General features: G+C 65.2%; 102 protein-coding genes and 2 tRNA genes (1 of these 104 cut by a window edge). 60 read left to right on the plus strand and 44 right to left on the minus strand.

From position 1 onward, the window contains the following. Nucleotides 1–572: 572 nt before the first annotated feature. Together BLQ85_RS20850 and BLQ85_RS20855 are read left to right on the plus strand one after the other, a co-directional pair. Nucleotides 573–3203 carry a two-partner secretion domain-containing protein gene (locus BLQ85_RS20850; RefSeq protein ID WP_074579894.1) on the plus strand — a complete coding sequence of 877 codons (2631 nt, stop codon included), beginning with the start codon at nt 573–575 and terminating at the stop codon, nt 3201–3203. 249 nt (nt 3204–3452) lie between these two features. Then, entirely contained in the window at nt 3453–5132 is a 1680-nt protein-coding gene (locus BLQ85_RS20855) for a ShlB/FhaC/HecB family hemolysin secretion/activation protein (protein WP_074579895.1), read from the plus strand. Nucleotides 5133–5918: 786 nt separating this feature from the next. Here BLQ85_RS20855 and BLQ85_RS20860 read toward each other — a convergent pair. The 5 genes from BLQ85_RS20860 to BLQ85_RS20880 all read right to left on the minus strand — a co-directional run bounded on the left by BLQ85_RS20860 (nt 5919) and on the right by BLQ85_RS20880 (nt 9261). Then, nucleotides 5919–6716 (minus strand): COG1470 family protein, encoded by a 798-nt coding sequence (locus tag BLQ85_RS20860; protein ID WP_074579896.1) that lies wholly within the window; start codon nt 6714–6716, stop codon nt 5919–5921. Continuing rightward, a complete protein-coding gene (locus BLQ85_RS20865) occupies nt 6713–7198 on the minus strand; it encodes a hypothetical protein (RefSeq protein WP_074579897.1) in 486 nt (161 codons plus the stop codon). The genes BLQ85_RS20860 and BLQ85_RS20865 overlap by 4 nt, the downstream gene beginning before the upstream one ends. Continuing rightward, on the minus strand, nt 7195–7863 hold the full coding sequence (locus tag BLQ85_RS20870) for a hypothetical protein (RefSeq protein WP_074579898.1): 669 nt from the start codon (nt 7861–7863) through the stop codon (nt 7195–7197). The genes BLQ85_RS20865 and BLQ85_RS20870 overlap by 4 nt, the downstream gene beginning before the upstream one ends. A gap of 78 nt (nt 7864–7941) precedes the next feature. After that, nucleotides 7942–8592, minus strand: a complete 651-nt coding sequence (locus BLQ85_RS20875) for a hypothetical protein (protein WP_074579899.1) — start codon at nt 8590–8592, stop codon at nt 7942–7944. A gap of 21 nt (nt 8593–8613) precedes the next feature. Further along, nucleotides 8614–9261, minus strand: a complete 648-nt coding sequence (locus BLQ85_RS20880; RefSeq protein WP_074579900.1) for a hypothetical protein — start codon at nt 9259–9261, stop codon at nt 8614–8616. Nucleotides 9262–9486: 225 nt separating this feature from the next. Between BLQ85_RS20880 and BLQ85_RS20885 the strand changes: the two genes are divergently transcribed. Beyond that, nucleotides 9487–10053, plus strand: a complete 567-nt coding sequence (locus BLQ85_RS20885) for a VTT domain-containing protein (protein WP_074579901.1) — start codon at nt 9487–9489, stop codon at nt 10051–10053. Here the strand turns inward: BLQ85_RS20885 and BLQ85_RS20890 are convergent. From BLQ85_RS20890 to BLQ85_RS20910, 5 genes are all read right to left on the minus strand, one after another. Further along, nucleotides 10034–10552 carry an O-acetyl-ADP-ribose deacetylase gene (locus tag BLQ85_RS20890; RefSeq protein ID WP_074579981.1) on the minus strand — a complete coding sequence of 173 codons (519 nt, stop codon included), beginning with the start codon at nt 10550–10552 and terminating at the stop codon, nt 10034–10036. The genes BLQ85_RS20885 and BLQ85_RS20890 overlap by 20 nt on opposite strands. A gap of 62 nt (nt 10553–10614) precedes the next feature. Further along, nucleotides 10615–11337, minus strand: a complete 723-nt coding sequence (locus tag BLQ85_RS20895; RefSeq protein WP_074579982.1) for an amino acid ABC transporter ATP-binding protein — start codon at nt 11335–11337, stop codon at nt 10615–10617. Then, nucleotides 11324–12091, minus strand: a complete 768-nt coding sequence (locus BLQ85_RS20900) for an amino acid ABC transporter permease (RefSeq protein WP_074579902.1) — start codon at nt 12089–12091, stop codon at nt 11324–11326. Before BLQ85_RS20900 ends, BLQ85_RS20895 begins: the two co-directional genes overlap by 14 nt. 20 nt (nt 12092–12111) lie before the next feature. Further along, nucleotides 12112–12879 carry a basic amino acid ABC transporter substrate-binding protein gene (locus tag BLQ85_RS20905; protein WP_074579903.1) on the minus strand — a complete coding sequence of 256 codons (768 nt, stop codon included), beginning with the start codon at nt 12877–12879 and terminating at the stop codon, nt 12112–12114. 188 nt (nt 12880–13067) lie between these two features. After that, nucleotides 13068–13958, minus strand: coding sequence for a dienelactone hydrolase family protein (locus BLQ85_RS20910; RefSeq protein ID WP_074579904.1), 891 nt, complete (start codon nt 13956–13958; stop codon nt 13068–13070). Nucleotides 13959–14282: 324 nt separating this feature from the next. On the opposite strand from BLQ85_RS20910, the gene BLQ85_RS20915 reads away from it, so the two are divergent. From BLQ85_RS20915 to BLQ85_RS20930, 4 genes are all read left to right on the plus strand, one after another. Then, complete coding sequence (locus tag BLQ85_RS20915) at nt 14283–15089, plus strand: DUF2726 domain-containing protein (RefSeq protein ID WP_074579905.1); 807 nt, start codon at nt 14283–14285, stop codon at nt 15087–15089. A gap of 87 nt (nt 15090–15176) precedes the next feature. Next, nucleotides 15177–15458 carry an HNH endonuclease gene (locus BLQ85_RS20920; RefSeq protein WP_074579906.1) on the plus strand — a complete coding sequence of 94 codons (282 nt, stop codon included), beginning with the start codon at nt 15177–15179 and terminating at the stop codon, nt 15456–15458. Beyond that, on the plus strand, nt 15455–18283 hold the full coding sequence (locus BLQ85_RS20925; RefSeq protein ID WP_074579907.1) for a 7TM diverse intracellular signaling domain-containing protein: 2829 nt from the start codon (nt 15455–15457) through the stop codon (nt 18281–18283). The genes BLQ85_RS20920 and BLQ85_RS20925 overlap by 4 nt, the downstream gene beginning before the upstream one ends. A gap of 10 nt (nt 18284–18293) precedes the next feature. Further along, the gene (locus BLQ85_RS20930) at nt 18294–19886 is read left to right on the plus strand and encodes an alkaline phosphatase D family protein (RefSeq protein ID WP_074579908.1); all 1593 of its coding nucleotides are present in this window, start codon (nt 18294–18296) and stop codon (nt 19884–19886) included. 6 nt (nt 19887–19892) lie between these two features. Here BLQ85_RS20930 and BLQ85_RS20935 read toward each other — a convergent pair whose 3' ends face one another. The 5 genes from BLQ85_RS20935 to mfd all read right to left on the minus strand — a co-directional run bounded on the left by BLQ85_RS20935 (nt 19893) and on the right by mfd (nt 28752). After that, nucleotides 19893–21014 carry a 2OG-Fe(II) oxygenase gene (locus tag BLQ85_RS20935; protein WP_074579909.1) on the minus strand — a complete coding sequence of 374 codons (1122 nt, stop codon included), beginning with the start codon at nt 21012–21014 and terminating at the stop codon, nt 19893–19895. A gap of 18 nt (nt 21015–21032) precedes the next feature. Continuing rightward, entirely contained in the window at nt 21033–22451 is a 1419-nt protein-coding gene (locus BLQ85_RS20940; RefSeq protein ID WP_074579910.1) for a TolC family outer membrane protein, read from the minus strand. Between the two features lie 130 nt (nt 22452–22581). Beyond that, on the minus strand, nt 22582–24441 hold the full coding sequence (locus tag BLQ85_RS20945; protein ID WP_074579911.1) for an ABC transporter ATP-binding protein: 1860 nt from the start codon (nt 24439–24441) through the stop codon (nt 22582–22584). Between the two features lie 115 nt (nt 24442–24556). Further along, nucleotides 24557–25267: a phosphoserine phosphatase SerB gene (serB, locus tag BLQ85_RS20950; protein WP_074579912.1), complete on the minus strand. Its 711-nt coding sequence runs from the start codon at nt 25265–25267 to the stop codon at nt 24557–24559. Further along, nucleotides 25264–28752 carry a transcription-repair coupling factor gene (gene mfd / locus BLQ85_RS20955; RefSeq protein WP_074579913.1) on the minus strand — a complete coding sequence of 1163 codons (3489 nt, stop codon included), beginning with the start codon at nt 28750–28752 and terminating at the stop codon, nt 25264–25266. The genes serB and mfd overlap by 4 nt, the downstream gene beginning before the upstream one ends. A 147-nt stretch (nt 28753–28899) precedes the next feature. Here mfd and ispD point away from each other — a divergent pair, with 147 nt between their 5' ends. Both ispD and ispF read left to right on the plus strand, forming a co-directional pair. Next, on the plus strand, nt 28900–29631 hold the full coding sequence (gene ispD / locus BLQ85_RS20960) for a 2-C-methyl-D-erythritol 4-phosphate cytidylyltransferase (RefSeq protein WP_074579914.1): 732 nt from the start codon (nt 28900–28902) through the stop codon (nt 29629–29631). A gap of 56 nt (nt 29632–29687) precedes the next feature. After that, nucleotides 29688–30173, plus strand: a complete 486-nt coding sequence (ispF, locus tag BLQ85_RS20965; RefSeq protein WP_175456166.1) for a 2-C-methyl-D-erythritol 2,4-cyclodiphosphate synthase — start codon at nt 29688–29690, stop codon at nt 30171–30173. 11 nt (nt 30174–30184) lie between these two features. Here ispF and BLQ85_RS20970 read toward each other — a convergent pair whose 3' ends face one another. Continuing rightward, nucleotides 30185–31561: a sensor histidine kinase gene (locus BLQ85_RS20970; RefSeq protein WP_074579915.1), complete on the minus strand. Its 1377-nt coding sequence runs from the start codon at nt 31559–31561 to the stop codon at nt 30185–30187. Nucleotides 31562–31782: 221 nt separating this feature from the next. Next, on the minus strand, nt 31783–32520 hold the full coding sequence (ompR, locus tag BLQ85_RS20975) for an osmolarity response regulator transcription factor OmpR (RefSeq protein WP_007866319.1): 738 nt from the start codon (nt 32518–32520) through the stop codon (nt 31783–31785). Nucleotides 32521–32908: 388 nt separating this feature from the next. Between ompR and BLQ85_RS20980 the strand changes: the two genes are divergently transcribed. Further along, nucleotides 32909–33625, plus strand: a complete 717-nt coding sequence (locus BLQ85_RS20980) for an SIMPL domain-containing protein (protein ID WP_074579916.1) — start codon at nt 32909–32911, stop codon at nt 33623–33625. A gap of 33 nt (nt 33626–33658) precedes the next feature. On the opposite strand, the gene BLQ85_RS20985 is transcribed toward BLQ85_RS20980, so the two are convergent. Continuing rightward, the gene (locus tag BLQ85_RS20985; protein WP_217631837.1) at nt 33659–34123 is read right to left on the minus strand and encodes a multidrug/biocide efflux PACE transporter; all 465 of its coding nucleotides are present in this window, start codon (nt 34121–34123) and stop codon (nt 33659–33661) included. A gap of 128 nt (nt 34124–34251) precedes the next feature. On the opposite strand from BLQ85_RS20985, the gene BLQ85_RS20990 reads away from it, so the two are divergent. Next, nucleotides 34252–35163, plus strand: a complete 912-nt coding sequence (locus BLQ85_RS20990) for a LysR family transcriptional regulator (RefSeq protein WP_074579917.1) — start codon at nt 34252–34254, stop codon at nt 35161–35163. Between the two features lie 73 nt (nt 35164–35236). On the opposite strand, the gene BLQ85_RS20995 is transcribed toward BLQ85_RS20990, so the two are convergent. After that, a complete protein-coding gene (locus tag BLQ85_RS20995) occupies nt 35237–35857 on the minus strand; it encodes an outer membrane beta-barrel protein (protein WP_074579918.1) in 621 nt (206 codons plus the stop codon). 244 nt (nt 35858–36101) lie between these two features. On the opposite strand from BLQ85_RS20995, the gene BLQ85_RS21000 reads away from it, so the two are divergent. Genes BLQ85_RS21000 through BLQ85_RS21010 form a run of 3 tightly spaced genes read left to right on the plus strand, consistent with a single transcriptional unit; the run spans nt 36102 to nt 39124 of the window. Beyond that, nucleotides 36102–36947 (plus strand): N-formylglutamate amidohydrolase, encoded by an 846-nt coding sequence (locus tag BLQ85_RS21000; RefSeq protein WP_074579919.1) that lies wholly within the window; start codon nt 36102–36104, stop codon nt 36945–36947. A gap of 45 nt (nt 36948–36992) precedes the next feature. Beyond that, nucleotides 36993–38030 carry a histone deacetylase family protein gene (locus tag BLQ85_RS21005; RefSeq protein WP_074579920.1) on the plus strand — a complete coding sequence of 346 codons (1038 nt, stop codon included), beginning with the start codon at nt 36993–36995 and terminating at the stop codon, nt 38028–38030. Next, nucleotides 38030–39124 carry an NAD(P)/FAD-dependent oxidoreductase gene (locus BLQ85_RS21010; RefSeq protein WP_175456167.1) on the plus strand — a complete coding sequence of 365 codons (1095 nt, stop codon included), beginning with the start codon at nt 38030–38032 and terminating at the stop codon, nt 39122–39124. Before BLQ85_RS21005 ends, BLQ85_RS21010 begins: the two co-directional genes overlap by 1 nt. Before the next feature lie 6 nt (nt 39125–39130). Here the strand turns inward: BLQ85_RS21010 and BLQ85_RS21015 are convergent, their stop codons facing one another. Next, entirely contained in the window at nt 39131–39913 is a 783-nt protein-coding gene (locus BLQ85_RS21015) for a 3-hydroxybutyrate dehydrogenase (protein ID WP_074579922.1), read from the minus strand. A 118-nt stretch (nt 39914–40031) separates the two neighbouring features. Here BLQ85_RS21015 and BLQ85_RS21020 point away from each other — a divergent pair, with 118 nt between their 5' ends. The 5 genes from BLQ85_RS21020 (at nt 40032) to rimO (ending at nt 45634) form a co-directional block, all read left to right on the plus strand. Continuing rightward, nucleotides 40032–40937: an alpha/beta fold hydrolase gene (locus tag BLQ85_RS21020; RefSeq protein WP_074579985.1), complete on the plus strand. Its 906-nt coding sequence runs from the start codon at nt 40032–40034 to the stop codon at nt 40935–40937. A 28-nt stretch (nt 40938–40965) separates the two neighbouring features. Then, nucleotides 40966–43227: a RelA/SpoT family protein gene (locus tag BLQ85_RS21025; protein ID WP_074579923.1), complete on the plus strand. Its 2262-nt coding sequence runs from the start codon at nt 40966–40968 to the stop codon at nt 43225–43227. Nucleotides 43228–43284: 57 nt separating this feature from the next. Further along, nucleotides 43285–43361, plus strand: a tRNA-Val gene (locus BLQ85_RS21030). A gap of 273 nt (nt 43362–43634) precedes the next feature. After that, entirely contained in the window at nt 43635–44126 is a 492-nt protein-coding gene (phaR, locus tag BLQ85_RS21035; RefSeq protein ID WP_051001938.1) for a polyhydroxyalkanoate synthesis repressor PhaR, read from the plus strand. Nucleotides 44127–44224: 98 nt separating this feature from the next. Then, nucleotides 44225–45634 (plus strand): 30S ribosomal protein S12 methylthiotransferase RimO, encoded by a 1410-nt coding sequence (gene rimO / locus BLQ85_RS21040; protein WP_074579924.1) that lies wholly within the window; start codon nt 44225–44227, stop codon nt 45632–45634. A 132-nt stretch (nt 45635–45766) separates the two neighbouring features. On the opposite strand, the gene BLQ85_RS21045 is transcribed toward rimO, so the two are convergent. Both BLQ85_RS21045 and BLQ85_RS24710 read right to left on the minus strand, forming a co-directional pair. Continuing rightward, nucleotides 45767–45851, minus strand: a tRNA-Leu gene (locus tag BLQ85_RS21045). A 4-nt stretch (nt 45852–45855) separates the two neighbouring features. After that, a complete protein-coding gene (locus tag BLQ85_RS24710; protein WP_217631836.1) occupies nt 45856–46065 on the minus strand; it encodes a hypothetical protein in 210 nt (69 codons plus the stop codon). On the opposite strand from BLQ85_RS24710, the gene rnr reads away from it, so the two are divergent. After that, nucleotides 46018–48330, plus strand: coding sequence for a ribonuclease R (gene rnr / locus BLQ85_RS21050; RefSeq protein WP_074579925.1), 2313 nt, complete (start codon nt 46018–46020; stop codon nt 48328–48330). The genes BLQ85_RS24710 and rnr overlap by 48 nt on opposite strands. A 61-nt stretch (nt 48331–48391) precedes the next feature. Next, complete coding sequence (locus tag BLQ85_RS21055; RefSeq protein ID WP_074579926.1) at nt 48392–48949, plus strand: YggT family protein; 558 nt, start codon at nt 48392–48394, stop codon at nt 48947–48949. A 12-nt stretch (nt 48950–48961) separates the two neighbouring features. Here BLQ85_RS21055 and BLQ85_RS21060 read toward each other — a convergent pair whose 3' ends face one another. From BLQ85_RS21060 to BLQ85_RS21070, 3 genes are all read right to left on the minus strand, one after another. After that, nucleotides 48962–50455: a bifunctional ADP-dependent NAD(P)H-hydrate dehydratase/NAD(P)H-hydrate epimerase gene (locus tag BLQ85_RS21060; protein ID WP_074579927.1), complete on the minus strand. Its 1494-nt coding sequence runs from the start codon at nt 50453–50455 to the stop codon at nt 48962–48964. A 47-nt stretch (nt 50456–50502) separates the two neighbouring features. Next, complete coding sequence (locus BLQ85_RS21065; protein WP_074579928.1) at nt 50503–51762, minus strand: D-amino acid dehydrogenase; 1260 nt, start codon at nt 51760–51762, stop codon at nt 50503–50505. Between the two features lie 119 nt (nt 51763–51881). Further along, nucleotides 51882–53234, minus strand: coding sequence for an amidase (locus BLQ85_RS21070; RefSeq protein WP_074579929.1), 1353 nt, complete (start codon nt 53232–53234; stop codon nt 51882–51884). A gap of 169 nt (nt 53235–53403) precedes the next feature. On the opposite strand from BLQ85_RS21070, the gene rpsB reads away from it, so the two are divergent. The 20 genes from rpsB (at nt 53404) to BLQ85_RS21170 (ending at nt 74358) form a co-directional block, all read left to right on the plus strand. Continuing rightward, nucleotides 53404–54156, plus strand: a complete 753-nt coding sequence (gene rpsB / locus BLQ85_RS21075; RefSeq protein WP_074579930.1) for a 30S ribosomal protein S2 — start codon at nt 53404–53406, stop codon at nt 54154–54156. Nucleotides 54157–54281: 125 nt separating this feature from the next. Next, the gene (gene tsf, locus BLQ85_RS21080) at nt 54282–55196 is read left to right on the plus strand and encodes a translation elongation factor Ts (protein WP_007866399.1); all 915 of its coding nucleotides are present in this window, start codon (nt 54282–54284) and stop codon (nt 55194–55196) included. Nucleotides 55197–55259: 63 nt separating this feature from the next. Next, nucleotides 55260–55970, plus strand: coding sequence for a UMP kinase (pyrH, locus tag BLQ85_RS21085; protein WP_036838012.1), 711 nt, complete (start codon nt 55260–55262; stop codon nt 55968–55970). Between the two features lie 48 nt (nt 55971–56018). Next, on the plus strand, nt 56019–56579 hold the full coding sequence (gene frr / locus BLQ85_RS21090) for a ribosome recycling factor (RefSeq protein ID WP_007866405.1): 561 nt from the start codon (nt 56019–56021) through the stop codon (nt 56577–56579). Between the two features lie 27 nt (nt 56580–56606). Then, nucleotides 56607–57347 (plus strand): polyprenyl diphosphate synthase, encoded by a 741-nt coding sequence (uppS, locus tag BLQ85_RS21095; RefSeq protein WP_074579931.1) that lies wholly within the window; start codon nt 56607–56609, stop codon nt 57345–57347. Continuing rightward, nucleotides 57347–58207 (plus strand): phosphatidate cytidylyltransferase, encoded by an 861-nt coding sequence (locus BLQ85_RS21100; RefSeq protein ID WP_074579932.1) that lies wholly within the window; start codon nt 57347–57349, stop codon nt 58205–58207. Before uppS ends, BLQ85_RS21100 begins: the two co-directional genes overlap by 1 nt. Nucleotides 58208–58214: 7 nt before the next feature. Then, entirely contained in the window at nt 58215–59402 is a 1188-nt protein-coding gene (gene ispC / locus BLQ85_RS21105; protein WP_074579933.1) for a 1-deoxy-D-xylulose-5-phosphate reductoisomerase, read from the plus strand. 1 nt (nt 59403) lies between these two features. Continuing rightward, nucleotides 59404–60780, plus strand: coding sequence for an RIP metalloprotease RseP (rseP, locus tag BLQ85_RS21110; RefSeq protein WP_074579934.1), 1377 nt, complete (start codon nt 59404–59406; stop codon nt 60778–60780). 13 nt (nt 60781–60793) lie between these two features. Continuing rightward, complete coding sequence (bamA, locus tag BLQ85_RS21115; RefSeq protein ID WP_074579935.1) at nt 60794–63091, plus strand: outer membrane protein assembly factor BamA; 2298 nt, start codon at nt 60794–60796, stop codon at nt 63089–63091. Further along, nucleotides 63091–63597, plus strand: a complete 507-nt coding sequence (locus BLQ85_RS21120; protein ID WP_007866425.1) for an OmpH/Skp family outer membrane protein — start codon at nt 63091–63093, stop codon at nt 63595–63597. The genes bamA and BLQ85_RS21120 overlap by 1 nt, the downstream gene beginning before the upstream one ends. Nucleotides 63598–63646: 49 nt before the next feature. Beyond that, nucleotides 63647–64708 (plus strand): UDP-3-O-(3-hydroxymyristoyl)glucosamine N-acyltransferase, encoded by a 1062-nt coding sequence (gene lpxD, locus BLQ85_RS21125; RefSeq protein ID WP_074579936.1) that lies wholly within the window; start codon nt 63647–63649, stop codon nt 64706–64708. Beyond that, a complete protein-coding gene (fabZ, locus tag BLQ85_RS21130) occupies nt 64705–65145 on the plus strand; it encodes a 3-hydroxyacyl-ACP dehydratase FabZ (RefSeq protein ID WP_007866435.1) in 441 nt (146 codons plus the stop codon). The genes lpxD and fabZ overlap by 4 nt, the downstream gene beginning before the upstream one ends. Nucleotides 65146–65176: 31 nt before the next feature. Continuing rightward, nucleotides 65177–65989, plus strand: coding sequence for an acyl-ACP--UDP-N-acetylglucosamine O-acyltransferase (gene lpxA / locus BLQ85_RS21135; RefSeq protein WP_074579937.1), 813 nt, complete (start codon nt 65177–65179; stop codon nt 65987–65989). A 5-nt stretch (nt 65990–65994) separates the two neighbouring features. Continuing rightward, nucleotides 65995–67197, plus strand: a complete 1203-nt coding sequence (gene lpxB, locus BLQ85_RS21140) for a lipid-A-disaccharide synthase (protein ID WP_256375448.1) — start codon at nt 65995–65997, stop codon at nt 67195–67197. After that, entirely contained in the window at nt 67169–67786 is a 618-nt protein-coding gene (gene rnhB, locus BLQ85_RS21145; RefSeq protein WP_074579939.1) for a ribonuclease HII, read from the plus strand. Before lpxB ends, rnhB begins: the two co-directional genes overlap by 29 nt. After that, a complete protein-coding gene (locus BLQ85_RS21150) occupies nt 67783–68592 on the plus strand; it encodes a TrmH family RNA methyltransferase (protein WP_074579940.1) in 810 nt (269 codons plus the stop codon). Before rnhB ends, BLQ85_RS21150 begins: the two co-directional genes overlap by 4 nt. Before the next feature lie 278 nt (nt 68593–68870). Continuing rightward, nucleotides 68871–70052, plus strand: a complete 1182-nt coding sequence (carA, locus tag BLQ85_RS21155; protein WP_074579941.1) for a glutamine-hydrolyzing carbamoyl-phosphate synthase small subunit — start codon at nt 68871–68873, stop codon at nt 70050–70052. Further along, nucleotides 70045–73275 (plus strand): carbamoyl-phosphate synthase large subunit, encoded by a 3231-nt coding sequence (gene carB / locus BLQ85_RS21160; protein ID WP_074579942.1) that lies wholly within the window; start codon nt 70045–70047, stop codon nt 73273–73275. The genes carA and carB overlap by 8 nt, the downstream gene beginning before the upstream one ends. A 147-nt stretch (nt 73276–73422) precedes the next feature. Next, nucleotides 73423–73899 (plus strand): transcription elongation factor GreA, encoded by a 477-nt coding sequence (gene greA, locus BLQ85_RS21165; protein ID WP_074579943.1) that lies wholly within the window; start codon nt 73423–73425, stop codon nt 73897–73899. Nucleotides 73900–73908: 9 nt separating this feature from the next. Next, nucleotides 73909–74358: a DUF4149 domain-containing protein gene (locus BLQ85_RS21170; RefSeq protein WP_074579944.1), complete on the plus strand. Its 450-nt coding sequence runs from the start codon at nt 73909–73911 to the stop codon at nt 74356–74358. 5 nt (nt 74359–74363) lie between these two features. On the opposite strand, the gene folD is transcribed toward BLQ85_RS21170, so the two are convergent. The 3 genes from folD to BLQ85_RS21185 form a co-directional block, all read right to left on the minus strand. After that, nucleotides 74364–75209, minus strand: a complete 846-nt coding sequence (folD, locus tag BLQ85_RS21175) for a bifunctional methylenetetrahydrofolate dehydrogenase/methenyltetrahydrofolate cyclohydrolase FolD (protein ID WP_074579945.1) — start codon at nt 75207–75209, stop codon at nt 74364–74366. 87 nt (nt 75210–75296) lie between these two features. Further along, complete coding sequence (locus BLQ85_RS21180) at nt 75297–75923, minus strand: response regulator transcription factor (protein ID WP_007866460.1); 627 nt, start codon at nt 75921–75923, stop codon at nt 75297–75299. 49 nt (nt 75924–75972) lie between these two features. Continuing rightward, nucleotides 75973–78540, minus strand: a complete 2568-nt coding sequence (locus tag BLQ85_RS21185) for a PAS domain-containing sensor histidine kinase (RefSeq protein WP_139201083.1) — start codon at nt 78538–78540, stop codon at nt 75973–75975. Nucleotides 78541–78876: 336 nt separating this feature from the next. On the opposite strand from BLQ85_RS21185, the gene aceE reads away from it, so the two are divergent. From aceE to lpdA, 4 genes are read left to right on the plus strand one after another with little or no spacing between them, the layout of a single operon-like run. Then, a complete protein-coding gene (aceE, locus tag BLQ85_RS21190; RefSeq protein WP_074579947.1) occupies nt 78877–81600 on the plus strand; it encodes a pyruvate dehydrogenase (acetyl-transferring), homodimeric type in 2724 nt (907 codons plus the stop codon). Nucleotides 81601–81653: 53 nt separating this feature from the next. Further along, nucleotides 81654–83321 carry a dihydrolipoyllysine-residue acetyltransferase gene (gene aceF, locus BLQ85_RS21195; RefSeq protein WP_074579948.1) on the plus strand — a complete coding sequence of 556 codons (1668 nt, stop codon included), beginning with the start codon at nt 81654–81656 and terminating at the stop codon, nt 83319–83321. Between the two features lie 7 nt (nt 83322–83328). Next, the gene (locus BLQ85_RS21200; protein WP_007862769.1) at nt 83329–83919 is read left to right on the plus strand and encodes an Ntn hydrolase family protein; all 591 of its coding nucleotides are present in this window, start codon (nt 83329–83331) and stop codon (nt 83917–83919) included. Further along, entirely contained in the window at nt 83916–85748 is a 1833-nt protein-coding gene (lpdA, locus tag BLQ85_RS21205; RefSeq protein WP_074579949.1) for a dihydrolipoyl dehydrogenase, read from the plus strand. The genes BLQ85_RS21200 and lpdA overlap by 4 nt, the downstream gene beginning before the upstream one ends. A gap of 60 nt (nt 85749–85808) precedes the next feature. Here the strand turns inward: lpdA and soxA are convergent, their stop codons facing one another. The 9 genes from soxA to BLQ85_RS21250 form a co-directional block, all read right to left on the minus strand. Then, nucleotides 85809–86582: a sulfur oxidation c-type cytochrome SoxA gene (gene soxA / locus BLQ85_RS21210; protein WP_074579950.1), complete on the minus strand. Its 774-nt coding sequence runs from the start codon at nt 86580–86582 to the stop codon at nt 85809–85811. After that, nucleotides 86579–86902, minus strand: a complete 324-nt coding sequence (gene soxZ / locus BLQ85_RS21215; RefSeq protein WP_074579951.1) for a thiosulfate oxidation carrier complex protein SoxZ — start codon at nt 86900–86902, stop codon at nt 86579–86581. The genes soxA and soxZ overlap by 4 nt, the downstream gene beginning before the upstream one ends. Beyond that, entirely contained in the window at nt 86902–87378 is a 477-nt protein-coding gene (locus BLQ85_RS21220; RefSeq protein WP_074579952.1) for a SoxY-related AACIE arm protein, read from the minus strand. Before BLQ85_RS21220 ends, soxZ begins: the two co-directional genes overlap by 1 nt. 7 nt (nt 87379–87385) lie before the next feature. After that, on the minus strand, nt 87386–87850 hold the full coding sequence (soxX, locus tag BLQ85_RS21225) for a sulfur oxidation c-type cytochrome SoxX (protein ID WP_074579953.1): 465 nt from the start codon (nt 87848–87850) through the stop codon (nt 87386–87388). Next, nucleotides 87847–90063: a xanthine dehydrogenase family protein molybdopterin-binding subunit gene (locus BLQ85_RS21230; RefSeq protein ID WP_074579954.1), complete on the minus strand. Its 2217-nt coding sequence runs from the start codon at nt 90061–90063 to the stop codon at nt 87847–87849. The genes soxX and BLQ85_RS21230 overlap by 4 nt, the downstream gene beginning before the upstream one ends. After that, nucleotides 90060–90563 carry a (2Fe-2S)-binding protein gene (locus BLQ85_RS21235; RefSeq protein ID WP_074579955.1) on the minus strand — a complete coding sequence of 168 codons (504 nt, stop codon included), beginning with the start codon at nt 90561–90563 and terminating at the stop codon, nt 90060–90062. The genes BLQ85_RS21230 and BLQ85_RS21235 overlap by 4 nt, the downstream gene beginning before the upstream one ends. 161 nt (nt 90564–90724) lie before the next feature. Beyond that, nucleotides 90725–91846, minus strand: a complete 1122-nt coding sequence (locus BLQ85_RS21240) for a winged helix DNA-binding domain-containing protein (protein WP_083336947.1) — start codon at nt 91844–91846, stop codon at nt 90725–90727. Between the two features lie 2 nt (nt 91847–91848). After that, nucleotides 91849–92760 carry a glycosyltransferase family protein gene (locus tag BLQ85_RS21245; protein ID WP_074579956.1) on the minus strand — a complete coding sequence of 304 codons (912 nt, stop codon included), beginning with the start codon at nt 92758–92760 and terminating at the stop codon, nt 91849–91851. Between the two features lie 51 nt (nt 92761–92811). Continuing rightward, on the minus strand, nt 92812–93222 hold the full coding sequence (locus tag BLQ85_RS21250; protein WP_074579957.1) for a VOC family protein: 411 nt from the start codon (nt 93220–93222) through the stop codon (nt 92812–92814). A 469-nt stretch (nt 93223–93691) separates the two neighbouring features. On the opposite strand from BLQ85_RS21250, the gene BLQ85_RS21255 reads away from it, so the two are divergent. Next, complete coding sequence (locus BLQ85_RS21255; RefSeq protein ID WP_074579958.1) at nt 93692–95398, plus strand: ShlB/FhaC/HecB family hemolysin secretion/activation protein; 1707 nt, start codon at nt 93692–93694, stop codon at nt 95396–95398. A 61-nt stretch (nt 95399–95459) separates the two neighbouring features. Continuing rightward, nucleotides 95460–99431, plus strand: a complete 3972-nt coding sequence (locus BLQ85_RS21260) for a two-partner secretion domain-containing protein (protein ID WP_074579959.1) — start codon at nt 95460–95462, stop codon at nt 99429–99431. A 47-nt stretch (nt 99432–99478) separates the two neighbouring features. Here the strand turns inward: BLQ85_RS21260 and BLQ85_RS21265 are convergent, their stop codons facing one another. Continuing rightward, entirely contained in the window at nt 99479–100165 is a 687-nt protein-coding gene (locus BLQ85_RS21265; RefSeq protein ID WP_074579960.1) for a C40 family peptidase, read from the minus strand. Nucleotides 100166–100432: 267 nt separating this feature from the next. Here BLQ85_RS21265 and BLQ85_RS21270 point away from each other — a divergent pair, with 267 nt between their 5' ends. After that, nucleotides 100433–101563: a PQQ-dependent sugar dehydrogenase gene (locus tag BLQ85_RS21270; protein ID WP_371327327.1), complete on the plus strand. Its 1131-nt coding sequence runs from the start codon at nt 100433–100435 to the stop codon at nt 101561–101563. On the opposite strand, the gene BLQ85_RS21275 is transcribed toward BLQ85_RS21270, so the two are convergent. Genes BLQ85_RS21275 through BLQ85_RS21285 form a run of 3 tightly spaced genes read right to left on the minus strand, consistent with a single transcriptional unit; the run spans nt 101564 to nt 103159 of the window. Further along, nucleotides 101564–102046: a RidA family protein gene (locus BLQ85_RS21275; RefSeq protein WP_074579961.1), complete on the minus strand. Its 483-nt coding sequence runs from the start codon at nt 102044–102046 to the stop codon at nt 101564–101566. Nucleotides 102047–102103: 57 nt separating this feature from the next. Continuing rightward, the gene (locus tag BLQ85_RS21280; protein ID WP_074579962.1) at nt 102104–102739 is read right to left on the minus strand and encodes a LysE family translocator; all 636 of its coding nucleotides are present in this window, start codon (nt 102737–102739) and stop codon (nt 102104–102106) included. A 51-nt stretch (nt 102740–102790) separates the two neighbouring features. Continuing rightward, nucleotides 102791–103159: a hypothetical protein gene (locus BLQ85_RS21285; RefSeq protein ID WP_074579963.1), complete on the minus strand. Its 369-nt coding sequence runs from the start codon at nt 103157–103159 to the stop codon at nt 102791–102793. 190 nt (nt 103160–103349) lie between these two features. Between BLQ85_RS21285 and BLQ85_RS21290 the strand changes: the two genes are divergently transcribed. Further along, a complete protein-coding gene (locus BLQ85_RS21290) occupies nt 103350–104831 on the plus strand; it encodes an aminotransferase-like domain-containing protein (protein WP_074579964.1) in 1482 nt (493 codons plus the stop codon). Between the two features lie 2 nt (nt 104832–104833). On the opposite strand, the gene BLQ85_RS21295 is transcribed toward BLQ85_RS21290, so the two are convergent. Beyond that, on the minus strand, nt 104834–105484 hold the full coding sequence (locus BLQ85_RS21295) for a LysE family transporter (RefSeq protein WP_074579965.1): 651 nt from the start codon (nt 105482–105484) through the stop codon (nt 104834–104836). 101 nt (nt 105485–105585) lie between these two features. Between BLQ85_RS21295 and BLQ85_RS21300 the strand changes: the two genes are divergently transcribed. From BLQ85_RS21300 to BLQ85_RS21315, 4 genes are read left to right on the plus strand one after another with little or no spacing between them, the layout of a single operon-like run. Further along, the gene (locus tag BLQ85_RS21300; protein WP_074579966.1) at nt 105586–106389 is read left to right on the plus strand and encodes an MlaE family ABC transporter permease; all 804 of its coding nucleotides are present in this window, start codon (nt 105586–105588) and stop codon (nt 106387–106389) included. A 24-nt stretch (nt 106390–106413) separates the two neighbouring features. After that, entirely contained in the window at nt 106414–107442 is a 1029-nt protein-coding gene (locus BLQ85_RS21305; protein WP_074579967.1) for an MlaD family protein, read from the plus strand. Continuing rightward, the gene (locus tag BLQ85_RS21310; protein ID WP_074579968.1) at nt 107439–108113 is read left to right on the plus strand and encodes a hypothetical protein; all 675 of its coding nucleotides are present in this window, start codon (nt 107439–107441) and stop codon (nt 108111–108113) included. Before BLQ85_RS21305 ends, BLQ85_RS21310 begins: the two co-directional genes overlap by 4 nt. Before the next feature lie 10 nt (nt 108114–108123). Continuing rightward, nucleotides 108124–108429 (plus strand): hypothetical protein, encoded by a 306-nt coding sequence (locus BLQ85_RS21315; RefSeq protein ID WP_074579969.1) that lies wholly within the window; start codon nt 108124–108126, stop codon nt 108427–108429. Between the two features lie 5 nt (nt 108430–108434). On the opposite strand, the gene BLQ85_RS21320 is transcribed toward BLQ85_RS21315, so the two are convergent. Further along, nucleotides 108435–108674, minus strand: coding sequence for a hypothetical protein (locus BLQ85_RS21320; RefSeq protein ID WP_074579970.1), 240 nt, complete (start codon nt 108672–108674; stop codon nt 108435–108437). Nucleotides 108675–108807: 133 nt separating this feature from the next. On the opposite strand from BLQ85_RS21320, the gene BLQ85_RS21325 reads away from it, so the two are divergent. Both BLQ85_RS21325 and BLQ85_RS21330 read left to right on the plus strand, forming a co-directional pair. Continuing rightward, nucleotides 108808–109260 carry a nuclear transport factor 2 family protein gene (locus BLQ85_RS21325; RefSeq protein ID WP_074579971.1) on the plus strand — a complete coding sequence of 151 codons (453 nt, stop codon included), beginning with the start codon at nt 108808–108810 and terminating at the stop codon, nt 109258–109260. A 23-nt stretch (nt 109261–109283) separates the two neighbouring features. Beyond that, nucleotides 109284–109739, plus strand: a complete 456-nt coding sequence (locus tag BLQ85_RS21330) for a MerR family transcriptional regulator (protein WP_074579972.1) — start codon at nt 109284–109286, stop codon at nt 109737–109739. On the opposite strand, the gene BLQ85_RS21335 is transcribed toward BLQ85_RS21330, so the two are convergent. Further along, on the minus strand, nt 109736–110296 hold the full coding sequence (locus tag BLQ85_RS21335) for a TetR/AcrR family transcriptional regulator (RefSeq protein WP_074579973.1): 561 nt from the start codon (nt 110294–110296) through the stop codon (nt 109736–109738). The two genes, BLQ85_RS21330 and BLQ85_RS21335, sit on opposite strands and share 4 nt — an antisense overlap. A gap of 100 nt (nt 110297–110396) precedes the next feature. Between BLQ85_RS21335 and BLQ85_RS21340 the strand changes: the two genes are divergently transcribed. The 5 genes from BLQ85_RS21340 to BLQ85_RS21360 all read left to right on the plus strand — a co-directional run. Continuing rightward, on the plus strand, nt 110397–110864 hold the full coding sequence (locus tag BLQ85_RS21340) for a nuclear transport factor 2 family protein (RefSeq protein WP_074579974.1): 468 nt from the start codon (nt 110397–110399) through the stop codon (nt 110862–110864). A 115-nt stretch (nt 110865–110979) separates the two neighbouring features. After that, the gene (locus BLQ85_RS21345) at nt 110980–111504 is read left to right on the plus strand and encodes a hypothetical protein (RefSeq protein ID WP_074579975.1); all 525 of its coding nucleotides are present in this window, start codon (nt 110980–110982) and stop codon (nt 111502–111504) included. Continuing rightward, the gene (locus tag BLQ85_RS21350) at nt 111501–112757 is read left to right on the plus strand and encodes an Hsp70 family protein (protein ID WP_074579976.1); all 1257 of its coding nucleotides are present in this window, start codon (nt 111501–111503) and stop codon (nt 112755–112757) included. The genes BLQ85_RS21345 and BLQ85_RS21350 overlap by 4 nt, the downstream gene beginning before the upstream one ends. Nucleotides 112758–112971: 214 nt before the next feature. Then, complete coding sequence (locus tag BLQ85_RS21355) at nt 112972–113298, plus strand: helix-turn-helix domain-containing protein (protein ID WP_254806497.1); 327 nt, start codon at nt 112972–112974, stop codon at nt 113296–113298. Then, nucleotides 113295–113647, plus strand: the 5' portion of a protein-coding gene (locus BLQ85_RS21360; RefSeq protein ID WP_074579978.1) for a type II toxin-antitoxin system HipA family toxin. It continues 1000 nt past the right edge of the window; 353 of the gene's 1353 nt are visible here — the first part of the coding sequence; its start codon is at nt 113295–113297; the stop codon falls past the right edge of the window. Before BLQ85_RS21355 ends, BLQ85_RS21360 begins: the two co-directional genes overlap by 4 nt.

A 113647-nucleotide genomic window follows, 5' to 3' on the forward strand; every position in this document is an offset into this window, starting at 1 on the left:
ACAACGCCGGCCCTGATCCGCTTGTCTCTGCGCTCCTCGGCCCAGCCAGGACGGGGCAATCGGGAGCGGGAACCGAATACCGAAATACCAAGAAGACAAATACAAACAAGGACACGCCATGGCGTGTCCTTGTTGCTTTAGGTATTCGGGGGGGGCTTCGGCTGTTTGGTATTCCTGTCCCCACCCCTTGTGTATGTGCCGAGGAGCGGAGGGCCAGACGGATCAGGGCTGGCGTTGTCTGAGCGAAGCGCAGCGTAGCGAGTTTAGCCAGACCCCGGCTGGACCGAGCACCGCAGGTTGCCCCGGAGCGAAGCGCAGGGGACGCAGACACCAGGGTCGCCTTTCTTTTGCTTACTTTTCTTTGGCGAAGCAAAGAAAAGTGAGTTGCCGCCGGGCAACCCCCGGCCAACCACCCTCAGCAGAGAGAACAGGAAGACGATGAGTAAAAGGGGGGAGGAGGAGGGGCGCCCCCCCGCCGGAGCAAGACCCGGCCCACAATTTCATTTGTAATGTTCCACCTCTGGGCGAGCAGCACCAAGAGGCATACCATCGCTGGCAGGCAAGGAGGAATCATGAAAGGCCACGCCAGCATCAATCGCATTTACCGCCTGGTCTGGAGCCCGGTTTTCAATAGCTGCGTCGCCGTGGCGGAAAACACCAGCAGTCGGGGCAAGCTCGGCGCTTCCCTGGGGATGGCCGGACTGACGCTTGCCATGGCATGCCTTGCACCGCAGGCCAGGGCCGCCGATGCGGGCAATGCCAGTGTTGTCGCCGGCACGGGCAGTGTCTCGACGCTGGGCAACACCACCACCATCAACCAAGGCAGCCAGCGCCTGGCGATCGACTGGACCAGCCTGTCAACCCGCGCCAATGAGGCGCTGGTTTTTAACCAGCCCAATGCCCAGGCCATCGCGCTGAACCGCATCACTGGCAGCAGCCCGAGTGAGCTGCTCGGCAGCCTGACGGCCAACGGCCAGGTGTTTATCCAGAACCCGAACGGCGTGCTGTTTGGCGCGGGCTCGCAGGTCAATGTCGGCGGGCTGGTGGCTTCGACCCTGAGTATGAGCAATGCCGACTTCATGGCCGGCAGGCATGTGTTCACCGGTTCGGGCGGTACCGTCGTGAATCGGGGAACACTCAACGCGGGGCAGGGCGGTTACCTGGCGCTGCTGGCGCCCGAGGTACGCAATGAAGGCGTGATGACGGCCTCGCTGGGTACGGCATTGCTGGCGGCCGGCAACAAGGTCACGCTCAACCTCGACAACGCAAGCCTGCTGGGCTACAGCATTGACCAGGGTGCGATCAATGCCCTGGCGGAGAACAAGCAACTGATCCAGGCCAACGGCGGCCAGGTCTTGCTGTCGGCCAAGGCCGTGGACAGCCTGACCACAGCGACAGTGAACAACACCGGTGTCATTGAAGCCAAAACGATTCAGAACAAGGCCGGCCGCATTTTGCTGATGGGCGATATGGAGAGCGGTACCGTCAATGTGGGCGGCACGCTGGATGCCAGCGCTCCCAATAGCGGCGATGGTGGTTTTATCGAAACCAGCGCGGCCCACGTGAAAGTGGCCGACGGCGCCGTCATCACCACGCTGGCCGCCAGTGGAAACCACGGCAGCTGGCTGATCGACCCGACAGACTTCACCATCGCGGCGGGCAGCGGCGGCCTGACCGGCAGCGGCATAGGCGCGACGACACTGGGCAACAACCTCAACCTGGGCAATGTGGCGCTGGCCACCAACAATGCGGGCGGCAGCGACGCCGGCGACATCCACGTCAACGCGGCCGTGACCTGGAACGCCGGCACCACGCTGACCCTGAGCGCCTGGCGCAACATCAACATCAACGCCTCCATCACCTCGCAGCACGCCAATGGCAAGCTGGCGCTGGAATACGGGCTGGGCGCGCTCAACGCGGGCAACACTGCGACCTATAACGTGCGCGCCACGGTCAACCTGCGGGCCGGCGACAACTTCAGCATCCGGCTGGGCAGCGACGGCGTCACCGAACCCTACAAGGTCATCACCAGCCTGGGCGCGGCGGGCAGCACCACCGGCACCGACCTGCAAGGCATCAACGGCAACCTCACCGGCAACTATGTGCTGGGCGCCGACATCGATGCGAGCTCCACGGTGAACTGGAACGCCGGCGCGGGCTTCGACCCCCTGGGCGGCGTGAACGCGCCGGGCATTTTCGAGGGACGTTTTGACGGCTTGAACCACAGGATCGGCAACTTGTTCATCAACCGCCCTGGCGACAACTTTGTCGGCCTCTTTGGCCTCACGCAAAGCACCAGCATTCAGAACCTGGGGCTGGTCGGCGGCAGCATTACCGGCGGCGACTTTGTGGGCGCCATCGCGGGGCAGGGCTGCTGCACCACCTTCCGCAATGTCTACAGCACGGCAGCTGTGCAGGGCAGCGACTACGTCGGCGGCCTGGTGGGCGAGCTCAGCGACGGCGGCATCACCGACGCCTATGCCGGCGGCGCCGTGACGGGCAGTGACAGGGTGGGCGGGCTGGTCGGCAGTTCGGTGGACGGCACCATCACACGCGCCTACAGCACCGGCCGCGTCAGCGCCACCGGCATGGTGGGTGGGCTGGTGGGCGAGGAGTTCGGCACGGCGGTGACCAACGACAGCTATTGGGACATCGATAGCTCGGGCCAGTCCACCAGCGCGGGCGGCACGGGCAAGGCCCACGGCCAGATGCTGCAGGCCGCCACCTTCAGCGGCTGGGACATCGCCACGCAGGGGGGCAGCACGGCCACCTGGCGCATTTACGAAGGCCAGACCGGCCCGCTGCTGCGCGGCTTTTTGCAGCCGCTCACGCTGCCCGATACCAGCGTGGCCTTTAACGGCGCGCAGCAGTCGGGCGTGGGCGCTGCGGGCGCCACGGCCGCCAGCGGTATCAACCCCGGCATCTACAGCGCCTGGTCGGGCCAGGAGGGGTTTGACATCACGGGCGGCAGGCTGATCATTCGGGGCGATGAGCCCCGGCTCCTGATCGACGAGGCCTACCGTAGTGCCATGGTTTACCTGGCGGGTGTCGGCCGTCCGGCCAATGCCCAAGCCGGCCAGGACCCCTGCGCCATGGCTGATGCCTTGTCCGCCGCCGGGGTGGAGGCGGGCGACGAGGCCAGCCAAAAGGCCTTGGCCGTGCTGCAAGGGGCTTGCCGTGGTGCAAAGTCTCGAGGCTCCTGATGCGCCTGCGCCAGTGCGCTTTCCACGTCAAAGCCCTGGGCGTTGTCGTCTATGTCGCTAAAAATAGGGACATACAGGCCGGCCGCGCTCTGCGACAGTGCGGGAGCGGCGCATCTGCTGCATTTGCAGTATGGCGCCGCGGTCCGGGGATACAGAAAATCGTGGGATGCCGGGAGGACGCGGCTGGCGGCCCTGGGGTGGCGGCCGTTGCCGTGTGTAGCCGCGTGAGCGTTATATCGAAGTGAAACAATGAAAACCAATTCCTTGCCTCTTTCCACCCTGGCCTCGGCGCTGTTGCTGGCAATCCACGGCGGCGCCTGGGCGCAGACCCCGCCCGACGCCGGCCAGGTGCTGCGCGACCTGCGCCAGGCCCCGGCGCTGCCGCCGCAGCAGGCCGCACCGTTGCAACGTATCGAGGAATCCGCAGACCTGAGCCAGAAGGGCGAGGCCAAGGTGCTGGTCAAGTCCATTGCCATCACCGGCAACCAGGAAATCCCCACGGCGGAGCTGCAAGCCCTGGTGGCCAGCCTGGTCGGCGCCGAGCAGTCGCTGAGCCAGCTCAACGCCGCCGCGCGCCGCATCACTGCCTATTACCGCGGCAAGGGTTTTGCCGTGGCCCGCGCCTTCCTGCCGGCGCAGGACATCACCGACGGTGCGGTCACCATCCGCGTGATCGAAGGACGCATCTCCAGCCACAAGATCAACAACCAGTCGCTGCTCAGCGATGAGCGCGCCCAGGCCTACCTGGGGCAGGTCAAGGACGGCGACGTCATCAAGAGCGACCAGATAGACCGCGGCCTGCTGTTGCTGCAGGACACGCCCGGCGTGAGCACCTCGCGCGCCACGCTGCAGCCTGGTGCGAGCGTGGGCACCTCCGAACTGCTGATTGAAGTGAACCCCGCCAAGCCCTACAACGGCAACGTGGTGCTGGACAACTACGGCAGCCGCTACACCGGTGAGTTCCGCCTGGCCGGCACCTTCAACCTGGTGAGCCCGCTCAGGATAGGCGACCAGCTCACCGCCAGCGTGCTGACCGCCGGCTCCAACCTGAGTTTTGCGCGCCTGGCCTACCAGCTGCCCGTGGGCAGCGACGGCCTCAAGGTGGGCGCGGCTTATTCCGACATCCACTACAAGCTGGGCAAGGAGTTCGAAGCCCTGCAGGCCCACGGCACGGCGACCAGCACCAGCGTGTTCGCGGCCTATCCTTTTATCCGCAGCCAGTTCACGAACCTGAACGGCACGGTCTCTTACGAAGACAAAAGCCTGAAGGACTATGTGGACGGAACGGCCACCTTCACGCCCAAGAAAGTCGGCGTTACCAGCCTGGGCCTTTCGGGCAGCCTGCAGGACGCGCTGGGCGGCGGCGGCATCACCAGCCTGGACCTCGGCATCGTCTTCGGCAAGCTGAGCATCAACTCGCCCACGGCCCTGGCCATAGACGCGGCCTCGGCCCAGTCCAACGGCAGCTACACACGCTTCAGCTATGGCGCCAACCGCCTGCAGCGCTTTACCGACAGCACCTTTTTGGCGCTCTCGGTGGCCGGCCAGACCGCCAGCAAAAACCTGGACTCGTCGGAAAAATTCTCGCTGGGCGGCATCAACGGCGTGCGCGCTTATCCGCAGGGCGAGGCCAGCGGCGACGAAGGCTACCGCGCCACGGTGGAACTGCGCCACAACGTCATGCCCAATGTGCAGGCCACGCTCTTCTATGACGTGGGCAAGGTCACCATCAACCGCAATCCCTTTGGCGCGCCGGCCTCCAACAGCCGCAACCTGGCGGGTGTGGGTGTGGGCGTGAATGCCGCCTTGGGCCCGGTGCAGCTGCGTTCATCGCTGGCCTGGCGCACCGACGGCGGTTTGCCTACGTCCATCCCGGCATCGGCGGCCAAGCGGCCTACCTTGTGGATGCAAGCTTCGGTCGCTTTTTGATTTAGCGACTGCTTCCCCGGTTTCACTTCCTCTCTCCCTGGGAGCGAGTAGGGCTCGCACTCGTCTCGTGTGTAAGCGGCGCTGAAAAATAGCGCGCCGAAGTCTCCAGCACACGCCGCGCATTCACATCGATATCGCCGCAAGGCCGAGGCGCCTGCACATAAAAAGGCCAGGGCGCCGCGAGCGTGCGGCCCGCTGTTGGCGGACGGGCCGGCGGCGTGGCGGCCCGGGGCTGATAAGGGATGTGGGAAAGCTGCATGTCTGTCCTTGAGGGCCCTGGTGCAGGGCGGTTTTGTTGTTCTGTATGAGCCGCCATCGTACTGTATGTGCATACAGTTATCTACCCTGATTTACCCCTGGAAACAATGAGCCGAGGCCCTGCAGGCCGCACCTGCGCGCGCCTATATGCAAAGCCATTCAGGCGCCGCCTCATAAGTCAGTTTTGTGAAAAATTTACAAAAAATCGTTACCTCTTTGTCCATCGGAAGACAAAGCGGCTCCCTGATTTTTAGTCTCCTACCTATTCTCGGCTCCATGTAAGTAGCACTTAAAAGCTACTAACAAATAAAACCTATCGGTTTTTATTAATGGAAAAGGCATCTCAATCTCGTTTGAGTACCACTTAAGGTTGAGATACCCGTCTACAAGGTAGTGAGGAGAGGGGCATGAGTACTTTGATACCAGTCTTCCGGTGGGGCCGCAGCTTTCCCACTCTTCCACCGATGAAGGCCCACAGGGCTTTCACCCGGAGGCCCGGCTGCCCTGGCCGCCGCGGCACCTTTGCCTTTATCTCCGCACCCCCCATTCGAGCTTGCCGCGCACCGTGACGGGATAGCGTATGGCCGCGGCATTGTCCGGGTCGCCGGGGCGCGTGGCGCTCAGGGTTACGCCGCGTGTTTCGCCGGGCAGTATGGGTGTGTTGGCGGGGGAAAATTCGAGCGCGGTGTTGGCGGCGTCGGTGCCGGTAAGGAAGCCGCCAATGCGGCCGTGGGCCGTGCCGCTGTTGCGCACCTGCAGGACGGGCGTGGGCTGGCCGTTCAGGGTCTGGACACCGGCGCCGGCGATGCTCAATTGCGGCGCGGCGCCCGCGATGGCCACATAGACCACGATGCCCAGGCGGGCCGAAAACGGAATGGGCGGGCCCGAGGCCATGCGGGTGAGCTGCTCCTGGCCTTCGAGCAGGATGGCGAAGCGGCACTCGCCGGCTGGGGCGTCGGGAGGCACGCTGACTTCAAAACGGAAACGGTAGGGGCGGCCGCCCGCCATGGTGAGTTCGCGCCGTTCGATGGCGACCCAGGGCCGGCAGCTGCCGGGCTGCAGCTCGTCGAGAAAGGTGGCGGCATTGTCCACGCCCAGGCGCCAGTCGGCGGTTTTGATTCCAAAGGTGGTGGCGATGGGCGATGCATTGGTGATTTCAATGACTTGCCGGCTTCGCTCGCCGGGTTTGAGTTCGAGCTCAAAACGCGGCGGTGACACCGCCAGCGCGAATTCGCCGGCCGCGGCGCAGGGTGCGGCCAACACCATGGCCAGGTAAAAAAGGCCTGCCGCGCAATGCCGGGCAAGCGCCAACCGGGGGCTGCTCATGGGGTATCGACCTCGAAATAAAACTGCAGGGACTGCGGGGACACCAAGGCCCGGCCGTCGGTCCTGAGCGTGAGCTCAATGGTTTCTTCCAGTGATGCCGTGCCGGCCAGGCCTTCAAACACCAGCGTGCGCGCGCCGCTGCGCACGCTGCCCGGCAGCAAACGACCCTGGGTGCGCCAGCTGGCATGGACGGGCTCGCCGGCCACGGGCGCAAGCCCCATATACAGTTTGACCGGCTGGTTCAGCCAGCGCGAGAGATTCAGGCGCAAGGCCACGCGCAGGCTGGCTTCCACCGAGTTGTCGGCTCCGCGGCCCGGCACCAGCTGGCGCCAGCGCATGGGAACGACGCCCTGGCTAACGACGGTGCCGCTGTCGTCCACACGTGCCGTGCCCGCGGCCGCGGGTTGCACGGCGCACAGGCTGGCCGCCAGCAGGCAGCGCGCCAGGACGGCGCCCGCCAGGCGCGGCGGCCGGCTCATCATGGCGCCGTCAGGGTGTAGCTGACCCTGCCGGTGAAGCTGCCCGATCCCACCAGCTGGGTGTTGGCGTAGCTGAACTGCAGGCAGCTTTCAAACCAGGTGTTGCGCGAGATGCCCAGCAGGGTTTGCGATGCGCCGCCGACAAATGTGCCGTTGGCGATCGTGGTCCCCGAGTCGGCGGTGCCGGCGGAGACCCAGGACACCGTGCTGAAAGCAATGGTGTTGCCGCTGGCGTTGGTCAGTGATGCCGGAGCCGTCGCGGTGAGCGCGGCGCTGGTGGCCGCCATGCCCGGCGTGCGGTAGAAACCGCCGACATAGACCTGCGCGGGCACCGTGCAGAACGCGCGCCCGTTGTAGGGGCTGGCCGTTACCGTGCTGTCGGTGCTCATGGCAAGGGAGCCGGCCCCCAGGCTGGCCGCGGGAACGGTGACGCTGACGCTGTTGATGGTGGCGTTGTTGCCGGGCGTGCCGCCGGAACTGAAATTGCCCCCGGTCATGGTTCCCGCGCCCACTTGCAGAAACAGCGAGCGGGTGCCCGGTGTGATGCTGACGGAAAAAGCCTGGGCGCCGGTGCACAGCAGCGCGCTGCTGCATATATATGTGAGTGCGCTCCAGAAGGGCCGGGCGGCGCTGCAAGGGTAATGTGCAAATTCAGCCAGGGCTCGCATACGCATCGCTTTACGCCGGCCTGTCAGCCGGCAAAACAATGGCCTCGTGGTTTGAGGCCATTGCAAGGAAGGAAAAAATCAGAGCTGCGTGGCGGTGTAGGTCACGCGGCCATTTTTGGCGACCGTGCCGCCGTAGGTGCCTGCGGCGGGAATGCCTGTGTTGAGGTAGCTGTAAGTCCACTTGCCCTCGACACGAACCAGGCGGTTGGTGGCAGTCAGGGTGGAGGCCGTGCCTGTACCGCCGGAAGCGCCGGTATTGAAGGCCGGATGGGTGATGGCTGCGTTGGTGAAGCCCGAGGTGGTGGCGGCCAGGGCGCCGCCCGTGACGCCGATCTGGCTCCAGGCAATGGTCTCGCCGGCCGTGCCAGTGGTCAGGGGGCCGCTGGTCGTTGAATTGAGGCTGACGTTGCCGCCGTTGCCGTACACCCGCACCGTCACGGCGCCGGCCGTCAGGTCGCCGCCTACGCCGGCGATGGCGCTGGCGTCGCCCACATTGGCCGCGGGCACCGTGAAGGTCGTTGAGTCAATGGTGCCGTCGGTCGCGGTGTTGCCGGAGCTGGTACCGACGCGCAGGAACAGCACTTGCGGAATGACGATGCTGATATCCACCCGGCCCGTGGCGGTGGAGCCGACGATCGCCGGGGCGGTGTAGGTGGACTCGGCGTGGGCGGGGGCCACCAGCGATGCGGCGAGGCTCAAAGCGCCAAGGGGAAGAAGTATTTTTTTCATGACGGCTCCTGTTATTGATGTTTAGAGTTGGGTGGCGGTGTAGGTCACGCGGCCGTTTTTGGCGACCGAGCCGCCATAAGTACCGGCGGCGGGAATGTTGGCGTTGAGGTAGCTGTAAGTCCACTTTCCCTCGACACGCACCAGGCGGTTGGTGGCGGTCAGTGTGGTGGCCGTACCGTTGCCGCCGGAGGCGCCGGTATTGAAGGCCGGATGGGTGATGGCCGCGTTGGTGAAGCCCGAGGTGGTGGCGGCCAGGGCAGCGCCCGTGACGCCGATCTGGCTCCAGGGAATGGTCTCGGTCGTGACGCCGTTGTTCAGCGGGCCGGTGGTCGCTGAATTGAGGCTGATGTTGCCGCCGTTGCCGTAGACCCGCACCGTCACGGCGCCGGCCGTCAGGTCGCCGCCCACGCCGGCAATGGCGCTGGCGTCGCCCACATTGGCTGCCGGCACCGTGAAGGTGGGGGCGTCTATGGTGGCCGTGGTGGAGGTGTTGCCGGCGCTGGTGCCGACCCGCAGAAACAGGACTTGCGGAATGGTGATGGTGAAATCCAGGCGCGCCGTCGCGGTCGAGCCGGTGGTTGCCGGCGTGGTGAAGGTGGATTCAGCCTGGGCCGGCATGGACGCCAGGCCGGCGAGGCCCAGGCTGGTGAGTGCAATGATTTTTTTCATGAAATTCCTCGGACGCAATGAAAGGCAAACGGGGATGGCGGAACTCGAAAAGCGCTGAATCGAGATTAGCGACATTTGTTGCGAAGTTGTAAGCAATGGTCCGTGCAAAGACAATCCTTGTTTTTTTGAGGCGCAAGTTTTGCGGCTCGGAGAGCCCCGGCCGCGTGGATTGCGGGCGCCTAGAATCGGCTGGAAACTTCCGGCAAACGCCACAAGACCCTCCAGATGCACCGCTTCAAACGCCTCGTCGCCGTGCTGGCTTTTCTGGGCCTGCTGCTGGCGGTGTTCCAGCTCTCGGGCCTGCGGGACAACTTCAGCCTGGCCTTTTTGCACCAGAAGTTTTTGGACAACGAGGCCAGCGGGCTGTTGATCTTTATCGCGCTGTTCGCGCTGGGCAACCTGGTCCAGATCCCGGGCTGGATATTCCTGGCGGCCGCGGTGCTGGCGCTGGGCGAAGCTTGGGGCGGCGTGGCGACCTACGTTGCGGCGGTGATCTCATGCGCCTTTACCTTCTGGCTGATACGCCTGCTGGGCGGTGATGCCTTGCGGCAGATCAAAGGCCGCTGGGTGCAAGGCGTGCTCGTGCAACTCGATGCGCGGCCTGTGGCCGGCATTGTGTTGCTGCGCACCTTGCTGCAGACCGCACCGGCGCTGAACTATGCGCTGGCGATGTCGGGCGTGAAGTTTCGCGACTACTTATTAGGGACCCTGCTGGGATTGCCGTTGCCCATCGCGCTGTACTGCGTGTTTTTTGACTACCTGGCGCGGGTGCTCAAGGTGCCGGGGTATTGAGTATTCGCTCGTAAACCGCGAGGTCCTGCTCCGAGAAGCAGCAGAACACCACCTCGTTGATGGAGGAGGGCTGCTGCAAAGCCAGGCGCACGCTCTCCACCGCGACCTGGGCCGCCAGTTCGATGGGATAGCCGTAAATGCCGGTGCTGATGCTGGGGAAGGCCAGCGAAGCGACCGCTTTGGCTGCTGCGATCTCCATGGAGCGCCTGTAGCAGGAGGCCAGCAGCTCGGGTTCGCCGTTGTTGCCGCCGCGCCAGACCGGGCCTACCGTGTGGATGATGTATTTCGCGGGGAGCTTGTAGCCCTTGGTGGCTTTGGCCTCACCAGTCTTGCAGCCGCCCAGCAGCCGGCACCCGTGGACCAGTTCGGGGCCGGCGGCGCGGTGGATCGCGCCGTCGACACCGCCGCCGCCCAGCAGCGACGAATTGGCGGCATTGACGATGGCGTCAAGCTGCAATTTGGTGATGTCGGCCTGGACGGCCCGGAGTATGGCGGGCATGGCGGATTTCTTGGGATTGGCGGGCGTGGACAAGCAGGAGGCCCGCAAATGCGGGCCACCGCTCACAAGACCTTGCTCAAAAAGCGCTGGGTGCGCTCTTCCCTGGGGTTGTCGAAGATTTCGGCCGGCGAGCCTTCCTCGATCACCAGGCCTTCGTCGATGAACATCACACGGTCGGCCACCTGGCGGGCAAAACCCATTTCGTGGGTGACGACCACCATGGTCATGCCTTCTTCGGCCAGGGCCTGCATGACGGCCAGTACCTCGCCGACCATTTCGGGGTCCAGCGCGGAGGTGGGCTCGTCGAACAGCATGATGCGCGGCTGCATGGCCAGCGCGCGAGCGATCGCCACGCGCTGCTGCTGTCCGCCGGAGAGCTGGTTGGGATAGGCGTCTATCTTGTCGAGCAGCCCGACCTTGATGAGCAGTTCGCTGGCGCGGTTGCGCGCTTCCAGGGCGGTGAGCTTGCGCACCTTGGTGGGGGCCAGCGTGATGTTCTCCAGCACGGTCTTGTGCGGGAACAGGTTAAAGCGCTGGAACACCATGCCGATTTCGGAGCGCAGGGCGTCGACGTCGGTTTTGGGTTCATGCACCGAGACGCCGTGCACCAGCACTTCGCCGCCGCTGGCTTCTTCGAGGCCGTTGAGGCAGCGCAAGAAAGTGCTTTTGCCGGAGCCGGACGGGCCTATGACGCAGACGACTTCGGTGGCCTTGATGGCGCAGTCGATGCCGCGCAGCACCGGGGTGTGACCAAACTGTTTGGTCAGCCGGTTAACGCGAATCACCTCGTCCATAACGAGCCTCCAGTTTCTTGACAAGGTAAGCCAGGCCCAGCGTCAGCACCCAGTACATGACGGAGATGGTGAGGTAGGGTTCCCAATAGCGTGAGTAGGCGCCGGCGACGGTGCGCGCGGCGTAGGCGAGTTCGGCCAGACCAATGGCCGAGATCAGCGACGAGTCTTTCAGCAGCGAGATCGCGTTGTTGCCCAGGGGCGGCAGCATGCGGCGAAAGGCCTGGGGCAGCACCACGTGGTACATGGTGCGAGGGAAGGACATGCCCAGCGAACGCGAGGCCTCGACCTGGCCCTTGTCGATGGACTGGATGCCGGCGCGGAAGATCTCGGAGATGTAGGCGCCGGCATTGAGCGTGAGGGCCACGATGCCGGAGAGGAAAGCGCCGTAGTTCTGCTTGATGTTGCGCGCGGCTTCACCCGAGATGACCAGGCCGTCGGACGGGTTGATGAACAGCGGCAGCACGGCGAAGTGGATCAGCAGGATCTGCACGAACAGCGGGGTGCCGCGGAAAAAACTGACGTAGACGGTGGCCGGCCAGCGCAGCGCGTATTTGCAGATCGCGCGTGCGGGCGAGTGGCGGGATTCCGCCACGCGCGCCATGCCGATGGCCAGGCCCAGCAGCGTGCCCTGCACGATGCAGATCAGCGTGACCATGATGGTCATCTGCAGGCCGCGCCAGAACAGCACGCCGTATTCCGCGATGATGTCGGCCCTGAACCAGCCGAACCAGAGGACTTGCTCCATGACGGGGAAGTCTCAGCGTTTTATTGCGCGGGCAACGCGGGTGCGTCGGCCTGGAACCATTTTTTGTAAATGGTGGCGTAGCTGCCGTCGGCCTTGACGGCGGCCAGGCCCGCGTTGAGCTTGACCAGCAAGTCCTTGTTGCCCTGCTTCACGACGATGCCGAAGTATTCCTTGGGAAAGCTCGCGTCGCTGACGGTCTTGAGCTGCTTGTGTTCCTGGGTGCGGAAGGCGATCACGCCGTTGTCGCCGATGGCGGCATCCAGGCCGTTGTTGGCCAGCTCGGAGATCACCACGGGGGTGCTTTCAAAGCGGCGGATGTCGGGGTTGGTCTTGCCGAACTCGCGGGAAGCCATGTCGTCGCCGGTGCTGCCGGTGACCACGCCGATTTTTTTGCCGGCCAGGTCCTTCAGGCCCTTGGCGGTGCTGTTGCTGTGCACGGCGATCAGCTGGCGCGCTTCGAAGTAGGGGGTGGTGAAGTCGTAGGACTGCTTGCGCTTGTCGTTGATGGTGACGCCGGAGATGACCAGGTCCACGTCGCCGTTGTTCAGGGCCGCGAAGATGCCGGTCCAGGGGGTGTTGACGATCTTGATCTGCAGGCCGGCCTTCTGGGCGATGGCCTTGATCATGTCCACGTCGTAGCCGACGATTTCCTTGGTCGGGCTTTCATAGGCAAAGGGGCGGTAGGTGGCGCTGGAGCCGACGACCAGCTCTTTGTTCTGTGCCTGGGCGGTGCCGCAGGCGAGGATGAGCAGGCCGGCGGTGGCGGCGATCTTGTTCAGGAAATTCATAGTCAGTGTCCAGAAAAGGAAGGGGAAAAGTGCTTGCCGGCCCGTGCGGGGAGGCAAAAAGCGAAAGTAGCCAATGGTAACGCCTGCAAAAGCCGTGCCCGGCGGCCGGCGGGCAGGGTTTTCGCGAGGAGGGGATGGACGGCGGGGAAAAAGCGGCTAAAGGAGGGCCCAAAGCGGGCCCCCGGGGGTCAGGACCTCAGTTGCCGGTTGAAAAATGCGATGGTGCGTTCCCAGGCCAGCTTGGCGGCGGCCGCGTCGTAGCGCGGTGTGGTGTCGTTGTTGAAGCCGTGCTGGGTGCCGGGGTACTGGTAGGCGGTGTAGCTGGCGCCGGCCGCCTTCAGGGCCGCCTCGTAGGTCGGCCACGAGGCGTTGATGCGCTCGTCGACCGCCGCGAAATGGATCAGCAGCGGCGTTTTGACCTTGGCGGCGTCTTCGGCCGGCGGCTGGTTGCCGTAAAAAGGCACGGCGGCGTTGAGTTCGGGCAGGCGGGTGGTCAGGGTATGCGTCATGCCGCCGCCGTAGCAGAAGCCGACCACGCCCAGCTTGCCGCTGCAGTCGTCGCGGCCTTTCAGGTAGGTGACGGCGGCCACGAAGTCCTCGACGCACTTGCGCTGGTCGAGCTTGGCGAACAGTTCGCGCGCCTTGTCCTCGTCGCCGGGGTAGCCGCCCAGCGGCGTCAGGGCATCGGGCGCGAAGGCGATGAAGTTGTCCAGCGCCAGCCGGCGCGTGATGTCTTCTATATGGGGGTTGAGGCCGCGGTTCTCGTGGATGACCAGCACGGCGGGCAGCTTGCCGGCTGCGCTGGCCGGTTTCGCGAGGTAGCCCTTGACGGTGCCGGTTCCGGCGGAAGAGGGGTAGCTGACGCTTTCGGTCTTGATGCGCCGGTCGTCCCTGGCGACTTGCTGCCCTGCGGCAAAGTTGGGGCTCAGGGCGGCCAGCAGGGCCGTGGCCGTCATGCCGGCGGTGGCGAACTTCTGGGCGCGCTCCAGGAAGCCGCGCCGGTCCAGGGTGCCGTGCACATAGGCGTCAAACAGAATCAGCAGTTCCTGGTCAAAGTCCTGGGCAGTCTTCATCGGCATGGCGGCTCCCGCAAAAAGCCCAGCATAGCGATTCAAGCGCCGCCTGGCAAAGGGTGCTGCCCGCGACACGCCAGCAACGTCGGCCACAGCCCCGGCTTGCTATGAAACAGATAGCTGCCGGTGCCCGTGCCGGCTGGGCCGGGGAGTGCTGTTATGCGGCCGGCCGATGGAAAGCCGGAAAAAACCTGCTTTAATAGCGGCTTGGGCCGCCGCGGCTTCAATTGACACGGCGGGCTTTCTGTGACTCACTGGGCCTGCCGGGGCCGTCCAGCCGCGGCTGCCTTCAGGCGGCCGCGCCCCCCAAATCATGAGGAGAACCGCATCTTGAACCTGATTTCATGGCTGATGGCATTGCTGGGCGTGGCCGTGGGCGCGCTGGCCGGCATCCTTCTGTACGCCCGCTGGTTGCGGCAACAGGCGAGTGAAAGGCTGCGTATCCCCAAAAAATGGCCGCTGGCCGCGCGCGGGATCGTGACCGACGACGAACACGAGGTCTGGAAATGGCTGCGCAGCGCTTTCCCCGAGCATGCGGTCATGCTCAAGCTGCCGGTGCTGCGCTTCACGATTCCGACCGAAAAAGACAAGGACAAGGAAAAAAACAAGGAAAAGAAGGAGCGCCTGCTTGAATTGCTCAACGGCGTCTACACAACCTTCACCATCTGCACGCTGGACGGCACGGTGGTGGGCTGCGTCGACCTGCGCGGCAAGCGCGACGTGAGCCGGGCCAGCCGGGAGCTCAAGGAGACCCTGCTGTCCGATTGCGGCGTCGCCTACACCACCATCAAGGCCGGCCGGCCACCCACCGTGAGCGCCATGCGCGCGGCTTTCCTGGGCGAAATCCCCGAGGAGCTGATGGAGGAGCACCAGGAAACGCGCGGCGGCGACAGCAGCTTCCACGCCGACCTGGAGTCTTTCACCCGCGAGCGCAAGCGGGCCGCCAAGGACGCCGCGCTCAAGGAGCTCAACAAGGAAACCAAGCAGGAGGCCGCCCAGGCGGCCGCCAACCGCGACATTGGGTTCAACCCGGACGGCACAGGCGGCCTTCGCATCGACAAGAACAACCGCTTTTCGACCAACTGGGAAGACTCCTTCATCGAGCCCGCGGACGCGCGGCCGGCCAAGCTCGAATAAGGGCGGGTTCATGAGTTCGGCCTTCCAGCGGGCGTCGGCCCCGGCACGCCCCCGGCCCCCGCGGCCCGCCGCCATGAAAACACCATCGTGAGCAGGCTGGGCCATACCCGGGACAAGATCTACAAGACCGTGGCGCGGCAGCTGCACGGCGTGGTGCCCTGCTGGGTCTGCGGCGAACATGTCACGCCCCAGGCCGCGACGCTGGAACACATCAAGCCCTTGAGCGAGGGCGGCAACAGCCACGTGGAAAACCTCGCCATCAGCCATGAAGTCTGCAACGGCCGGCGCCACGCCGCCGGTGTGGTGCCGGCTTCGGCCGCCGCGCCGGGGCGGGTGCTCAGGCGCACTGACCCTGGCGTTTGCGCATGAGGCGGGCCTGGTTGCGGGCTGCGTGGCTGCTGCCGGCCGTGCTGCTGGCCAGCCTGGTGTTTCCGGCCGCCGCGCAGAAGCCGAAAGCGCCGGCAACTTCGGTGGCGCCGGCGACGGCAAAGGTGCAAGCGCCCGCCGCCGTGGCGCAGGTCGACACCCATGCCGGCGATGAACTCGCCATAGGCCGCGAAGGCCGCTATGTGCTGTCGCGTTCTTTCTCCTACCTGGAAGATGCCGGCGGCGAACTGGTGCTGGCCGACCTGCTCAAACCCGAGGCCCAGGCGCGCTTCCAGCCGGTGCCGCAAACCGGCCCGGCCACCAATTTCGGCTTGACCCGCTCGGCCATCTGGCTGCGTGTGACGCTGCGCCCCGAGCGCGATGCCCCGGCCGACTGGATGCTGGAACTGGCCTACCCGCCGCTGGACCGGCTGGAGCTGTATGCGCCTGACGGCAAGGGCGGCTTCAGCCGGCAGGTGGGCGGCGACCTGTCGCCCTTCGCCGAGCGCGCCGTGGTGCACCGCAACCACGTGATGCCGCTGCGCCTGAAACCCGGCGCCGCCAGCACTGTCTATTTGCGGGTGAGTTCGGGCGGCACCGTGTCGGCGCCGGTGAACCTGTGGCAACCCGCGGCGTTGTGGCGGCACGACCAGGCGGAGTACGCCACCATCAGCCTGTACTTCGGCCTGCTGATAGGCCTGCTGCTGTACAACCTGCTGCTGTTTTTCTCGGTGCGCGACCGGGCTTACCTGATTTATGTCGCCTTTGTGGCTTGCATGGCCGTCGCTCAGGCGGCGCTGACCGGTTTCGGCGCGCAGTTTCTGTGGCCTGGCCTGCTCTGGTGGAACAGCGTGTCCCCGCCCACCGGCATGGCCGCGACGGCGGTCTTCGGCCTGCTGTTCGCGCGCAGCTTTTTGTCCAGCGCGCTCAGGATGCCGCGCCTGGACCGGCTGATGCAGGCCCTGGTGGCGGGCTGGCTGCTGACCTTGCTGGCGGCGCTGACACTGCCTTATATCGTGTCGTCGCTGATGGTGACGGTGCTGGCAGTCTTCAGCGTCGTCACCCTGGTGGTGGTGGGTGTGCTGAGCGTGCGTTCCGGCCACCCGGGCGCCAAATACTTCCTGGCGGCCTGGGCTCTGCTGCTGGTGGGCGTGGTGACGCTGGCGCTGCACAACACCGGTGCGCTGCCGTCCCATGCGCTGACGGCCAACTCCCTGCTGATTGGTTCGGCGCTGGAGATGGTGGTGCTGTCTTTCGCGCTGGCCGACCGCATCAATGTCACGCGCCGCGAGAAGGAGCAGGCGCAGGCGCGCATCATGGCCGAGCACGCCATGGTCGAAGCCCTGAGCGTCTCGCAGGAAAATTTCCGCACGCAGCTCAAGGAGCGCGAGATGATCCTGGAAAACTCCATCGTCGGGATTGCCTTCCTGACGCCGGACGGCCGCTTTCGCTGGGCCAACCAGGCCATGCTGGAGGTCTTCGGTGTGGGCAGCGATCAGCTGACCTCGATGGAGCCTTTCTACCTTTCGCGCGAGGAATACCTGCGGGTGGGCGGCGAGGTGGCCGCCTGCGTCGCCCGCGGCGAGAACTACGAGGCCGAGATCCAGGTCAAGCAGTACGACGGCACGCTGATCTGGGTGTCGCTGTCGGGCAAGGCCGTGAGCGAGCGCGACCTGAGCCAGGGCACGGTCTGGGTCATCATCAACATCACGCGGCGAAAGGAGCTGGAGGCGCAGCTGGTGCGCACCTCGTCGGAGCGTGAAGCCATCCTCAACAGCGCGCTGGTGGGCATCGTGCTGTCGGTGAACCGCCGCCATGAATGGGTCAATGAGAAATTCGCGCAGATGATGGGCAGCCCGCGCGAGGCGCTCATGGGCCAGCCCTCGAGCTACATCCATCCCGACCTGGCCACCTGGGAGCAGTTCGGCAAGGAGGCGCGCGAGGCGCTGATCGCCACCGGCAGCTACATCAGCGAGCGCCAGCTGAAGCGCCGCGACGGCCAGCTCTTCTGGGTGCAGATGGCTGGCAGCTGCGTGCAGGCCAGGGAGCCCGAGTCGGGCGTGATCTGGGCTTTCCTGGACATCACCGAACGCAAGCAGTCGGAAGAAGACACACGCGAGGCGCTGGAGCAGCAGCGCGCGCTCAACGAGCTGCGCACCCGTTTCGTGGCCATGACCAGCCATGAGTTCCGCACGCCGCTGTCGGGCATCCTGTCGGCCGAGGAGTTGCTGCGGCACTACGGCAACCGGCTGCCCGAATCCGAGAAACTGGAAATCCTCGACAGCATCGCCGCGGGCGTCAAGCGCATGACGCGCATGCTGGACCGCGTGTTGATGCTGGGCAAGGCCGATGCGCAGATGCTGGAGTTCGAGCCGCATCCGCTGGACTTGCAGGCGCTGTGCCAGCAACTGGTCGAGGAAGCGCGCATGCAGCAGCCCGGCAGCTTGTGCGAGCTGCGCCTGGACTACACGGCCGGAACAGGCCAGGGACTTTACGACGAGAAGCTGCTGCGCCACATATTCAGCAACCTGCTGTCCAACGCGGTCAAGTATTCGCCGCTGGGCGGCCTGGTGCTGTTCCGCGTGCGGACCGAGGAGGACATGGTGGTCCTGGAAGTCGAGGACCAGGGCATAGGCATTCCCGAAGACGAGCTGCCGCACCTGTTCGAGTCCTTCCACCGCGCCAGCAACGTGGGCACCATCCAGGGCACGGGCCTGGGCCTGGCGATCGTGCGCAATGCGGTCGACATCCACGGCGGCACCATAGACGTGCGCAGCAGCGCCGGTTCGGGCACCACCTTCACGGTGCGCCTGCCGGCCAGGCATTAAAAGGATTTGTATGAGCAACCCATTCGTGATCCAGAGGCGCCGGCTGCTCCAGTCGCTGGCGGCGGCGGGCGCCGGCCTGTACCTGCCGGGCAGGGCGGCTGCGCAGGCACGGCTGGTCGGCGACCCCTTCACGCTGGGCGTTGCCAGCGGCTCGCCTACCCACGATTCGGTGGTGCTCTGGACGCGGCTGGCGCTGGACGGCGATGAGGCCTTGCGCCTGCAAGCCGGCCCGGTGGCTGTGCGCTGGGAAGTCGCGCATGACGAGGGCTTTAGCCGCATCGCGCAGGCGGGCCAGGCGCAGGCCGTGGCCGGGCTGGCGCATTCGGTGCATGTGGAGGTTGAGGGCCTGGAGCCCGACCGCTGGTATTTCTATCGCTTTGCCGTCGGCCATGCCGTGAGTGCCACCGGCCGCACGCGCACTTTTCCCGCCCCCGGCGCCGCGGTGGCGCGCCTGCGGCTGGCCTATGCCTCCTGCCAGCGCTGGGAGCACGGCTATTACAGCGCCTACCGGCACATGCGGGCCGAGGACCTCGACCTGGTGATGTTCCTGGGCGACTACATCTATGAATACCCCAACGCCGGCCAGGCCGTGCGCAAGCCCACCGGCGGCTGGGTACTGACCTTGGACGACTACCGCGCGCGTTATGCCCTGCATAAAAGCGATGCCGACCTGCGGGCCATGCACGCGGCCTGCCCCTGGCTGGTGACCTGGGACGACCATGAGGTACAGAACGACTACGCGGGCACGTCACCCGGCTATAGCGGGCCGCCGGTGGCCGATTTCGCGGCCCGGCGCGCCGCGGCCTACCAGGCGTTTTACGAACACATGCCGCTGCGCGCCTCGGTGCTCACCCGGGCCGTGGCGGGCCTGGCCGGTGGCGCCGAGATGCGCATCTACCAGCGCCTGCCCTACGGCCGGCTGGCCTCGCTCTACATGCTGGACGCGCGGCAGTACAAGGACGCGCAGGCCTGCACGCGTGAGGGAAGGGCCGGCTCCAGCACGCTGAACCCGGCCAGTTGCCCCGCCTGGAAGGACCCGGCGCGCAGCATGCTGGGCATGCAGCAGGAAAGCTGGCTGGACGCCGAATGGGGCAGCGCCGCAAGCAAGACGGCGGGCTGGAACCTGGTGGGTCAGCAGTCGCTCTTCGGCCAGCGCGATTTCCGGCCGGGGCCGGGCCAGGTGCTGTGGAACGACGGCTGGGACGGCTATGCGCCGGCGCGCAAGCGCTTCACCGATTCACTGCGCAGGCATGCCGTGGCGAACCCGGTGCTGCTGGGGGGCGACGTGCATGAGAACTGGGTCGGCCACATCAAGGCCGACTACGCCGACGCGGCCAGCGCGGCCGTGGGCACCGAGTTCTGCGGCACCAGCATCAGCTCGCGCTCGGCCGGCAACGCCAAAATCCCCGACACCCTGGCCGAGAATCCGCACTTTGTGTTTGCCGACTCGGAATGCCGGGGCTACGGCGTGGTGGAACTGACGCCGCGCGCGCTGACGGCCACGCTGCGCGTGGTCGACGACGTCACGCGCGCCGACAGCGGGGTGCAGACCCTGGCGAAGTTCGCGGTACAGGCCGGACGGCCGGTACTTGAAAAAGCCTAGGCCTGGCTAGGCCTTGTAGGTCGCCGAAAGGCCTTTTTCGAGGAAGGCATTGTTGGCCTCGCGCACCTTGGCGGCCTCGTCGTCGTAGAGAAAGGGCAGGAAGGCATAACGCCGCCCGCGCGTCACCGTGGACACCGCATGCAGCAGCGAGCAGGAGAACACCAGGGCGCCGCCGGTCGGGGGTTTGAAGGATTTGGGGCCGTATTCCGGGAAGCTGACCTCGCCGCCCTCGAAATCATCGTTGAGGTTGATGGACACGGCAAAGCGCCTGTGGGCCGTCCCGCGCGTGGTGTTGTCGCGGTGGGCGTTGAAGTGCGCCTCCTGGTCGGCGCGGTAGCAGCCGATGATGTAGCGCTCCATGCGGGTGGCCTTGAACTGGTGCACCTTGGCGATCTCGGGAACGATGCGGCGCTGTATCCAGGCGCGCGCCGCCTTCACGGCGGCGAGGTCGGTGATGTCATAGTCTTCACGCCGCTTGTGCCCGTGGTCGTGGGCCAGGACGGTTTTGCCGTTCTCCTCGCGCATGAAGCCCGACTCCTTGCCCCCATGGGTTTCGTAAAGGGCGATAAGCTCCCGGCAGAAGGCCGGCGGGAAGACGTTCGGCAGCATGAGGATGGGGGCCTGCAATTCCATGCCCGCGAAGCGCGAGGGCGGCGGCAGGTCGGCCAGGCAGGACAGCAGCGCCTGCATATCGCCGGCATCCGTGAGGGGCAGCACCTTCAAGACCCTGAGGGTCGGGTCCAGGACAAAACACAGGCGGCGGATGCCGGCTCGCTTTTGCGCCATGTCGGCATCGTGCGGCACCACGCCGTAAAGCTCGCTCACCTGCGCGTCAAAGTCCCAGAGGAAGCGGTAGCCGGGATAGCGGTCGGCGACACGTTTTTCGCTTTCATCGCCGGGGTCCAGGCTGACGCCGAAAAAAGAGCAGTGCGCGTCGTTGAAGATGTCCTGCCGTTGCAGAGCCATTGCTATGGCTGCCTGGCCCAGGGGCTCGGCGGCGCTGGCGAAAAAGCACAGCGCGATATACCGCCCGGCCGCGGCATGTATCGCGTAGCGCGGATTCGCGAAGGATCTTTGCCGGAACCAGGGCGCCGGATCGCCCGCAAGAAGATTGAAGTATTTGCCCATGTGTTGATGGGGAGACTGCTAGGGATTTCCTGTTTCCAGCAGCGCGTTGATGGCGCTCAGGTCCGCCTCGCCCAGCGTGGCGTTCGCGGCCTTCAGGCGCAGGCCCTGGAGCAGGGTTTCGGCGCGCGCCTTGTGCCAGTCGCGCTGGGCTGCGAACAGCTGCTGCTCGGCGTTGAGCACGTCCATGTTGATGCGCGTGCCGACGAGGTAGCCCACCTTGTTGGCGTCCAGCGAACTTTTGCTGGAGGTGATGGCCGAGGCCAGCGCCTGGGTTTGCGCCGCCCCGTTGACGACGCCCGCAAAGGCCTGGCGCGCCTGGGCCACTGCTTGCCGGCGCGCCGCTTCCAGGTCTTCCCCGGCCTTGCCCTTCAATGCCACGGCCTCGCGTACGCGTGCCTGCACGCCGCCGCCGGCATAGAGCGGGATGGTCAGGCTCATGCCGACCTGGGTGGAGCGCGAGCGCACGGAAATATCGGACGGGGAGGTGATACTGCCCGAGGTGAAGTTGTTACCGTAGGCCGCCGTCAGGTCCAGCGTGGGCGAATGCGCCGCCTGGCTTTTGGCGATCTCGCGATCGGCCACTTCCAGCGTCGCCTGGGCGATGCGCACCTGGATGGATTGTTCGCGGGCGCTGTCCAGCCAGGGCTGCAAGCCCTCCGGTTCCATGCGCGGCGGGGAGCCGTCCGCGCGCAAACCCGCCAGGCGGGCATGGGAGACGCCCAGAATACGCGTCAGCTCTGCCAGTTTGTTCTGCAGCTCGTTGCCGGCCACCACCGCCTGGGCGCGTGAGAGGTCCAGCCGCGACTGGGCTTCGTGCACGTCGGTCACGGTGCCGGTGCCGCCTTCGAAGGTGCGGCGGGCCAGGGCGCGCTGCTGCTCCATGGCGCCCGTCTGCAGATGGGCCACACGTTCGGCCTCCTGGGCGACCAGTATGTCGAGGTAGGCCTGCGCGGTGCGCAGGATCAGTTCCTGTTCGGCCAGCCGGAACTGCGCCTCGGCCAGCAATTCCTGTTGTCCGGCCTGGTCCAGCGCCGCCGATGCGGTGGCGCGCCACAGGGGCTGGCTCAGTTGCAAATTCCAGCTGCGGGTATGCACGTCGCGCGTCACGGCAGGCAGCTCGCTGAAGGCGGCTTGCCCGGCTTGCCGGCTGGCGGCGCCCACCAGGTTGACCGCGGGCAGCAGCGCGGCACGCGCCTGTGGAACCCGCTCGCGCGCCGCCTGCAGGGTGTAGACGGCGCCGCGGTAGACGGGGTCGCGTGCCTGCGCCTGGCGGTAGACCTCAAGCAGGTCGGCGGCCGGCGCGCTGAAGGACGCCAGCAGCAGCGGCAGGCCGACCAGCCAGCGCCGGCTGCTTGCGGTGTTCGGCGCGCGCTGCGATTGTGATGTTGGAAACTTGAAGCGCGGTATATGCGCCGGCTTTGGTTCGGGGTCTTGCACCTCGACCTCCCTGCAGTAGTGTTCAGGTTTGAACCATACGGGAGGCGATAGGCGCTTCTGCTGTCAATTGTCCGTAGCCGGACTTTTATTGCGGCAAATACCCCCGCCGAATGTGCCGGTGTGCCGCGGCTCAGGCGGCGAGTTCGGTTTCTTCCTCGAGGTTGTCGCTCAGGAAGCCGCCGCTCTGGTGGGCCCAGAGGCGCGCGTAGAGGCCGCCATTGGCCAGCAGCGTGCGATGGTCGCCTTCCTCGACGATACGGCCCTGGTCCAGCACGATGAGGCGGTCCATGGCGGCGATGGTGGACAGGCGGTGCGCGATGGCGATCACCGTCTTGCCCTGCATCAGGGTGTTGAGGCTGCCCTGGATGGCAACTTCAACCTCGGAGTCCAGCGCGCTGGTGGCTTCGTCCAGCAGCAGGATGGGCGCGTCCTTGAGCATCACGCGAGCGATCGCGATGCGCTGGCGCTGGCCACCCGAGAGCTTCACGCCGCGCTCACCCACATGGGCGTCGTAGCCGTGGCGGCCGTGTGGATCGGTCAGGTCGGTGATGAAGTGATCAGCCTCGGCGCGCCGTGCGGCCAGGCGCATGTCGTCGTCGCTGGCGCCGGGGCGGCTGTAGGTGATGTTGTCGCGCACCGAGCGGTGCAGCAGCGAGGTGTCTTGCGTCACCATGCCGATGTGGCCGCGCAGGCTGTCCTGGGTAACGTGGGCAATGTCCTGGCCGTCGATCAGGATGCGTCCGCCATCGAGGTCGTAAAACCGCAGCAACAGGTTAACCAGTGTCGATTTGCCGGCGCCGGAGCGGCCTATCAGGCCGATTTTCTCGCCTGGCCTGACGGTCAGCGTGAGCTTATCGATCACGGACTTGTTTTTGCCGTAGCTGAAGTCCACGGCCTCAAAGCGCACTTCGCCGCGCGGCACGTCCAGCGCGGCTGCATCAGGCGCGTCCACGATGGTGTGGGGCCGCGACAGCGTGTTGATGCCGTCCTGCACGGTGCCCACGCTTTCAAAGAGGCTGGTGGTCTCCCACATGATCCAGTGCGACATGCCCTGCAGGCGCAGTGCCATGGCGGTGGCCGCGGCCACCGCGCCCGCGCCGACCTGGCCCAGGTGCCAGAGCCACAGCGAGGTGCCGGCCATGCCCAGGATCAGGCCCATGCTGAGCGTGTGGTTGACGATTTCAAACGCGCTGACGAGGCGCATCTGGGTATAGCCGGTCTTCATGAACTCGCCCATCGCGTCGCGCGCGAAGCCGGCCTCGCGCCGGGTGTGCGAGAACAGCTTGACGGTGGTGATGTTGGTGTAGGCGTCGGTGATGCGGCCCGTCATCAGTGAGCGGGCGTCGGCCTGCTGCTTGCCGATACGGCCCAACCGCGGCACGAAGTAAAAGAGGCTCGCGATGTAGAGCGCCAGCCAGACCAGGAAGGGCGCCACCAGCTTCGTGTCGAAGGCCGCGGCCAGCACTGTCATGGTGGCGATGTAGACGCCCATGGCCACCAGCACGTCGGCCAGCACGAAGAGCGTGTCGCGCACCGCCAGCGCGGTCTGCATGACCTTGGTGGTCAGCCGGCCGGCGAACTCGTCCTGGTAGAAGGACATGCTGTGCCCCAGCATGAGGCGGTGAAAATTCCAGCGCAGCCGCATCGGGAAGTTGATGGCCAGCGTCTGGTGCTTCACGGTGGTCTGCAGCGCCACGGCCGCGATGCTGGCCACCACGAGGAGCGCAAGCCAGCCCAGCGCAGTGCCGTGCTCTGCCCACAGGTTGGCGGGTGCCGTCGCGCCCAGCCAGTCGACGATGCGGCCCAGCATCGCGAACAGCAAGGCCTCAAACACCGCCAACACCGCCGAGAGCAGCGCCAGCAGCAGGATGTAGCCGCGCGCGCCTTCGGTGCAGGCCCACAGAAAGGCCATGAAGCCCTTGGGCGGCAAGGCGGGGTCGGCGTCAGGGTAGGCGGGAAGCTGGCTTTCGAATCGTTTGAAAAAACCCATGGATGTCGGTGTCTTTGGTTTCAGGTGTCTGCTTATAAGGTGTTATGGCTGCAGGAGGGTTGATTTATTGGGGAAGGATTGATGCGCATCGCGCGATGCCGGCCACGCGGGCAGGTCAGCTGAAAAGCTCCAGCAAGCGGTCCAGGCCGCCTTCATTGATGGCCACCATGGCCTGCTCGCGCACGCGCGGCTTGGCATGGTAGGCCACTGAGAGGCCGGCCACGCCCATCATGGGCAGGTCGTTGGCACCGTCGCCCATGGCGATGGCCTGCAGCGGGTTGATGCCCAGCTTGCCGCAGGTCTCGAGCAGCATTTTTTTCTTTTCCGCGCCGTCGCAGATGTCGCCCCAGGGCTGGTCCACCATGCGGCCGGTGAGAAAGCCGTCCTCCACCTCCAGCACGTTGGAGCGTGTGTAGTCGATGCCGAGCTCGTCGCGCACGCGGTCGGTGAAGAAAGTGAACCCGCCGCTGACCAGCAGCACCTTCATGCCGGCCTGCTTGCAGGCCTTCACCAGTTCCGCCGCGCCGGGGTTGAGCTGGAGGCGCTCGCGGTAGACCTGCTCCATGCTGGCCACGCTGACACCCTTGAGCAGGGCCACGCGCTGGCGCAGGCTTTCCTTGTAGTCGCTGATCTCGCCGCGCATGGCCGCCTCGGTGATGGCCGCCACCTCGGCCTTGCGGCCGGCGGCGTCGGCGATCTCATCGACGCATTCGATGTTGATCAGCGTGGAGTCCATGTCGAAGGCGATCAGCTTGAAGGCACTGAGCTTGAGGTCGGGCGTGGCGACGTTGACAACGAGGCCGGGGGAGATTTCTGCGGGGGTCATGCGGGAGTGGCTTCCTTGGTGGGTTGTCCGAGTGAACGCAGGACGTCGCGCACCAGCTGGGCGCGGTCCTTGGGATTTTCGAGCTCGCGCTCTATGCGCAGCTTGTCGTTGCCGGCCAGCCGGATGTGCCGGTTTTTCTGGATCAGCTGCATGATGGCCATCGAATCGATGGGCGGGTCTTTCTTGAAGGTGATGCTGATGGCACCGGGCGCGGCATCGACTTTGACCACGCCGTAAGGCCTGGCGATCACGCGCAGGCGGTGCACGTCGATCAGCGTCTGCGCCTGCGCCGGCAGCTTGCCGAAGCGGTCGACGATTTCCTCGAGCAGCGCGTCGATCTGGTCGGTGTTCTTGGCCGTCGCCAGCTTTTTGTAGAAGGACAGGCGCAGGTGCACGTCGCCGCAGTAGTCGTTGGGCAGCAGGGCCGGTGCGTGCAGGTTGATTTCGGTGGTGACGCTCAGCGGTGACAGCAAATCGGGTTCGCGCCCGGCCTTGAGCGAGGCCACGGCCTCGCTGAGCATCTCGTTGTAGAGCTGAAAACCCACTTCCAGCATGTTGCCGCTCTGGTTTTCGCCCAGCACTTCGCCGGTGCCGCGGATTTCCAGGTCGTGCATGGCCAGGTAAAAGCCCGAGCCGAGTTCCTCCATCTGCTGGATGGCTTCCAGCCGCTGGCTGGCCTGCTTGGTCAGCCCCTCGATGTCGGGCACCATCAAATAGGCATAGGCCTGGTGGTGGCTGCGGCCCACGCGGCCGCGCAGCTGGTGCAGCTGCGCCAGGCCGAAGCGGTCGGCGCGGCTCATCACGATGGTGTTGGCGGTCGGCACGTCGATGCCGGTCTCGATGATGGTGGAGCACAGCAGCAGGTTGTGGCGCTGGGCGATGAAGTCCTTCATCACTCGCTCCAGCTCGCGCTCGGGCATCTGGCCGTGGGCCACGGCGATGCGGGCTTCGGGCAGGATTTCTTCGAGCTTTTCGCGCCGGTTCTGGATGGTCTCGACCTCGTTGTGCAGGAAGTAGACCTGGCCGCCGCGCTTGAGTTCGCGCAGCACGGCCTCTCGGATCACACCGTTGTTTTCGCTGCGCACAAAGGTCTTGATGGCCAGTCGGCGCTGCGGCGCGGTGGCGATCACGCTGAGGTCGCGCAGGCCCTCGAGCGCCATGCCCAGCGTGCGCGGAATCGGCGTGGCGGTCAGCGTCAGCACGTCGACTTCGGCGCGCATGGCCTTCATGGCTTCCTTGTGGCGCACGCCGAAACGATGCTCCTCGTCGATGATGAGCAGGCCCAGGCGCTCGAACTTCACGTCCTGGCTCAGCAGCTTGTGCGTGCCGACCACGATGTCGACCGTGCCGTCGCCCAGGCCCTTGATGGCGGCGCTGATTTCCTTGCCGGAGCGGAAGCGGCTCATCTCGGCGATCTTGACCGGCCATTTGGCGAAACGGTCCACCAGCGTCTGGTAGTGCTGCTCGGCCAGCAAGGTGGTGGGGGCCAGCAGGGCCACCTGCTTGCCGCCGGTGACGGCGATAAAGGCGGCGCGCAGCGCGACCTCGGTCTTGCCGAAGCCCACGTCGCCGCAGACCAGCCTGTCCATGGGGCGCGGGCTGATCATGTCCTGGATCACGGCATGGATGGCGGCGCGCTGGTCGGCGGTTTCCTCGAAGCCGAAGTCGTTGGCGAAGGTCTCGTAGTCGCCGGGCGAGTAGCGGAAGGCATGGCCTTCGCGCGCGGCGCGGCGCGCGTAGATGTTGAGCAGCTCGGCGGCCGAGTCGCGTATCTGCTCGGCGGCCTTGCGTTTGGCTTTTTCCCACTGGCCGCTGCCCAGCTTGTGCAGCGGGGCTTCTTCGGCGCTGACGCCGGTGTAGCGGCTGATCAGGTGCAACTGGCTGACGGGCACATACAGCGTGGCCTTGTCGGCGTACTCGAGGTGCAAAAACTCCTGCAGCAGCGGCGTGCCGTCGGCATTCGTGCCCTGGCCCAGGTCCATGTTGATCAGGCCGCGGTAGCGGCCTATGCCGTGGGCGCTGTGCACCACCGGGTCGCCGACGTTGAGCTCCGAAAGGTCCTTGATCAGCGCTTCGACGTCGCTGACCTGCTCCTGCTTTTTGTTGCGGCGGCGCACGGTGGCGCCGGCGGCGAACAGCTCGGTCTCGGTGATGAAATCGATGCCTTCTTCCAGCCAGCTGAAGCCGGTGTTGAGGGCGGCGGTGGCGATGCCCAGCTTTTCGTCGCTGGCCTGGAAGTCTTCGAGCGAGTCAAAGGCCGGCGGGCTGACGCTGCTGGCGCGCAGGAAGTCCAGCAGGCTTTCGCGCCGGCCCTCGCTTTCGGCCAGCACCAGCACGCGGTGGGCGGTGTTGCGCACATGGCCCTTGAATTTGGCCAGCGGGTCTTCGGCGCCGCGCACCACGGCCATTTCGCCGAGTTTCTGGAACTGGGCGTTGTCGGCCACGTCTTCCACCGTGGCGCGTATCGCCAGCTGGGCGTAGTCGTTGGCGCGCGCGTAGAACTGCTCGATGCCCAGGAACAGCGATTCGGGCGGCAGCGCCGGTCGGTCGGGCGCGTCGCGCACCAGCCGGTAGCGGTCCTTGGTGTCCTGCCAGAAGCGCTGGAAGGCCGGTTCGAGGTCACCGTGCAGCACTACCGTGGCGTCGCTGCCCAGGTAGTCGAACACCGTGGCGGTTTCTTCAAAGAAGAGCGGCAGGTAGTACTCGATGCCGGCGGTGGCCACGCCGTTGCCCATGTCCTTGTAGATGCGGCTCTTGGTCGGGTCGCCGTCCAGCAGCTCGCGCCAGCGGCTGCGGAATTTGGCGCGCGCATCGTCGTCCATGGGAAATTCGCGCCCTGGCAGCAAGCGCACTTCGGGTACCGGATAGAGGCTGCGCTGGCTGTCGGGGTCGAAGGTGCGGATGCTGTCGATCTCGTCGTCGAACAGGTCGACGCGGTAAGGCACGGGGCTGCCCATGGGAAACAAATCGATCAGCCCGCCGCGCACCGCGTATTCGCCGGGGCTGACCACCTGCGTGACGTGGCTGTAGCCGGCCAGCGTGAGCTGGGCTTTGAGGCGCGTTTCATCAAGCTTTTGCTTGACCTTGAACTGAAAGGTATAGCCGGCCAGGAAGCTGGGCGGCGCCAGGCGGTACAGCGCCGTGGTGGCGGGCACGATGACCACGTCGGCGCCGGTTTCCTTGTCGCGTTGCTGGATGCGCCACAGCGTGGCCAGCCGTTCGCTGATCAGGTCCTGGTGCGGCGAGAAGGTGTCGTAGGGCAGGGTTTCCCAGTCGGGAAACAGCGCGCAGCGCAGGTCGGGTGCGAAGAAGGTGATCTCGTCCATCAGGCGCTGGGCCGTGGTGGCGTCCGAAGTGACGATGGCGGTGAGCTTGCCGGCGGCTTTTTCGCGTGTGCCCAGGCGTGCCAGCAGCAGGGCATCGGCGGAACCGGCGGGCTGGGGCAGTGTGTAGCGTTTGCCGGAGGCGAGTGGGGGTAGCTGCATGAATCGGTACGACGGTGAGGGCTGGCCAGGTGGGTTCTGTCAATCGGAAATGAAAGAAATGATTCGGCAAAAGCCAGGCACCCCAAACTATGCGGAGTGGGGTGCCCTGTGTATTCAATATGTGATTTTAGAATCTATGATGAAGTTATGACGACAAGCCCTGCCAATACCCGTCCTGAACCCCGTTTTTTTGTGCTGATCCCTTGCGCAGGACAAGGAAGCCGGGCCGGAACGGCCAAAGCCAAGCAATACCAGCTGATTGACGGGCTGCCCATGGTGAGGCATACCGTGGAGGCTTTCCGGGCGCTGCCGGATACTTTTGCAGCCGTCTGGGTGGTGGTTTCGCCGTCTGACGATGACTTTCTCGAGGTGTTCCCGGACTTCAACCAGGGCAATGAAGTCCTGCTGGTGGGCGGGGGCGCCACGCGCGCGGCGACGGTGCTCAACGGCCTCAAAGCCATGGTGGAGCAGCCCGGCGGCGCGGCCCTGGGCGACTGGGTGCTGGTGCACGATGCGGCGCGCTGCCTGGTCACGCCCGAACAGATCAAGGCCCTGATCAGGGAATGCCGCAACGATGCCGTTGGCGGCCTGCTGGCGCAAAAGCTGCCCGATACGCTGAAAACCGAACGTGACGGCCGCGTGGCCTCCACCCTGGACCGCAGCGACAAATGGCTGGCGCAAACGCCGCAGATGTTTCGCATCGGGGCCTTGATCGACGCCTTGCGGCAGGCCGGGGATGCCGTCACCGATGAATCCAGTGCCATGGAGGCGGTGGGCCTTTCGCCCCGGCTGGTGAGCGGCAGCGCGCAGAACTTCAAGGTCACCTATCCGGAAGATTTTGCGCTGGCTGAAGCCATCCTTGAGCGGCGCAGAAAATAGCGCATGGCTGCCCCATCAACCCCATTCAACCCACATCATTCTTGTAAGGCCCCACGATGACCGCCATGAACTTTCGAATCGGTGAAGGCTGGGACACGCATGCCCTGGTGCCCGGGCGCAAGCTCATCATAGGCGGGGTCGACATTCCCCACACCGTGGGCCTGCTCGGCCATTCGGATGCCGATGTGCTGCTGCACGCGATCACCGATGCGCTGCTGGGCGCGGCGGGGCTGGGCGACATCGGCTCGCATTTTCCGGACACCGATGCGCGCTTCAAGGGCGCGGATTCGTCGGTGCTGCTCACGGAGGTGGGGCGGCTGCTGGCCGAGCGCGGCTGGAAGGTCGTCAATATCGACAGCACCGTGGTCGCGCAGGCGCCCAAACTCGCCCCGCATATTGCCGCGATGCGCGGCAACATCGCTGCTGCCCTGGGGCTGGACGCCGGACAGGTCAATGTGAAGGCCAAAACGGCCGAGAAGCTGGGACCGGTCGGTCAGGGCCTGAGCATGGAAGCTCGCGCCGTGGTGCTGCTGCAGGGCTGAACCGGCGGGGCCTAGCTCCGGCGCAGCTTGATGTGCGCGGCCAGGCCGCCCGAACCGGTGTTGGCCAGGCCGAACACGCCGCCCATGCGGTGAATGGTTTTTTCCACGATTGCCAGGCCCAGGCCGGCGCCGGTGGCGGCGGTGCGGGCGGCGTCGCCGCGGAAAAACGGCCGCGTGAGTTTTGACAGGGTTTCGGGCGCCACGCCCATGCCGTGGTCGCGTACCTTGATCAGCACCCACTGGTCGCGGGCCTTGGCGGCGATGTCGACCAGGGCAATGCCGGTCTCCGGCGTTTTGCCGTAGCGCCTGGCGTTTTCCAAGAGGTTGGCGATCACGCGGGACAGCTCGACCTCATCGGCCAGCACCGCCATGTCGTCGGGAATGGCGACGGTCACGCGCATGTCCTCGTAGTCGGCCACCGCATAAACCGCGGCATCGACCACCGCATTGAGCGACACGCGTTCCAGCCGCGGCGGCTCGGGCCGGGCGTAATCGAGGAATTTGTCGATGATGGCGTCCAGCTGGGTGATGTCGGCCGCCATGTGCTCGCGCGCGTCGGCGTCGGTGACACTCATCTCGGTTTCCAGGCGCAGGCGTGCCAGCGGCGTGCGCAGGTCGTGCGAAATGCCGGCCAGCATGATGACCCGGTCCTGTTCGATCTTGGAGAGCTGCTCGGCCATGCGGTTAAAGCCGATGTTGACTTCGCGGATCTCGCTGGTGGCGACCTTCTCGTCAAGCAGGCTGGCGTCGAAATCGCCGTCGCGCATGCGGCTGGCCGCGAAGGACAGCTGCTTGAGCGGTCGGTTGATCAACCGGGCGATAAAGGCCGCCCCCGCCAGCGACAGCACGGCCGCCGTGATCAGCCAGATGACCCAGGTGCTGTTGCGCGACGGGCCTATCTTGGACGGGTCGGTGAGCAGCCAGTAGGAATCGCCGTCGATGGCAAAGCCCACCCACAGGCCCTTCTGGCCGTTGACGCTGCTGGCCACGACGGTGCCGTTGCCCAGCCGGGCCCTGAGCTCTTCAGCGGTGCGCTCGCCGAGCTCGTCGCTCTCGAACAGCTCGAACTTGTCCTTGGGTTCGCGCGGCGTGATGCGCACGCGTTCCTCGTCGGCCAGGGTCTTGATCAGCGAGACGCGGGCGATGGCGTCGGAATAGCGCAGCGCGGCCCGGCTCAGGTTGACGAGGGAAGCCAACTGCTGCGCGCTCTGGATGGCGCGCGGCTCGGACTCAAGCGCCCGGAAGGTCTGCAGCCAGGCCACGATGGAGCCGAACAGCAGCAGGGATAAAAAGAAAAATGTCCGCCAGAACAGGCTGAAGCCGCGCCGCGGGCGCATTTCCAGCGGTGCCGGTGCGGTTTCAAGGGGGACCGGGTTGGTGGCGTCCATAAAAAGTGGGTACGTGCCGGGTGGGCGAGCTGGAAATGGACGTTAGCACGATACGCGCGCACCACGGCAGACAAGCTGTAGCCGCCTGTTGCAGGCGCGCGTCAGTGAATTCTCCAAACCAGCATGAGCCGCGGGACTGGCTTTGCCAGACCGCAGGCGGGCGGCCCCCTCGGGGGGCAGCGCATTACACGAAGCCGAAGGCGCAGTGAAAAGCGTGGGGGCTAGTTAGTGCCGTCCGGCACGAACACGTAGCCTATGCCCCAGACCGTCTGGATGTAGCGGGGCACCGCCGCATCGACTTCGATCAGCTTGCGCAGGCGCGAGACCTGCACGTCCAGGCTGCGGTCGAAGGGCTCGAACTCGCGGCCGCGGGCCAGCTGCGCCAGCTTTTCGCGCGACAGCGGCTGGCGCGGATGTCGCACCAGGGTCTTGAGCATGGCGAACTCGCCGGTGGTCAGGGGCAGTTCCTCGCCGTTCTTGTGCAGGGTCCGCAGGCCCATGTCGAAAGAGAAGGGGCCAAAGGTGATGACCTCCTGGTCGCTGGACGGCGCGCCGGGCACTTCGGCGGTGGGGCGGCGGCGCAGCACGGCGTGGATGCGGGCCAGCAGCTCACGGGGATTGAAGGGCTTGGCAAGGTAGTCATCCGCGCCGACTTCCAGGCCGACGATGCGGTCCACGTCCTCGCCCTTGGCGGTCAGCATGATGATGGGAGTGCGGTCGTTGGCCGCGCGCAGCCGGCGGCAGATGGACAGGCCGTCTTCGCCGGGCATCATCAGGTCCAGGACGATCAGGTCGACGGCGTCCCGCAGCATGATGCGGTTCAGGGCCTTGCTGTCTTCGGCCAGGATGACTTCGAAACCCTCCTGGGCGAGGTAGCGGCGCAACAGGTCGCGGATGCGGGCATCGTCGTCAAGAATCAGGATTTTGTCGGCACGGGCGTTAGGTTGAGCTTGGGTCATAGTCGTCTGGTAATTTGTAACAGAGCCATTTTGAAGGCTGAAAACACGAGATGTCTCGTTTTTCAGTCGGTTTGACACACTGTTACAAAAGTTGCGGCGATGTGCAACTGTGAGCCCGGCCGCAGGCCTTGTTGTCGCAATGCTCCTACAGGGATCGTCAAAATCACATGCAAAAATGGGCGGCCGCTTCTGCGCACCTGTTGCTGCAGTGCGTTACCCGCCGTAAACAAAAAGCGGCCCGGCCGGAAACGGGCATCGGCCGCCGTCACCTTGGGGGCCCGAGTGACTTGCAAAAGCCACAAAAAGCGCGGCAACCCTGAGGACTGTTTATGGCTTCTTTTCTCTTTTTTCGGCCCAGCGCCGGGAACACCCCCGAAAGGTTTTTTTGATGCGAACTCCCACCCTGATTGCCGCATGCGCCCTGTTTGCCGGCGCCGCGCTGGCCTCCAGCGCCATGGCCCAGACCCCGCAGCATGAAACACTGCAGAACGTGGCCCAGCTGTCGGCCAGCGGTTCGGTCGAGGTGCAGCAGGACCTGCTGTCGATTTCCCTGAGTACCACCCGCGACGGCAGCGACGCCGGCGTCGTGCAGGCCCAGCTCAAGCAGGCCCTGGACAGCGCGCTCACGCAGGCCAAGCAGGCCGCCGCCCCGGGCCAGATGGATGTGCGCACCGGCAATTTCAGCCTCTACCCGCGCTACGGCAAGGACGGCAAGATCAACGGCTGGCAGGGTTCGACCGAGCTGGTGCTGGAAGGCAAGGACTTTCCACGCATCACCGGCACGGCGGGCAAGATCCAGACTCTTACCATGAGCAACGTGAGTTTTGCCCTGAGCCGCGAGCAGCGCGCGAAAGTCGAGGGCGAGGCCCAGGCTCAGGCGATAGAGCGCTTCAAGGCCAAGGCCGGCGAAATCGCGCGCGGCTTCGGGTTTTCCAGCTACAGCCTGCGCGAGGTTTCCATCAACGCCAATGACCAGGGCAGCCCGCCGCGCCCTCGCATGATGGCGATGTCGGCCAAGGCTGAAATGGCCGATGCCGGCGTTCCGGTGGAAGCCGGCAAAAGCACGGTGCTGGTCAATGTGTCGGGTTCGGTGCAGATGAAATGATGAAGCGGGGCGGCTAAGGCCGCCCCGGACCGCTCAGGCCGCCGAGGCGCAGGCTTGCTGCTTGCGGCGGTGATGGCGGGCGACAAGCTTGGCGCGCAGGTGGTCGTAAGCCCAGTTAAAGCCGAAGGTATAGGGCAGGAAAAACAGCACGATCGCGATGTCCAGCACAAAGGCTTCCCACAGGCCTATGTCCAGCCACCAGGCGGCCAGCGGTACCACCGCGATGATCAGGCCGATTTCAAACAGCACAGCATGCACGGCACGCGCCACCAGGGTGCGCTCAAAGCCCATGCGGCGCTGCGCCCGGTCGAACAGGGCGTTGAACAGCATATTCCAGCTCATGGCCATCAGCGAGACCATCAGCGTCAGCAGGCCCATGTGCGCCAGCGAATAGCCGAGCAGCCAGGCGCCCAGGGGCGCGCAGATGGCGATGGCCAGAACTTCAAAGCCGAGGGCGTGGAAAAAACGTTCTTTGAGGGATTTCTGCAGACTCACGATGCACTTCACTTTCTGGCTGATTCGGGCCCCCTCAGCAGAGATGCTGGGTGGTCATGAGGGTATTTTCATCGCTATTTCAAATACATTAAAATCAATAACTATCGTAAAAACAGATAAAAGACCGCCGTATGCGCCACTCCCCGGAAGCCTTGACTGCTTTTGCCGAGGCCGCCACCCTGGGCTCGTTTTCGGCCGCGGCACGCAAGCTGGGCAAAAGCCAGTCGACCGTCAGCAGCGCCATCGCCAACCTGGAAATCGACCTGGGCATCACGCTGTTTGACCGCAGCAGCCGCAAGCCGGCCCTGACGGAGCACGGCAAGGTCATGCTGGGCAAGGTGCAGGAAATCCTGGCGGCCAGCGACCGGCTGGACCGCGCCGCCAGCCAGTTGGGCGGCGGCATGGAGCCCAAACTCAGCGTGGTCTGGTCCGACACCTACCAATCCGACCGGTTTGAGGAAATGCTGCTGGCGTTTGAGCAGCGCTTCCCGGACCTTGAATTCGAATGCCTGATTGCTGAGCACGGCGACCTGGTCTCGCTGGTGCAGACCGGACGGGCGCACATAGGCGTGGTGGCGGCGCAAAACGCCTATCCGCCTGACGTAGGCTCGGCCACCATTGCCGAGCAGTCTGAAATCACGCTGTTCGTGGCCACGGCCCACCCGCTGGCCGGCATGAAAGACATCACGCCCGAGTTGTTGGCCGGCTTCAGGGAATTGCGGCTGGATACTTATATAGAGGGAGAGCAGGGCGCCCAGGGCCTGCCCCAGTCGCGCCGCGCCTGGTCGGCACCCAGCTACCTCATGCTGATGGAAATGGCAGTGCTGGGTTTTGGCTGGGCGGCGATTCCACGCTGGATGGTGACGCGTTTTGCCACCGGCAAGCTCAGCGAACTCGACGCGCGCGGCTGGCCGCGGCGCGTGCCGGTCGATGCCGTGTGGTCGCGCCAGCGTTCCCTGGGCCGTGCCGGCACCTGGTTGCTGCAGGAAATGCTGGCGCCTGCCGGAGCTGGAAATCCGGCCGGGATTCCGGGTGAGATGTGAAAAAGCCCGCAGCCCTGGCGGGCATGCGGGCGGGTGGCGACGGGCGCAGCAGGCGCGCCTGCGACGGGGTCGGTCAGAAGCGGTAGCGCAGGCCCAGGCTGGTGGTGCTGACGCGCTCCTTGCCGGTGCCCACGAACTTCAGGTCATGCTCGTCCCATGCCAGCACGGCCGACAGGGCCGGGGTAAACGCCCATTCGGCGCCTATGCCGTAAGACACGCCCCAGTTGCTCTCACTGCCGGAGGCCAGGCCTGAAGCCGGCGAGGCGGACACGCGGGTGTGCCCGTAGGTCGTTCCCAGCTTGCCCAGCAGGTTGAAGGAGTTGCTCAGCGGCAGGCGCCCGACCAGGCTCAGGCTGATGCCTTGCGCTTCTGTCTGCCCACCGCCGCGGTTGGCCTTGCCGAAATCGGTGTAACCCAGTTCCAGGCCGAAGTTGTTGTTGAAGTAGCTGCCGCCGTAGAGGTTGTACGAGGTGTCCTTGTTGTCAGACGGGAAAGCGCCGGCGCCGCTGGGCAGCGAGAAGTCCGACTGGCCCACGTTCAGGCCGAAGTAGCGCGAGCCCGGTGCATAAAAAGAGTAGTTGCTGCTGCTCGACATGCCGGTGCTGGAGCTGCTCTGGGCTTGCGCGCCGGTGGCGGCTGCCAGCGCGGCCGCGGCCAGCAGGGTGGCTGAAAAGGTACGGGTCAATGATGGCATGGTGCTTCCTTCAACGGATTTCAGGGGATGAATGGGCGGCGTTACGCTTGTGGCAAAACGGCCGCATGTTGTTGATTTCCGTCGTGAAATTTAAGGGGAACCTGGGTGTACTTTTGTGGGTGCAAAAGTTAAATCCCTGTAGGACAAGCGGAAGTTTTCCCGCAGAGTTTGCGCACAGCGGGCTGCGCCGGCGCGGTGCCGCGCAGGGCTTCTGAGCCGATTTTTGCGGTGCTAAAGTCAGGGCATGCCGCTCATTACTTACCTGCCCGGAAGCACAGCGCTGGTCCTGGATTCGCCCCACAGCGGAACGGTCTACCCGGCGGATTTCCGGCACGCCTGCGAACTCGCCGTGCTGCGCAGTGCCGAAGACACCCATGTCGAAAAACTCTACGACTTTGCCCCCGCGCTGGGCGTGCATTGGGTTGAGGCGCACTTTCCGCGCAGCTACCTCGACGCCAACCGCAACACCACGGAAATGGACGTGGGCCTGCTGGACGGGCCCTGGCCCGGGCCGGTGGAGACCGATCCCAAGATCCTGTCCAAGGTGCGTCTGGGCAAGGGCCTGATCTGGCGTACCACGGACGAAGGCGTACCGCTGTACGACCGCAAGCTGGGTGTGGCGGAAATCCAGGCCCGCATAGAGCAATGCTGGAAGCCCTACCACGCGGCCGTGGCGCGCGCGATTGACGCCGCCCACAAGGCGCATGGCTACAGCATCCACATCAACTGCCATTCCATGCCGGCGGTGGCCTCCAGCAGCGCCACGGATTTTCCGGGCGAGGCGCATGCCGACTTCGTGGTGGGCGACCGCGAAGGCACGACGGCCAGCAAGGCTTTGTCCAGGATGGTGTGCGAACACTTGAAGGCGCGCGGTTACAGCGTGGCCTACAACCACCCCTACAAGGGCGTGGAACTGGTTCGCCGCTACAGCCGGCCCGCCGAATACCGGCACAGCATCCAGCTCGAAATCAACCGCAAGCTGTACATGGACGAAAGCAGCTTCGCGCTGACACCCGGCGCTGAATCGCTCAAGGCCAGTTTGCGTTCGCTGGTCGAACGGCTGCTCAAAACCGACCCTCGCGCAATGTGAAGCCCGCGGGCCGCCGTCCGCATTTTTTGCCCCAACCCCGCCGCCATGCTTACCTTTTTCAGCGACAGCCACCACGCCCATGCCCCGCAGTACGAATTTTTTCGCGGCGAGCGCGTGCCCTGTTTTGAAACACCTGCGCGCGCCGACTACGTCAAAGCCCGCCTGAGCGAACGCGGCCATGTGCTGCAGACGCCCGATGCCGACAGCCGCGCGGTGCTGGCCAAGGTGCACAGCGCCCGCTACCTGGCGTTTCTGGAACATGCCTGGCGCGACTGGGTGCAGCTGGAGGCCGGCAACGAGCAGCGCCAGCCCTTTCCCTCGGTATGGCCGGTGCGCACGCTGCGCAGCGACGTGGAGCCGCTCAACTTCACCGCGCGGCTGGGCTTGTATTCGATGGACAGCGGCACGCCGCTATCTGCCGGCACCTGGCAGGCCGCCAAGACCGGCGCGGATGCCGCCGCCAGTGCGGCGGCCCTGCTCACGGCAGGGGAACGCGCCGTGTTTTGCTGCAGCCGCCCGCCCGGGCACCATGCGGGGCCCGACTTCATGGGGGGCTATTGTTTTTTGAACAATGCCGCGGTGGCCGCCCAGGCACTGCGGAGTGGCGGCGCGGCGCGTGTGGCGGTGCTGGACGTGGATTACCACCACGGCAACGGCACACAAAGCATTTTTTACGACCGCGCCGACGTGCTGTTTGTGAGCCTGCACGGCGACCCCATGACCGAGTATCCGTTTTACCTGGGCCATGCCGACGAAACCGGCGCGGGTGCGGGCGCGGGCTTCAACCTGAACCTGCCGCTACCGGCGGGCTGCACGGCGGCGCGCTGGTTCGAGGCGCTGGAAGCGGCCTGCCTGCGCATCGCCGGCTTCAAGGCGGACGCGCTGGTGGTGTCGCTGGGCCTGGACACCTTTGCCGGGGACCCGATCTCCAAATTCGCGCTGCAGCCGGATGATTTCATCCGCCTCGGCGAGCGCCTGGGCAAGCTGGGCCTGCCCACGGTGTTTGTGCTCGAAGGCGGCTATGCGGCCGCCGAACTGGGCACCAATGCCGTCAACGTCATTGAAGGTTTTGAAGGCTGCTGATGGACAAAGTCGACTGCGTGGTGATAGGCGCGGGTGTGGTGGGCCTGGCCGTGGCGCGCGCGCTGGCGTTGCGGGGCAGGGAGGTCATGGTGCTGGAGGCCGCCGATGCGATAGGCACGGGCACCAGCTCGCGCAACAGCGAGGTGATACACGCCGGCATTTACTACCCGCAAGGCTCGCTCAAGGCCAGGCTGTGCGTGGAGGGCAAGGAGCTGCTGTATGCCTACTGCGCCGAACGCGGCATAGGCCACAGGCGCTGCGGCAAGCTGATTGTGGCGACCAGCCAGGCGCAAGTTGCGCAGCTGCAGGGCATACGCGACAAGGCCGCGGCCAATGGGGTGAATGACCTGGTGCTGCTGACACGCGAGCAGGCCCGCGCGCTGGAGCCGCAACTCGAATGTGTGGCCGCGCTGCATTCACCCAGCACCGGCATTGTTGACAGCCACGGCCTGATGCTGGCGCTGCAGGGCGACCTCGAGAACGCAGGTGGGCTGGTTGCGCTCAATTCACCGCTGGCACGTGCTGAATGCTCAGCATCGGCGATTTACCTGGCGGCGCAAGACGGCACCGAGCTCGAAGCCACAAGCGTCGTCAACGCCGCAGGGCTGCAGGCCCAGCAGCTGGCCGGGCGCTTTGCCGGCCTGCCTGCGCGGCATGTGCCGCCCAGTCATTACGCCAAGGGCAACTACTTCACGCTGCCGGGACGCTCGCCGTTCAGCCGCCTGATCTATCCCGTGCCCGAGGCCGCGGGCCTGGGCGTGCACCTGACGGTGGACATGGGCGGCCAGGCCAAGTTCGGTCCCGATGTGCAGTGGGTGGATTCGCCCGACGACCTGGTGGTGGACCCGGCGCGCGGCGAGGCTTTTTACGCCGAGGTGCGCAAGTACTGGCCGGCGTTGGCCGACGATGCGCTGGCGCCGGGTTATGCCGGCATACGCCCCAAGATCCAGGCGCCCCATGAGGCCGCCAAGGACTTCCTCATCCAGGGCCCCCGCGATCACGGCGTGGCGGGCCTGGTCAATCTCTTCGGCATTGAATCGCCGGGGCTCACGAGCTCGCTGGCGATTGGCGACTATGTGAGCCGGCTGCTGTAAGGCCGCTTACTGCGCCGCCCAGCCGCCGTCCATGTTCCAGGCCACGCCGCGCACATTGTTGCCGGCCGGCGAGCAGAAAAACACCGCCAGCGCGCCCAGTTCTTCGGGCGTGGTGAATTGCATGGAGGGTTCTTTTTCGCCCAGCAATTGCTTGGTCGCCGCCTCGTTGCTGATGTTGCCGGCGGCGGCCTTGGCATCCACCTGTTTTTGCACCAGGGGCGTGAGCACCCAGCCGGGGCAGATGGCGTTGCAGGTGACACCCGTGGTGGCGTTCTCGAGCGCGGTGACTTTGGTCAGGCCCACGATGCCGTGCTTGGCGGCGACGTAGGCGGATTTTTCGGCCGAGCCGACCAGGCCGTGGACCGAGGCCACGTTGATGATGCGGCCCCAGCCCTTGCCGCCGTTGGCCGCCAGCATGGCGGGCAGGGCCAGGCGGGTGGCGTGGAAGGCGCTGCTCAGGTTGATGGCGATCACGGCGTCCCAGCGCTCGACCGGGAAGTTCTCGACGCGGGCCACGTGCTGGATGCCGGCGTTGTTGACCAGGATGTCGACCTGGCCGAACTGCGCGACGGCATAACGCATCATGTCCTCGATGTCGGCGACCTTGCTCATGTCGGCGCCGTGGTAGGCCACGCGCGCGCCCAGCGCTTCCACCTCGGCCTTGGGGCCGTCCACGTCGCCGAAGCCGTTAATGACAATGTTGGCGCCTTGCGCCGCCAGCGCCTTGGCGATGCCCAGGCCTATCCCGCTGGTCGAGCCGGTGACGAGGGCTGTTTTACCTTTGAGCATATTGTTTCTCCGGATGATTTACGATGGTTGAACTGGGAATCCGAACCTCGCGCCGTGCACCTGGCGCCGGGTTGATTTCTCAAGCAATTATCAAGCCTTTGAATTGAACCGCCGCACCATGACCCAACCTACGCTGAACTACGTAAACTGCCCCGATGCTGGCGGCGGCCACCGCATGGCTTACTGGCAGTGGGGCAGGGCGGACAGCTCGCACCTCGTCGTCTGTGTGCACGGCCTGTCGCGCCAGGGGCGCGATTTTGATGTGCTGGCGCGGGCGCTGTGCGAGCAGGCCGACGTGCGCGTGGTTTGCCCCGATGTGGTGGGCCGCGGCGAAAGCGACTGGCTCAAGGACCCCATGGGCTACCAGCTGCGCACCTATGCGGGCGACATGCTGGCGATGCTGGGCCAGTTGCACGCCCAGGCGCCGGTGGCCTCGCTGGACTGGGTGGGCACCAGCATGGGCGGGCTGATCGGTGTGGCGGTGTGTGGAACGCCCAACTTGCCTTTGCCGGTGCCTGTGCGCAGGCTGGTGCTCAATGATGTCGGCCCGGCCATCCAATGGCAGGCGATTGTGCGTATTGGCGCCTACCTGGGCCAGGCCGGCCACTTCGGCTCGGTGCAGGAGGCGGCCGATGCGATGTGGGCGATCTCCCAGAGCTTCGGCCCGCACACGCCCGAGCAGTGGCTGGCACTGTCGCGCCCCATGCTCAGGCGCGTTTCTGAAGCCGCCGATGCCAAGTGGCGCCTGCACTACGACCCGGCCATCGCCGTGCCTTTCAAGCAGGAAACCGAGGAATCCGCGCGCCAGGGCGAGACCATGCTCTGGCAGCTCTACGACAATATCAAGGCCGACACCCTGGTAATACGGGGCCGGCAATCCGACTTGCTGAGCCCGCAAACGGCTCAGGCCATGACGCAGCGCGGGCCGCGTGCCCGCGTGGTGGAATTCGAAGGCGTGGGACATGCGCCCACGCTGATCGCGCCCGACCAGCTCGCCGCCGTGACAGGCTTTTTGCTGGGCTGAGGCCGCGCAACCATTTGACTGAAGTTTCATGAAAAGCAATGTGGTCGGGCCCGGTGGCCCGACAGCCTCCCAGGGGGCGAATGCCTCCATCGTGACCGCCACGGCCGACAGCCTGCCGGACCAGCCGCATGCGCTGGCCCGCGCCCGCGCGTTCGCCGAGCCCCTGATCGCCAGCGAAACGCATGACACGGGTGAAAACATCCTCGCCCATGCCGACGCGGTGGCGGCCATCCTCAAGACCATAGGCGGCTCCGAAGCCATGCAGGCGGCCAGCTACCTGGTCTATGCCTGCCAGCATTTGAACAAGCCGCAGGAAGTGATCACCAAGGCCTTCGGCGCCAACTACGCCGCGCTGGCGATGGAGACCACCAAGCTGGTCCAGGTGCAGCGCCAGGCGCGTTCGGCGAATGCCAAGGCCCAGCTGCTGGACGACCCGGCCGCGCAGACCGAAAACGTGCGCAAGATGCTGCTGGCCTTCTCGCGCGACCTGCGTGTGGTCATGCTGCGGCTGGCGTCCCGCCTGCAGACTTTGCGCCACTACGCCGCGACGCGGCAGACCGCGCCGCTGCCGCTGGCCTACGAATCGCTGCATGTTTTTGCGCCGCTGGCCAACCGCCTGGGCATCTGGCAGATCAAATGGGAAATGGAGGACCTGGCTTTCCGTTTCCTGGAGCCCGAGACCTACAAGCAGACGGCCCGCCTGCTCGACGAAAAGCGGGTGGAGCGCGAAGGCTTTATGGAAGCCCTGCGCGCGCAGCTGGAGCGCGAACTCAACCAGAACGGCATTGCCGCGCTGGTGCAGGGGCGGCCCAAGCACATCTACAGCATTGTGAAAAAAATGCGCGGCAAGTCGCTGGACTTCGAGCAGGTTTTTGACATACGCGCGCTGCGCGTGATCGCCGCCGACGTGAAAGGCTGCTATGCGGCGCTCGGCTACGTGCATTCGCGCTTCACGCCGGTGGACGGCGAATTCGACGACTACATCGCCAAGCCCAAGAGCAACGGCTACCAGTCGCTGCACACGGTGGTGCGCGATGAGGCGGGCAGGGCGGTGGAAATCCAGGTGCGCACCCAGGCCATGCACGACCACGCCGAGCACGGCGTGGCCGCACACTGGGCCTACAAGGAGGCCGGCACCAAGGGCTACGGCGGTGTCTCGGCCAGCAGCGAATACGACGCCAAGATCGCCGTGCTGCGCCAGTTGCTGGCCTGGGAGCGTGATCTTTCGGGGCCGGCGGCCCAGCGCGCGCGTGACGCCAAGCAAGGCCTGTTCGAGGACCGCATCTACGTGCTGACGCCGGACGCCGCCATCGTGGAGCTGCCGCAGGGCGCGACCACGGTGGACTTTGCCTACAGCGTGCATACCAGCCTGGGCCATCGCTGCCGCGGCGCGCGCATCGACGGCGTCATGGTGCCGCTCAATACACCGCTGCAGAACGGCCAGACCGTGGAGGTGATCACCGTCAAGGAGGGCGGGCCTTCGCGCGACTGGCTCAACCCTGAGCTTGGTTTTCTGAGCAGCCATCGCGCGAAGTCCAAGGTGCGCGCCTGGTTCAACGCGCTGGCCATGGAGCAGACCGTGGCCAGGGGCCGCGAGGCCGTGGAAAAACTGCTGCAGCGCGAAGGCAAGACGGCGATGAAGCTGGACGACCTGGCGGCGCAGCTCGGCTTCAAGGCGGCGGATGATTTGTTTGAGGTTGTGGGCAAAGACGAGTTGTCCCTGCGCACCATAGAGAACATGCTCAGGCCGCCCGAACCGGTCTTGAGCCAGGACGATTACGTGCTGGCAAAAAAAGCCCGAGCACCCAACCCGAACGCCAAGAAGGCGGCGGGCGGTGTGCTGGTGGTCGGCATGGGATCCCTGCTCACGCAGCTGGCCAAGTGCTGCAAACCCGCGCCGCCCGATGAGATTCTCGGTTTTGTCACCAAGGGCAAGGGCGTCAGCATCCACCGCAGCGACTGCAGCAACTTCCGCAACATGGCCGCCGGCAGCCCGGACCGCGTGATCGAGGTGCAATGGAATTCGCCCAAGACACCCGATGGTGCGGTGTATCCGGTGGACGTCGCCGTCGAGGCAGCCGACCGGCAGGGTCTGCTGCGCGATATTTCCGAGGTCTTCGCCAAGGAAAAAATGAACGTGATCGGCGTGCAGACGCAGTCGGTGAAAGACAACCGCGGCGGCACAGCCTGGATGACTTTCACCGTGGAAGTGGCGCAATCAGGCCGCCTCAACCAGGTGCTGGCCGTCGTGGCCGAGGTGCCGGGTGTGCGTTCCGCACGAAGGCGCTGAGCGCACGTGGCGGAACCGCAATTTGTCGTGCTACAATGCTAGCTTCGAACAGTCCTTAGGCGCGTAGCTCAGCTGGTTAGAGCACCACCTTGACATGGTGGGGGTCGTTGGTTCGAGTCCAATCGCGCCTACCAATTCCCTCGAAACGGTTCCTGTCCAGGCTTTTGCATCCATGATGCGGGCCCATCACACAGGGTAAACCAAGGGGATTGTGTACATCAGAATTCCTAGAATGTATTGAACCCCGGCGCTTGATCGCTGGCCGTCATTCAGAGGAGAAATCAGTGCCAAAAAGCAAATCCACCAGCCCGGCATCCGGCCTTCCGCCTTCACAGGGCGATGCGGCTGCCGACGGTAATTCCGGCGCCAGAAGCGGCCGGGCTGCCGGCAAGGCTGCGGCGTCCCGCGTGATCAAGAAGTACCCGAACCGGCGGCTCTACGACACCGAGACCTCGACCTACATCACGCTCACCGAGGTGCGGCAGCTGGTAATGGAGAGCGCCGATTTTGTGGTGCGCGATGCCAAGACCAACGAAGACCTGACGCGCAGCATCCTGCTGCAGATCATTCTCGAGGAAGAGACCGGCGGCGCGCCCATGTTCACCGAGGCCGTGCTGGCCAACATCATCCGTTTTTACGGCAATGCGATGCAGGGCTTCATGGGCGCCTACCTGGAGAAAAATGTCCAAAGCTTCATGGACCTGCAGGTCAAGATGGCCGAGCAGTCCAAGGGGCTGACACCTGAAATGTGGGCGCAGTTCATGAATGCGCAGTCGCCCATGATGCAGGGAATGATGGGCACCTATGTGGAGCAATCCAAGAACGTTTTCACGCAGATGCAAGAGCAGATGCAAAAGCAGAGCGAGCAGATGCTGCAGGCTTTCGGCTTGAAAAAATGAACTGAACGCGGGGCCTTGTGCCCGTGCGCATGCAGGCCGTTGAAGGCCATCCGGGGTTCACGGTTCGCCCTGACGCTTACCCTGAGACAATAGACCCCATGAGCGACGTAATTTCCCCATCCGCCCCTGCTAACGCCAAGGCCGCGCCCCGCGTTGGTTTTGTCAGCCTGGGCTGCCCCAAAGCCCTGACCGACTCCGAGCTGATCCTCACGCAGCTAAGTGCCGAGGGCTACCAGACCTCCAAAACCTTCGAGGGCGCGGACCTGGTCATCGTCAACACCTGCGGCTTTATCGACGACGCGGTCAAGGAAAGCCTGGACACCATTGGCGAGGCGCTGGCCGAAAACGGCCGGGTCATCGTCACCGGCTGCCTGGGCGCCAAGGCCGGCGAGGACGGCGGCAACCTGGTGCGCCAGATGCACCCCAGCGTGCTGGCCGTGACCGGCCCGCATGCCACGCAGGAAGTCATGGACGCGGTGCACCTGAATTTGCCCAAACCGCACGATCCTTTTGTGGACCTGGTTCCCAACGCTTTCGGCGTTGCGGGCATCAAGCTCACGCCCCGGCACTACGCCTACCTGAAAATCAGCGAAGGCTGCAACCACCGCTGCACCTTTTGCATCATCCCTTCGATGCGCGGCGACCTGGTGTCGCGGCCCATAGGCGATGTGCTTAACGAGGCGCGTGCACTGTTTGAGGGCGGCGTCAAGGAACTGCTGGTGATCAGCCAGGACACCTCGGCCTACGGCGTGGACGTGAAGTACCGCACCGGCTTCTGGGACGGCAAGCCCGTCAAGACGCGCATGCTGGAGCTGGTGCAGGCGCTGGGCGAGATCGCCGAGCCCTATGGTGCCTGGGTGCGCTTGCATTACGTCTATCCATATCCAAGCGTGGATGAAGTGTTGCCGCTGATGGCCACCGGCAAGGTGCTGCCTTACCTGGACGTTCCGCTGCAGCACAGCCATCCGGATGTGCTCAAGCGCATGAAGCGGCCGGCCAGCGGCGAGAAAAACCTCGAGCGCATTGCGCGCTGGCGCGAAATCTGCCCCGAGATCGTGATCCGCAGCACTTTTATCGCCGGTTTTCCCGGTGAGACCGAGGCCGAGTTCGAGCACCTGCTCGATTTCATGCGCGAAGCCAGGATCGACCGCGCGGGCTGCTTTGCCTACAGCGCGGTGGAGGGTGCCACTGCCAACGACATCCCGGGCATGCTGCCGATGGAATTGCGTGAAGAGCGGCGCGCCCGTTTCATGGCCGTGGCGGAGGCGGTTTCCAGCCAGAAGCTGCAGCAGCGTATAGGCGCGACCATGCAGGTGCTGGTGGATTCGGCGCCCGCGATGGGCCGCAAGGGCGGTATCGGGCGTTCTTATGCCGATGCGCCCGAGATCGACGGCGTGGTCAAGTTGCTGCCGCCCGAAAAAATCAGCAAGACGCTGAAAGTAGGCGAATTCACCCGGGCCCGCATCGTCGGAACCCAGGGCCACGACCTGGTGGCCGTGCCTGTTTGATCAAGCCGGCGCACGAAAAACCGGGCCGCAAGGCGGGGCCCGGAAACAAAAAAAGCCACTGGGTCACAGTGGCTTTAATCTTGCTTTCTTCCAGAGCTCGTTTCAGAGTCTGGCAAAGCTGTTTGGTGTATCTGGTGCCCGGGAGAGAACTCGAATCTCCACATCTTGCGATACACGGACCTGAACCGTGCGCGTCTACCAATTCCGCCACCCGGGCACAGCTAGCAGTGTACCATTACTTGAACGCATTCTGAGGCCCCGGCCCACAAATTTTCCTGAAATATTTCGGCTGCATACTCAAAACCAGCAGCCCCAACAAAAAGAGACTTTTTATCAAAACAACTCATTCCCATGCGGGCGGATCGTCCGCCCATTCCTCCGGTCTGCTCGCTGAATTCGAAGGCACCGTTTCCGGCCACCGCGACGGCCATGGTTTCGTATTGCGCGACGACGGCGAGGCCGATATTTACCTGCCGCCCAATGAAATGCGCGCGGTGCTGCACAAGGACCGCGTCAAGGCGCGCATCGTGCGGCATGACCGCAAAAACCGGCCCGAAGGCCGGGTGACCGAGATCATCGAGCGCTCTTCCAATCCCATCATCGGCCGCCTGTTGCAGGAAAGCGGCGTCTGGCTGGTCGCGCCCGAAGACAAGCGCTACGGCCAGGACGTGCTGATCCCCAAGGGCGCCACCGGCACGGCCAAGGCCGGCCAGGTGGTGGTGGTGCAGCTCACCGAGCCGCCGGCGCTATTCGGCCAGCCCGTGGGCCGCGTCAAGGAAGTGCTGGGCGAGATCGACGACCCCGGAATGGAAATCGAAATCGCGGTGCGCAAATACGGTGTGCCGCATGAATTCAGCGACGAGGCGCTGGCCCTGGCCCGCGCCTTGCCGGATGCCGTGCGGCCCGCCGACAAAAAGCACCGCATCGACCTGACCGACGTGCCGCTTGTCACCATAGACGGCGAAGACGCCCGCGACTTTGACGATGCCGTGTATTGCGAACCGGCCAAGGTCGGCCGCGGCAAGGGCTGGCGCTTGCTGGTGGCGATTGCCGACGTGAGCCACTATGTGGAAACCGGCAGCGCCATCGACATCGACGCCTATGACCGCGCCACCAGCGTGTACTTTCCGCGCCGCGTGATTCCCATGCTGCCGGAGAAACTCTCCAACGGCCTGTGCTCGCTCAACCCCAACGTCGAGCGCCTGTGCATGGTCTGCGACATGCTGGTCAATGCCAAGGGCGAGGTCCACGCCTACCAGTTCTACCCGGCGGTGATGTTCAGCCATGCGCGCTTCACCTACACCGAGGTCGCCGCCATCCTGGCCAACACGCGCGGCCCCGAAGCCGCGCAGCGCAAGGCACTGGTGCCGCACCTGCTGGATCTGCACGACGTTTACCAGGCCTTGCTCAAGGAGCGCGGTGTACGCGGCGCGGTGGACTTTGAAACCACCGAAACGCAAATCGTCTGCGATGAAGCGGGGCGCATTGAAAAAATCGTGCCCCGTACCCGCAACGTGGCCCACCGCCTGATCGAGGAGGCCATGCTGGCCGCCAACGTCTGCTCGGCCGACTTCATCTCGCAGAGCAAGCATGTGGGCCTGTACCGCGTGCACGAGGGGCCGACGCCCGAGAAGAAGGAGATGCTGCGCAACTACCTGAAGGCCGCCGGCGTCGGCATGACCATCACCGACGACCCGGAGCCCGGCGAGTTCCAGCGCATCGCGCTGGCCACCAAGGACAGGCCGGACGCGCAGCAAATCCACTCCATGCTGCTGCGCTCCATGCAGCAGGCCATCTACACGCCCATGAACAGCGGCCACTTCGGCCTGGCTTACGAGGCCTACACGCACTTCACCAGCCCGATCCGGCGCTATCCCGACCTGCTGGTGCACCGGGTCATCAAGGCGGTGCTCAACAAGGCCAAATACCAGTTGCCGACACTGCCCACGCCGGGCGAGGCCGAGGCCAAGCTGTCCAAGCGGCTGGCCTCGCGCGTCAAGGAACCCACGCAAAAGCCCAAAAAAGCCAGCGCCGACGAACTCGCCTGGCAGGCCGCCGGCCTGCATTGCAGCGCCAACGAGCGCCGCGCCGACGAAGCCAGCCGCGACGTCGAGGCCTGGCTCAAGTGCAAATACATGCGCGAGCACCTGGGCGAGGAGTTCGGCGGTGTCGTCACGGCGGCCACCGGCTTCGGCATCTTCGTCACGCTGGACGCGATGTACGTCGAGGGCTTGGTGCACATCACCGAGCTGGGCGGCGAATACTTCCGTTTCGATGAAGCCCGTCAGGAACTGCGCGGCGAGCGCACCGGCATCCGTTACGCCATCGGCACACGGGTGAGGGTGCAGGTCAGCCGGGTTGACCTGGACGGCCGCAAGATCGACTTCCGGCTGGTGAACGAAGGCCAGGACCTGGTCGGTCGCGCCATGAAGGACAAGACCGGCGGCCATGCCACCGAGCTGCCGGCCCAGGAGCGCGGCGCCGCGCGCCATGTCGCCGAACCCCGCACCGGCAAGGTCGGCAAAAAGACGGCGGGCAAGCGCACGGAGGCCCGCTCGGGCAGCCGTGGCGGCAGTCCGGGCCGCAGCGCCGGCAGCGAGCGCACGCCCAAGTCACCCATCCAGGCGCTGAAGGCCGCCGTCAAGAAGGCCGCCGGCAGCGCCGGGCGCAAGCAGGGCAAGAAGCCCCGCCGCTAGGCGTCCAGGAAAGAGCCATGGATTGTTTTTCCTATCTTCTCTCGCACAGGGCAGGCCGCGCATGCTGATCCGCATCCTGTCGTTTCTTCTGGAAACCATTTTTTTCCTGCTGATTGCCGCGGCGCTGCTGCGCGCCTGGATGAACTGGGTCCGGGTCAACATGAGCGCCCAACCGGGCAGCTTTGTCATGGCCCTGACCGACTGGCTGGTCAAGCCGCTGCGCAGGGCATTGCCCAGGTCGCTGGCGCAGTCGCGGGTGGACTGGGCCAGCGTGATCGCCGCCGCCGTGCTGGCGCTGGCCTATGCCTTGCTGTGGGCGCTGCTGTTCGGCCTGCTGCTGGGCGCGCTTGAGTGGGCGCCCGTCATCCTGCTGACGCTGCTGTCGTTCGCGCTCAAGATGCTGGTGCGCGTGGCGCTGCAAACCCTGTTCATCCTGGTGCTGGGTTTTGCCATTCTTTCGTGGGTGCAGCCCGGCTCACCGGCCTATGCCTTGCTGGGCCGCCTGACCGAGCCTGTGCTGGCGCCGCTGCGCCGGGTGATCCCCGTCGTGGGCGGGGTCGACATCTCGGCGCTGGTGCTGATCGTGCTGCTGCAGATCGCCTTGATGGTCCTGGTTTAGTGGCCTAGCGATCTAGGCATTGGCCAGCCCCGACGCCGTCAGCGCCTGGCCGCCTGCGGGCCATTCGTCCGCTATGCGGCCGTGGGCGAACACGGCGCCGCACGCCGCTTCAAAAGCTTCCAATCCTCCGGCCATACGCGCCCCCAGCATGCCGGCCAGCACATCGCCCGTGCCCGCCGTGGCCAGCAGGGCATTGCCGCTACTGTTGATGGCGCTGGCTTGTCCAGGCGCGGCGATCACGGTTCCCGAACCCTTGAGGACCACGACGCACTGAAAGCGCTCAGCCAACTGGCGGGCGTGAACCAGGCGGCCGGCTTGCACCTCTTGGGCGCTGGTCCCGGCCAGCCGGGCGGCTTCGAGCGGATGGGGCGTGAGCACCGTCGCGTAGCCGCGGTGGCGGCGGGCCGCGAGCTGGGCCTGCAGCTGCGTGTCCCCGGCGATGGCGTTGAGCGCGTCCGCGTCCAGCACCAGCCGGGGCACCGCCGACAGCACCTTGGGCAGCACGGCGCGCACGGCATCGCCGCCGCCGCAGCCGCACACCACCACCTGCCTTGCCAGGTCCAGCGCCTCCGGGGCGCGAAACATCAATTCGGGTTGTTGGGGATCCGTGCTGAGCACCGGGCTGCCGAGCAGCGCCACATACACCCGGCCGGCGCCCGCGTGCAGCGCGGCCCGCGCGGCCAGCAGCGCGGCGCCCGCCATGTGGCTGCGGGCGCTGGATTCCCCGCCCAGCACCGCCACGTCGCCGAAGCTGCCTTTGTGGCTGGCATGCGGATTGGTATGCCTGGGTGTGCGCGACGCGCGGTCGGCGCCCAGCAGCCAGGCATCGGGCGCCGGCGCGCCGGCGGTCGCCGTGCCAAGGTCGTCAAACCATACCTGGCCCGCGCAGTCGCGGCCGTTTGCGGTGAAGAGGCCCGGCTTCAGGGTCAAAAGGCTGAGGGTAAAGACACCTGAGGCTGTGGCAGGCCCGGCGTTGAAAGTTCCTGTGTCTGCATCCAGGCCGGTGGGTACATCCACCGCCAGCCGTGGGGCGGTTCCGGCCTGCATGCGCGCCAGCCAGTCCAGCATCAAGGTCGTGCCCGGCCGGGCCGGATCCAGCGCACTGCCTATGCCCAGCAGGGCGTCTATGCAGAAATCGAAGTCCTCGGGTGGCTGCGCGGCCATGGGCACGCCGGCGGCCAAGGCCCGTTCGCGCGAGGCCTGGGCGTCGGGCGGCTGGCCGGCTTTTCCGGACGGCAGGCCGGTCCAGGTCAGGGTCACGCTTTTCCCCCAGTGGTGCAGGTGCATGGCGGCCTCGAAGCCGTCGCCGCCGTTGTTGCCGGGGCCGCAGGCCACCCAGATGCGCCGCGCGTGCGGCGCCAGGGCCAGCGCCAGGCGCGCGACCGCCAGGCCGGCCCGCTGCATCAGCGCATGCGGCGGGCGGCCGGCTGCGGCCAGCCGTTCAAGTTCGCGGGTGGCCGCCACGCCGTGAAGCGGCTCGCTGTGGGCGCTGGAAATTTTTCGCATGGCCCGATTGTGCGGCCGCGGGCGCAAAAAAGGCCGGCGGGCCGGGCTCAAGCCAGGCGCGCGACGCCCAGGCCCTCCATGTCGATGTCGGTGTTTTTGCCGGCCATGAGGTCGGCCAGCGCCCGCGCGCTGCCGCAGCTGAGCGCCCAGCCGCTGGAGCCATGGCCCAGGTTGAGCCAGAGCCCGGGGATGCCGCTGTCGCCGATGATGGGCGGCCCGTCGGGCAGCATGGGCCTGGCGCCTTTCCATTCCTGCACGCTGGAGCCGGTGTTGGAGAGCTGGGCCGCGCCGGGAAACCAGTCGTGCAGAACCTTGTAAAGGGTTTGCAGCGAGGCTGCGCGCTTGTTGTCCAGCGATCCGCCGATTTCGGCGCTGCCGGCCACACGCACGCGGTTGCCCATGCGCGAAATCGCCACCTTGTAGCGTTCATCCATCAGCGCGCTGCGCGGCGCGTTCAGGGGTTCGCGAATTGGCGCGCTGATGGAATAGCCGTAGACCGCGGCCATCGGAATCTTCAGGCCCAGCGGCCGCAAAAGCTGCGCCGAAGCCAGGCCCGCGCACATGACCACCCGGTCGAAGCCGCGCGGCGTGCTTTCACCGGCGATGGCCAGGCTGGCGGGTTGCGCCTGCTCCAGCCGGGCCACTGTGGTGTTGAACTCAAAATTCACACCCAGGCGCTGGGCCTCGTTCTTCAGCAGCAGCGCAAACTGCCGGCAATTGGCCACCTCGTCGTTGGGCAGGTGCACGGCGCCCAGGAAGGGCGTGTCGGGGTTCAGCGCCGGCTCGATCTTGAGGACCTCCTCGGGGCCGATTTCCTTGAAGGCCACGCCCGCGTCGCGCAGCACCGCCAGGCCGGGCTGCACCAGCTTGCTGTCTTTTTCGGAACGCAGCAGCACCATGTAGCCGGGACTGCCGTCGTATTCGAGCTGCAGTTCGGCCGTCAGGTGGTGCAGCCTTTCGCGGCTGTAAAAAGCCAGGCGCTGCATGCGCGCGCGGTTGGCCAGGTAGGTGTCCAGCTTGCAGGCGCGAAACCATTGCCACATCCACGCGAGTTCGCTGGCCGACAGCGGCAAGCCGAGCTTGACCGGGGCGTGGCGGCTGAACAGGTGGCTGAGGACCTTGCGCGGCATGCCGGGCGCGGCCCAGGGCGTGACGTAGCCGGGCGCGACGAGGCCGGCGTTGGCAAAGCTGGTTTCTTCGGCCGCCGCGCCGCGGCGTTCGAACACCGTGACCTCGTGACCATCCAGTGCCAGTTCGTAGGCGGTGGTGATGCCGATGATGCCGGCGCCAATGACGGCGATCCTCATGCGAAGGCTCCGCGGCGGCGTGGCGTGGGTGCCGGGCGTTTGGGACGGGAAATCTTGTGGTGCATTGTTTTTTTTATGGGTGAGCAGGCCGCGAGCCCGGACAGGAGGGGTTGCGGCGGTTATTGTTGTAGCGACCGTGCCAGGGCAGCTTCCACTTGCAGGGCCAGGTCCAGCACCGCGTCGTCATGCAGGGCCGCGTGCCACAGCATCAGGCCCACGGGCAACTGGCCAGGTGTGTGGCAGGGCAGGGAAATCGCGCAACCGTCGAGCATGTTAACCACGGAGGTATTGCGCAGCAAAAGGCCGTTGACTCTAAAAAATTCGGTGTCGTCGCCCAGCAAACCGGCGATGGGCGGCGCGACCAGGGGCACGGTGGGCGACAGCACGGCGTCAAAGCCGTCCAGGCGTGCTTCCATGCGGGCTATCCAGTCCTTGCGCGCCGCCAGCAGGTCAATGTAGTCGGCCGCGCTCATCGCGGCGCCGCGCAGTATGCGCAGCGCGACACGCGGGTCGTAGCCGGCCTGGTGCTCGGCGATCAGCTTGCGGTGCCAGGCGTAGCTTTCGGCCGCCGACAGGCCGCCGGTGGCGTTGATAGCCGCTAGCTCGGTGATTTCCCCGAGCGGGATCTCCACGATCTTCGCGCCGGCCTCGCGCAAGACCTGCAGGCTGCGTTCAAAGGCCTGGGCCACCGTGCGGCTCAAGGCGTCCTGCATCAGCGTGCCGGCCACGGCCAGGCGGTAGCCGGACAGGGGCTTGCCGGTCAGCCCGACCTGGCGCGCCGCCAGCACCTCGTGCACGGTCACGGCGTCGCGCACCGATCGCGTCAGGGCGCATACGGTGTCCAGGCTGGTGGACAAGGGCAGGGCGCCCGCGGTCGGCACCAGGCGGGCCGTGCTTTTGAAGCCGACGATGCCGCACAGTGCGGCGGGGATGCGGATGGAGCCGCCCGTGTCCGAGCCCAGGCCCACCAGGGCCGCGCCTGTAGCCACTGACACCGCCGCACCTGAGGACGAACCGCCCGGGATGCGCGCCGTGGCCGGATCGGCCGGGTTGGCCGGCGTTCCGTAATGCGGGTTGATTCCCACGCCCGAGAAGGCGAATTCGACCATATTGGTCCGGCCCACCAGTGCCGCGCCGGCGGCCCGGAGCCGGGCCACCGCGGGGCAGTCGGCCTGGGCCGGGGCGGCATGCGCCAGCACTTTGGAGCCGGCGGCGGTGACCTGGCCGGCCACGTCGAACAAGTCCTTGACGGACACCGGAATCCCGGCAAGCGCCTGACCGGCATCGCCGGAGGGCGTGTTTTTCGGCGTTTCAGCCGGGTCTGCCGGCGAACCGGGCATGAAAACATGGCGGCAGGCCTCGCTTTGGGCGGCCAGGGCAGCTTGCGCCAGGATGTCCGGGGCTTGCAGATGGCCGGCCTGGAGTGCCTGGCGGACGGCATGGAGGTCGCCGGGAAGGGAGAGCTGGCTCATGGGATGGGAGGGGGCTCAGGAGAGGAGGGCTGAGGGATGTTATACTCGACAGGCTTTGCAAATGACGATTTTGTTATTTGCAATGCAAATCGCAAATCAGCCACCCAAGGTGTTGTCCCGACAAGGGCGATAAGCGCTGATTTTAGACACAACCTTTTGGAGTATTTTTATGTCGACCACTATGCGCGAAATGCTGGAAGCAGGCGTTCATTTCGGACACCAAACCCGCTTCTGGGACCCCAAGATGGCCCCCTACATCTTTGGCCATCGCAACCGTATTCACATCATCAACCTGGAAAAATCGCTGCCGATGTACCAGGAGGCGATGAAGTTCGCCAAGCAGCTGTCCGCCAACCGCGGCACCATCCTGATGGTGGGCACCAAGCGCCAGGCCCGCGAAATCGTTGCCACCGAAGCCAAGCGCGCTGGCGTTCCTTACGTTGACCAGCGCTGGCTGGGCGGCATGCTGACCAACTTCAAGACGGTCAAGACCTCGATCAAGCGCCTGAAAGAGATGAAGGCCCAGCAGGAAGCCGGCCTCGAATCCATCAGCAAAAAAGAACAACTGACCTTCAAGCGCGAAATCGAAAAGCTCGAGAAGGACATCGGCGGCATTCAGGACATGAACGCCCTGCCGGACGCCATCTTCGTGATCGACGTGGGCTTCCACAAAATTGCGATCCTGGAAGCCAAGAAGCTCGGCATTCCCCTGATCGGCGTGGTTGACTCCAACCACTCGCCCATCGGCATCGATTACGTGATCCCCGGCAACGATGACTCCTCCAAGGCCGTGGCGCTGTATGCCCGCGGCATCGCCGACGCGATCCTGGAAGGCCGTGCCAACGCCGTGAACGACGTTGTCAAGGCAGTTTCCGCCGAGAGCTCGGACGAGTTCGTGGAAGTGGACAACGCAGCCGCCTGATAGTTTTCGGCGCTGCGCCAGACGCGAAAAAGGGGCTCGCGTAGCCCCTTTTTCACAACTCAAGCATCAAGAAGGGATAGGCCCTGTCGGCCCATCCTTGTGAACACGATAAACGGAGAATCAAAATGGCAATTACTGCAAGCATGGTCGCTGAACTGCGCGCCAAGACCGACGCCCCGATGATGGAGTGCAAGAAGGCACTGACCGAGGCGGAAGGTAATTTCGAAAAAGCGGAAGAAATCCTGCGCGTCAAGCTCGGCAGCAAGGCCGGCAAGGCCGCTTCCCGCGTCACCGCCGAAGGTGTGGTGGCTGCGCACCGTGAAGGCGATGTGGGCGCGCTGGTTGAAGTCAACTGCGAAACCGACTTCGTGACCAAGAACGACAGCTTCCTGGCGTTCACCAAAGGCGTGGTCGAAGGCATCGTCAAGAACAACCCGGCCGACGTGGAAGCCGTGGGCGCCATGCCCCTGTCGCTGGACGGTTTCGGCCCCACGGTCGAAGACGTGCGCAAGGGCCTGATCGGCAAGATCGGCGAAAACATGAGCGTGCGCCGCTTCAAGCGTTTTACCGGCAGCAAGCTGGCTTCTTACCTGCACGGCACGCGCATTGGCGTGGTGGTGGAGTTTGAGGGCGACGAAGCCGCCGCCAAGGACGTTGCCATGCACGTGGCCGCGATGAAGCCCGTGTCGCTGTCCAGCGCCGAAGTTCCCGCCGAACTGGTCGCCAAAGAGCGCTCTGTGGCCGCCGCCAAGGCTGCTGAAGATGCCGCCAAGGCCCAGGCCGAAGGCAAGCCCGTGCAGTCCGCTGAAATTGTTGCAAAGCGTATCGAAGGCGGCGTGCAAAAGTACCTGAAGGAAGTCAGCCTGTATAACCAGACTTTCGTCAAGAACGACAAGCAGACCGTTGAGCAAATGCTCAAGGAAAAGGCGACCACGATCAAGTCCTTCACGTTGTACGTGGTGGGCGAAGGCATCGAGAAGAAGGTCGACGATTTCGCCGCCGAAGTCGCCGCCCAGGTTGCAGCCGCCAAGGCCGCTTAAGCACTCAGCCTAGCCGGAAGGCCGCTAAACTCCCCTTCACTTCAACCACAGAAAGCCCCTCACATGCCAGCCTACAAGCGAATCTTGTTAAAACTGTCAGGTGAGGCCTTGATGGGGGACGATGCCTTCGGCATCAACCGCGCCACCATCGTGCGCATGGTGGAGGAAATCGCCGAGGTCACCCGCATGGGCGTCGAAGTGGCGGTGGTGATTGGCGGCGGCAATATTTTCCGCGGCGTGGCGGGCGGCTCGGTCGGCATGGACCGCGCCACCGCCGACTACATGGGCATGCTGGCCACCGTGATGAATGCCCTGGCTTTGGGCGACACCATGGACAAGGCCGGCCTCATCGCCCGCGTGATGTCGGCCATCGGCATCGAGCGCGTGGTCGAACCTTACGTCCGCCCCAAGGCCTTGCAGTACCTCGAAGAGGGCAAGGTGGTTATTTTCGCGGCCGGCACCGGCAATCCTTTTTTCACCACCGACACGGCGGCAGCGCTGCGCGGCGCCGAGATAGGCGCCGAGATCGTGCTCAAGGCCACCAAGGTCGACGGTGTGTACACTGCGGACCCCAAGAAAGACCCGAAGGCCACGCGCTACACCAACATCACGTTTGATGAAGCCATGGGAAAAAACCTCGAGGTCATGGATGCCACCGCCTTCGCGCTGTGCCGCGACCAGAAGCTGCCCATCAAGGTGTTCAGCATCTTCAAGCACGGTGCGCTCAAGCGCGTGGTACAGGGAGAAGACGAAGGAACACTGGTTCACGTCTGAGCTTTCAGGGCTTGCTTTTTTTCGCCATAAAAATCCGGAGATCCGACCATGAGCATTGCTGACGTCAAGCAGCTGGCAGAGCAAAAAATGCTGCAGTCCATCGACTCGTTCAAGAACGGCCTGACCAAGATCCGCACCGGCCGCGCCAACCCCGGCCTGCTCGACACCGTGCATGTCGACTACTACGGCTCGATGGTGCCGATCAGCCAGGTTGCCAATGTGTCGCTGCTCGACGCGCGCACCATCAGCGTCTCGCCCTGGGAAAAGGGCATGGGCGCCAAGATTGAAAAAGCCATCCGCGATTCCGACCTCGGCCTCAACCCCGCGGCGCAGGGAGACCTGATCCGCGTCCCCATGCCGCCGATGACCGAAGAGCGCCGCAAGGAGCTCACCAAGGTCGTGCGTTCCGAGGGCGAGCACGCCAAGGTCGCGATTCGCAACCTGCGCCGCGATGCCAACGACGGCATCAAGAAACTGGTCAAGGAAAAGCTCGCGTCCGAGGATGACGAGCGCCGCGCCCAGGACGACATCCAGAAGTTCACCGACCGTTTCATTGCCGAAGTCGACAAACTGGTCGCCGGCAAGGAACAAGACATCATGGCGGTTTGACGCTTCAGCGTCTGGCCTGAATTGTCCATGGCCACCACCTCCCATCCGGTCCCGCGCCACATTGCCATCGTCATGGACGGCAATGGCCGTTGGGCGACCAAACGGTTTTTGCCCCGCATCGCGGGCCACAAGCAGGGCGTTGATTCGCTGAGCCGCTGCGTGCGTGCCTGCCTGGAGCGCGGCATCGGCGTGCTGACGGTGTTCGCGTTTTCATCGGAAAACTGGAACCGGCCCTCCGAAGAGGTGTCGGGCCTGATGGAGCTGCTGGCCCTGTCACTGGCCAAGGAAGTGCCCAGCCTCAATGAAAACGGCGTGCAACTGCACTTCATCGGAGACCGCGAGCGGCTCTCCGAGAAGGTCAGGGCCGGCCTGGCAAAGGCCGAGCTGGATACTTCGGCCAACAGCCGGCTGGTTTTTAATGTCTGCTTCAACTACGGCGGCCGCTGGGACATCGCGCAAGCTGCGCAGAAGCTGGCCAGCCGCGGCGAGGCCATCACCGAACTGTCGCTGGGCCGGGCCATGGCGATGGCGCACGTGCCCGACCCGGACCTGCTGATACGCACGGGCGGCGAGCTGCGCATCAGCAACTTCCTGCTGTGGCAGGCGGCCTATTCGGAGCTGCATTTTTCCGACAAGCTGTGGCCCGAGTTCGACGAGACAGCGCTCGATGAGGCGATTGCCGTTTTTCGCACCCGCGAACGGCGTTTTGGCCAGACCTCCGCGCAGGTCAGCGGCCAGGGTAACAACCACAATGCAAAGGCGGCTTGATGCTTAAACAGCGTGTCATCACGGCGATTGTCCTGCTGGCCATCCTGCTGCCCGCCCTTTTTTATTCCACCCCCCAACCCTTTTGCGCCGTGGCGCTGCTGCTGATCGCGGCGGGTGCCTGGGAGTGGGGCCGGCTCAACGGCTATGGGCAGGGCGTTTCGCTGGGGCTGGGCCTTGTGAGCGTGGCGGCCTGCGCGCTGTCCTGGTACGCCGGCCTGCTGGATAAGCCCTTGCCCATGCTCTGGGCTGCCGCCGGCGCCGCCTGGGTGCTGGCCGGCGGCTGGTTGCTGCGCAAGGGCGTGGCCGGCTGGCCGCATATTCCCAAGGCGCTGCGGCTCGCGGCGGGGCTGGTCGCGCTGTGGCTGGCCTGGCTGGCCGTCGCCCAGGCGCGTGTCGCCGGTATCAATTTCCTGCTGTCCGTGCTGCTGCTGGTCTGGGTGGCCGATATCTTTGCCTACTTCGCCGGACGCACCTTCGGCGGCCGCTTCAGCAAGGGCAAGTTGGCGCCTTCGATCAGCCCGGGCAAAAGCTGGGAGGGCGTCTGGGGCGGCATGGCTGGTGTGGTCGCGCTGTCGCTCGCATGGGCGTACGCGGGAATCGCCTCAGGCGGCGCCGGTTTTTGGGGCGAGGCCACGCTTTACAGCCGGCTGGTGGCCAGCCACGGCCTGGTGGTCATGCTTTTGGCGGTTATTTTCCTGGCGGCCATGAGTGTGGTGGGCGACCTCGTCGAATCGCTGATCAAGCGCAGCGCGGGGGTCAAGGACTCCAGCGGCCTGCTGCCCGGCCACGGCGGGGTGCTGGACCGCGTTGACGCTCTGTTACCCACGTTGCCCCTGGCGATGATGCTGGTCACCCTTTAAGTCCGCCATGTCCTTCAGCAAGCAGCGCATCACCGTTCTGGGCTCCACCGGGTCCATAGGCGTCAACACGCTGGACGTGATCGCGCGCCATCCCGAGCGTTTTGAAGTGTTCGCGCTCAGCGCGGCGACCCAGGTCGACCTGATGCTGGCTCAGTGCGTCCAGTTCAAGCCGCGCTATGCCGTGATGGCGAGCGAGCCGCATGCCCGCCAGTTGGCCGACAAGGTCAAGGCCCACCAATTGCCCGTGCAGGTGCTGTCGGCGCCCGATGCGCTGGAAATGATCGCTTCGCATGAATCGGTGGACACCGTGATGGCAGCCATCGTGGGTGCGGCGGGCCTGGCGCCTTGCATGGCGGCGGCCCGCACGGGCAAACGCCTGCTGCTGGCCAACAAGGAAGCGCTGGTGGTAGGCGGCGAGGTCTTCATGCAGGCGGTGCGCGCCGGCGGCGCCAAGCTGCTGCCTATAGACAGCGAGCACTCGGCCATCTTCCAGTCCTTGCCTGAAGACGCCGCGACATGGGGCGAGCGCGTCGAAAAAATCATCCTGACCGCCTCCGGCGGGCCCTTCCGTACCCGCGATGCCGCCAGCCTGCGCCATGTCACGCCCGACGAAGCCTGCGCCCACCCGAACTGGGTGATGGGCAGGAAAATCTCGGTCGACTCGGCCACCATGATGAACAAGGCCCTGGAGGTGATCGAAGCGAAGTACCTGTTCGGCCTGGCGCCCGAGCAGATCGAGGTCGTGATCCATCCCCAGAGCATCATCCACTCCATGGTGCAGTACCGCGACACCTCGGTGGTGGCGCAACTGGGAACGCCCGACATGCGCGTTCCCATCGCTTACGGCCTGGCCTGGCCCGACCGGGTGGTGTCGGGGGCCAAGGCCCTGGATTTCAGGTCGCTGGCCACCATGACCTTCGAAGTGCCCGATGACGCGCGCTTCCCGGGGCTGCCGCTGGCCTGGGAGGTGCTGAACGGGCCCGTGGGCAGCACCGCCGTGCTGAATGCGGCCAACGAGGTGGCTGTCGCCGCCTTTCTTGAAAAACGCATACGGTTTGACCATATTCACCATGTAAATCACGCAACTTTGGAGGCCCTGGCACCCTCAGAGGTAAGTGATATTGAAGGCCTGCTCGGTCTGGATGGGCAGGCTCGCCGCCTTGCCCTTCGCATTGCCGGACAACTGGAGCCCTGACATGCTGACCCTGGTTTCTTTCGTTGTGACGCTGGGAATCCTGATTGCCGTGCACGAATACGGACACTACCGGGTGGCTGTGGCCTGCGGCATCAAGGTCCTTAAATTTTCGATCGGATTCGGCAAGCCGATTTACAGCTGGAAGCTTAAGAACAAGTCCACCGAGTTTTCCATCGGCATGCTGCCCCTGGGCGGCTACGTCAAGATGCTGGACGAGCGTGAAGCGCCCGTCGACCCGGGCGAGCGCCACCTGGCCTTCAACACCCAGCCGCTGAAATCGCGTGCCGCCGTGGTGGCGGCAGGTCCGGCGGCCAACCTGTTGCTGGCCGTGCTGCTGTACGCCATCCTCAACTGGAGCGGCTTGCAGGAGCCCAAAGCCGTTCTCGCCAGCCCCGTGGCCGGATCGCTCGCGGAAAAAGCCGGCCTGCGCGGCCAGGAAACAGTGGCGCAGGCGGCTTTTGAAGGTGATGAACTCCAGGACGTCCGCTCTTTTGAGGACCTGCGCTGGCGCCTGACCCAGGGCGCACTTGACGGCCGTGACCTCACGCTGGTGTTAGGCGCAGACACCGCCGGCGCCGGGCAAACGGTGCGTCTGCCGCTCAGTCGCCTGGGCGCTCCCGAAGCTGATGCCCAGCTGTTCCGCAAAATCGGCATCCTGGGGCCCTGGACCCGCCCCGTGATCGGGGATGTCATGCCCGGGGGCGCGGCCGAAAAGTCCGGCCTGCATGCCGGCGATGTGGTGGTACGCATTGGCGATACTGCCATCGTGGACGGCCAGCATTTGCGTGAAACCATACGGACCTCGGTTCCGGCTTCCAGCGCGAGCGGGGCTGCGGTAGCGCCCCAGAACTGGCAGGTCGTTCGCGCCGGCCGGACGCTAGCGCTGCAGGTCACCCCGGAACTCAAGACCGTGAACGGGACGGTGGTGCCCCGTATCGACGCCTATGTGGGGACCGCGCCCGAATTCGTGACGGTGCGCTACGGCTTTGTTGACGGCCTGTGGCAAGGGGTAGTGCGGACCTGGCAGGTGTCCGCGCTCACCCTGCGCATGATGGGGAAAATGCTGACCGGCCAGGCTTCGCTCAAGAACCTCAGCGGGCCGCTCACGATTGCCGACTATGCGGGCAAGTCGGCCGGCCTGGGTTGGAGCTATTACCTGACCTTCCTGGCCCTGATCAGCGTGAGTCTTGGCATCCTGAATTTACTCCCGCTGCCGGTTCTGGATGGGGGGCACCTGATGTATTATCTTTGGGAGGGGATCACTGGCCGAGGCGTGTCTGACGCCTGGATGGACCGGTTGCAACGCGGTGGCGTTGCGATCCTGCTGGGCATGATGTGTGTTGCCCTGTTTAACGATGTCACCCGGCTCTTGGGCTAATTCCATACATTTCATGCAAAAACAAATAAATCGCTTCAAAGTTCGCGCAGTTTGCGCCATAGCCGCCGGTCTTTTTGCAGCCAGCACCGCCTGGGCGGTTGACCCTTTCACGGTGCGAGACATTCGGGTTGAAGGTCTACAGCGCGTGGAGCCCGGAACCATTTTTGCGTCGCTTCCCTTTCGTGTCGGCGAAACTTACAACGACGACAAGGGCTCGACCGCCATCCGCGCGCTGTTCGGCCTGGGGCTGTTCAAGGACGTAAGGCTGGAAGTCAGCGGCGACGTGCTGGTGGTGATTGTTGAAGAGCGTCCCACCGTGGCCGACGTGGACTTCGTCGGAACCAAGGAATTCGACAAGGAAGCGCTGAAAAAAGCGCTGCGCGAAGCCGGCATCGCCGACGGCCAGCCTTTCGACAAGGCGCTGGCCGATAAAGCCGAGCAGGAGCTCAAGCGCCAGTACATCAACAAGAGCCTCTACGGCGTCGAGGTGATCACCACCGTCACGCCGATCGAGCGCAACCGCGTTAACCTGACCTTCAGCGTCGTTGAGGGCGAGGTCGCGAAGATCAAGGAAATTCACGTTACCGGCAACAAGGCGTTCAGCGAATCCACGTTGCTGGGCCTGTTTGACCTGGACACCGGCGGCTGGCTCAGTTGGTACACCAAGTCCGACCGCTACTCGCGCACCAAGCTCAATGCCGATATCGAGACGCTGCGCTCTTACTATCTGTCGCGTGGCTACCTGGAATTCAAGGTCGAGTCCACGCAGGTCGCGATCTCCCCGGACAAACAAAGCATTGCCATCACCGTCAATGTCAGCGAAGGCGAGCGTTTTGTGGTGTCGGGCGTCAAGCTTGAAGGCAACTACCTCAACAAGGAAGAAGAGTTCAAAACCCTGGTGAAGATTGAACCGGGCGAGCCCTATAACGCCGACGAGGTGGCCGAAACCACCAAGGCTTTCACCGACTATTTCGGCACCTTCGGCTTTGCTTTTGCGCGCGTCGAGGCGGTGCCCGAGATAGACCGCAGCAACAACCGCGTCGCTTTCGTGATCCAGGCTGATCCCTCCCGCCGTGCTTATGTGCGACGCGTGAACGTGGCGGGCAACAACCGCACGCGCGACGAAGTGGTGCGCCGCGAGTTCCGCCAGTTCGAGTCGTCCTGGTATGACGGCGACAAAATCCGCCTTTCGCGCGACCGTGTGGACCGCCTGGGTTACTTCACCGACGTCAACGTAGACACGCAGGAAGTCCCCGGCACCCAGGACCAGGTCGACGTGACGATGACCGTGACGGAAAAACCCACCGGCAACCTGCAGCTTGGCGCGGGCTATTCCAGCGCGGACAGCGTGTCCCTGCTGTTCGGCATCAAGCAGGAAAACGTCTTCGGTTCGGGCAACTACCTGGGTATTGAACTCAATACCAGTAAATCCAACCGCCAGATTGTGTTGAGTACCATAGATCCCTATTTCACGGCCGACGGTATTTCGCGCACGATCGATGTTTACGATCGGACCGCCAAGCCGCTTTCCGGCCAGGGTGGCGATTACAGCCTGAAAACCCGCGGTGCCAGCATCCGTTTCGGGGTGCCTTTCACCGAGAACGATACCGTTTATTTCGGCAGCGGTTACGAGCAATTGACCATTGTTCCCGGCACCAACCTGCCGACCAGCTACCAGACCTATGCCAATCAATTTGGTTACAAAAGCGACTCGATTCCCCTGACGATAGGCTGGTCCCGCGACAGCCGGGACAGCTCCCTGGTCCCCACTATGGGCCGCTACCAGCGCGTATACGGCGACTGGGGTGTCGCCGGCGACATCAAGTTCGTGCGGACCAATTACCAGATCCAGCAGTACATTCCGCTGAACAAGCAATTCACTATCGCCCTGAACGGCGAGTTCGGCTGGGGCAAGGGCCTGAACGGCCAGCCCTATCCGCTGTTCAAGAATTACTACTCGGGCGGCCTCGGGTCGGTGCGCGGTTTCGAGCAGGGCTCTCTGGGCCCGCGCGATGCGTCCGATCTGGCTATTGGCGGACCGAAAAAACTGACCCTGAACGCCGAACTGATCGCACCATTCCCGGGCGCCGGCAATGACAGAACCCTGCGTTTGTTCGGTTTTGTCGACGCTGGCAACGTGTTCGGGGAAAAAGAGCAATACAAGCTGAATGACCTGCGCGTCTCAACCGGCGTCGGCATCAGCTGGATTTCCCCATTGGGGCCTTTGCGGCTCGCCATTGCCACGCCCCTGCGTAAAAAGCCAGGCGATAGAATAGAGCGGTTGCAATTCCAAATTGGTACATCTTTCTAATGAAGCATCTTTCACACAAAATTTTCCTCGGCCTTGTTGTCGCGTTGGCGGGCTTCTCCGCGAGTGCGCAGGAGTTCAAGGTCGGTGTCGTCAATCTGGACCGGATTTTCCGCGAAGCCAATTCCGCCAAAGCCGCCCAGACCAAGCTCGAGCAGGAATTCAGCAAGCGTGAAAAAGAACTGAACGACCTGGCGAACCAGCTCAAGACGCTGTCCGACAAGTTTGAGCGCGAGGCGCCCACGCTGGCCGAAAGCCAGCGCAACACGCGGCAAAAACAGCTGGTGGACCAGGACCGGGATTTCCAGCGCAAGCGCCGTGAGTTCCAGGAAGATCTGAACACCCGCAAGAACGAAGAACTCCAACAGGTGATTGAGCGCGCCAACAAGGTCGTGAAAACCCTGGCTGAAACCGAAAAGTACGACCTGATCCTTCAGGAATCGGTGTACGTCAACCCCAAACACGACATCACCGACAAGGTGATCAAGGCGCTGAACGCTGCCCGTTGATGGCGGGGGTGTTCACCACGATCACCATCGCCAAAACGGCAGGCGCAGTGTGACACTCCGTCTTGCCGATATCGCCCAGTTCCTCGCCGGCCTCAATGCCGAATTGATCGGCGACCCAGGCCTGCAGATTGAGCGGCTCTCCACCCTGGAGGCCGCCGGCCCCCAGGACCTGAGCTTCCTCAGTCATCCCAAATACCTGGCCAAGCTGGCGCAGTCCGCTGCGGCCTGCGTCATCGTGGCGCCTGCCGCACGGCAGGCCGCCGTAGCCCGAGGCGCCTGCATCGTGGTGGACGACCCCTACCACGCCTTCGCGCTGGTCACCCAGCTCTGGAAGCAGCGGCATGCCCCGCAGACCGCGCCGCAGATTCACCCCAGTGCCTTTATTGATCCCACCGCTTCGCTGGCCCCCGGCGTGTCGGTGGGGGCGTTTGCCTGCATTGGGGAGGGCGCGGTCATAGGCGAGGGCGCCCGCATCGCCGAGCACTGCGTCGTCGGGCGGGGCGCGCAAGTCGGGGCCGGCAGCCGCCTGTCGGCGCGCGTCACCCTGGCGGACGGTTGCCGCATCGGTGCGCGCTGCATTGTGCACCCGGGCGCGGTGATAGGCGCCGACGGTTTCGGTTTTGCCTTGCACCAGGGGCAATGGGTCAAGATAGAGCAACTGGGCGGCGTGCTGATAGGCGACGACGTGGAGATCGGGGCCAACACCTGCATAGACCGCGGCGCCTTGCAGGACACCGTGCTCGAAGACGGCGTCAAGCTCGACAACCTGGTGCAGATCGGCCACAACGTGCGGGTGGGCAAGCACACCGCCATGGCGGGCTGCGCGGGTGTGGCGGGCAGCGCCACGATAGGCGCTCACTGCACCGTGGGCGGCGGCGCCATTGTGCTGGGCCACCTGAGCCTGGCCGACCATGTGCATGTGTCGGCGGCATCCGTCGTGACGCGGTCCATCCTCAAGCCCGGAAATTACACCGGGCTCTTTCCCATCGACGACAATGCTGTCTGGGAAAAAAATGCCGCGACCCTCAAGCAGCTCCACACATTGCGCGAGCGCCTGCGGCTGGCTGAAAAAGCCATTCTGAACTCAGGACACATTGAAGAAAAATCATGATGGATATCCACCAAATTCTCAAGCAGCTCCCGCACCGCTACCCCATCCTGCTGGTGGACCGCGTACTCGAAATTGAAAAAGGCAAAAGCATCAAGGCGCTCAAGAACGTCACGATCAACGAGCCGTTTTTCATGGGCCATTTCCCGCACCACCCGGTCATGCCCGGTGTGCTGATGCTCGAGGCCATGGCGCAGGCCGCCGCCTTGCTGGCCTTTGAAACCCTGGGCGTGACGCCCGACGACAAGACGGTGTATTACTTCGCGGGCATAGACGGCGCGCGCTTCAAGCGCCCCGTCGAGCCGGGCGACCAGTTGATCATGGATGTCACCCTGGATCGCATGAAGGCCGGTATTTTCAAGTTCAAGGGCGTGACCCGCGTCGGCGACACGGTCGCCTGCGAGGCGGAACTGATGTGCACCATGCGCACCATCGCGTGAGCCGGGCCGTGACCATCCAGGCGAGCGCTACATGACCGCATCCCCTCACGCGCCGGGCATACACGCCACGGCCATCGTAGACCCGCAGGCCCAGCTCCATGAGTCGGTGAGCGTCGGGCCCTACACCATCATCGGGCCGCACGTGAAGATAGGCGCGGGCACTACTGTCGGCGCGCACTGCGTCATTGAAGGCCACACCACCATAGGCCGTGACAACCGCATTTTCCAGTTCAATTCGCTGGGCGCGATTCCTCAGGACAAAAAATACGCCGGCGAGCCCTGCGAACTGGTCATAGGCGACCGCAACACCATCCGCGAGTTCTGCACCTTCAACATCGGCTCGCCGGGCGACACCGGCGTGACGCGTGTGGGCAACGACAACTGGCTCATGGCCTATGTGCACCTGGCGCATGACTGCTCGGTCGGCAACAACACCATTTTTGCCAACAACTCCCAGCTGGCCGGCCATGTGCATGTGGGCGACTGGGTGATCCTGGGCGGCTTCACCGTGGTCCACCAGTTTGTCAGGCTGGGTGCGCACAGCATGACGGCCATGTGCTCGCTGCTGTTCGCCGACCTGCCGCCTTTTGTCATGGTGCAGGGCCAGCCCGCCGAGGCACGCTCCATGAACTTCGAGGGCTTGCGCCGGCGGGGTTTTTCGCCCGACCGTATTTCCGCGGTCAAGGCCATGCACAAGGCCTTGTACCGCGACGACCTCACGCTGGACCAGGCGCGCGTGCGCATTGCCGAGCTGACCGGGAAACACCCGGAGGCTGCGCCCGATGTGCAGATGATGCTCTCCTTCCTGGAGCACACCTCGCCGCAACGCGGCATCGTCCGGTAAGGCCCATGTCTCTCGAGACCAGCCCTCTGCCAGCCCGTGGAGAGGCTGGCGGCTCCACGGCAAGGCCCCAGGTGGCCATGGTCGCCGGGGAAACCTCCGGCGACCTGCTGGCGGGCTTGCTGCTTGACGGCCTCAAGGCCCGCTGGCCGGCGCTGTCTTCCAGCGGCATAGGCGGCCCGCAGATGGCCAGGCGCGGGTTTGAAGCGGCGTGGCCCAGCGAAAAGCTGGCCGTGCGCGGTTATGTCGAGGTGCTGCGCCACTACCGCGAGATCGTCGGCATACGCGAGCAGCTCAAACAGCGCCTGCTGGCGCAGCGTCCCGACGTCTTCGTCGGTGTGGACGCGCCCGACTTCAACCTGGACCTTGAGGCCGCGCTGAAGGCCCAGGGCATCAAGACCGTGCATTTCGTCTGCCCCTCCATCTGGGCCTGGCGCGCCGACCGTGTCGAAAAAATCCGCCGCAGCGTGGACCACGTGCTGTGCATCTTCCCGTTCGAGCCGGCCTTGCTGGCCGCCCACGGCATTGCCGCGACCTATGTCGGGCATCCACTGGCCAATGTCATTCCCCTGCAGCCCGATCGCGTGGCTGCCCGGGGCGCGCTGGGCTTGCGAGCCGAAGACACCGTGATTGCCATCCTGCCGGGCAGCCGGAAGTCGGAAATCCAGTACCTGGCCCACAGGTTTTTCGCGGCTGCCGCCCTGATCCGGCGGGCGCAGCCGGCCGTCCGCTTCGTCGTGCCCGCCATTCCCGCCCTGAAGGCCGCCATCGAACGCATCGCGGGCGAAGCCGGCATGCGAGACCAGCTGCAAATCCTCGAGGGCCAGTCGCACACCGCGCTGGCCGCCTGCGACTTCACGCTGATCGCCAGCGGCACCGCCACGCTGGAGGCGGCGCTTTTTAAACGGCCCATGGTCATCGCCTACAACATGAATTGGCTGTCCTGGCAGATCATGCGGCGAAAAAAACTGCAACCCTGGGTGGGCTTGCCCAATATCCTGTGCCGCGACTTTGTGGTGCCCGAGTTGCTGCAGGACCAGGCCAGCCCAGAAGCGCTGGCTGCGGCGGTCCTGCAGTGGGTGGAGGCAAAATCGTCGGCTCCTGACAAAATAGCGGCTGTCGAGCAAAGATTCGCCGCGCTGCACACCGAACTGCGGCGAGATACTTCAACCTTAGCGACCGATGCGATCCAGCAAATTCTTGAAAGCTGAGCAAACCGCGCTGTCCTGGGACATTCCCGGGCTGGTGGCCGGTGTTGACGAAGCGGGGCGCGGCCCCCTGATGGGGCCGGTGGTGGCCGCCGCCGTCATTCTTGACGAGCTGAACCCGATCAAGGGGCTGGCCGACTCCAAAAAGCTCACGGCCCTGCGCCGCGAAAAACTCTACGACGAAATCCGCGCCAAGGCCCTGTGCTGCTCAATAGCCGAGGCCAGCGTGGAGGAAATCGACAGTCTCAACATCCTGCAGGCCACCATGCTCGCTATGAAGCGCGCGGTGGAGGGCTTGCGCCTGAAGCCCAACAAGGTGCTGGTCGACGGCAATCGCCTGCCCACCTTGGTGATCCTGTCGGAAGCCATCGTCGGTGGCGATGCGCTGGTGCCCGCTATCTCTGCGGCCTCCATCCTGGCCAAGGTGCACCGTGACCGCTGGTGCGCCGAGTTCCACCTGGAATACCCGCAGTACGGCTTTGCCGACCACAAGGGCTACGGCACGGCCGAGCACCTGGCCGCGCTGCGCGAGCACGGCGCCTGCCCGCAGCACCGCAAGTCCTTCGCGCCGGTGGCCGAGGTTCTGCGGTGAGTTCAGGCTTTGCCTCCTCCGGCGGCGCATCCACCGAAGCCACGCACCTCACCTCGCGCGACAACCCGCTGATCAAGGACTTGCGCAAGCTGTCCCAGGACAGCACGGCCTATCGCAAGCAGGGGCGTGTCTGGCTGGAAGGCGACCACCTGTGCCGCGCGGCGCTGGCGCGCGGACTTAAACCTGCGCTGGCCGTTTTCGCCGAGTCCTATTGGCCCGCGGCACCCGCGGAATTTACGCGGGCGGCTGCCAAAAGCATCGTGATCCCCGATGCCTTGCTGCCCGAGATCAGCGGCCTGGAATCGCCCGCGCGCATGGGCTTTGTCATGGAGCTGCCCGCCGCTGCCGGCCTGCGGCCCGATGCGGCCTCGGTGATCCTGGACCGGGTGCAGGATGCCGGCAATGTCGGCTCCATCCTGCGCAGCGCGGCGGCCTTTGGTTTCAGCCAGGTCATCGCCCTCAAGGGCACGGCGGCGCTCTGGTCGCCCAAAGTGCTGCGCGCCGGCATGGGCGCCCACTTTGCCCTGCAACTGGTGGAAAGCCTGGAACCCGAGGCCCTGGCGGCCCTGGCGGTGCCCATCGTCGTCACCAGCTCGCACCATGGCGGCTTTTTGCATCAGCAAAAACTGCCCATGCCCTGCGCCTGGGCCATGGGCCACGAAGGGCAGGGCGTCAGCGACGAGCTGATGGCCAGGGCGGCGCTCAAAGTCCGCATAGACCAGCCGGGCGGCGAAGAATCGCTCAACGTCGCCGCTGCCGCGGCCATTTGTCTCTACGCCAGCTCATTGAACGTCACTGGTCCGTAAATCGACACGCAGTAGGTGAAGTTTTGTCTTCACTAGCATGAGCCGCGGAACCGGCTTTGCCGGGCCGCAGGCGGGCGGCCCCCTCGGGGGGGCAGCGACCCACACGAAGTGGGGGAGCGTGGGGCCTCGTCCCTAGGCTATAATCAGTGGCTTTTCAAAACACAGCTTCGCCCGAGCGCATACAAAGCCACCACCCTCTCAAAAGCAGCCTGCAAGAGTCTTGACCGAGACGTATCTTGTGCACGCTTGGGCGAACCGTAACCAACCCGGAGAACCCAGTGCTTTTGTCTCTACAGGGAAACACCCCTCACGCCATCCTGGCGCTCGCAGACGGCACGGTCTTTATCGGCAATTCGATTGGAGCCGCGGGCTCCACAGTCGGCGAAGTGGTGTTCAACACCGCGATGACCGGCTACCAGGAAATCCTCACGGATCCCAGCTACTGCCAGCAGATCGTCACCCTCACGTACCCGCATATCGGCAACTACGGCGTCAATGCCGAAGACGTCGAGGCTGAAAAAGTCCACGCCGCCGGCCTGATCATCAAGGACTTGCCGCTGCTGGCCTCGAATTTCCGTAAATCCATGACCCTGTCCGAATACCTGGTCAAGGAGAAAACCGTCGCCATCGCCGGCATAGACACCCGCCAGCTGACCCGCCTGCTGCGCACCAAGGGCGCGCAAAACGGCTGCATCCTGGCTCTGCCTGCCGGCGAGGCGGTGAGCCAGCCCGCGATCGAGAAAGCCGTCGCGGCGGCCCGTGGCGCCCCCAGCATGGCCGGCCTGGACCTGGCCAAGGTTGTCTCGGTCAAGCAGACCTACGAATGGACGCAGACCGAGTGGAAACTCGGCGCGGGCTACGGCGTGCAGATCACGCCCCGGTTCCACGTTGTGGCCTTCGACTTCGGCGTGAAGAAAAACATCCTGCGCATGATGGCCGAGCGCGGCGCGCGCATCACCGTGGTGCCGGCGCAAACGCCCGCCGCCGACGTGCTCAAGCTCAAACCGGACGGCATCTTCCTGGCCAACGGCCCGGGCGACCCCGAGCCTTGCGACTACGCGATCACCGCGGTGCGCGAGCTGATTGAAACCGGCATCCCGACCTTCGGCATCTGCCTGGGCCACCAGATCATGGCGCTGGCCAGCGGCGCGAAGACCTTCAAGATGAAGTTCGGCCACCACGGTGCCAACCACCCGGTCAAGGACCTGGACAACGGCCGCGTCAGCATCACCAGCCAGAACCACGGCTTCGCGGTCGACGAGAAGAGCCTGCCGGCCAACCTGCGGCCCACGCACATCAGCCTGTTCGACGGCACACTGCAAGGCCTGGCCCGCACCGACAAGCCGGCGTTCTGCTTCCAGGGCCACCCTGAAGCCTCGCCCGGCCCACACGATATTTCATACTTGTTTGACCGTTTCACCGCGCTGATGGAACAGGCCGGGGAGAAGAAGAATGCCTAAGCGCACAGACATCAAAAGCGTCCTCATCATAGGCGCCGGCCCCATCATCATCGGCCAGGCCTGCGAGTTCGACTACTCCGGCGTGCAGGCCTGCAAGGCGCTGCGCGAAGAGGGCTACAAGGTCATCCTGATCAACAGCAACCCCGCCACGATCATGACCGACCCGGCCACCGCCGACGTCACCTACATCGAGCCCATCACCTGGCAGACGGTCGAAAAAATCATCGCCAAGGAGCGTCCCGACGCCATCCTGCCGACCATGGGCGGGCAGACCGCGCTCAACTGCGCGCTGGACCTCTGGCACAACGGCGTGCTCGACAAGTACAAGGTCGAGCTGATAGGCGCCAAGCCCGAGGCCATCGACAAGGCCGAAGACCGCCTGAAGTTCAAGGACGCGATGACCAAGATCGGGCTGGGCTCGGCCCGCTCCGGCATTGCGCACAGCATGGACGAAGCCTGGGCCGTGCAAAAGAGCGTCGGCTTCCCCACCGTGATCCGCCCCAGCTTCACGCTGGGCGGCACCGGCGGCGGCATCGCCTACAACTCCGAAGAATTCGAAGTCATCTGCAAGCGCGGCCTGGAAGCCTCGCCGACCAACGAGCTGCTGATTGAAGAGTCGCTGCTCGGCTGGAAAGAGTACGAGATGGAAGTCGTGCGCGACACCGCCGACAACTGCATCATCGTCTGCTCCATCGAAAACCTGGACCCCATGGGCGTGCATACCGGCGACTCCATCACGGTCGCACCGGCCCAGACGCTGACCGACAAGGAATACCAGATCCTGCGCAACGCTTCGCTGGCCGTGCTGCGCGAGATCGGCGTGGACACCGGCGGCTCCAACGTGCAGTTCTCCATCAACCCGGTCGACGGCCGCATGGTGGTGATCGAAATGAACCCGCGCGTCTCGCGCTCCTCGGCGCTGGCTTCCAAGGCCACGGGCTTTCCGATCGCCAAGGTCGCGGCCAAGCTGGCCGTGGGCTACACGCTGGACGAGCTGCGCAACGAGATCACGGGCGGCGCCACCCCCGCGAGCTTCGAGCCCAGCATCGATTACGTGGTCACCAAGATTCCGCGTTTCGCGTTCGAAAAATTCCCGGCCGCCGATTCGCGCCTGACCACGCAGATGAAATCCGTGGGCGAAGTCATGGCCATGGGTCGTACCTTCCAGGAGTCCTTCCAGAAAGCGCTGCGCGGCCTGGAAGTCGGCGTGGACGGCATGAACGAGAAAACCCAGGACCGCGAAGTGCTCGAGAAAGAGCTCGGCGCGCCCGGCCCGGACCGCATCTGGTATGTGGGCGACGCCTTCGCCCAGGGCATGAGCGTCGATGAGGTTTTTGCGCTGACCAAGATTGATCCCTGGTTCCTGATCCAGATCGAGCAGATCGTCAAGATCGAGCTGGAGCTCGAAACCACCTCGCTCGACAAGATTGACGCCGTCACGCTGCGCACGCTCAAGCAAAAAGGCTTTTCCGACCGCCGCCTGGCCAAGCAGCTCAAGACCACCGACACGGCCATCCGCGAAAAGCGTCGTGCGCTGGGGGTGCGTCCGGTCTACAAGCGCGTGGACACCTGCGCCGCCGAGTTCGCGACCAATACCGCCTATATGTACTCGACCTACGAGGCCGAAGGCAGCGAGTGCGAAGCCGCGCCCACCGACAAGAAAAAAATCATGGTGCTGGGCGGTGGGCCCAACCGCATCGGGCAGGGCATCGAATTTGACTACTGCTGCGTGCACGCGGCGCTGGCCATGCGCGAAGACGGCTACGAGACCATCATGGTCAACTGCAACCCCGAGACGGTCTCCACCGACTACGACACCAGCGACCGCCTGTATTTCGAGCCGCTGACGCTGGAAGACGTGCTCGAGATCGTCGACAAGGAAAAACCGTTGGGTGTGATCGTCCAATACGGCGGCCAGACGCCCCTGAAGCTGGCGCTGGACCTGGAGGCCAACGGCGTGCCCATCATCGGCACCTCGCCCGACATGATCGACGCGGCCGAAGACCGCGAGCGCTTCCAGAAGCTGCTGCATGAGCTCAAGCTGCGCCAGCCGCCCAACGCCACGGCGCGCACCGAGCCCGAGGCGCTCGAAAAAGCCGCCGCGCTGGGTTACCCCCTGGTCGTGCGCCCCAGCTATGTGCTGGGCGGCCGTGCCATGGAAATCGTGCACGAGCAGCGCGACCTCGAGCGCTATATGCGCGAGGCCGTCAAGGTCAGCCATGACTCACCCGTGCTGCTGGACCGTTTCCTGAACGACGCGATCGAATGCGACGTCGACTGCCTGCGCGACCCCGAAGGCCGGACCTTTATCGGCGGCGTGATGGAGCACATTGAACAGGCCGGCGTACACAGCGGCGACTCGGCCTGCTCGCTGCCGCCGTATTCGCTGAGCGCGGAGACCGTGACCGAAATCAAGCGCCAGACCGCGGCCATGGCCGAGGCGCTGACGGTGGTGGGCCTCATGAACGTGCAGTTCGCGATCCAGAACATCGACGGCAAGGACGTGATCTACGTGCTGGAAGTCAACCCGCGCGCGTCGCGCACCGTGCCCTTCGTCAGCAAGGCCACCGGCATCCAGCTGGCCAAGGTGGCGGCGCGCTGCATGGTCGGCCAGTCGCTGGCCTCGCAAGGCATCAAGGACGAAGTCACGCCGCCTTACTTCAGCGTCAAGGAAGCGGTCTTCCCCTTCGTCAAATTCCCTGGCGTGGACACGATTCTCGGCCCCGAGATGAAATCCACCGGCGAGGTCATGGGCGTGGGCAAGACCTTCGGCGAAGCCTTCGTGAAGTCCCAGCTGGGCGCGGGCACCAAGCTGCCGACCTCGGGCAAGGTTTTCCTGACCGTCAAGAATAACGACAAGCCGCGCGCCGTGGAAGTCGCGCGCGCGCTGGCCGCGCAGAAGTTCGAGCTGGTGGCGACCAAAGGCACGGCGGCCGCCATCCAGGCGGCGGGCATTGCCTGCACCGTGGTCAACAAGGTCACCGAAGGGCGGCCGCACGTGGTGGACATGATCAAGAACAACGAGATTGCCCTGGTCATCAACACCGTCGAAGAGCGGCGCAACGCGATCACCGATTCGCGCCAGATCCGCACCTCGGCGCTGCTGGCCCGTGTGACGACCTACACCACGATTGCCGGCGCCGAAGCGGCCGTGGAGGGCATGAAGTACCTGGACAACCTGCCGGTCTATTCGGTGCAGGAACTGCATGCCCAACTGGCCTGAAAGGGCCTGAAAACCCGAGCCCGGCCACCGGTTTTTCCCGGATTTCGCCGGGCCCGATTTGCATTAAACTTGTTTCATTGAAGTTTTGAATTCAAGCGCCGCCGCCAGGTGACTGGTGGCGGTTTCGCTTTTGCAGGAGCAAAAAACATGGCCACCATCCCCATCACCAAGCGCGGCGCGGAAAGCCTCAAGGCGGAATTGCACCAGCTGAAAACCGTGGACCGCCCCTGGGTCATCAATTCGATTTCCGAAGCGCGCGCCCAGGGTGACCTCAGCGAAAACGCCGAATACGACGCCGCCAAGGACCGCCAGGGCTTTATCGAAGGCCGCATCCAGGAAATCGAAGGCAAGCTGTCGGCCGCCCAGATCATTGACCCGTCCGAACTGGACGCGGGCGGCAAGGTCGTGTTCGGCTCCACCATAGAACTGGAAGACGAAGACACCGGTGACAAGGTGACCTACCAGATCGTCGGCGAAGACGAGGCCGACATCAAGCTGGGCCGTGTCAACATCAGTTCGCCGATCGCGCGCGCATTGATCGGCAAGGACGAGGGCGACACGGCCGAAGTCCAGGCGCCAGGCGGTATCAAGCGCTACGAAATCATCGCGGTGATGTATATCTAGATTTCACCCATGAAGCAGCGCTTCAATGTGATGGTGGCGGCCCTCTGGTGGGGCAGCCTGACCGGTCTGGGTTTTGTCGTCGTCCCTATGCTGTTCGCCAACTTGGGCACGCCCGCCGCGGCCGGTGCCATGGCGGCCAGGCTATTCACCGCGCAGGCCTGGCTCAGCACGGGCTGTGCCATGCTTTTGCTGCTGGTACTCAATAAGAAAGACGACGCGGCCCTTGCGCTGCAGGCACAGGCGGCCATGAAGTTTGTGGTGGCCGGCTTGTTGCTGGCCTTGCTGGTGGAGTTCGGTATCGCGCCGCGCATCGTCAGTGCGCGCGCTGACGGCGGCAACCTCAAGCTCTGGCATGGGCTGGGGACGGCCCTTTATGTCGTGCAGTGGTTGTGTGCCGGCCTAGCGCTGTGGCGCCTGGCGCCCACGTCGCAAGCCGCCCAGCCGCCCGCTGCGGACTAAGCGCTTCAGCCGCGCTCAGCGGCTTCGAGTGTGTTGACCAGCAGCATGGTAATGGTCATGGGGCCCACACCGCCGGGCACCGGCGTGATGTAGCCGGCAACTTCCTTGACCCCGTCAAAGTCCACGTCACCGCAAAGCTTGCCCTCGTCATTGCGGTTCATGCCCACGTCGAGCACGACGGCGCCGGGCTTGACCATGTCCGCCGTTAGCACATTACGCTTGCCGACGGCGGCCACGATCACGTCGGCCTGCAGTGTCATGGCCTTGAGGTCCTTGGTGGCGCTGTGGCAAATGGTGACGGTAGCGTTTTTCTGCAGCAGCATCAGCGCCATGGGCTTGCCGACGATGTTGCTGCGGCCTATCACCACGGCGTGCTTGCCCTTGAGGTCGTAGTGGATGCTCTCCAGCATCTTCATGCAGCCGTAGGGCGTGCAGGGCCAGAAGCCGGGCTGGCCGACCATGAGCGCGCCGGCGCTGGCGACGTGAAAGCCGTCCACGTCCTTGGCCGGCGAGATGGCTTCGATCACCTTGTGCGCATCGATGTGCGCGGGCAACGGCAGCTGCACCAGGATGCCGTGGATGGCCGGGTCCTTGTTGAGCGCGTCCACGCGCGCCAGCAGGTCGGCTTCGCTGAGGGTGGCGGGGTATTTTTCGAGCACCGAATGCAGGCCGCTGTCCTCGCAGGCTTTGACCTTGTTGCGCACATAGACCTGGCTGGCCGGGTTTTCGCCCACCAGCACCACGGCCAGGCCGGGCGTGATGCCGCGCGCGCGCAGGGCGGCGGCCCGCCGCGCGACGTCGGCGCGCAATTGTTTGGAGAGGGCATTTCCGTCAATCAGCTGGGCGGTCATTTTTGAATCGGTTTTTCAAAGTAAAAACGCCCGCTGGTCCAATCAATACGGGCGTCAAGGGCTATCGCAAAGACAGCGAAGGAGCGGTCAGCCTTTGGGCGCGTTGGACCCCAGGGCGATTTTGAGCAGGTCGGCCACGGTGTTGGCGTTGAGCTTTTCCATGATGTTGGCGCGGTGCGCCTCCACCGTCTTGATGCTGATGCCCAGGTCGTCGGCGATCTGCTTGTTGAGCCGGCCGGCCACGATGCGCTCGAGCACTTGGGCCTCGCGAGAGGTCAGCTTGGCCAGCAGGGCGTCGCGGCTGGCGGACTGCTGGAACTCGCTGAAGGCTTCCTTGGCCTGCTCCAGCATGCGCTCGACCAAGTTGACCAGGGCTTCTTCCTGGAACGGCTTCTGGATGAAGTCCATCGCGCCTTTTTTCATGGTGTTGACCGCCATGGGCACGTCGCCGTGGCCGGTGATGAACACGATGGGCAGCGGCGACTTGCGCTCGACCAGGCGGTCCTGCAGCTCCAGGCCGGTCATGCCGCCCATGCGGATGTCGACGATCAGGCAGGCCACTTCGCGCGGGTCGTAGCGGGAGAGGAAGGTTTCGGCCGAGTCGTAGCAGCGGACGCGGTAGTCCTTGCCCTCGAGCAGCCACTGCAGCGAGTCGCGCACGCCCTCGTCATCATCAACGACGTAGACGGTACCTTTTTTGGGAATCAAGCTCATGCCAAACTTTCTTTCGTGAACTTCTCAAGAGACGGTTCTTGAAGGGTTTTCAGTGAACGCCTGCGTTCCTGGCTGCCGTGCCGTCGCCGGCTGGCGCCGTCGGCAGGATCAGGGGTGTCACAGGGATCCAGAAGGTAAACCGGCACCCCACCACTTCGTCCCCATTGTAGAGGTTCTCTGCCTCCATTCTTCCCTGGTGGGACTCGACGATGCTGCGGCAAAGCTTCAGGCCTATGCCCATGCCTTCGGCCTTGGTGGAGTAGAAGGCCTCATAGAGCCGGCCCATGACTTCAGGCGACAGCCCGCGCCCGGTGTCGAGCACTGAAAACTCCACCACGGCCTGGTCCTCGATCTGTTTGGGCACCACACGCAGCTCGACGCTGCGGCGCGCCGTGGGCAGGTGGGCCTGCTCGATCGACTCAGCCGCGTTCTTCATCAGGTTGATCAGCACCTGCTCGATCAGGATGGGGTCCACCATGATTTCAGGCAGGCGGGCCGCGATGTAGTGGCTCAGGCGCACATGGTGGCGGCGCAGCTCGATGTCGGCCAGCTCCATGGCGTTGCTGACCATGGTGGCCACGTCGGCCGCCATGCGGTTGGGCTCGCTGCGTTTGACGAAGGAGCGTATGCGCTGGATGATCTGGCCGGCGCGGTGCGCCTGCTTGGCGGTCTTGTCCAGCGCGATCAGCAGGTCTTCGTTGCTGATCTGCTTGCCCTTGATGCGCGAGACCATGCCGTTGCAGTAGTTGTTGATGGCCGTGAGCGGCTGGTTCAGCTCGTGCGCCACGCTGGAGGCCATTTCGCCCATGGTGATCAGGCGGCTGGCGGTCTGGGCCCGCTCGTTTTGCTGGGCGGCCTGCTCCTCGGCATGGCGCCGCGGCGTGATGTCGGTGGCGATCACCATCTGGGCCAGGCGGCCGTCCACCCAGGTCAAGTAGCGCGAACGCACTTCCAGCCACTTGCTGAGTTCGGGCACGTAGATCTCGGCGTTTTCCGTCTGCGCCGCCGTCAGCGTGTCAGTCGGGAAGCCGGCCAGGCCATCGACCGCGTCCAGTGTGTCGTCGGTGGGCACGGCGCTGGGCACGCCGGCCTGCGCGATCAGGTTCAGGTGGCCCGACACCTCGCCGCCAAACCAGGAGCGGTACAGCTTGTTGGCGAACAGCAGCTCTTCGCTGCCCAGCGGCGCCACCGAGACGGCCGCGTCCAGCCCTTCGAGCACCGTGGTGAAGCGCTCATAGGAGGCGGTCAGCTCCTCGCGGATGCGCTTGGGCTCGGTGATGTCCGTCATGGAGGTCATCCAGCCGGTCTGCTGGCCGCGCGGGTCGATCAGCGGCGAGACATACATGCGCGCATCGAAGATCTGCCCGTTCTTGCGCTTGACGCGCACCTCGAAGCCGCCCGGCGGCGTGCGGCCGTGCAGCTCGTCGTCCAGCCGCTGCATCAGCGTGTCGATCTCGCCTTCCGGCCAATGCGGAAACGGCGGCGTGCGGCCCACCAGGTCGCCTTCGGTCAGGCCCGTCATCTGGCAGAAGGCCGGGTTGACGTAGGTGATGCGGCCTTGCAGGTCGAGTGCGCGCATGCCGGTCAGCATGGAGTTTTCCATGGCGCGGCGGAAGTTGGTCTCGGCGATCAGCGCCTGCTGGGCCTGCACGCGGCGGCGCGTGTGGCGCCAGGTGCCCAGCAGCATCCACACCGTGAGCGCGCTCAGCGCGCTGACCAGCCAGAAGAAACCGCTGCCCACCACGCCCAGGGAGGCCCGGTAACCTTCGGCGCGTATCAGCAGGCCGTTGCCGACCGGCGAGACCGGTATCTCGTATTCGGCCGCGCCGTCGGACCAGGGCAGCAGGCGGGACGCGGGATTACGCGGCGGCGGCAGGTTGCCCGCCAGCACCCGGTTTTTGTCATCGATCAGGGTCACCGCGTATTTGGCCGTGACCTCGGTCGGCACGCCGAAGCGCAGCAGCCCGTCAATGGAGTACTCACCCATGATGACGCCGGCGAACTTGCCCTGGTCGTCCAGCGGCACCTGCAATTGCAGGGTGGGCGCGTTGTAGCCGCCGGCTTCCTTGGGCGTCAGCGGCCGCGAGTACACGGGCTGGCGCAGGTCACGGGCCAGCTCGTAGGTGCCGTCGGTCTCGCCGACCTTGAGCTGTTCTCCGGCGCCGCGCAGCTGGCTGCCGTTGGCGCTGGGCGATACATAGGCCACCTTGATGCGCCGCTTGCTGTCCACCCAGGTCACGGCCATGAGCTCGGGGTACTGGTTGACCAGCGACTCGGCCTGGGTGATGAATTCCTCGGTGTCGACTTCCTTGTTGGAGACGTCGCGGCCTATGCGCATGAGCTGCTCCTGCCGCTCCAGCAGGCGCAGGCGCAGGCGCTGCTGGGCGTATTCCACGTCGCGCTTGACGGCCTGCTGCTCACGGTCGATTTCCTCGATGCGCAGGTAGCCGAAGGCGGCGATCACGGCCGCCAGGAAGAGCGCGACGGCCAGCAGCGGGCCCAGCGTGATGAAGCGGTCCTGGCGCGACGGCGACTGCCGCCGCCACCAGCGGCGCCACAAGGCCAGGGGAGCGGGGGTCACCGCGGAGTCGGCGAGGGCAGGGGCTTGCTGGGTCATAGGAGGAATGGTGCAGTTTAAGGGAGATGCTCCCGGCATTCAGGGTTGACCCTGATCTTCGAAGGTGAAGCACGGCGCGGCGATGCGGCCGCAATGCCTCGGAAAAGGACTGTCCCGGGTCTGTTGATGCGACGTATGCTTACTTTTAAATTTCTTAATGTGAAATCAATAAGCACTATTTGAAATCTCACAAATATTATGAGAAACTAGGGACTTGAATCTAATTTGCGTTTACAACACGTTTAGACCCAAGTTGGACACAGGCCCTGTGAGCGGCTCGACAAGAGGCCGCATCGCAGCTTAAACAAGCTTTATCAGGCTACTCAGGAGACAAACATGGCTGCCAATCCCACCCAAGCCGGCGACAACTTGCGCGCCGCCGCCAACGACGCGCTGGACAAAGACAGCCAGGAAACCCGAGAGTGGATGGACGCCTTGTCCGCCGTCATCGAAAGCGAAGGCCCGGAGCGCGCCCACTTCCTGCTGGAGCAACTGCTGGAGCACGCCCGCCAGAAAAGCATAGACATGCCTTTCTCGGCCAACACCGGCTACGTCAACACCATCGAGACCGACCAGGAAGAGCGCTCGCCCGGCAACCTCGAGATCGAGGAGCGCCTGCGCGCCTACATGCGCTGGAATGCCATGGCCATGGTGGTCAAGGCCAACCGCCTGCACCCCGCCGACGGCGGCGACCTGGGCGGCCACATCGGCTCCTTCGCCTCGCTGGCCAGCCTGTTCGGCGCCGGCTTCAACCACTTCTGGCACGCCGAGAGCGAGAACCACGGCGGCGACTGCCTCTACATCCAGGGCCATGTGTCGCCCGGCGTCTATGCCCGCGCCTACCTTGAAGGCCGCCTGACTGAAGAACAGCTGCTCAACTTCCGCCAGGAAGTCGACGGCAAGGGCCTGTCCAGCTACCCGCACCCCAAACTCATGCCCGAGTTCTGGCAGTTCCCCACCGTCTCCATGGGCTTGGGCCCGCTGATGGCGATCTACCAGGCGCGTTTCCTCAAGTACCTGCATGCCCGCGGCATCGCCAACACCGAAAACCGCAAGGTCTGGGCCTTCCTCGGCGACGGCGAGATGGACGAAGTTGAATCCATGGGCGCCATCGGCCTGGCCGCGCGTGAAAAGCTCGACAACCTGGTCTTCGTCATCAACTGCAACCTGCAGCGCCTGGACGGCCCGGTGCGCGGCAACGGCAAGATCATCCAGGAGCTCGAAGGCGAGTTCCGCGGCGCCGGCTGGAACGTCATCAAGCTGCTGTGGGGCAGCAACTGGGACCCGCTGCTGGCCCGCGACAAGGACGGCGCGCTGCGCAAGGTCATGATGGACACGCTGGACGGCGACTACCAGGCCATGAAGGCCAACGACGGCGCCTATGTGCGCAAGCATTTCTTCGGCCAGGACCCGCGCACGCTTGAAATGGTCGCCAAGATGAGCGACGAGGACATCTTCAACCTGCGCCGCGGCGGCCACGACTCGCAAAAGGTCTATGCGGCCTTCCATGCGGCCGTCAAGCACAAGGGCCAGCCCACCGTCCTGCTCGTCAAGACCGTCAAGGGCTTCGGCATGGGCAAGATCGGCGAAGGCAAGAACAACGTCCACCAGACCAAAAAACTGGCCGACGAGGACATCAAGGCCTTCCGCGACCGCTTCAACATCCCGATTCCCGACAGCAAGCTGGCCGACATTCCCTTCTACAAGCCGGCCGACGACACGCCCGAGATGCGCTACCTGCACGAGCGCCGCAAGGCCCTGGGCGGCTACCTGCCGCACCGCCGCGTCAAGGCCGACGAGCAGTTCACCGTGCCCGCGCTGGAGACCTTCAAGTCGGTGATCGAGCCCACGGCTGAAGGCCGCGAAATCTCCACCACCCAGGCCTATGTGCGCTTTCTCACGCAGCTGCTGCGCGACCAGGCCCTGGGCCCGCGCGTCGTGCCCATCCTGGTGGACGAGGCCCGCACCTTCGGCATGGAAGGCCTGTTCCGCCAGATCGGCATCTACAACCCCGACGGCCAGAAATACACGCCGGTCGACAAAGACCAGGTGATGTACTACAAGGAAGACAAGCAGGGCCAGATCCTGCAGGAAGGCATCAACGAGGCCGGCGGCATGAGCAGCTGGATCGCGGCGGCCACCTCGTACAGCACCAACAACCGCATCATGGTGCCGTTCTACGTGTACTACTCGATGTTCGGCTTCCAGCGCATCGGCGACCTGGCCTGGGCGGCCGGCGACATGCAGGCGCGCGGCTTCCTGCTCGGCGGCACCTCGGGCCGCACCACGCTCAACGGCGAAGGCCTGCAGCACGAAGACGGCCACAGCCACATTCTGGCCGGCACCATTCCCAACTGCATCAGCTACGACCCCACCTTCGCGCACGAAGTCGGCGTGATCCTGCACCATGGCCTCAAGCGCATGGTCGAGAAACAGGACAACGTTTATTTCTACCTCACGCTGCTCAATGAGAACTACGCGATGCCCGGCCTCAAGCCCGGCACCGAAGAGCAGATCATCAAGGGCATGTACCTGTGCAAAGAGGGCGCAAAACTCACGCCGCGCGTCCAGCTGCTGGGCTCCGGCACCATCTTGCGCGAGTCCATCGCCGCGCAGGAACTGCTCGAAAAGGAATGGGGTATTGCCGCCAACGTCTGGAGCTGCCCAAGCTTCAATGAACTGGCCCGCGACGGCCAGGGCACCGAGCGCTGGAACCTGCTGCACCCGGCCGACAAGCCGCAGGTGTCCTTCGTGGCCCAGCAGCTTGAAAAGCACACCGGCCCCGTCATCGCGTCGACCGACTACATGAAGGCCTACGCCGAGCAGATCCGCCCCTTCATCCCCAAGGGCCGCACCTACAAGGTGCTGGGCACCGACGGCTTCGGCCGCAGCGACTTCCGCAGCAAGCTGCGCGAGCACTTCGAAGTCAACCGCCATTACATCGTCGTGGCGGCGCTCAAGGCGCTCAGCGAAGAGGGCACGGTGCCGGTTGCCAAGGTGGCCGAGGCCATCAAAAAATACGGCATCAATGCCGACAAGATCAACCCGCTTTACGCTTGAGTTAACACCCTGACGTAGACGCCTGAACGCCTGAAGCAAACGGAGACAAGAATATGGCAGTGGTAGACATTCAAGTTCCTGATATCGGGGATTTCGACGAAGTGACCGTGATCGAATTGCTGGTCAAGCCCGGCGACACCGTCAAGGCCGAGCAGTCGCTGATCACCGTGGAGTCCGACAAGGCCTCCATGGAAATCCCCTCCAGCCACGCGGGTGTGGTCAAGGAACTGCGGGTCAAGCTGGGTGACAAGGTCAAGCAGGGCTCGGTCGTGCTGACGCTGGAAGTGGCTGGCGCCGGAGCCGCCGCACCGGCTCCCGCCGCAGCGGCCAAACCGGCCGCCGCGCCGGCAGCTCCCGCAGCCGCTTCGCCCGCACCGGCGCCTGTAGCGGCCCCTGCGGCCTCCGGCCCGGTCGAAGTCCGTGTGCCCGACATCGGCGACTTCAAGGACGTGTCCGTCATCGAAGTGCTGGTCAGGCCCGGTGACACCATCAAGGCCGAGCAATCGCTGGTAACCGTCGAATCCGACAAGGCCTCAATGGAAATCCCGTCCTCGGCCGCCGGGGTGCTCAAGGAACTCAAGGTCAAGCTGGGCGACACCGTCAACATCGGCGACCTGCTGGCCATCCTCGAAGGCTCTGCGGCCGCAGGCGCATCGCCTGCTGCGGCGCCGGCCCCCGCGCCAGCACCTGCTCCCGCCGTCGCTGCGGCGGCAGCCGCGCCCGCACAGGCCACCGCATCGGCCCCCGCGAGCCAGCCGGCCCATGACCCCACCACGGCGCCGCAAGGCAGCCTGCCGCACGCCTCGCCCTCGGTGCGCAAGTTCGCGCGCGAGCTCGGCGTGCCGCTGGCCGAAGTCAAGGGCTCAGGCCCCAAGGGGCGCATCACGCAGGACGACGTGCAGGCCTTCACCAAGTCGGTGATGGACGGCAGCGTCCGCACCCAGGCGCAGGCCGCCAAAGCCCCGGCATCGTCCGGCGGGGGCGCCGGCCTCGACCTGCTGCCCTGGCCCAAGGTCGACTTCACCAAGTTCGGCCCGGTCGAGCGCAAGGACATGTCGCGCATCAAGAAGATCAGCGGCGCCAACCTGCACCGCAACTGGGTGATGATCCCGCACGTCTGCAACCACGACGATGCCGACATCACCGAGCTCGAAGCCTTCCGCGTGCTCATGAACAAGGAAAACGAGAAAGCCGGCATCAAGATCACCATGCTGGCCTTCCTGATCAAGGCTTCGGTTGCCGCGCTCAAGAAATTCCCCGAGTTCAACGCCTCGCTCGACGGCGACCAGCTGGTGCTCAAGCAGTACTACAACATCGCCTTCGCCGCCGACACCCCCAACGGCCTGGTCGTGCCGGTCATCAAGAACGCCGACCAGAAGGGCATCGTGCAGATCTCGCAGGAGATGGGCGAACTCGCCAAGAAGGCGCGCGACGGCAAGCTGAGCCCGGCCGACATGTCCGGCGCCTGCTTCACGATCTCCTCGCTGGGCGGCATTGGCGGGCGCTACTTCACGCCCATCATCAACGCGCCCGAAGTCGCCATCCTGGGCGTCTGCAAGAGCTCGACCGAGCCGGTCTGGGACGGCAAGGCCTTCCAGCCGCGCCTGATGCTGCCGCTGTCGCTGAGCTGGGACCACCGCGTGATCGACGGCGCCGCCGCCGCGCGCTTTAACGCCTACCTCGGACAGATCCTCGCCGACTTCCGCCGCGTCCTTCTTTAATCCGAAGATGACAACGCTTGTAGTCGTCAAAAAGGCGGGGCAGGTTGCCATCGCCGCCGACACGCTGGTCACCTTCGGCGACACCAGCCTGGGCCACCGCTTCGAGGCCAACAGCAAAATCTTCAAGGTCGACACGCCCGCCGGCATGAGCTACGTCGGCATGGCCGGCACCGTGGCGCATTTCCCGGTGCTGCGCAAGGCCATGGCGGCCCTGCCCAAGGACCAGCTCAAGCTGGGCTCGCGCGACGAGGTTTTCGACACCTTCGTCAAGCTGCATCCGCTGCTCAAGGAAACGTTTTTCCTGCAGACCAAGGAAGACGACAACGACCCCTACGAGTCCAGCCAGTTCACCGTCGTGATCGCCAATGCCAGCGGCATCTACGGCCTCTACAGCTACCGCGAGGTCTTTGAGTTCAAGGAGTTCTGGGGCATAGGCTCGGGCCGCAGCTTCGCGCTGGGCGCCATGCATGCCGCCTGGGACAAGGCCAAGACCGCGCGCGAAGTGGCCATGGCCGGCCTCAATGCGGGTTGCGAGTTCGACAAGAACTCCGCCGGACCCGTCGACATATTCACCCTTAAATTGAAAGCCTCCAAATGAGCGCATCCAGCCTGGTAGACATCAAGGTGCCGGACATTGGCGATTTTGACGAAGTGTCCGTGATTGAAGTGCTGGTCAAGGCCGGCGACACCATCAAGGCCGAGCAAAGCCTGATCACCGTGGAAAGCGACAAGGCCTCGATGGAGATTCCATCGTCCGCTGCCGGCGTGGTCAAGGAGGTCAAGGTCAAGCTGGGCGACAAAGTCAAGCAAGGATCCATCGTGCTGACACTGGAAGCCTCCGGCGCCGCTGCCGCCGCTCCAGCGCCCGCACCTGCGCCTGAGAAGAAAGCCGCTGCTCCGGCCGCATCTGCCCCTGCCGCGCCCGTCCCAACGGCCACCAGCTTCAGCGGCTCCGCCGATCTCGACTGCGACGTGCTGGTGCTGGGCGCCGGCCCCGGCGGCTACTCGGCCGCCTTCCGCGCCGCCGACCTGGGCCTGAAGGTCGTGCTGGTCGAGCGCTACGCCACGTTGGGCGGCGTCTGCCTCAACGTCGGTTGCATTCCCTCCAAGGCGCTGCTGCACGTGGCGGCGGTGATGGATGAGGTCAAACATTTCGACAGCCTGGGCGTGAGTTTCGGCGAGCCCAAACTCGACATCAACAAACTGCGCACGCACAAGGAAAAAGTCGTCGGCAAGCTCACCGGCGGGCTGACGGCCATGGCCAAGATGCGCAAGGTCACCACTGTGCGCGGTGTTGGCCAGTTTGTGGGTGCCCATCATCTGGAAGTTGAAGAAACCAGCGGCGCCCAAGGCCAGGAAAAAACCGGCAAAAAACAAACCATCGCGTTCAAGAATTGCATCATTGCCGCTGGCTCGCAAGCCGTGCGCCTGCCTTTCATGCCGGATGATCCCCGCGTGGTCGACTCCACCGGCGCGCTGGCGCTCAAAGAGGTTCCCAAACGCATGCTGATCCTGGGCGGCGGCATCATAGGCCTGGAAATGGGCACCGTCTATTCCACCCTGGGCGCGCGCCTGGACGTGGTCGAGATGATGGACGGCCTGATGCAGGGCGCCGACCGCGACCTGGTCAAGGTCTGGCAGAAGATGAACGCGCCGCGTTTTGACAACATCATGCTCAAGACCAAGACCGTGGGCGCCAAGGCGACCAAGGCCGGTATTGAAGTGACTTTCGAAGGCGAGGGCGCCCCAGCGCCGCAGACCTATGACCTGGTGCTGCAGGCCGTGGGCCGCACACCCAATGGCAAAAAAATCGGCGCCGAGAAGGCCGGCATCAGCGTGAGCGACCGCGGCTTCATCCCCGTCGACATCCAGATGCGCACCAACGTGCCCCACATCTTCGCCATCGGCGACATCGTGGGCCAGCCCATGCTGGCGCACAAGGCCGTGCACGAAGCGCATGTGGCCGCCGAAGTCATTGCCGGTGAACTGCAGGGCAACAAGGAACTGGCCAGCGCCGCCTTCAATGCCCGCGTGATCCCCAGCGTGGCCTACACCGACCCCGAAATCGCCTGGGTGGGCCTCACCGAAGACCAGGCCAAGGCGCAGGGCATCAAGGTCAAAAAGGGCCTGTTCCCCTGGACGGCCTCCGGCCGCGCCATCGCCAACGGCCGCGACGAAGGTTTCACCAAGCTGCTGTTTGACGACAGCCCTGAAGCGCACGGCCACGGCAAGATCCTGGGCGGCGGCATTGTCGGCACCCATGCCGGCGACATGATCGGCGAGATCGCGCTGGCCATCGAAATGGGCGCCGACGCCGTCGATATCGGCAAGACGATACACCCGCACCCCACGCTAGGCGAAAGCATGGGCATGGCCGCGGAAGTGGCGCACGGCAGCTGCACTGACTTGCCGCCGGCGCGCAAGTAAGCCGCGCGTCGAGTACAAAAAAGCCCGGGCATGCCCGGGCTTTTTGCTTTGACTGGCGGCTCAGGGCCGCACGCCAGGCGCTTCCATCGCCATGCCCTTGGCGCGCGTCTTGAGGTAGAGCTCCAGCTCCACCAGCTCCTGCGCACCATAGGCAAAGGGCTCGGCGCGCACGCCGCTCATGCAGCCGCGCAGGCGGCGCTGCAGCGAACCCATGGCCTGCCATTCGAGGCGGTACACCGGGTAGCCCGTGGGGTGTGCTTCGGGGATCACGTTGCCGGCCAGGCGTTTGCCGGGCAGGCCGTCGTGGCATTGCGCGCAGGACAGGTTGAGTTGCCCGATACGTTGCGCGAACAGCTGCTGGCCGCGCTGGCGGAAGGGTTCCAGCCTGGCATCGTTGGGCGGCGCCAGCGGCAGGCCGCGTGACTGCAGCGCGACATAGGCTTCCAGGCCCAGCAGCTCCTGGCTCTCGGGGCGCAGCAGCGCGGCCTGCTGGTGCTGCAGGCGGCACTGGTTGATGCGCTGGCCCAGGGTGATGGGGCGGCCCAGGCCGGTATCAAACGCCGGGTAGCGCGCCGCCACGCCGCGCATGCTGCTTTGCGCCGCCGCGTGGCAGCTGATGCAGGCTTTGCCGCTGGCGCCCGCCGGCTGCTTCCACAGCGCCTCGCCGTCCTGCACCCACAGCATGCCGGGGTTGAGCGCATCGTCCTTCTGCATGGCCTGGGTGGCGGCGCCCATGTCCTCAAAGCCCGAGCGGCGGCTGTCCTTGGGGGGAGGGTTTTGCGCGCCTGCCGTGCCCATCAGGCACACCAGCAGCAGGGCCAGGATGCGCCTCATGCCGTGACGGCCAGCTGGATGCTTTCCGCCTGCGAAAAACCGTTGTCGCCTTCCCAACTGAGCACCAGCGTACCGCTCTCGGTGGCCACGGTATGGAAGGCGATGTAGGGATTGGCCGAGACGGCCGAAAACAGCTCGGCGCTGAACACCAGCTCGCCGTTGTAGCGGCAGCTGAAGGTCTGGATGATGTTGCGCGGCAAGACCTTGCCGTCCTCGCCGGCACGAAAGCCGGTTTCCATGGGGTGGCCTATGGTGGCGCGTATCTCTATGACTTCGCCGCGCCTGGCCGCGGAGGGGGCATTAATCAGGGTGCGGGCCATCAAGGCTCCCCCTCGATGCAGGCGGCAAGCGTGACGATGACGTTGACCGTATGCGACCAGTAGCTGCCGTCACTCATCTGCGCCACGGCCACCAGTTGCTGCGAGGTGGCCAGCCGTATGCGTGTGCTCACGCTGGCCTTGCCGGCGCGCGGGCCCAGCGTGAACCGGGCCACGTCGCGCTGGGGATTTTTTTCGTTGAAGACGGCGATGCTTTTGACATGGTCGGCGGCCGTCATGGGGCTGTCCACCGTGACGGTGATGGGCACCACATTGCCGTTGTCCACCAGTTCGGCGATGTCAAGCTTGACCTTGCCCGCGCGAACCGGCGCGCCCCGGGTGTAGGCCGCCACGGCCACCGCCAGGTCGCCCGCGGCGGCGGACGCGGGGCGCAGCAACACTCCCATGGCCAGGCCGGTGGCACCCGCCAGGATGCGGCGTCGGCGGGGCAGGGCGGGTGGGTGCATGGGCTGCGTCATGGCCGTCTCAGTTGCGCAGCGTGCGTAGGAAGGCCACCACGTCCTCGATCTGCTGTGGGTTCATGATGGGTTTTCCCTGCCAGGCGGTGCCCACGCGCACCAGGCCCTCGCTGGGGTAATAGGCCGGCATCATGCTGGCCGGGTTCAGGCGCTGCGCGTCGGCGATGCGCAGGCGCAGTTGGCCTTCGCTCCAGCGCGAGCCCGCGCCTGCCAGATCGGGCGCCAGGTTGCCCTGGAAGCGTTCTTCGGGAATCGGCCCGCTGTGGCACAGCAGGCACAGGCCCAGCTGCCGGCTGGCGACGAGGGCGCGGCCGCGCGCCGGGTCGCCGGGCGTGGCCGTCAGCGCCTGCGGGATCGCATCGCCGACCACCTGCAGCGGCGGCTGTGGTTGCTGTTGTTGCTGTGCTTGCGCGAAGCCGGTCCAGGGCGCCACCATCATCACCGCGCCGGCGATGGCGCCTTGCCAGTTCATGCTTTCTTGAGGTCGTGGTTTTTCAGCGGCAGCTCGCGTATGCGCTTGCCCGTGGCCGCGAACACGGCATTGAGCACCGCCGGCGCGGCAACCGCGATGGTCGGCTCACCCACGCCGCCCCAGAAGCCGCCCGAAGGCACGATCAGGGTTTCCACCGCGGGCATGTGCTGCATCTGCACCACGGGGTAGGTGCTGAAGTTGTCCTGCTCCATGCGCCCGTCTTTTTGCGTGCACTCGCCGAACAGCGCCGCGGACAGGCCGTAGGCGAAAGAGCCCTCGACCTGGGCCTCGATCTGCTGCGGGTTGACGGCGTAACCCGGATCGGTGGCCGCCACGATGCGGTGGATCTTGAGCACGCCGTCCGGGCTGACCGACACCTCGGCGCAGGCCGCCACATAGCTGCCGAAGCCCATGGTCTGGGCCAGGCCGCGGTAGACCTTCTGGCCGCCCACGTCGGGCGGCGCCACGCCCCACTTGACGCGCTCGGCCACGGCGTTGAGGACGGCCAGGTGCTTGGGGTGGCTGCCCATGAGCTTGCGCCGCAGGGCCAGCGGGTCCTGTTTGGTGGCGAAGGCGATTTCGTCGATAAAGGACTCGAGGTAGATGGTGTTCTGGTTCAGGTTCACGCCGCGCCAGAAGCCGGGCGGCACGCTGGGGTTGCGCATCGCATGGTCTATCAGCAGGTTGGGGAAGCTGTAGCCTATGGATGCTTCGGGCCCCGGCGCATTCAGGCCCTGGAACTGCACCGGGTCCAGCCCGTTGCGAATGTTTTGCGGAAACACGCCGGCCAGGATGGACTGGCCGGAGACACGCATGTGCAGGGCCGTGACATTGCCCTGCGCGTCCAGCCCGGCCTGCAGCTTGCACTGCGTCACCGGGTGGTAGCGGCCGTGCAGCATGTCTTCCTCGCGCGACCACAGCAGCTTGACCGGAACGCCCGGCATTTGTTTGGCGATGTCCACGGCCTGGCGCACCCAGTCGTGCACCGCGCCGCGGCGCCCGAAGCCGCCGCCCAGGTGGATTTTGTAGACCTCGCATTGGGCGACCGGCAACCCGGCCGCTTCGGAGGCGGCGGCCAGCGCCGCCTCGCCGTTCTGGGTGGGTGTCCAGACCTCGCAGCGCTGGGGCGTCCAGCGCGCCGTGGCGTTCATGGGCTCCATGGTCGCGTGGTTCTGGTGGGGGTAGGCATACACCGCTTCTATGCGCCTGGCCGCCGAGGCCAGCGCGGCCTTGGCGTCGCCGTTCTGGTTGCCGACCACCGCGTCGTTCGCGTCCAGCCCGGCCTTGAGCATCTGGGCCACGCTGGCGCTGGAATTGGCGGCATTGGGGCCGTTGTCCCATTCGATGGGCAGCGCGTCCAGCGCGGTCTTGGCGCGCCACCAGGTATCGGCCACGACGGCCACCGCGCTGTCCCCGACCGCCAGCACCTTCTTCACGCCGGGGCGTTTTTCGATCGCGGCGGCATTGAAGCTCTTGACCTTGCCGCCGAACACCGGGCAGTCCTTGATGGCCGCGTTGAGCATGCCGGGCAGTTTGAGGTCGGCGCCATAGACCTGCTTGCCCGTGACCTTGTCCTGCGTGTCCAGGCGCGCCAGGCGCTTGCCCACGAGCTTCCAGTCTTTCGGGTCCTTGAGCGTGACGTCGGCCGGTGGCGCCAGCCTGGACGCCGCGACGGCGACCTTGCCGTAGCTCACGCTGCGGCCGCTGGGCGTGTGCGTGACGAGGCTGTTGGCCGCGCGGCATTCGGACACCGGCACCTTCCATTCATTGGCCGCGGCCTGCACCAGCATCATGCGCGCGGTGGCGCCGCCCTTGCGCACGTAGTCGTGCGATTCGCGTATGCCGCGGCTGCCGCCGGTGGAGAAATTGCCCCAGGCCCGGTTGCGCGCGAGGTTCTGCCCCGGTGTCGGGTATTCAGTGCTGACTTTCGCCCAGTTGCATTCCAGCTCTTCGGCTACCAGCTGCGCCAGGCCGGTCAGGCTGCCCTGGCCCATTTCAGAGCGCGCGATGCGGATCACCACCGTGTCGTCGGGGCGCACCACGACCCAGGCGTTGATCTCCGGCGCGTCGGCGCCCTGGGCCGCGGCCTTGCCGGCGAAGGGAATGTGGAAGGCGACCACCAGGCCGGCCGATGCGCCCGAGGCCAGGAAGCGGCGGCGCGACAGCCGCGGCGATGCCGAAGCGGAAGAGGAGGGCAGGGTGGTGGTGCTCATGTCGTGCTCCCGTCGGTGTGCTGGATGGCGAGCGCCGCGCTCTTGGTGTTGCCGCCCGCGGCAACGACCTTGATGGCGGCGCGTATGCGGTTGTAGGTGCCGCAGCGGCAGATGTTGGTCATGGCCTCGTTGATGTCTGCGTCCGTCGGATTCGGCTTGGCCTTGAGCAGCGCCGCCGCCGCCATCACCATGCCGCACTGGCAGTAGCCGCACTGCGGCACGTCCAGCGCGACCCAGGCTTTTTGCACGGGGTGGGAGCCGTCGGGCGAGAGGCCCTCGATGGTCACGATTTTTTCGGCCGCGCCGACTGTGGAGACGGGCCGCACGCAACTGCGCGTGGGCACGCCGTCGATGTGCACGGTGCAGGCACCGCAGGCCGCGATGCCGCAGCCGTATTTGGTGCCGGTGAGCCCGAGCTGCTCGCGCAGGACCCACAGCAGCGGTGTGTCGTCCTCCACTTCAAACTCACGCACGGTACCGTTGACGTTCAGCTTTGCCATGGATGCGCTCCTCACGATTGAAAGAACCTGGATGGGCCGCAAGATAGTAGCGCCGGCGCATGTCGAATGCACCAGGGACTTCTATACCTGAGTAATGTGCTGACTTGCTCTTAATAATTAAGTTCGGCCGGGTAAACCCTTGTGATGACCGGTGGCTTGCCTCAGCGAACTTGCGCCAGCGGCAAGCCCATGAAAGCCGCATAACGCTGCGCGGCCAGGCGCAGCGCGCCCGCGCTGCCGCGCGGCAGCGGCGTGAAGGGCGCGGTGCTGATGCTGAGCCCGCCTTTTTTGACTTCCGCCTGCCAGGTGCCGGCCACGCGGCCGCCAAGCAGCAGCGCGGGGCGGAACAGGCCGTTGGGCGTCATGAGCTTGCCGGCATGCGCGGTATCGATGATGGCCTGGCGCTCGGTGTAGCCCAGCACATACTCGTCAAAACCCGCCAGCAGCTGCAGCGCCGGCTTGCCGGCCGGCTGGGCAAATGCCTGCGTACGTTTGGACCACCAGACGGTGTCGCCCCCAAACAGTGCATGCGCGAGGCCGGGGCCGGCCATCTCCAGCGCCGCCCTGGCTTCGCCGGCCGCCAGCCCGGACCACCATGTGAAGTCCGCCAGCGTGGCCGGGCCGTGGCTGGCGAAATAGCGCTGCGCGAGTTTTTTCAATGCCTCCTCGCGCGGCAGTTCAGGCTGCGGCGGCAGCCATTCGTCGAGCAGCGTGTAGCGGGCCTGCTTGCCCTGCGGGTCGCCCAGGCAGATCAGCCCGGCCTGGGCCGCGCGGTACAGGATGCGCCCGCCGCGCTGGCCTTCGGTGTCTATGCGGCGCCGGGCGAGTGCGGCAAAAAGTTCTGCGCGTGTGAGTTGTTGCCCGCCTTCAAGGCACTGGCGCAGGGCAGGCAGGATTTTGCGGAACGCGGCCTCATCAAGGTTCACCTCGCGGTAGGCGGCCGCGGTACGGGTCAGCAAGGCCGGCGCGGCCAGGGCCAGCAGCCAGCGCAGGTCGGTGGCCGCCGTCAGGTGCAGCGTGCCACGCAACACCCAGCTGCGCACCACCTTGCGCCTGGCCAGCGCATCCTCAATCGCCGCGTCGGTGACGGCAGGAGCCGCGAAGCGTGAACCGACGGCCCAGCGCGCATGGGCGTATTCCTGTGCCTGCACCGCGCCCATCCATTGCACGGCTTGCTCGACACGCTTGAAATCGGCCGGCCCGGAAGGCATGGAAGGCACGGGGGCCAGGCGCTGGCTGGCCAGCCGCAGCGCGATCAACTCCTGCCGCGAGATCTCCGCCATGCTCAGGCCATGCTTTCGATCATCGCGAGCATGCGGCCTTGCCAGGCCGCCGGCGAAAAGCGTTCGCGCAGCAGCGTTTGAGAGGCTTTCACCATGGCCTCGCGCCGCGGCACATCGGCGAGCAACTCGGCGCAGGCCCGCGGCAGGTCCTCGAGTTCGGCCATCACCATGTGCACGCCGGGAACAATGCCGAAATCCTCCCAACCCTCAAAGCTGTCGGACACCACGGCCGTGCCGGCCGCCCAGGCTTCGAAGGTGCGGAACTGGTCGAAGTAGCGCAGTTCGGGATCGGCATGCACATTGAGGTTGATGCGCGCGCCCGCGCGGCAGGCATCGCGCGCCGCGCCCCAGAGGCCGCTCCAGATGAATTCGGCCTTCAGCGGGTTCGCACCGGCGAGAAAGAGTCGCTCGGCTTCGCGCCGCCTGGCGGTGTCGCCGCCCAGCATGACGATGTCCCGCGTCCTGTCCGCTTCGGGCAGCGGCGCGCGCACATGTTTGTCCGCCACCAGGTAAGGCAGGCGCAGGCTTGTGAGGGATGGGAAATATTGCGCGAGGTAGCGCTCCATGGCGGCATCCATGGCCATCACGGCATGCAGGCCGGGCGCGATGGCGTCGAAGAGTTCGGCTTTGTGCCGATGCACCGTGGCCGAAGCGTTTCGTGTGAGCGGGTCGAACATCCACAGCACATGCCTGCCGTGCCGCGGCAGGCCGTGCCTGGCGAAGCGCGGAAGGGCGTAGATGCCGGCGACGAGCAGGTTGATGTCGCTGGGGCCCACCTCGGGCAACGGCGCCTCGGTGCTGTTGCCCATGTCGATGAACTCGACCTCGTGCCCGGCTTGCAGCAAGACCTCCATCCACAGGCGGACGGCACGGCCGAACAGGGTGTCTATATCGGTGTAGAGGTGGATTCTCAATGCGCTTCCCGTTTTTCTTTTGCTTATAGCGCAATTTCGCGACGGGGCCGCTCACCAGGGGTTGTAGGTGCCTATGCTCCACAGATGGCCTTCGGGATCGCGGCAGCTGAAGCCGCGGCCGCCGTAGTCCTCATCCTTGATGTCGATCACGATGGCGGCGCCCGCCGCCCTGGCGCGCAGGTACACGGTGTCAGCGTTATGCACGCAGACGTAGGCGCTTTGTGTTTCCACGCCGCCCAGCTCGTCCGGCTGCCGTATCAGCTTGCCCCACTCGGTGGGCACTTTGCCCACCGAGCCGAGCATGACCATGCCGCCGTCCAGCGTGAGCTGGGCATGCGCGATGGTGCCGTCGGGATTGGGATAGGCCACCTGCTTTTCAAAACCGAAAGCGCTGCACAGCCAGTCGATGGCGGCCGCCGCATCCCGGTAGCGCAGGCAGGGAATGATGAGTGAGTTCGACATGGCAGGCCTCCTTCAGGTCTGGGCAGACGCATGCGGGACTGCTGTTGATTTTGCACCTGCGGGTGTGGGCGTGCATGTGGCAAGACGCCGGATGCCAAAAAGCGGGGTGGCGGCATTAACGGCCGCGATCCACAAAAACTTTACACAGCCGCCCGCATTTTTTTGAGGCGATTCACGCCGCGGTGAAGCGGCCGGACAAGGACTTGCAGTAAGCCATAGGTAACAAGAAAGCCGGTTCTGCAGGTCTTTAAAGCAAAAGCGAACCTGTAAATGTAAGTAACAAGAATTCGTTGCTAAAAAATTGGGGAAAAAGCATGACACAAAATTAGCGGTTATTAATCACTTTTTCTTGCTTGTATCGTGTTTCACAATTGGTTACTGTGAACTAATTCACGAAAAAAGCTGTTTCGAGTGCGAGGCAGCCTGGTCCAGCGATTTGTAATTCTCGATTTTTCAATGGGATGCAGCAATGAAGCGTACCGATAGTGCCGGCATGCACGACGTTCTTTCTTATGCCCTTGCCCTGTACCTGGCTTTCCCAGTCGTCGCCTTGGCACAACAGCAGCCATCCACCATAGACCCGGGCCGGCTTCGTGAACGTTTTGATTTTCAGCCCGAACCTGAGCCCGCGCCGCCACCGCCGCAACTCAAGAGCGAGCCCGCCGAGCCCTTGCCCGATTCGCTCAAGACCACACGCGTGACGCTCAAGCAGGTCCGCATCGAGAGCGCCAGCGTGCTGCCGGGCAATGCCTTGCAGGCGCGCGCCGACAGCTATACAGGGCGCGAGATCACGGGTGCCGACATCCTCGAACTTGCGTCCTCGCTGACCGCGATGTACCGCAACGCGGGCTACATTCTTTCGCTGGTCGTGGTGCCGCCGCAGTCGCTCGCGGACGGCGTTCTGACGCTGCGCGTCGTCGAGGGCTACATCGCCCGCGTGAACATCCAGGCCGGGCCGGGTGTGAGCGCCCATGTGCAGGAACAGCTGATGCGCCTGGGCGAAAAGATCCAGGCCTCCAGGCCCGTGGAGGGCGCGGTGCTGGAGCGCTACCTGCTGATCGCCAACGATTTTCCCGGCGTGGAGTTGCGCAGCGTGCTCGCGCCTTCGCAGGCGCCGGGCGCGGCCGACCTCACCCTGGTCGCCAACGTCAAGCGGGTGGAAGGCTTTGCCTCTATCGACAACTACGGCTCCAAATATCTCGGGCCCACCCAGCTGACCTTGGGTGTGGTCGGCAACCAGCTGCTGGGCGTGAACGACCAGTGGCGTTTTGTCGGCGTGGGGACCGGCAACTCCGAAATGGCCTATACCCAGCTTTCCTACAGCCAGGTTGTCAGCACCGAAGGCCTGCGGCTGTCCGCCGCCGTGTCCCGCGCCCGCACGCAACCGGGCGACGTGCTCAGGCCTTTTGATGTGCACGGCAATGCCGACACGCTGTCGCTGTCCGCCGCCTACCCCTTGCTGCGCGGCCGCAACGAAAGCCTGACCGCGCGCGCGGCCTACGACCATTCCGACGTGCACACCGACGTGCTGGGCACCCGCGTGATCGAAGACCGCATACGCGCGTTGCGCCTGGGCCTGAGCTGGCGCGTGCTGGATAGCCTGGATGGGCAGAACGCGCTGGACGTCGATCTCAGCCAGGGGCTGGGCGGCACGCAGGAGTCCGATGTGCTCAAGAGCCGGGTGGGTGCCAAGGGCGTGTTCAACAAATTCACCTTCGACTACGAGCGCTCGCAGTTTGTCGGGTCGAACTTTTCCTTCACCGTGGGCGTGGGCGGCCAGTGGGCCAACACGCCGTTGCTGTCGTCGGAGCAATACGCGCTGGGCGGGCGGCGCTTCGGCCGGGCCTATGAGCCGGCGGAACTCGTGGGTGAACGCGCGCTGGCCTTTCGCATCGAGCCGCGCTATGCCGGTGGCGCCGCCGGCATGCCGGGGCTCAAGTCCTGGCAGCTGTTCGGCTTCTACGACATCGGCAAGGTCTGGAAGGTCGGCAGCGTCTCGCCCGGAACGCCGGCCAGCCAGAGCCTGGCCTCCGCCGGCCTGGGGCTGCGCCTCTTTCTTGAAAAAAACGTGGTCGCCGCGATCGAGGCGGCCTGGCCCTTGACCAAATCCATCGCGAGCTACCAGACCGGCGGCAAGAACCCGCGGCTGATGGGTTCGCTGCTGGCGCGGTTTTGATGATGTTCACTGGATCCGTCCCTGTTGTTCTTTGTCTTTTTTGCGTTCAAGAGGTGATTCCATGCAAGCCAAATTCCCTGCCCAGCGTCTGCGTCCCCCCGAACGGCGGCGGCCGTCTTTCGCACTGAAAACCCTTTCCGCGGCGGCGGCGCTGCTGTTCGCGCCGCCCGGCTGGACCGTCGACATCTTGGGCGCGACGGGCCTGCCGCAGAGCGGCACGGTGTTTTCCGGCACGGCCTCGGGTTCGGTGGCGGGCAACCAGATGACCATCAACCAGGCCAGCAACCGCGCTGTGATCGACTGGGTCTCGTTTGACATCAACCCCGGGAAAATGGTGCAGATCATCCAGCCCGGCGCTACCTCGGCGATGCTTAACCGCGTGACCGGCGATGCAAGCCCCTCGCAAATACTGGGCAGCCTGTCGGCAAACGGGATGGTGATGCTGATGAACCCCAACGGCGTGATGTTCGGGAACAACGCCGTAGTCAATGTGGGTTCGCTCATTGCCACCACAGGCAACATCGACGTCACCAACTTCATCAACACCGGTGGCGCGCAGATCACCGGGGCCGTCGGCAGCGTCACCAACCGCGGCAGCATCACCGCGCAAAATGCCGGCCTGGTGGCTTTGGTCGCGCCTTCGGTCACCAACCACGGCAGCATCACCGCCACCGGCGGCACCATCGCGCTGGCCGGCGCCACGGCCGCCACGGTGTCGCTCAACGGCGGCCTGTATGAATTCGCCATCGCCGGCGGGGCGACGGGCAGCAGCGTGTCCAACGAGGCCGGCTCCAGCCTGAACGGCGCGACCTTGCGGCTGGGCGTGGGCGACGCGGCCAACCTGCTGTCGGGCGTGATCAACCTCGAGGGCGTGCAGCAGGCCAGCAATGCCATTGTCGTGAACGGCAACGCGGTGGTGCTCAAGTCGGCGCTGCAGGCGCCTAGCGTCAGCGGCAATTCCAACCATATCGACGTCTATGGCGGCGCGCGCATTCAGGACGCTGTGAACATCGCCAAGACCGGCACGCCCGGCGCGGGCGCGGGCGCGGCCGTGGACGTGCACGGAGGCACATACACCGAGCAAGTCACCCTGAACAAGGCCAACCTGACGCTGACGGGCATGAATGGGGCCAATATCGACGTGCTCGAGGGAAAAACCGGAGTAGACATCACCGCGAATGGCGTGACGGTTGAAGGCATGCAGGTCACAGGCCCTTACAGCCAGAACTTCGCTGCCATCAACTGGACTGGCCTGAGTACGACGGGGGTGAGGATTGCGTCAGGCGTGACCGGCGCGACCGTACGTAACAACACGATTAAAAATGTCCGAAGCGGGATTCAGGTCACCAACGCTGCTGCCGATATCACCGGAAACCTGATTGAAAACACCAAGGGCGCCATCCTTGTGCGTTCGAACAATGTGACCATGTCGGGCAATTCCAGAGGGTTGTTGGGTAATGAATGGGACATCGTTTTTCTGGACGGCGTAGCGAATGGCTCCTATTTTGTGTCTCCGCATGTCAGCGAAGCGCAGTATGGGGCCGGCGTGATGGCCATGTCTGCGGCCAACGGCAACATGCATATTCTTGATCGCCGCTACGGCGACAACGGGCTCTTGGGCTCCACGCCGCAATTTGGCAACCGCTCGCACGTTACCGTCAGTTCGGGCGCCAATTTCACCGCTGCCGACGACTTCAACCTCGGCAACGGCCTTGGCAACGACCGGCAGCCACTGGGCACGATCCAGGCCGGCATGAATGCCGTGGTCACGGGAGGCGCGGTGAATGTGACAGCAGGGACCTATGTCCAGCCGTCAACCCTCGTCATCAATAAGAGCCTGACTCTGTCCGGGGCCGGCGAGTCTGCCACCGTGATTGACTCCCGTGGTGTCAGTGGCTACGGCATACAGGTCAAGGCCGACAATGTGAATCTGCAAAATTTCACGCTCTACGGGCCCAGCGCCAACGTCGCTTCGGCCTACGGCATCAAGGTGGCGCCCGTGGGCGGCGCCTCGGCCCGGTTGCACAACTTCACGATCCGCAACGTGACCAGCCGCGGCGCGGGCCGGGCCGAGCTGGACCTCAACGGCGTGGACGGCGCGCTCATCGACCATGTCACGGCCAACGGCGCGCCCGTGGGCAATGACGCGGGCAGCACACAGGGCGCGGGCATCCAGCTGACCGATAGTGCCAACGTGACGGTCAGCAACAGCACCACGCTCAACAACGACTGGGGCGGCCTGGCGCTTTACCAGGCCAACCGCTTCTACAACCAGCAGATGAACAACATCACGGTGGCGGGCAACAACAGCTTCACCGAGCGCAACCCGGTCTATATGCAGGACGAGTCGGCCAGCAACAACTTCGGCACGCTCAGCATCGCCGGCTTCGATTTCGCGGTGCGCAACGCCAGCAGCGCGGGCAACAACAACCAGTACACCTGGCTTCAGGCCTCGCAGCAAAACGCGTTTGACTACGCCGTCAACCTGGGCAGTTCCGCCTCCAGCTATGTGCAGGGCTGGAACGGCGCGCAGGCCACGCAGGATTTCCACGTCGGCATCGGCAGCCTGCTGGGCGGCGGCACGCAGGCCCTGTCCATCAACACGGCGCTGGGCAACGCGGGCAACGGCGCCAACATCCGAGTGGGCGCGGGCACGTATGCCGAGAACGTGGTGGTGAACAATCCCTACAACCTCTACTTCAGCGGCAGCACGCTGCATAGCCTGGCGCTCAATGCCGGCGCGGGCGGCTCCGGCATCGCCGGCACGGTGACGGCCGACGGCGCGGGCGGCATCGTGTTCCAGGCGCCGGTCAGCCTGCTCGGCGACACCACGTTGGCCACCCTGGGCGCCGACATCACGCTCAATGGCGATATCCAGAACGCCGGCGGGACGGCCCGCGCGCTGAGCCTGCTCGCCGGCTCGGGCGCCAACCGCGGCAATGTGCATATGCTGTCCGGCGGCACCGAGGCCAACGCGCTGGGCCAGTTCGAAGTGGTGTCCAGCGCCTTCAGCCTGGACAGCACGCTCTGGGTCAAGGGCTACGGCATAGACGCCCTGGGCAATGTCGCGCTGAGCAACCACACCCTGCGCGGCCAGGACGCCAGCGCCACCAACACCCTGAACGCCGGCGGCGACGTCAGCGGCTCCACCATCAGCCAGGGCACCGTCCAGGTCACCAGCGGCGGCGACGTCTCGGCCAATGTGACGGCCAGCGAAGTGGCGGTGGCCGCCGTGGGCGACGTGAGCGGCACCACCACCAGCCAGGGCAATGTGCAGATCAGCAGCAGCACCGGCGACATCAGCGGCAACATCAGCGGCAGCAATGTGACCGTGCAGGCGCAGGGCGACATCAGCGCCACCACCACCAGTGTGGGCAATGTGCAGGTCAGCAGCAGCACCGGCAACGTCAGCGGCAGCATCAGCGGCACCAGTGTGGTCGTGCAGGCGCAGGGCGACATCAGCGCCACCACCACCAGTGCGGGCAATGTGCAGATCAGCAGCAGCACCGGCAACGTCAGCGGCAGCATCAGCGGCAGCAATGTGGTCGTGCAGGCGCCGCAGGGCGACGTGAACGTGGTGGTGGTCGCCTCGAACTCCGCTTCGCTGGCCGGCGAATCGGTGGTGGCCAGTGTGGCGGCGCCGGTGGTGGCGGTGGCCGCCGTCGGCGACGCCCAGGTGACAGGCTCGTCCTCCCAGATCACGGTGACCGCCGCCAGCGGCAGCGTCAGCGGCAATTTCGGGCAGGTGACGAATTCGGGCGGCGGCCTGGTCAACGTCAACGGCAAGCCCCAGGGCAACCAGCAGCTGTCGTCCAACGCTGAAAACAACCGCGTGATTCCGTCCGGCAGCAACCTGGCCGAAGGCGCGCCCGCCGAGCAGCCCGTGCTTCAGCTGGCCCAGGCCGCCGGCCTGGTGGGCGACACCGAGGTGCGCACGGTCCGGAGTTCACCGTCCGGCGCCGGCGAGGCCCTGAACAACGGCCAGGCGGTCGAGCTCGACATGTCGCCCAAAAACGAGCGGGAGAAGGAATAAGGGAAAAGAAAGCCCCGGGGAGGCCGGAGAAGGCGCAAAAAACCGGCTCAGCGCCGGTATTGTTCCTGTACTTGCTGCGCCTGCAGGCTGGCGGCGAGGGTTGGGGTCGCGGCTTGCGCGGCCTGGATTTCGGGGGGGCGGGCTGCTGCCGCCTGGGAAACCGGCAGGGCCGCCGTGCGCTCGGTCTCCGGGGTGGTGCCTGTTGGCTGCACGCGGCGGGCGCCGTCAAAGCGGCGCTGCCAGTAGCTCACGCCCATGCTTTCGACGCGCACTTCGGCGCCGGGTTTGGGGGAGTGGATGAATTTGCCGTCGCCGACATAAATGCCGACATGGCTGAAAGCGCGCCGCATGGTGTTGAAAAACACCAGGTCGCCGGGCTGCAGCTCGTTTTTCTCGATGCGCTGGGTGGCTGCGGCCTGTTGTTCGGCCCGGCGCGGCAACAGCAGGCCGACGCTTTGTTCGTAGATGGCGCGCACAAAGCCGCTGCAGTCAAAACCGGTTTCCACCGTATTGCCGCCGCGTTTGTAGGGAACCCCCAGGAAACCCATGGCATTGACCACGAGTTCGGACGCCTTGTTGCTGACGCTTTGGCGGACCTGGCCGATTTGCGTGAGCAGGCCTTTGTCGGCCAGCATCTTGTCCATGTCATCGCCGGAGTTGCCCGGCGCCGCATGCACGCCGGCTGCCAGCAAAGCGGCAGAGGCAATGATGAGGGCAGGGGCAATTTTTCGCATGGCGCCTAGGATACTTGACAGATCTGTCCTACGTCAACCTCAAGTGGCTTCTTGATAAGCTTTACAAACCCTTGATTTGTAACGAGTTTATCTAGGGGAAAACCCCTTTTTACGCTCCAGGTCCTATGCTTGCATATGAAAAAGGCGCATCGGCGGCCTCCGAAGGGCCCGCTGCCGTGGCCCACGCTACGGCTGCCGGCCCTGGTTTGATTTAAGGAGTGAAATGTGAAGCTGTTCAAGGCTACATATGCAAAGTTCGCTCCTGTTTTGATAGCGATTTTCGCGATCGGCACGCCTGCCCAGGCGCAGGCCTTCCGCCCGGAAACCGTGGCCAGCGGCCTGGGAAATCCCTGGGGCCTGGCTTTTTTGCCGGGCGGCCGTTTTCTGGTGACCGAGCGCCCGGGCCGGCTACGCGCCATCTCGGCCGACGGCAGGCTGGGCCCGCCCGTGGCCGGGCTGCCGCAGATAGCCGCTGGCGGGCAGGGCGGCCTGCTGGACCTCATCACCGACAGCGACTTTGCCCGCAACCGAACGGTCTTTTTCTGTTTTTCCGAACCTGGCCCCGGGGGCCGCGGCAACAGCACGGCCCTGGCGCGGGCAAGCCTGAGCCCCGACGAGACCCGGCTGGAAAATCTCAAGATCATCTTCAGCCAGAAACCCAAGGTGGCCAGCAGCGCGCACTTCGGCTGCCGCATCGTCGAAAGCCGGGCCGGCGCGGGCGGCGCCGCCGACGGCAAACTCTTTCTCACGCTGGGCGAGCGCTTTTCGCGCAAGGAAGACGCCCAGGCCCTGGATAACCACCACGGCAAGATTGTCCGCATCCACAAAGACGGCTCGGTGCCGCAAGACAACCCCTTTGTGGGCAAGGCCGGGGCCCTGCCCGAGATATGGAGCTACGGCCACCGCAATGCCCAGGGCGCGACGCTGGCGCCCGACGGTACTTTCTGGATGCATGAGCACGGCCCGCAAGGCGGCGACGAAATCAACCTCCCCAAGGCCGGCGCCAACTACGGCTGGCCCGTCATCACCTATGGCGAGAACTACGGCGGCGGCAAGATAGGCGAGGGCATCACCGAAAAAGCCGGTATGCAGCAGCCCCTGCATTTTTGGGTGCCGTCCATCGCGCCTTCGGGCATGGCCTTTCTGACCAGCGAGCGCTACGGCAAGGCCTGGCAGGGCAACCTGTTTGTCGGCTCGCTCAAGTTCGGCTACCTGGACCGCATTGAGCTGTCGGCGCCTTTTACGACACCTTCTACCGGCAAGGTGGTGCGCGAAAGCAAGCTGCTCACTGAACTCGGCGAGCGCATACGCGACGTGCGCCAGGGCCCGGACGGCCTGCTTTATGTGCTGACCGACAGCAGCAAGGGCAAGCTCATCCGCCTGCTACCGGGGAACTGATCAGTTCGGCGTGACGGCCGCGATCAGGTCCAGCTCGACGGCTGCATTCTTGGGCAGCTGCGCCACGCCCACCGAGGTGCGCGTGTGCGTGCCGGCTGTGCCCAGCACCGCATGCAGCAGGTCCGAGGCGGCATCGGCCACCTCGCTTTGCTGACTGAAGTCGGCTGCGGACTGCGTGTAGACCGTCACGCGCAGGATTTGCTGGATACGGTCCAGGCTGCCCAGGCTTTGCCGCAGCAGCACCAAGGCGCGCATGGCGCAGACTTTGGCGGCCAGCTGGGCCTGGGCCAGCGAAACGTCGGCACCGACGCGGCCGGTGACCACCACGGTGCTGCCCACGCGCGGCACCTGGCCGCTGACATAGACCACGTCGCCGTGCCGCACGGTGGACACGTAGTTGCCGCCTATCTTGAGTTCACCTTCAAAACTGTAGCCGAGGGCGCTTTCCTGGGCGGCAAAACGGGCATCGCGTGAGTCTTCCATGGCAGGGGCTTTCTTTCTGGGTAGTTATATATAGAGGGAGGCGGGTATCCAGGGGGCTTAGCTGGGGCTTTTGAGCCGCAGCAGGCTCAGCCCCAGCAGGCCGAAGGCGCCGCCGCAGATGCGGTTGAACAGCCGGGCCCGGCGCGGCGTGCCGAACCAGCGGTGCGTGTGGCGCGCCAGCAGCACGTACACCATGTGGGAGCTCAGCACGCAGGCGGCAAACGCGCTGGTCAGCGCCAGGAATTGCGGCAGCACAGGCGCTTCGGGATGGATGAACTGGGGAAACAGCGCGGTGAAAAACAGAATGCTTTTCGGGTTGGTCAGCGCCACCAGCAGGCCCTGGCGGAACAGCGCGGCATTGCTTTTGCCGGGTTGCGACTGCTGCGGCAGGGGCGTGTCGAACATCGAGGTCTTGCTGGTCCACTGGCGCCAGCCGAGGTAGACCAGGTAGACCGCGCCCACCGCTTTGAGCACCGCGAACAGCCAGGCCGAGGTATGCAGCAGCGTGCCCAGGCCGGCCATCGCCGCGGCCGAAACCGAGAACACGCCCAGCACGTTGCCCGCCGAGCTCCACAGCGTCTTGCGCGGCCCCCAGGCCACGGCATTGGAGACCGCCAGCAAAATGCCCGGCCCGGGGCTGAGCGCGGTCACAAGTGAAATGGTGATGAACAAAAGCCAGGCGGAAGTGGTCATGGGCGTGGGTCAAGAGTGGAGGGAACGAAGATCGAATTTAGCGCGGCGGCCTCAAACCGGCTTGGCGCTGCGGTATCGCCCGCGCGCGGCCTGGGTGATTCCCGACAGCCGGCCCAGCCATTGTTGGGCCGCCACCGCCAGCCTTTGCGGCAGCGATACGCGGGCCGGCTGGCTGACCAGGCAGGCGGCGGCGCCGTGCTGGGCGGTGACCGTGATCCAGCCATCGTCGGCGACGGTGTGCGATTGCCCGGGCTCCAGCGACGCGGCGTCGCGAAACACCTGCTCGCCCAGCCAGCGCGGCGCGCCCGTCACCAGCAGCGTGCCCGAGGTGCTGATCAGCGCGCTGCCGGCCTTGCTGTGGAAGAACAGTGATTCACCGGCGTCAAGCTCAAGGTGGCGAGGGGCGGGGCGGTGCTGCATGGCGGCTCCAATCAGGGGTGGTCGGTCGGGGAGGGCATGGCTGCAAGATTAAGGAAAGCGCCTCATTCCCGACAGATGCACACAAGCTCTTTCTGTATCGGTACAGAAGGCTTTTCCCCCATCTGTTATGGTCTGGTTTTGCCCCATCTGTGGCTGTGTCGCCGCAGTCCCTTCACGGATCATTCAGCCCATGGACGTGTTACCCCTGGCCCCAACCCCTGCGCAAGCTCCTTCGCAGCCGCTTTACCTGCGGCTTTCCAGCCATTACCGGCAGGCGATCCAGTCAGGCGTGCTTTTGCCCGGCGAGCGCATGCCTTCGGTCAGGGCGCTGACGCGGCTGCACCAGGTCAGCCTGTCGACCGCGGTGGAGGCCTGCCACACACTGGAGGACGAAGGCCTGCTCGAAGCGCGGCCGCGTTCCGGCTACTTTGTGCTCAAGCGCCGGCGCACCGACCTGCAGCCGCCCAGCGAGCCCGAGTCCGGCCGCAAGCTGGACCCGGCCCAGTACGTCGGCGTGCACGACCGCGTCTCAGACTTTGTCGCCAAATGCGATGTCTATCCGCTGGTCACCAACCTTGCGGGCACTTACGGCTCGCCCGCCATGTACCCGGCCGAGGCGCTGAAAAACGCCGCCACGCGGACCCTGCGCAAACACCCTTTCCTGCTGGTGACCGCGCCTGATTTCCTGCACGATTCGCCGCTCAATGCCGTGCTGGCCAAGCGCGCGCTGGAAGCCGGCATGCAGCTCTCGCCCGAAGACATCCTGGTCACCCACGGCTGCATAGAGTCGCTCAACATCGCCCTGCGCGCGGTGGCGCAGCCCGGCGACACCGTCGCGGTGGAGTCGCCCACCTACCACGGCCTGCTGCAAATCCTCGAAAGCTTGGGCCTGCGCGCGCTGGAGATTCCCACCAGCCCGCAGCAGGGCATTTCCGTCGAGGCGCTGGACCTGGCCCTGCGCACGCACGACAGGATTCGCGCCGTGGTGGTCATGCCCAATTTCCACAACCCGCTGGGCAGCGTCATGCCCGATGCCGAAAAGGAAAAGCTGGTGCGCCTGTGCGAGCGCCAGCGGGTCGCCGTGATCGAGGACGATACCTACGGCGCCCTGGGCCCCGACGACATTCCCCTGAAGGCCGCCAAGGCCTGGGACCGTGACGGCTCGGTGATTTACTGCGCCTCGCTGCGCAAGACCCTGGCGCCCGGCCTGCGCCTGGGCTGGGTCGCCGGCGGCCGCTGGCAGGCCCGCATCCACATGATCAAGTACGCGCAAAGCCGTGCCAATGAAGTCCTGGCCCAGTACACGGTGGCCGAGTTCATGGCCTCCAGCGCCTACGACCGCCACATGGCCAGGCTGCGCCGCATGCTCAACGTCCAGCGCGAGCAGATGGCCGAGGCCATCGCGGCCCACTTTCCGGCCGGCACCCGCCTGTCGGTGCCCCGGGGCAGCATGATGCTGTGGGTGGAGCTGCCGGCCGGCAGTTCGGCACAGGCCGTCTTCGACACCGCCATACGCCAGGGCATACGCGTCGCGCCGGGTTCGATGTTTTCCAATTCGAAGCGCTTCGACAACTTTTTGCGCATCAGCTGCGGTGAGCCCTTTTCCAGCCAGGTCGACGAAGCCTTGCGCACGCTGGCGGCGATTGTCTCGGCCCAGGCCCCTAAGGCTTGACGCTAGTGCGCCGCCGCGTGGCTGCGTTTCACAAAGAACAGGCCCGCGCCCACCGCCATCAGCATGCCGCCGAACACCCGGTTCTGCAGCCGGATCGCGCGCGCATTTTTGAACAGCGTCTGCAGCCGGCTGGCCGCGAAGGCATAGCCGTGCATCACCACGGTGTCCACCGCCACCGTGGTCACGGCCATCACCAGCAGCTGCGGCCATAGCGGTCGGCTGGGGCTGATGAACTGCGGCAGCACCGCCACCATAAACAGAATGCCCTTGGGATTGGTCACATTGGTCAGCAGGCCTGTGAGGAAGCGGCGTTTCGCTGAGAGGCCGTTGGCATCGGCAATACCGGCCTCGCCATCCGCCGCGATGCCGTTCGACGAGCGCCACTGCGCCCAGCCAATGTAGATCAGGTACAGCGCGCCCAGGATCTTGACAACGCTGAAAGCCAGCTCCGACGCCACCAGCAGCGAACCCACACCCGCACCCGCCACCAGCAGGATGACCACCAGCCCGATCTGCAAACCGGCAATCGTCGCGCGCGTGCGCCGCAGGCCGAAACTCAGGCCATGGCTCATGGCCAGCACGGCGCCCGAACCCGGCGACAACGCGATCAGGATGGAGGCGAGGAAGTAGGCGGTCCAGGTGTCAAGGGCCATGGTGTGTCTGCAATCAGGGAGGTCAGGAAGGAGGGGATGAGGGGCGTAAAAACGCCTGCCATCCTACAGCGAACCGGGCAGGCCCGCAGGTATCATGCCGCATGGCTTCCAGGGGATACGCGCAAAGTCGACTCACGCAAACCGGCCGTGCCGCGCAGCTGTGGGTGATCGAGTGGTGGCGGCTGGTGCACCTGGGGGCGATCATCCTGGTGCTGACGCTGTCGCCGTCCAGCTACAGCCCGCAAAGCCGGGCCATCCTGGCGCGGCATATCTACGTCAACACCGCGCCGATTCTTTTGTGGTTCACGGTGCTGTGCGCGCTGGTGACGGTGGTGCTGACGCGTATCGTGCTGGTGACGGCGCTCAGTTATGGCCTGTCGCAGTATGCGCTGCAGGTGGTGATTCGCGTGCTGGTGCTGGAGCTGATCCCGCTGACGGCGGCGCTGTTTGTGGCGCTGCGTTGCACGATTCCCGACGGTGCTGAACTGACGGCCATGCAGGCCAGCGGCGAGCTCGACGAGATGCGGCGCCAGGGGATTGAGCCGGTGCGGCGCGAAGTGCTGCCGCGCGTGGTGGCGGGCATGTTCTCGGGCATCACGCTGGCGGCGCTGAGCTGCGTGGTGGCGCTGGTGGTGGCCTATGTCGCGACCTACGGCTTTGCGCTGTCGGGCCTGGCGGCCTATACCCGGCTGTTCGGCCAGGTGTTCAGCCCGGCGGTGACGCTGATCTTTGTGCTCAAGACATTGTTTTTCTGTCTGGCCGTATCGCTGATTCCCATGGCCTCGGCGCTCTACGGCATGTCCGAGGCCAGCGTGCGCACCAGTGCCGAGATGCGCGGGCTGGTGCGCATGTTCGCGGTGATTCTGCTGATTGAGGTGGCATCGCTGGTCGGCAATTACTATTGATCCCCACAAGAAGAAAACAAGCCCATGAGTTCATCCCACGACAATCCCACCCCACCGCCGGACCGGCCGGACCCGCTGCAGCCGGCGCGCGAGGCCCGGCAGTCCTCGCCCGCGGAAATCGCCAGCCTGGAGTTCAAGGCCAGGCTGCTGCTGCTTTTTATGCTGCTGCTGGTGTGCGGCTCGGCGCTGTATGTGATGTATGCGCGCGGCGCGTTTGAGTCCACCCAGCGCCTGGTGCTGATCGCCGACGATTCCGACGGTGTGGTGGTAGGCATGGACCTGACGTTTTCGGGTTTCCCCATAGGCCGGGTCAACCGCGTGGAACTGGCGCAGGACGGCAAGGCCCGCATCCTGGTCGACGTGGCCGCCAAGGACGCCCACTGGCTGCGCACCAGCAGCGTGTTCACCCTGGTGCGCGGCCTGGTCGGCGGCACCGCCATACGCGCCTACACCGGGCTGCTGAACGACCCGCCGCTGCCCGAGGGCGCGGAGCGCACCGTGCTGCTGGGCGACGCGGCCGCCGAGGTGCCCAAGGTGATCGCCGCGGCCAAGGACCTGATCGAAAACCTCAACACCCTGACCGGCGAGGGCGGCTCGGTGGGCGCCAGCCTGGCCAACCTGAAAACCCTGACCGACAGGCTCAATGGCCCGGGTGGCGCGCTCACGGTGTTGCTGGGCAGCGAGGCCGAGGCCAAAAAATTCGCCGCCACGCTGGACCGCACGAATGCCTTGCTCACCAAGCTGGACGGCCTGGCCGCCAAGACCGACACCCAGGTCTTCGGCGACAAGGGCCTGATGCCCGAAACCCGGGCCACCGTGGTGCAGCTCAACACCATGCTGGGCGAGGCCCGCACCAGCCTCAAAAAGGTCGACGCGCTGCTGCAGGACGCCCAGGCTGTGACGCGCAACGCCAAGGACGCCACGGCCGACCTGGGCGCGCTGCGCGCCGACGTGGAAGCCAGCCTGCGCAAGGTGGAAGGCCTGATCAACGAGATCAGCCGCAAATGGCCTTTTGCCAAGGATGCGAGCGAGGCGGAGATGAAACTGCCATGAACACCACCGCCACAAAACTTGCCGCATTGCTGATGGCCGCCGGGCTGCTGGCCGGCTGTTCCAGCGGCCCACGTGCGCCCGACTGGCAGCTCGAAGCCAAGGGCTCGATGGACCGTTCCGTTGCCGCCTATATGGAAGGTAACAGCCGCGTCGAGACGGCCGAGCTGGAGCGCGCGCGCGGCCAGCTCACACGCTCGGGCCGCGCCGACCTGCTGGCCACGGCCGAGCTGCTGCACTGCGCGACGCGCGTCGCCAGCCTGGTGCTGGACGAGCCCTGCAGCGGCTTTGAAAAGCTGCGGCCAGACGCCACCGAGGCGCAACGTGCCTACGCCGATTACCTCAAGGGCCGGGTGCAGCCGCAGGGCATTGCACTGCTGCCTGAAACGCAGCGCGCCGCCGCGGCCGGCAATGCGGGCGCCCTGGACGGCATCACCGATCCTTTGTCCAGGCTGGTGGCGGCCGGTGTGCTGCTGCAAACCGGCAAGGCCAGCCCGGCCGTGATCCGCCAGGCGATAGACACCGCCTCGGCCCAGGGCTGGCGGCGCCCGCTGCTGGCCTGGCTGGGCGTGGAGCTGCGCCGGGTGGAGCAGGGCGGTGATGCCGACCAAGCCGACCGCCTGCGCCGCCGCATTGAGCTGACACAAAACATGCCCGCCCCAGTGAAGCCATGAGGAAAACACCGTGAGTTACCGGCTCAGGCTGTACGCCTATGAAGATGCCTCCGAAGGAGAGCTGCAGGCGGCCGAGCAGCGCTTTCGCGCGGCGCTGGAGGACGCGCTGGGCCATGAAAGCCTGGTGCTGCCGGTCTACAACGCCTATATGCGGCTGGTCGCGACCTATGGCGAGTCGCCGGCGGAAGACGTGCTGTCGACCGATGAACTGGAGATCTTCAGCCAGTGGCAGGCGGCGGAGCTGGCGGCCGTGACGGCCGCGCTGGGCCCGCACCGCTATATGGGCGATGCGCAGTTCGAGATTCGCCCGGCGTAGACCGGTCAGGGTGAGCGGCTAAGACGCGGCGAGGCCAGTGCCTGCAACTGGTCCGAGATCGCCGTCTCCACGCCCGGGAGCTGCTTGAACATCTGTGCTTTTTCAAGCGTGGCGTGCAGCTGCCGCAAATCCTTGCTGCTGGTGGTGGCCTTGATCTGGGCGATGGCCGCCGTCGTGTTGCCGCTTTTGAGCACCGCCAGCATTTTGCTGACCCATTCGCTGGCGGCCGGTCGTTTCTGGTTCATGCGGGCATTGTAGGGTTGGCCCGGAAAGCCGCGGGCTTGACCTTGAGTGCACTCTAGGATTTTTAATGCCTCCAAGCCCTCGCAGCCTGCCGGGCCCCACGCCCGGTGCGACGGGCATTCCAGGAGATTCCTCATGAGCACAGCATCCACCCCCTCCATTACCTCGGCCAACAAGGAGCGCATACGGCAGGTCATGGCCGAACTGGACAAAGGCAACGGCAAGCCCTTTATCGAAGCCATGGCCGACGATGTTTCGTGGACCATTCCCGGAGACACGCCATGGTCGCGCACCTACGGCGGCAAGCAGGCGGTCCTGCAGGAACTGCTGCGGCCTGTGTATGCCCAATTCGCCACGCCTTACTTCAGCACCACGCGCCGTGTGATGGCGGACGGCGACATGGTCGTCATCGAATTCGACGGGCGGGTCACCACCAAGGCAGGCAAGGCCTACAACAACCGGTATTGCTATGTTTGCCGCATGGAGGGCGGGCGGATCAAGGACCTGGTGGAGTACTTCGACACCGCGCTGGTGAACTCGGCGCTCGATGCCCCGTCCCCGGCCCATGCATCGGAACTTGCCGCCTGAGGCGCAACTTCATACAGTGGCGCATGGCTGAAACCTTTTTGATCGGGCAACTCGCCGAGCGCACAGGGCGCAGCGTGCACACCATACGCTGGTACGAGGCGCAGGGCCTGATCCCCGGCGTGGCGCGCGACGGCGGGCGCCGCCGCGTCTACGGCGAGCTGCACATCAGCTGGCTGGACTTGATGGACAGGCTGCGGCGCACCGGCATGTCAATTGCCGAAATGCGCGAATACACCACGCTGGTCAAGCAGGGCCGCAGCACCCTGGCCAAGCGGCAGGCGCTGCTGCGGGCGCACCGTGAGCAGGTCAAGGACATGATTGCCGAGTGGCAACTGGCGCTCAAGCTGCTGGACAGCAAGATCGATTTCTACGACGAATGGGTAGCTTCGGGCAAACGGCCGGTACTGAAGGTGGTGGAGGGCTCTGCCGCGCTCTCATCCCGGCCCAAGGCAAAGCCGCGCCGGCCCCTGAAGGCCTAACCGGCGGGAAGCTCCAGCGCATCGAGCAGCAGGCGCAAGCCGGCCAGCGCTGCTTCGCCGCCTTCCATCTGCGCCCGCACGATGGCGCCGTCCACGGCCAGCGCCGCCGCGCTGGCGACAGCTTGCTGGCGCGGGCCGGCCGGCAGCAGGCCGGCAATGGCTTGGCGCATCTCGTTTTTGTGGTTCTGCACGATCTGCGCGACGCCGGGCAGGGCGCCCGCCTCGGCCATGGCATTGATGAAGGCGCAGCCGCGAAACAGCGGGTCGGCAAACCATTCGGCCAGCGCGGGCACGAGCGGCGCCAGGCCGCCGCCGGCTGTTGCGCCGTGCCGCCCCAGGGCATCGACAAACCAGGCCATCCAGCGCTCGTGGCGGTAGTCCAGGAAGGTGCGTATCAGCTCGTCCTTGCTCGGAAAGCAGCGGTAGAAAGTGAGCTTGGCCACGCCCGACTCGGCAATGATGCGGTCTATACCGGTGGCGCGCAGGCCGTCGCGGTAGAACAGGTCGTGCGCGGTCAGCAGGATGCGCTCGCGCGGGGAGGGGGCTGAGACGTCCATGGCCTGATTGTAGACAAGTCTGTCTACTTGTGCCAGAATTTCGGCAGGTAGACAGACTTGTCTACTCTTCTATCCCCACCACCCTTCAAAGGATGCCTCCATGGAAACCCGGCCGCCGCTCCCGCCCTTCACCCACGACACCGCCGTGCAGAAAGTCCGCGCCGCCGAAGACGGCTGGAACACGCGTGACCCGCAGCGCGTGTCGCTGGCCTACACCGCGCAAAGCCGCTGGCGCAACCGCGCCGAGTTCGTCACCGGCCGCGAGGAAATCGTCGGCCTGCTGTCGCGCAAATGGGCGCGCGAGCTGGACTACCGCCTGATCAAGGAGCTGTGGGCCTTCGGCGGTAACCGCATTGCGGTGCGTTTTGCCTACGAGTGGCATGACGATGCCGGCAACTGGTTCCGCTCCTACGGCAATGAAAACTGGGAGTTTGACGAGATAGGCCTGATGGCGGTGCGCCACGCCAGCATCAACGACCTGCCCATCAAGGCGGCGGAGCGCAAGTTTCACTGGCCGCTGGGGCGCCGGCCCGACGACCACCCGAGCCTGAGCGACCTTGGCTTGTGAAGGGATGGGGGCGGGGCTGTAGAATCCGTGTCCCCCATGCGCACCGTGTTGTCGCTGCGTGACCTGAATTTGCCCCCGGCCTGCCGTCGGGGCGCCTGACCCGAGTGATCCCGCTTTGACTGACTCCCACACCCCGCCGGCCGGCCCGGACCACGAATCCCCCCACGACGAGCAGCCCGTTCTCCAGGAGCCGCGGCTTTGGCGCGGCGACGGCTGGACGGCCAAGGTCATCAAGAACGAGGACGACGACGGCTGGGCCGTCGCCATGATCAAGGACGGCGAGCCCGAGCCCGCGCTGGTCGGCCCCTGGACCATGGGGCGCGACAAGAAAAATCCCAAGCCGCTGGACGGCCCCGCCTTCAGCACGCTGGTGAAGACCGCCTCGGAGTTCGTGCGCAGGCACGAGCAGCAGCTGCATGCCACGCTGCACCAGAGCATCACGGTGACTGCCCATGCGGCGCGTGTCACGGTAACGCTGGACATCGTTCCCGATGAGGACAACCCGCACGGGCTGCTCAGCGCCGCCGACGAGGCCGGTGAACAACTGGCGCAGGTGCGCGTGGCGCCGTCCTTCAAGCTCAATCGCGCCAGCGCCGTGGCCTGGGCTGAAAGCGGCTTTGCCAAGCCGGCCGGCCGGTGAGCGCGCCCCAGGCCTGCGGCATAGACTTCGGCACCTCCAATTCGACGGCGGGCTGGGTCCGGCCCGGCTTGCCCGCGCTGCTGCCGCTCGAAGGCGGCAAACCGACGCTGCCTTCCGTGGTGTTTTTCCATGCCGAGGACGAGCATGTGAGCTACGGCCGCGCGGCGCTGGCCGACTACCTGGCCGGTTACGAAGGGCGCTTGATGCGCTCGCTCAAAAGCCTGCTGGGCACGGCCATGATCGACGACCACACGGAGGTCGGCGGCCGCGCGCTGCCGTTTCGGGTGCTGCTGGCGCAGTTCATCGGCGAGCTCAAGCACCGCGCCGAAAAAGCCGCAGACCAGTCCTTCAGCCAGGCGGTGCTGGGCCGGCCGGTGTTCTTCGTGGACGACGACCCGCAAGCCGACAAGAAGGCCGAAAACACCCTGGCCGAGATCGCCCACGCGGTCGGCCTCAAAGACATCGCCTTCCAGTATGAGCCCATCGCGGCGGCCTTCGACTACGAGTCGCAGATCCGCCGCGAAGAACTGGTGCTGGTGGTGGACATCGGCGGGGGAACCTCGGACTTCGCGCTGGTGCGCCTGTCGCCGGAGCGCGCGCAAAAGGCCGAGCGGCGGGACGACATCCTGGCCAGCGGCGGCGTGCACATAGGCGGCACCGACTTCGATAAATACCTGAGCCTGGCCAGCGTCATGCCCACACTGGGCCTGGGCAGCCGGCTGGTCAGCGGGCTGGAGGTGCCCTCGGCCCAGTACTTCAACCTCGCGACCTGGCACACCATCAATCAGGTCTACAGCAAAAAATCCTGGACGCAGATCAGCGACATACGGCGCGGTGCGGTCGACAAGGACAAGCTGGACCGCCTGCAGAACCTGGTGCGCGAACGTGCCGGCCACTGGCTGGCAATGCAGGTCGAGGCGGCCAAGATCACGCTGTCCGACGCGCCCGAGGCCATCATGGACCTGGGCCGCATCGCCCCCGGCGAGACCCTCACCTTGCACCGGCCCGATTTTGATGGCGCCATCGGCGAGCTTGTGGGCACGGTGTCGCGCACCGTCCTGGGCTTGCTCAAGGACGCCGGTGTCGACCCGGACGCCATAGACACCGTGTTCTTCACTGGCGGCTCCAGCGGCGTGCCCCTGCTGCGTGAGCAGATTTCCGCCTTGCTGCCGCAGGCGCGCAGCGTGGAGGGCGACCGCTTCGGCAGCATTGGCGCGGGGCTGGCGCTCGATGCGCTGCGCAAGTTCGGCTAGCAGCCGCCCGTTTCAGGCCGTGTCGTGCGGCCGACCGGGACTGGATGCCCAGCTGGAGTTTCCCCAATTTTCGGTTTTAGGAGAGGAAGAGATATTTAACTATCTTTTTTGAATAAAAAGATAGTTAAATATTGTTTTTAATCTCGAAAATAGATAAAATACTATCGTTCATATAAAAAACGATAGCATTCTATTTATGAAAACAATGTCGGAAATGGCGATCCTCCTTGAAGTGGAGCGGCAGCGCCTGATGCTGGATTACCAGGTCCTGGCTGAAAGGACGGGCCTTACGCCCCTGGCGGTGCGCAATGTGCTCCAGGGGCGCAGCGCGCCGCGCATCACCACCTTGATGGCGATTGCCGACCAACTGGGGCTGGAGGTGCTGCTGTTGCCCAAGGTGGTGGCCGCCGGCCTGCAGCCGTACAGCGTCCAGGAGCCCGCGCCGCCCGCTTTGTCGCGGGTGGACCGCATCGTGGCCGAGACCTCGCAGCTCGCTGCTGCTGCCGCAGGCGCAAAGAAGGCCAAGGGTGAGCGGCCATGAACGTTCTGGCGCTGGATATCTACCTGGGCTCCCTGCGCGCCGGGTTGCTGTTCCAGTACGGCACGGGCAGCACGGCGCTCACGCGTTTCATTCCCGACGAGGCCTTCTGGTCCAACCCGGCATCGCCGGTGTTCTCCTGGGCCGCCACGGACGACGACGCGCAGCGCCGCGAGATCTTCTGGCGCAGTTACGTCAACACTCCGTTCTTCAATGCCGAAGGCGGGCGCCTGCCGGCATTTTTCCAAAACCTGTTGCCCGAGGGGCCGCTGCGCCGCCACCTGGAGCAGCTGCGCGGCTGTGGGCCCAACGACCATTTCGACATGCTGGCCGCCTGCGGCACCGACTTGCC

Origin of the sequence: Polaromonas sp. JS666, from assembly GCF_900103405.1 — a bacterium.
In the GTDB taxonomy this organism is placed as follows: domain Bacteria; phylum Pseudomonadota; class Gammaproteobacteria; order Burkholderiales; family Burkholderiaceae_C; genus Polaromonas.

Coding starts and splice junctions, on each gene's coding strand:
- greA (WP_074579943.1), top strand. CDS start 73,423: ATGGCCACCATCCCCATCACCAAGCGCGGCGCGGAAAGCCTCAAGGCG.
- BLQ85_RS21310 (WP_074579968.1), top strand. CDS start 107,439: ATGAACACCACCGCCACAAAACTTGCCGCATTGCTGATGGCCGCCGGG.
- lpxA (WP_074579937.1), top strand. CDS start 65,177: ATGACCGCATCCCCTCACGCGCCGGGCATACACGCCACGGCCATCGTA.
- BLQ85_RS20910 (WP_074579904.1), bottom strand. CDS start 13,958: ATGCCGATGAAGACTGCCCAGGACTTTGACCAGGAACTGCTGATTCTG.
- BLQ85_RS20930 (WP_074579908.1), top strand. CDS start 18,294: ATGAGCAACCCATTCGTGATCCAGAGGCGCCGGCTGCTCCAGTCGCTG.
- BLQ85_RS20980 (WP_074579916.1), top strand. CDS start 32,909: ATGCGAACTCCCACCCTGATTGCCGCATGCGCCCTGTTTGCCGGCGCC.
- BLQ85_RS20875 (WP_074579899.1), bottom strand. CDS start 8,592: ATGAAAAAAATACTTCTTCCCCTTGGCGCTTTGAGCCTCGCCGCATCG.
- BLQ85_RS20865 (WP_074579897.1), bottom strand. CDS start 7,198: ATGATGAGCCGGCCGCCGCGCCTGGCGGGCGCCGTCCTGGCGCGCTGC.
- BLQ85_RS21335 (WP_074579973.1), bottom strand. CDS start 110,296: ATGGACGTCTCAGCCCCCTCCCCGCGCGAGCGCATCCTGCTGACCGCG.
- BLQ85_RS20850 (WP_074579894.1), top strand. CDS start 573: ATGAAAGGCCACGCCAGCATCAATCGCATTTACCGCCTGGTCTGGAGC.
- uppS (WP_074579931.1), top strand. CDS start 56,607: ATGGCCACCACCTCCCATCCGGTCCCGCGCCACATTGCCATCGTCATG.
- rnhB (WP_074579939.1), top strand. CDS start 67,169: ATGCGATCCAGCAAATTCTTGAAAGCTGAGCAAACCGCGCTGTCCTGG.
- carB (WP_074579942.1), top strand. CDS start 70,045: ATGCCTAAGCGCACAGACATCAAAAGCGTCCTCATCATAGGCGCCGGC.
- aceE (WP_074579947.1), top strand. CDS start 78,877: ATGGCTGCCAATCCCACCCAAGCCGGCGACAACTTGCGCGCCGCCGCC.
- BLQ85_RS21260 (WP_074579959.1), top strand. CDS start 95,460: ATGCAAGCCAAATTCCCTGCCCAGCGTCTGCGTCCCCCCGAACGGCGG.
- BLQ85_RS21250 (WP_074579957.1), bottom strand. CDS start 93,222: ATGTCGAACTCACTCATCATTCCCTGCCTGCGCTACCGGGATGCGGCG.
- BLQ85_RS20990 (WP_074579917.1), top strand. CDS start 34,252: ATGCGCCACTCCCCGGAAGCCTTGACTGCTTTTGCCGAGGCCGCCACC.
- ispF (WP_175456166.1), top strand. CDS start 29,688: ATGACCGCCATGAACTTTCGAATCGGTGAAGGCTGGGACACGCATGCC.
- BLQ85_RS20935 (WP_074579909.1), bottom strand. CDS start 21,014: ATGGGCAAATACTTCAATCTTCTTGCGGGCGATCCGGCGCCCTGGTTC.
- BLQ85_RS20880 (WP_074579900.1), bottom strand. CDS start 9,261: ATGAAAAAAATCATTGCACTCACCAGCCTGGGCCTCGCCGGCCTGGCG.
- BLQ85_RS20905 (WP_074579903.1), bottom strand. CDS start 12,879: ATGAATTTCCTGAACAAGATCGCCGCCACCGCCGGCCTGCTCATCCTC.
- serB (WP_074579912.1), bottom strand. CDS start 25,267: ATGACCCCCGCAGAAATCTCCCCCGGCCTCGTTGTCAACGTCGCCACG.
- BLQ85_RS20925 (WP_074579907.1), top strand. CDS start 15,455: ATGAGGCGGGCCTGGTTGCGGGCTGCGTGGCTGCTGCCGGCCGTGCTG.
- rseP (WP_074579934.1), top strand. CDS start 59,404: ATGCTGACCCTGGTTTCTTTCGTTGTGACGCTGGGAATCCTGATTGCC.
- BLQ85_RS21100 (WP_074579932.1), top strand. CDS start 57,347: ATGCTTAAACAGCGTGTCATCACGGCGATTGTCCTGCTGGCCATCCTG.
- BLQ85_RS20900 (WP_074579902.1), bottom strand. CDS start 12,091: ATGGAGCAAGTCCTCTGGTTCGGCTGGTTCAGGGCCGACATCATCGCG.
- BLQ85_RS21170 (WP_074579944.1), top strand. CDS start 73,909: ATGAAGCAGCGCTTCAATGTGATGGTGGCGGCCCTCTGGTGGGGCAGC.
- BLQ85_RS21060 (WP_074579927.1), bottom strand. CDS start 50,455: ATGCGAAAAATTTCCAGCGCCCACAGCGAGCCGCTTCACGGCGTGGCG.
- BLQ85_RS21015 (WP_074579922.1), bottom strand. CDS start 39,913: ATGCTCAAAGGTAAAACAGCCCTCGTCACCGGCTCGACCAGCGGGATA.
- ispC (WP_074579933.1), top strand. CDS start 58,215: ATGTCCTTCAGCAAGCAGCGCATCACCGTTCTGGGCTCCACCGGGTCC.
- BLQ85_RS21230 (WP_074579954.1), bottom strand. CDS start 90,063: ATGAGCACCACCACCCTGCCCTCCTCTTCCGCTTCGGCATCGCCGCGG.
- BLQ85_RS21065 (WP_074579928.1), bottom strand. CDS start 51,762: ATGAGGATCGCCGTCATTGGCGCCGGCATCATCGGCATCACCACCGCC.
- BLQ85_RS20945 (WP_074579911.1), bottom strand. CDS start 24,441: ATGGGTTTTTTCAAACGATTCGAAAGCCAGCTTCCCGCCTACCCTGAC.
- ompR (WP_007866319.1), bottom strand. CDS start 32,520: ATGACCCAAGCTCAACCTAACGCCCGTGCCGACAAAATCCTGATTCTT.
- BLQ85_RS20855 (WP_074579895.1), top strand. CDS start 3,453: ATGAAAACCAATTCCTTGCCTCTTTCCACCCTGGCCTCGGCGCTGTTG.
- BLQ85_RS20970 (WP_074579915.1), bottom strand. CDS start 31,561: ATGGACGCCACCAACCCGGTCCCCCTTGAAACCGCACCGGCACCGCTG.
- BLQ85_RS21305 (WP_074579967.1), top strand. CDS start 106,414: ATGAGTTCATCCCACGACAATCCCACCCCACCGCCGGACCGGCCGGAC.
- BLQ85_RS21235 (WP_074579955.1), bottom strand. CDS start 90,563: ATGGCAAAGCTGAACGTCAACGGTACCGTGCGTGAGTTTGAAGTGGAG.
- lpdA (WP_074579949.1), top strand. CDS start 83,916: ATGAGCGCATCCAGCCTGGTAGACATCAAGGTGCCGGACATTGGCGAT.
- pyrH (WP_036838012.1), top strand. CDS start 55,260: ATGCCAGCCTACAAGCGAATCTTGTTAAAACTGTCAGGTGAGGCCTTG.
- BLQ85_RS24710 (WP_217631836.1), bottom strand. CDS start 46,065: ATGGCCGTCGCGGTGGCCGGAAACGGTGCCTTCGAATTCAGCGAGCAG.
- BLQ85_RS21020 (WP_074579985.1), top strand. CDS start 40,032: ATGACCCAACCTACGCTGAACTACGTAAACTGCCCCGATGCTGGCGGC.
- folD (WP_074579945.1), bottom strand. CDS start 75,209: ATGACCGCCCAGCTGATTGACGGAAATGCCCTCTCCAAACAATTGCGC.
- BLQ85_RS21010 (WP_175456167.1), top strand. CDS start 38,030: ATGGACAAAGTCGACTGCGTGGTGATAGGCGCGGGTGTGGTGGGCCTG.
- tsf (WP_007866399.1), top strand. CDS start 54,282: ATGGCAATTACTGCAAGCATGGTCGCTGAACTGCGCGCCAAGACCGAC.
- BLQ85_RS21280 (WP_074579962.1), bottom strand. CDS start 102,739: ATGACCACTTCCGCCTGGCTTTTGTTCATCACCATTTCACTTGTGACC.
- bamA (WP_074579935.1), top strand. CDS start 60,794: ATGCAAAAACAAATAAATCGCTTCAAAGTTCGCGCAGTTTGCGCCATA.
- BLQ85_RS20890 (WP_074579981.1), bottom strand. CDS start 10,552: ATGCCCGCCATACTCCGGGCCGTCCAGGCCGACATCACCAAATTGCAG.
- BLQ85_RS21300 (WP_074579966.1), top strand. CDS start 105,586: ATGGCTTCCAGGGGATACGCGCAAAGTCGACTCACGCAAACCGGCCGT.
- BLQ85_RS21220 (WP_074579952.1), bottom strand. CDS start 87,378: ATGACGCAGCCCATGCACCCACCCGCCCTGCCCCGCCGACGCCGCATC.
- BLQ85_RS21320 (WP_074579970.1), bottom strand. CDS start 108,674: ATGAACCAGAAACGACCGGCCGCCAGCGAATGGGTCAGCAAAATGCTG.
- BLQ85_RS21180 (WP_007866460.1), bottom strand. CDS start 75,923: ATGAGCTTGATTCCCAAAAAAGGTACCGTCTACGTCGTTGATGATGAC.
- rimO (WP_074579924.1), top strand. CDS start 44,225: ATGAGCGACGTAATTTCCCCATCCGCCCCTGCTAACGCCAAGGCCGCG.
- BLQ85_RS20860 (WP_074579896.1), bottom strand. CDS start 6,716: ATGAGCAGCCCCCGGTTGGCGCTTGCCCGGCATTGCGCGGCAGGCCTT.
- BLQ85_RS21240 (WP_083336947.1), bottom strand. CDS start 91,846: ATGGCGGAGATCTCGCGGCAGGAGTTGATCGCGCTGCGGCTGGCCAGC.
- soxX (WP_074579953.1), bottom strand. CDS start 87,850: ATGAACTGGCAAGGCGCCATCGCCGGCGCGGTGATGATGGTGGCGCCC.
- BLQ85_RS21325 (WP_074579971.1), top strand. CDS start 108,808: ATGAGCACAGCATCCACCCCCTCCATTACCTCGGCCAACAAGGAGCGC.
- BLQ85_RS21070 (WP_074579929.1), bottom strand. CDS start 53,234: ATGAGCCAGCTCTCCCTTCCCGGCGACCTCCATGCCGTCCGCCAGGCA.
- BLQ85_RS21265 (WP_074579960.1), bottom strand. CDS start 100,165: ATGCGAAAAATTGCCCCTGCCCTCATCATTGCCTCTGCCGCTTTGCTG.
- BLQ85_RS20870 (WP_074579898.1), bottom strand. CDS start 7,863: ATGCGAGCCCTGGCTGAATTTGCACATTACCCTTGCAGCGCCGCCCGG.
- BLQ85_RS21255 (WP_074579958.1), top strand. CDS start 93,692: ATGAAGCGTACCGATAGTGCCGGCATGCACGACGTTCTTTCTTATGCC.
- BLQ85_RS21185 (WP_139201083.1), bottom strand. CDS start 78,540: ATGACCCAGCAAGCCCCTGCCCTCGCCGACTCCGCGGTGACCCCCGCT.
- BLQ85_RS21295 (WP_074579965.1), bottom strand. CDS start 105,484: ATGGCCCTTGACACCTGGACCGCCTACTTCCTCGCCTCCATCCTGATC.
- BLQ85_RS21330 (WP_074579972.1), top strand. CDS start 109,284: ATGGCTGAAACCTTTTTGATCGGGCAACTCGCCGAGCGCACAGGGCGC.
- BLQ85_RS21055 (WP_074579926.1), top strand. CDS start 48,392: ATGCTGATCCGCATCCTGTCGTTTCTTCTGGAAACCATTTTTTTCCTG.
- soxZ (WP_074579951.1), bottom strand. CDS start 86,902: ATGGCCCGCACCCTGATTAATGCCCCCTCCGCGGCCAGGCGCGGCGAA.
- ispD (WP_074579914.1), top strand. CDS start 28,900: ATGACGACAAGCCCTGCCAATACCCGTCCTGAACCCCGTTTTTTTGTG.
- soxA (WP_074579950.1), bottom strand. CDS start 86,582: ATGAGGCGCATCCTGGCCCTGCTGCTGGTGTGCCTGATGGGCACGGCA.
- BLQ85_RS21355 (WP_254806497.1), top strand. CDS start 112,972: ATGGCGATCCTCCTTGAAGTGGAGCGGCAGCGCCTGATGCTGGATTAC.
- BLQ85_RS21290 (WP_074579964.1), top strand. CDS start 103,350: ATGGACGTGTTACCCCTGGCCCCAACCCCTGCGCAAGCTCCTTCGCAG.
- lpxB (WP_256375448.1), top strand. CDS start 65,995: ATGTCTCTCGAGACCAGCCCTCTGCCAGCCCGTGGAGAGGCTGGCGGC.
- BLQ85_RS20885 (WP_074579901.1), top strand. CDS start 9,487: ATGCACCGCTTCAAACGCCTCGTCGCCGTGCTGGCTTTTCTGGGCCTG.
- BLQ85_RS21340 (WP_074579974.1), top strand. CDS start 110,397: ATGGAAACCCGGCCGCCGCTCCCGCCCTTCACCCACGACACCGCCGTG.
- BLQ85_RS21285 (WP_074579963.1), bottom strand. CDS start 103,159: ATGCAGCACCGCCCCGCCCCTCGCCACCTTGAGCTTGACGCCGGTGAA.
- rpsB (WP_074579930.1), top strand. CDS start 53,404: ATGTCGACCACTATGCGCGAAATGCTGGAAGCAGGCGTTCATTTCGGA.
- fabZ (WP_007866435.1), top strand. CDS start 64,705: ATGATGGATATCCACCAAATTCTCAAGCAGCTCCCGCACCGCTACCCC.
- BLQ85_RS21005 (WP_074579920.1), top strand. CDS start 36,993: ATGCTTACCTTTTTCAGCGACAGCCACCACGCCCATGCCCCGCAGTAC.
- mfd (WP_074579913.1), bottom strand. CDS start 28,752: ATGCAGCTACCCCCACTCGCCTCCGGCAAACGCTACACACTGCCCCAG.
- BLQ85_RS21275 (WP_074579961.1), bottom strand. CDS start 102,046: ATGGAAGACTCACGCGATGCCCGTTTTGCCGCCCAGGAAAGCGCCCTC.
- BLQ85_RS21025 (WP_074579923.1), top strand. CDS start 40,966: ATGAAAAGCAATGTGGTCGGGCCCGGTGGCCCGACAGCCTCCCAGGGG.
- aceF (WP_074579948.1), top strand. CDS start 81,654: ATGGCAGTGGTAGACATTCAAGTTCCTGATATCGGGGATTTCGACGAA.
- frr (WP_007866405.1), top strand. CDS start 56,019: ATGAGCATTGCTGACGTCAAGCAGCTGGCAGAGCAAAAAATGCTGCAG.
- BLQ85_RS21200 (WP_007862769.1), top strand. CDS start 83,329: ATGACAACGCTTGTAGTCGTCAAAAAGGCGGGGCAGGTTGCCATCGCC.
- BLQ85_RS21000 (WP_074579919.1), top strand. CDS start 36,102: ATGCCGCTCATTACTTACCTGCCCGGAAGCACAGCGCTGGTCCTGGAT.
- BLQ85_RS20995 (WP_074579918.1), bottom strand. CDS start 35,857: ATGCCATCATTGACCCGTACCTTTTCAGCCACCCTGCTGGCCGCGGCC.
- BLQ85_RS21120 (WP_007866425.1), top strand. CDS start 63,091: ATGAAGCATCTTTCACACAAAATTTTCCTCGGCCTTGTTGTCGCGTTG.